This window comes from Pantoea sp. Cr_R13 (assembly GCF_029222565.1).
In the GTDB taxonomy this organism is placed as follows: domain Bacteria; phylum Pseudomonadota; class Gammaproteobacteria; order Enterobacterales; family Enterobacteriaceae; genus Pantoea; species Pantoea eucalypti.
On record NZ_JARHXL010000003.1, the window covers coordinates 286,224 to 401,566 of the forward strand.

Annotated in this window: 98 protein-coding genes and 3 tRNA genes (1 of these 101 only partly in view); 57 read left to right on the plus strand and 44 right to left on the minus strand. The window is 53.9% G+C overall.

Annotated features, from left to right (window positions below; translation table 11 throughout):
- Nucleotides 1–189 precede the first annotated feature (189 nt).
- A complete protein-coding gene (gene clpS, locus P2R09_RS02470; RefSeq protein WP_275766815.1) occupies nucleotides 190–510 on the plus strand; it encodes an ATP-dependent Clp protease adapter ClpS in 321 nt (106 codons plus the stop codon).
- A 52-nt stretch (nucleotides 511–562) separates the two neighbouring features.
- Complete coding sequence (gene clpA / locus P2R09_RS02475) at nucleotides 563–2,839, plus strand: ATP-dependent Clp protease ATP-binding subunit ClpA (protein ID WP_275766817.1); 2,277 nt, start codon at nucleotides 563–565, stop codon at nucleotides 2,837–2,839.
- A gap of 89 nt (nucleotides 2,840–2,928) precedes the next feature.
- Here clpA and infA read toward each other — a convergent pair whose 3' ends face one another.
- The 5 genes from infA to trxB form a co-directional block, all read right to left on the minus strand.
- Nucleotides 2,929–3,147 (minus strand): translation initiation factor IF-1, encoded by a 219-nt coding sequence (gene infA, locus P2R09_RS02480; protein ID WP_002211347.1) that lies wholly within the window; start codon nucleotides 3,145–3,147, stop codon nucleotides 2,929–2,931.
- Between the two features lie 345 nt (nucleotides 3,148–3,492).
- Nucleotides 3,493–4,185, minus strand: coding sequence for a leucyl/phenylalanyl-tRNA--protein transferase (aat, locus tag P2R09_RS02485; protein ID WP_003849322.1), 693 nt, complete (start codon nucleotides 4,183–4,185; stop codon nucleotides 3,493–3,495).
- Between the two features lie 33 nt (nucleotides 4,186–4,218).
- Nucleotides 4,219–5,949 (minus strand): cysteine/glutathione ABC transporter ATP-binding protein/permease CydC, encoded by a 1,731-nt coding sequence (gene cydC / locus P2R09_RS02490; protein ID WP_275766825.1) that lies wholly within the window; start codon nucleotides 5,947–5,949, stop codon nucleotides 4,219–4,221.
- Nucleotides 5,949–7,718 carry a cysteine/glutathione ABC transporter permease/ATP-binding protein CydD gene (gene cydD, locus P2R09_RS02495; protein WP_275766828.1) on the minus strand — a complete coding sequence of 590 codons (1,770 nt, stop codon included), beginning with the start codon at nucleotides 7,716–7,718 and terminating at the stop codon, nucleotides 5,949–5,951. Before cydD ends, cydC begins: the two co-directional genes overlap by 1 nt.
- Nucleotides 7,719–7,861: 143 nt before the next feature.
- Nucleotides 7,862–8,830, minus strand: a complete 969-nt coding sequence (trxB, locus tag P2R09_RS02500) for a thioredoxin-disulfide reductase (RefSeq protein WP_003849329.1) — start codon at nucleotides 8,828–8,830, stop codon at nucleotides 7,862–7,864.
- 520 nt (nucleotides 8,831–9,350) lie between these two features.
- Here trxB and lrp point away from each other — a divergent pair.
- From lrp to P2R09_RS02530, 6 genes are all read left to right on the plus strand, one after another.
- Nucleotides 9,351–9,845, plus strand: a complete 495-nt coding sequence (lrp, locus tag P2R09_RS02505) for a leucine-responsive transcriptional regulator Lrp (RefSeq protein WP_006118610.1) — start codon at nucleotides 9,351–9,353, stop codon at nucleotides 9,843–9,845.
- Between the two features lie 118 nt (nucleotides 9,846–9,963).
- Nucleotides 9,964–13,503, plus strand: a complete 3,540-nt coding sequence (locus P2R09_RS02510; RefSeq protein ID WP_275766831.1) for a DNA translocase FtsK 4TM domain-containing protein — start codon at nucleotides 9,964–9,966, stop codon at nucleotides 13,501–13,503.
- Nucleotides 13,504–13,680: 177 nt separating this feature from the next.
- Nucleotides 13,681–14,292, plus strand: coding sequence for an outer membrane lipoprotein chaperone LolA (gene lolA / locus P2R09_RS02515; protein WP_003849334.1), 612 nt, complete (start codon nucleotides 13,681–13,683; stop codon nucleotides 14,290–14,292).
- A gap of 7 nt (nucleotides 14,293–14,299) precedes the next feature.
- Nucleotides 14,300–15,643, plus strand: a complete 1,344-nt coding sequence (locus P2R09_RS02520) for a replication-associated recombination protein A (RefSeq protein WP_105099348.1) — start codon at nucleotides 14,300–14,302, stop codon at nucleotides 15,641–15,643.
- A gap of 92 nt (nucleotides 15,644–15,735) precedes the next feature.
- Nucleotides 15,736–17,028 carry a serine--tRNA ligase gene (gene serS, locus P2R09_RS02525; protein WP_275766837.1) on the plus strand — a complete coding sequence of 431 codons (1,293 nt, stop codon included), beginning with the start codon at nucleotides 15,736–15,738 and terminating at the stop codon, nucleotides 17,026–17,028.
- A gap of 318 nt (nucleotides 17,029–17,346) precedes the next feature.
- The gene (locus P2R09_RS02530; RefSeq protein WP_275766839.1) at nucleotides 17,347–18,498 is read left to right on the plus strand and encodes an MFS transporter; all 1,152 of its coding nucleotides are present in this window, start codon (nucleotides 17,347–17,349) and stop codon (nucleotides 18,496–18,498) included.
- A gap of 51 nt (nucleotides 18,499–18,549) precedes the next feature.
- On the opposite strand, the gene pflA is transcribed toward P2R09_RS02530, so the two are convergent.
- From pflA to ycaO, 4 genes are all read right to left on the minus strand, one after another.
- Nucleotides 18,550–19,290, minus strand: coding sequence for a pyruvate formate lyase 1-activating protein (gene pflA, locus P2R09_RS02535; protein WP_275766841.1), 741 nt, complete (start codon nucleotides 19,288–19,290; stop codon nucleotides 18,550–18,552).
- Nucleotides 19,291–19,454: 164 nt separating this feature from the next.
- On the minus strand, nucleotides 19,455–21,737 hold the full coding sequence (pflB, locus tag P2R09_RS02540) for a formate C-acetyltransferase (RefSeq protein ID WP_033761664.1): 2,283 nt from the start codon (nucleotides 21,735–21,737) through the stop codon (nucleotides 19,455–19,457).
- 70 nt (nucleotides 21,738–21,807) lie between these two features.
- Nucleotides 21,808–22,668 (minus strand): formate transporter FocA, encoded by an 861-nt coding sequence (focA, locus tag P2R09_RS02545; RefSeq protein WP_003849342.1) that lies wholly within the window; start codon nucleotides 22,666–22,668, stop codon nucleotides 21,808–21,810.
- A 369-nt stretch (nucleotides 22,669–23,037) separates the two neighbouring features.
- Nucleotides 23,038–24,801, minus strand: a complete 1,764-nt coding sequence (gene ycaO / locus P2R09_RS02550) for a 30S ribosomal protein S12 methylthiotransferase accessory factor YcaO (protein WP_275766847.1) — start codon at nucleotides 24,799–24,801, stop codon at nucleotides 23,038–23,040.
- Nucleotides 24,802–25,114: 313 nt separating this feature from the next.
- Between ycaO and serC the strand changes: the two genes are divergently transcribed.
- The 12 genes from serC to P2R09_RS02610 all read left to right on the plus strand — a co-directional run bounded on the left by serC (nucleotide 25,115) and on the right by P2R09_RS02610 (nucleotide 39,141).
- Entirely contained in the window at nucleotides 25,115–26,200 is a 1,086-nt protein-coding gene (gene serC, locus P2R09_RS02555) for a 3-phosphoserine/phosphohydroxythreonine transaminase (protein WP_275766849.1), read from the plus strand.
- Between the two features lie 81 nt (nucleotides 26,201–26,281).
- Nucleotides 26,282–27,568 carry a 3-phosphoshikimate 1-carboxyvinyltransferase gene (gene aroA / locus P2R09_RS02560; RefSeq protein WP_275766852.1) on the plus strand — a complete coding sequence of 429 codons (1,287 nt, stop codon included), beginning with the start codon at nucleotides 26,282–26,284 and terminating at the stop codon, nucleotides 27,566–27,568.
- 200 nt (nucleotides 27,569–27,768) lie between these two features.
- Nucleotides 27,769–28,455: a (d)CMP kinase gene (gene cmk / locus P2R09_RS02565; protein WP_275766855.1), complete on the plus strand. Its 687-nt coding sequence runs from the start codon at nucleotides 27,769–27,771 to the stop codon at nucleotides 28,453–28,455.
- Between the two features lie 108 nt (nucleotides 28,456–28,563).
- Entirely contained in the window at nucleotides 28,564–30,237 is a 1,674-nt protein-coding gene (rpsA, locus tag P2R09_RS02570) for a 30S ribosomal protein S1 (RefSeq protein WP_003849352.1), read from the plus strand.
- A gap of 82 nt (nucleotides 30,238–30,319) precedes the next feature.
- The gene (ihfB, locus tag P2R09_RS02575; RefSeq protein ID WP_003849360.1) at nucleotides 30,320–30,604 is read left to right on the plus strand and encodes an integration host factor subunit beta; all 285 of its coding nucleotides are present in this window, start codon (nucleotides 30,320–30,322) and stop codon (nucleotides 30,602–30,604) included.
- 204 nt (nucleotides 30,605–30,808) lie between these two features.
- Nucleotides 30,809–33,082, plus strand: a complete 2,274-nt coding sequence (locus tag P2R09_RS02580) for a DNA internalization-related competence protein ComEC/Rec2 (RefSeq protein WP_275766859.1) — start codon at nucleotides 30,809–30,811, stop codon at nucleotides 33,080–33,082.
- 34 nt (nucleotides 33,083–33,116) lie between these two features.
- Nucleotides 33,117–34,865 carry a lipid A ABC transporter ATP-binding protein/permease MsbA gene (gene msbA / locus P2R09_RS02585; RefSeq protein ID WP_003849365.1) on the plus strand — a complete coding sequence of 583 codons (1,749 nt, stop codon included), beginning with the start codon at nucleotides 33,117–33,119 and terminating at the stop codon, nucleotides 34,863–34,865.
- Nucleotides 34,862–35,848 carry a tetraacyldisaccharide 4'-kinase gene (lpxK, locus tag P2R09_RS02590; RefSeq protein ID WP_275766862.1) on the plus strand — a complete coding sequence of 329 codons (987 nt, stop codon included), beginning with the start codon at nucleotides 34,862–34,864 and terminating at the stop codon, nucleotides 35,846–35,848. The genes msbA and lpxK overlap by 4 nt, the downstream gene beginning before the upstream one ends.
- A gap of 39 nt (nucleotides 35,849–35,887) precedes the next feature.
- Nucleotides 35,888–37,102, plus strand: coding sequence for a winged helix-turn-helix domain-containing protein (locus tag P2R09_RS02595; RefSeq protein WP_008925847.1), 1,215 nt, complete (start codon nucleotides 35,888–35,890; stop codon nucleotides 37,100–37,102).
- A 105-nt stretch (nucleotides 37,103–37,207) separates the two neighbouring features.
- Nucleotides 37,208–37,390, plus strand: a complete 183-nt coding sequence (locus P2R09_RS02600) for a Trm112 family protein (protein WP_003849374.1) — start codon at nucleotides 37,208–37,210, stop codon at nucleotides 37,388–37,390.
- The gene (gene kdsB / locus P2R09_RS02605; RefSeq protein WP_275766867.1) at nucleotides 37,387–38,136 is read left to right on the plus strand and encodes a 3-deoxy-manno-octulosonate cytidylyltransferase; all 750 of its coding nucleotides are present in this window, start codon (nucleotides 37,387–37,389) and stop codon (nucleotides 38,134–38,136) included. The genes P2R09_RS02600 and kdsB overlap by 4 nt, the downstream gene beginning before the upstream one ends.
- 111 nt (nucleotides 38,137–38,247) lie before the next feature.
- Nucleotides 38,248–39,141, plus strand: a complete 894-nt coding sequence (locus tag P2R09_RS02610; RefSeq protein ID WP_008925849.1) for a phosphotransferase — start codon at nucleotides 38,248–38,250, stop codon at nucleotides 39,139–39,141.
- Here the strand turns inward: P2R09_RS02610 and elyC are convergent.
- Nucleotides 39,121–39,903, minus strand: a complete 783-nt coding sequence (elyC, locus tag P2R09_RS02615; protein WP_275767267.1) for an envelope biogenesis factor ElyC — start codon at nucleotides 39,901–39,903, stop codon at nucleotides 39,121–39,123. The two genes, P2R09_RS02610 and elyC, sit on opposite strands and share 21 nt — an antisense overlap.
- A gap of 125 nt (nucleotides 39,904–40,028) precedes the next feature.
- Here elyC and cmoM point away from each other — a divergent pair, with 125 nt between their 5' ends.
- The 7 genes from cmoM to P2R09_RS02650 all read left to right on the plus strand — a co-directional run bounded on the left by cmoM (nucleotide 40,029) and on the right by P2R09_RS02650 (nucleotide 50,685).
- Nucleotides 40,029–40,814 (plus strand): tRNA uridine 5-oxyacetic acid(34) methyltransferase CmoM, encoded by a 786-nt coding sequence (cmoM, locus tag P2R09_RS02620; RefSeq protein ID WP_008925851.1) that lies wholly within the window; start codon nucleotides 40,029–40,031, stop codon nucleotides 40,812–40,814.
- Complete coding sequence (gene mukF, locus P2R09_RS02625) at nucleotides 40,811–42,133, plus strand: chromosome partition protein MukF (RefSeq protein WP_275766874.1); 1,323 nt, start codon at nucleotides 40,811–40,813, stop codon at nucleotides 42,131–42,133. The genes cmoM and mukF overlap by 4 nt, the downstream gene beginning before the upstream one ends.
- Nucleotides 42,114–42,839, plus strand: a complete 726-nt coding sequence (gene mukE / locus P2R09_RS02630; protein WP_008925852.1) for a chromosome partition protein MukE — start codon at nucleotides 42,114–42,116, stop codon at nucleotides 42,837–42,839. Before mukF ends, mukE begins: the two co-directional genes overlap by 20 nt.
- Entirely contained in the window at nucleotides 42,836–47,323 is a 4,488-nt protein-coding gene (gene mukB, locus P2R09_RS02635) for a chromosome partition protein MukB (RefSeq protein ID WP_275766879.1), read from the plus strand. The genes mukE and mukB overlap by 4 nt, the downstream gene beginning before the upstream one ends.
- Before the next feature lie 147 nt (nucleotides 47,324–47,470).
- Entirely contained in the window at nucleotides 47,471–49,282 is a 1,812-nt protein-coding gene (gene ldtD, locus P2R09_RS02640; RefSeq protein ID WP_275766881.1) for a L,D-transpeptidase, read from the plus strand.
- A 185-nt stretch (nucleotides 49,283–49,467) separates the two neighbouring features.
- Entirely contained in the window at nucleotides 49,468–50,016 is a 549-nt protein-coding gene (locus P2R09_RS02645; protein WP_003849393.1) for a YcbK family protein, read from the plus strand.
- A 39-nt stretch (nucleotides 50,017–50,055) separates the two neighbouring features.
- A complete protein-coding gene (locus tag P2R09_RS02650; protein ID WP_003849395.1) occupies nucleotides 50,056–50,685 on the plus strand; it encodes an MBL fold metallo-hydrolase in 630 nt (209 codons plus the stop codon).
- Between the two features lie 65 nt (nucleotides 50,686–50,750).
- On the opposite strand, the gene P2R09_RS02655 is transcribed toward P2R09_RS02650, so the two are convergent.
- The 4 genes from P2R09_RS02655 to pncB form a co-directional block, all read right to left on the minus strand.
- Nucleotides 50,751–51,941 carry an amino acid aminotransferase gene (locus P2R09_RS02655; protein WP_275766884.1) on the minus strand — a complete coding sequence of 397 codons (1,191 nt, stop codon included), beginning with the start codon at nucleotides 51,939–51,941 and terminating at the stop codon, nucleotides 50,751–50,753.
- Nucleotides 51,942–52,174: 233 nt separating this feature from the next.
- The gene (ompF, locus tag P2R09_RS02660) at nucleotides 52,175–53,311 is read right to left on the minus strand and encodes a porin OmpF (RefSeq protein ID WP_275766886.1); all 1,137 of its coding nucleotides are present in this window, start codon (nucleotides 53,309–53,311) and stop codon (nucleotides 52,175–52,177) included.
- Between the two features lie 299 nt (nucleotides 53,312–53,610).
- Nucleotides 53,611–55,011, minus strand: coding sequence for an asparagine--tRNA ligase (asnS, locus tag P2R09_RS02665; protein ID WP_008925857.1), 1,401 nt, complete (start codon nucleotides 55,009–55,011; stop codon nucleotides 53,611–53,613).
- Between the two features lie 156 nt (nucleotides 55,012–55,167).
- Nucleotides 55,168–56,373: a nicotinate phosphoribosyltransferase gene (gene pncB, locus P2R09_RS02670; protein WP_008925858.1), complete on the minus strand. Its 1,206-nt coding sequence runs from the start codon at nucleotides 56,371–56,373 to the stop codon at nucleotides 55,168–55,170.
- Between the two features lie 243 nt (nucleotides 56,374–56,616).
- On the opposite strand from pncB, the gene pepN reads away from it, so the two are divergent.
- The gene (pepN, locus tag P2R09_RS02675; RefSeq protein ID WP_187512715.1) at nucleotides 56,617–59,232 is read left to right on the plus strand and encodes an aminopeptidase N; all 2,616 of its coding nucleotides are present in this window, start codon (nucleotides 56,617–56,619) and stop codon (nucleotides 59,230–59,232) included.
- A 73-nt stretch (nucleotides 59,233–59,305) separates the two neighbouring features.
- Here pepN and ssuB read toward each other — a convergent pair whose 3' ends face one another.
- Genes ssuB through ssuE form a run of 5 tightly spaced genes read right to left on the minus strand, consistent with a single transcriptional unit; the run spans nucleotide 59,306 to nucleotide 63,570 of the window.
- On the minus strand, nucleotides 59,306–60,094 hold the full coding sequence (gene ssuB, locus P2R09_RS02680; RefSeq protein ID WP_275766892.1) for an aliphatic sulfonates ABC transporter ATP-binding protein: 789 nt from the start codon (nucleotides 60,092–60,094) through the stop codon (nucleotides 59,306–59,308).
- Nucleotides 60,091–60,882 (minus strand): aliphatic sulfonate ABC transporter permease SsuC, encoded by a 792-nt coding sequence (gene ssuC, locus P2R09_RS02685; RefSeq protein ID WP_275767269.1) that lies wholly within the window; start codon nucleotides 60,880–60,882, stop codon nucleotides 60,091–60,093. The genes ssuB and ssuC overlap by 4 nt, the downstream gene beginning before the upstream one ends.
- Nucleotides 60,883–60,892: 10 nt before the next feature.
- Nucleotides 60,893–62,041 carry an FMNH2-dependent alkanesulfonate monooxygenase gene (gene ssuD, locus P2R09_RS02690; protein ID WP_275766894.1) on the minus strand — a complete coding sequence of 383 codons (1,149 nt, stop codon included), beginning with the start codon at nucleotides 62,039–62,041 and terminating at the stop codon, nucleotides 60,893–60,895.
- A gap of 12 nt (nucleotides 62,042–62,053) precedes the next feature.
- Complete coding sequence (locus P2R09_RS02695; protein WP_275766896.1) at nucleotides 62,054–63,007, minus strand: sulfonate ABC transporter substrate-binding protein; 954 nt, start codon at nucleotides 63,005–63,007, stop codon at nucleotides 62,054–62,056.
- A gap of 11 nt (nucleotides 63,008–63,018) precedes the next feature.
- Nucleotides 63,019–63,570, minus strand: coding sequence for an NADPH-dependent FMN reductase (ssuE, locus tag P2R09_RS02700; RefSeq protein WP_275767271.1), 552 nt, complete (start codon nucleotides 63,568–63,570; stop codon nucleotides 63,019–63,021).
- A 749-nt stretch (nucleotides 63,571–64,319) separates the two neighbouring features.
- Here ssuE and P2R09_RS02705 point away from each other — a divergent pair.
- The 4 genes from P2R09_RS02705 (at nucleotide 64,320) to P2R09_RS02720 (ending at nucleotide 68,543) form a co-directional block, all read left to right on the plus strand.
- Nucleotides 64,320–65,300 (plus strand): glycosyltransferase family 2 protein, encoded by a 981-nt coding sequence (locus P2R09_RS02705; protein WP_275767273.1) that lies wholly within the window; start codon nucleotides 64,320–64,322, stop codon nucleotides 65,298–65,300.
- Nucleotides 65,301–65,401: 101 nt separating this feature from the next.
- A complete protein-coding gene (locus tag P2R09_RS02710; protein ID WP_039660951.1) occupies nucleotides 65,402–66,703 on the plus strand; it encodes a flippase in 1,302 nt (433 codons plus the stop codon).
- A gap of 134 nt (nucleotides 66,704–66,837) precedes the next feature.
- Entirely contained in the window at nucleotides 66,838–67,848 is a 1,011-nt protein-coding gene (pyrD, locus tag P2R09_RS02715; RefSeq protein WP_008925867.1) for a quinone-dependent dihydroorotate dehydrogenase, read from the plus strand.
- Nucleotides 67,849–68,000: 152 nt separating this feature from the next.
- Nucleotides 68,001–68,543, plus strand: coding sequence for a cell division protein ZapC (locus tag P2R09_RS02720; RefSeq protein WP_275766900.1), 543 nt, complete (start codon nucleotides 68,001–68,003; stop codon nucleotides 68,541–68,543).
- Here the strand turns inward: P2R09_RS02720 and P2R09_RS02725 are convergent, their stop codons facing one another.
- Entirely contained in the window at nucleotides 68,544–69,653 is a 1,110-nt protein-coding gene (locus P2R09_RS02725; protein WP_275766902.1) for a YcbX family protein, read from the minus strand. It abuts the gene before it with no gap.
- A 110-nt stretch (nucleotides 69,654–69,763) separates the two neighbouring features.
- On the opposite strand from P2R09_RS02725, the gene rlmKL reads away from it, so the two are divergent.
- The 6 genes from rlmKL to rmf all read left to right on the plus strand — a co-directional run bounded on the left by rlmKL (nucleotide 69,764) and on the right by rmf (nucleotide 77,727).
- Nucleotides 69,764–71,878 carry a bifunctional 23S rRNA (guanine(2069)-N(7))-methyltransferase RlmK/23S rRNA (guanine(2445)-N(2))-methyltransferase RlmL gene (gene rlmKL, locus P2R09_RS02730; RefSeq protein WP_275766904.1) on the plus strand — a complete coding sequence of 705 codons (2,115 nt, stop codon included), beginning with the start codon at nucleotides 69,764–69,766 and terminating at the stop codon, nucleotides 71,876–71,878.
- Between the two features lie 6 nt (nucleotides 71,879–71,884).
- Nucleotides 71,885–73,801 carry an ABC transporter ATP-binding protein gene (locus tag P2R09_RS02735; RefSeq protein ID WP_275766905.1) on the plus strand — a complete coding sequence of 639 codons (1,917 nt, stop codon included), beginning with the start codon at nucleotides 71,885–71,887 and terminating at the stop codon, nucleotides 73,799–73,801.
- Between the two features lie 14 nt (nucleotides 73,802–73,815).
- Nucleotides 73,816–75,084, plus strand: a complete 1,269-nt coding sequence (gene pqiA / locus P2R09_RS02740) for a membrane integrity-associated transporter subunit PqiA (RefSeq protein ID WP_275766906.1) — start codon at nucleotides 73,816–73,818, stop codon at nucleotides 75,082–75,084.
- Nucleotides 75,071–76,714 (plus strand): intermembrane transport protein PqiB, encoded by a 1,644-nt coding sequence (gene pqiB / locus P2R09_RS02745; protein WP_275766907.1) that lies wholly within the window; start codon nucleotides 75,071–75,073, stop codon nucleotides 76,712–76,714. Before pqiA ends, pqiB begins: the two co-directional genes overlap by 14 nt.
- Nucleotides 76,711–77,280: a membrane integrity-associated transporter subunit PqiC gene (pqiC, locus tag P2R09_RS02750; RefSeq protein ID WP_275766908.1), complete on the plus strand. Its 570-nt coding sequence runs from the start codon at nucleotides 76,711–76,713 to the stop codon at nucleotides 77,278–77,280. Before pqiB ends, pqiC begins: the two co-directional genes overlap by 4 nt.
- 279 nt (nucleotides 77,281–77,559) lie before the next feature.
- Nucleotides 77,560–77,727: a ribosome modulation factor gene (gene rmf, locus P2R09_RS02755; protein ID WP_008925875.1), complete on the plus strand. Its 168-nt coding sequence runs from the start codon at nucleotides 77,560–77,562 to the stop codon at nucleotides 77,725–77,727.
- 68 nt (nucleotides 77,728–77,795) lie between these two features.
- On the opposite strand, the gene fabA is transcribed toward rmf, so the two are convergent.
- A complete protein-coding gene (gene fabA / locus P2R09_RS02760; RefSeq protein WP_008925876.1) occupies nucleotides 77,796–78,314 on the minus strand; it encodes a bifunctional 3-hydroxydecanoyl-ACP dehydratase/trans-2-decenoyl-ACP isomerase in 519 nt (172 codons plus the stop codon).
- 68 nt (nucleotides 78,315–78,382) lie between these two features.
- The gene (locus tag P2R09_RS02765) at nucleotides 78,383–80,254 is read right to left on the minus strand and encodes a Lon protease family protein (RefSeq protein WP_275766914.1); all 1,872 of its coding nucleotides are present in this window, start codon (nucleotides 80,252–80,254) and stop codon (nucleotides 78,383–78,385) included.
- A gap of 53 nt (nucleotides 80,255–80,307) precedes the next feature.
- Here P2R09_RS02765 and matP point away from each other — a divergent pair, with 53 nt between their 5' ends.
- Complete coding sequence (gene matP / locus P2R09_RS02770) at nucleotides 80,308–80,775, plus strand: macrodomain Ter protein MatP (RefSeq protein ID WP_008925878.1); 468 nt, start codon at nucleotides 80,308–80,310, stop codon at nucleotides 80,773–80,775.
- 97 nt (nucleotides 80,776–80,872) lie between these two features.
- Here matP and ompA read toward each other — a convergent pair whose 3' ends face one another.
- On the minus strand, nucleotides 80,873–81,943 hold the full coding sequence (ompA, locus tag P2R09_RS02775; protein ID WP_275766916.1) for a porin OmpA: 1,071 nt from the start codon (nucleotides 81,941–81,943) through the stop codon (nucleotides 80,873–80,875).
- A gap of 350 nt (nucleotides 81,944–82,293) precedes the next feature.
- Nucleotides 82,294–82,785, minus strand: a complete 492-nt coding sequence (gene sulA / locus P2R09_RS02780) for an SOS-induced cell division inhibitor SulA (RefSeq protein ID WP_003850038.1) — start codon at nucleotides 82,783–82,785, stop codon at nucleotides 82,294–82,296.
- A 210-nt stretch (nucleotides 82,786–82,995) separates the two neighbouring features.
- Between sulA and P2R09_RS02785 the strand changes: the two genes are divergently transcribed.
- Nucleotides 82,996–83,625, plus strand: a complete 630-nt coding sequence (locus P2R09_RS02785; protein ID WP_275766919.1) for a TfoX/Sxy family DNA transformation protein — start codon at nucleotides 82,996–82,998, stop codon at nucleotides 83,623–83,625.
- Here P2R09_RS02785 and yccS read toward each other — a convergent pair.
- On the minus strand, nucleotides 83,622–85,781 hold the full coding sequence (gene yccS / locus P2R09_RS02790; protein WP_275766921.1) for a YccS family putative transporter: 2,160 nt from the start codon (nucleotides 85,779–85,781) through the stop codon (nucleotides 83,622–83,624). The two genes, P2R09_RS02785 and yccS, sit on opposite strands and share 4 nt — an antisense overlap.
- Nucleotides 85,765–86,205, minus strand: a complete 441-nt coding sequence (locus P2R09_RS02795; protein ID WP_003850033.1) for a YccF domain-containing protein — start codon at nucleotides 86,203–86,205, stop codon at nucleotides 85,765–85,767. Before P2R09_RS02795 ends, yccS begins: the two co-directional genes overlap by 17 nt.
- Nucleotides 86,206–86,328: 123 nt before the next feature.
- Between P2R09_RS02795 and helD the strand changes: the two genes are divergently transcribed.
- A complete protein-coding gene (gene helD / locus P2R09_RS02800; RefSeq protein WP_275766923.1) occupies nucleotides 86,329–88,383 on the plus strand; it encodes a DNA helicase IV in 2,055 nt (684 codons plus the stop codon).
- A gap of 1 nt (nucleotide 88,384) precedes the next feature.
- Here the strand turns inward: helD and mgsA are convergent, their stop codons facing one another.
- A complete protein-coding gene (mgsA, locus tag P2R09_RS02805) occupies nucleotides 88,385–88,843 on the minus strand; it encodes a methylglyoxal synthase (protein WP_003850029.1) in 459 nt (152 codons plus the stop codon).
- A 69-nt stretch (nucleotides 88,844–88,912) separates the two neighbouring features.
- Complete coding sequence (locus P2R09_RS02810; RefSeq protein ID WP_275766926.1) at nucleotides 88,913–89,554, minus strand: DUF2057 family protein; 642 nt, start codon at nucleotides 89,552–89,554, stop codon at nucleotides 88,913–88,915.
- A gap of 176 nt (nucleotides 89,555–89,730) precedes the next feature.
- On the opposite strand from P2R09_RS02810, the gene P2R09_RS02815 reads away from it, so the two are divergent.
- The gene (locus P2R09_RS02815; RefSeq protein WP_003850025.1) at nucleotides 89,731–90,144 is read left to right on the plus strand and encodes a CoA-binding protein; all 414 of its coding nucleotides are present in this window, start codon (nucleotides 89,731–89,733) and stop codon (nucleotides 90,142–90,144) included.
- A 32-nt stretch (nucleotides 90,145–90,176) separates the two neighbouring features.
- Here P2R09_RS02815 and hspQ read toward each other — a convergent pair whose 3' ends face one another.
- Both hspQ and rlmI read right to left on the minus strand, forming a co-directional pair.
- Entirely contained in the window at nucleotides 90,177–90,494 is a 318-nt protein-coding gene (gene hspQ / locus P2R09_RS02820) for a heat shock protein HspQ (RefSeq protein ID WP_010246651.1), read from the minus strand.
- 73 nt (nucleotides 90,495–90,567) lie between these two features.
- On the minus strand, nucleotides 90,568–91,758 hold the full coding sequence (gene rlmI, locus P2R09_RS02825; RefSeq protein WP_275766929.1) for a 23S rRNA (cytosine(1962)-C(5))-methyltransferase RlmI: 1,191 nt from the start codon (nucleotides 91,756–91,758) through the stop codon (nucleotides 90,568–90,570).
- Nucleotides 91,759–91,843: 85 nt separating this feature from the next.
- Between rlmI and yccX the strand changes: the two genes are divergently transcribed.
- A complete protein-coding gene (gene yccX / locus P2R09_RS02830; RefSeq protein ID WP_275766931.1) occupies nucleotides 91,844–92,122 on the plus strand; it encodes an acylphosphatase in 279 nt (92 codons plus the stop codon).
- Here the strand turns inward: yccX and tusE are convergent, their stop codons facing one another.
- Together tusE and yccA are read right to left on the minus strand one after the other, a co-directional pair.
- Nucleotides 92,123–92,449: a sulfurtransferase TusE gene (gene tusE / locus P2R09_RS02835; protein WP_003850016.1), complete on the minus strand. Its 327-nt coding sequence runs from the start codon at nucleotides 92,447–92,449 to the stop codon at nucleotides 92,123–92,125.
- Nucleotides 92,450–92,554: 105 nt separating this feature from the next.
- Nucleotides 92,555–93,208 (minus strand): FtsH protease modulator YccA, encoded by a 654-nt coding sequence (gene yccA / locus P2R09_RS02840; protein ID WP_003850014.1) that lies wholly within the window; start codon nucleotides 93,206–93,208, stop codon nucleotides 92,555–92,557.
- 235 nt (nucleotides 93,209–93,443) lie between these two features.
- On the opposite strand from yccA, the gene P2R09_RS02845 reads away from it, so the two are divergent.
- The 3 genes from P2R09_RS02845 to agp all read left to right on the plus strand — a co-directional run bounded on the left by P2R09_RS02845 (nucleotide 93,444) and on the right by agp (nucleotide 95,596).
- A tRNA-Ser gene (locus tag P2R09_RS02845) sits at nucleotides 93,444–93,531 on the plus strand.
- Nucleotides 93,532–93,599: 68 nt separating this feature from the next.
- Nucleotides 93,600–93,687, plus strand: a tRNA-Ser gene (locus P2R09_RS02850).
- A 271-nt stretch (nucleotides 93,688–93,958) separates the two neighbouring features.
- Nucleotides 93,959–95,596, plus strand: coding sequence for a bifunctional glucose-1-phosphatase/inositol phosphatase (gene agp, locus P2R09_RS02855; protein ID WP_275766935.1), 1,638 nt, complete (start codon nucleotides 93,959–93,961; stop codon nucleotides 95,594–95,596).
- A gap of 66 nt (nucleotides 95,597–95,662) precedes the next feature.
- On the opposite strand, the gene P2R09_RS02860 is transcribed toward agp, so the two are convergent.
- Genes P2R09_RS02860 through wrbA form a run of 3 tightly spaced genes read right to left on the minus strand, consistent with a single transcriptional unit; the run spans nucleotide 95,663 to nucleotide 97,940 of the window.
- Nucleotides 95,663–97,036: an NAD-dependent succinate-semialdehyde dehydrogenase gene (locus P2R09_RS02860; protein WP_275766937.1), complete on the minus strand. Its 1,374-nt coding sequence runs from the start codon at nucleotides 97,034–97,036 to the stop codon at nucleotides 95,663–95,665.
- A gap of 54 nt (nucleotides 97,037–97,090) precedes the next feature.
- Complete coding sequence (locus P2R09_RS02865) at nucleotides 97,091–97,321, minus strand: YccJ family protein (protein WP_003850006.1); 231 nt, start codon at nucleotides 97,319–97,321, stop codon at nucleotides 97,091–97,093.
- A gap of 19 nt (nucleotides 97,322–97,340) precedes the next feature.
- A complete protein-coding gene (gene wrbA, locus P2R09_RS02870) occupies nucleotides 97,341–97,940 on the minus strand; it encodes an NAD(P)H:quinone oxidoreductase (RefSeq protein ID WP_003850004.1) in 600 nt (199 codons plus the stop codon).
- A 293-nt stretch (nucleotides 97,941–98,233) separates the two neighbouring features.
- On the opposite strand from wrbA, the gene P2R09_RS02875 reads away from it, so the two are divergent.
- Entirely contained in the window at nucleotides 98,234–98,407 is a 174-nt protein-coding gene (locus tag P2R09_RS02875; protein WP_003850002.1) for a general stress protein, read from the plus strand.
- A gap of 97 nt (nucleotides 98,408–98,504) precedes the next feature.
- Nucleotides 98,505–99,419 carry a DMT family transporter gene (locus P2R09_RS02880; protein WP_275766940.1) on the plus strand — a complete coding sequence of 305 codons (915 nt, stop codon included), beginning with the start codon at nucleotides 98,505–98,507 and terminating at the stop codon, nucleotides 99,417–99,419.
- Here the strand turns inward: P2R09_RS02880 and rutG are convergent, their stop codons facing one another.
- The 6 genes from rutG to rutA are packed head-to-tail and all read right to left on the minus strand — an operon-like array spanning nucleotide 99,420 to nucleotide 104,359.
- The gene (gene rutG, locus P2R09_RS02885) at nucleotides 99,420–100,748 is read right to left on the minus strand and encodes a pyrimidine utilization transport protein G (RefSeq protein ID WP_008925887.1); all 1,329 of its coding nucleotides are present in this window, start codon (nucleotides 100,746–100,748) and stop codon (nucleotides 99,420–99,422) included.
- Between the two features lie 46 nt (nucleotides 100,749–100,794).
- On the minus strand, nucleotides 100,795–101,310 hold the full coding sequence (gene rutF, locus P2R09_RS02890) for an NADH-dependent FMN reductase RutF (RefSeq protein WP_003849996.1): 516 nt from the start codon (nucleotides 101,308–101,310) through the stop codon (nucleotides 100,795–100,797).
- 19 nt (nucleotides 101,311–101,329) lie between these two features.
- Complete coding sequence (rutD, locus tag P2R09_RS02895) at nucleotides 101,330–102,139, minus strand: pyrimidine utilization protein D (RefSeq protein ID WP_275766945.1); 810 nt, start codon at nucleotides 102,137–102,139, stop codon at nucleotides 101,330–101,332.
- Nucleotides 102,139–102,534 (minus strand): pyrimidine utilization protein C, encoded by a 396-nt coding sequence (gene rutC, locus P2R09_RS02900; protein WP_275766947.1) that lies wholly within the window; start codon nucleotides 102,532–102,534, stop codon nucleotides 102,139–102,141. Before rutC ends, rutD begins: the two co-directional genes overlap by 1 nt.
- A 20-nt stretch (nucleotides 102,535–102,554) precedes the next feature.
- Nucleotides 102,555–103,268 carry a pyrimidine utilization protein B gene (gene rutB / locus P2R09_RS02905; RefSeq protein WP_275767277.1) on the minus strand — a complete coding sequence of 238 codons (714 nt, stop codon included), beginning with the start codon at nucleotides 103,266–103,268 and terminating at the stop codon, nucleotides 102,555–102,557.
- Nucleotides 103,268–104,359: a pyrimidine utilization protein A gene (gene rutA, locus P2R09_RS02910; RefSeq protein WP_275766949.1), complete on the minus strand. Its 1,092-nt coding sequence runs from the start codon at nucleotides 104,357–104,359 to the stop codon at nucleotides 103,268–103,270. Before rutA ends, rutB begins: the two co-directional genes overlap by 1 nt.
- Nucleotides 104,360–104,665: 306 nt before the next feature.
- On the opposite strand from rutA, the gene rutR reads away from it, so the two are divergent.
- The gene (rutR, locus tag P2R09_RS02915; RefSeq protein ID WP_275766951.1) at nucleotides 104,666–105,301 is read left to right on the plus strand and encodes an HTH-type transcriptional regulator RutR; all 636 of its coding nucleotides are present in this window, start codon (nucleotides 104,666–104,668) and stop codon (nucleotides 105,299–105,301) included.
- A 38-nt stretch (nucleotides 105,302–105,339) separates the two neighbouring features.
- Entirely contained in the window at nucleotides 105,340–106,314 is a 975-nt protein-coding gene (locus P2R09_RS02920; RefSeq protein WP_275766953.1) for a metal-dependent hydrolase, read from the plus strand.
- Between the two features lie 44 nt (nucleotides 106,315–106,358).
- On the opposite strand, the gene cycA is transcribed toward P2R09_RS02920, so the two are convergent.
- Complete coding sequence (gene cycA, locus P2R09_RS02925) at nucleotides 106,359–107,753, minus strand: D-serine/D-alanine/glycine transporter (protein WP_275766955.1); 1,395 nt, start codon at nucleotides 107,751–107,753, stop codon at nucleotides 106,359–106,361.
- 285 nt (nucleotides 107,754–108,038) lie between these two features.
- Here cycA and P2R09_RS02930 point away from each other — a divergent pair, with 285 nt between their 5' ends.
- The gene (locus P2R09_RS02930) at nucleotides 108,039–108,734 is read left to right on the plus strand and encodes an extensin family protein (RefSeq protein WP_275766957.1); all 696 of its coding nucleotides are present in this window, start codon (nucleotides 108,039–108,041) and stop codon (nucleotides 108,732–108,734) included.
- 365 nt (nucleotides 108,735–109,099) lie between these two features.
- Here the strand turns inward: P2R09_RS02930 and P2R09_RS02935 are convergent, their stop codons facing one another.
- Nucleotides 109,100–109,426, minus strand: coding sequence for a hypothetical protein (locus tag P2R09_RS02935; RefSeq protein ID WP_140915863.1), 327 nt, complete (start codon nucleotides 109,424–109,426; stop codon nucleotides 109,100–109,102).
- Between the two features lie 453 nt (nucleotides 109,427–109,879).
- Here P2R09_RS02935 and sdiA point away from each other — a divergent pair, with 453 nt between their 5' ends.
- Complete coding sequence (gene sdiA, locus P2R09_RS02940; RefSeq protein WP_275766961.1) at nucleotides 109,880–110,602, plus strand: transcriptional regulator SdiA; 723 nt, start codon at nucleotides 109,880–109,882, stop codon at nucleotides 110,600–110,602.
- Between the two features lie 122 nt (nucleotides 110,603–110,724).
- The gene (locus tag P2R09_RS02945; protein WP_003849985.1) at nucleotides 110,725–111,336 is read left to right on the plus strand and encodes an acyl-homoserine-lactone synthase; all 612 of its coding nucleotides are present in this window, start codon (nucleotides 110,725–110,727) and stop codon (nucleotides 111,334–111,336) included.
- A 32-nt stretch (nucleotides 111,337–111,368) separates the two neighbouring features.
- Here the strand turns inward: P2R09_RS02945 and P2R09_RS02950 are convergent, their stop codons facing one another.
- Nucleotides 111,369–111,593 carry a DUF2594 family protein gene (locus tag P2R09_RS02950; RefSeq protein WP_003849983.1) on the minus strand — a complete coding sequence of 75 codons (225 nt, stop codon included), beginning with the start codon at nucleotides 111,591–111,593 and terminating at the stop codon, nucleotides 111,369–111,371.
- 431 nt (nucleotides 111,594–112,024) lie between these two features.
- Here P2R09_RS02950 and uvrY point away from each other — a divergent pair, with 431 nt between their 5' ends.
- From uvrY to P2R09_RS02970, 4 genes are all read left to right on the plus strand, one after another.
- The gene (uvrY, locus tag P2R09_RS02955) at nucleotides 112,025–112,684 is read left to right on the plus strand and encodes a UvrY/SirA/GacA family response regulator transcription factor (RefSeq protein WP_275766964.1); all 660 of its coding nucleotides are present in this window, start codon (nucleotides 112,025–112,027) and stop codon (nucleotides 112,682–112,684) included.
- Nucleotides 112,677–114,509 (plus strand): excinuclease ABC subunit UvrC, encoded by a 1,833-nt coding sequence (gene uvrC / locus P2R09_RS02960; protein WP_275766966.1) that lies wholly within the window; start codon nucleotides 112,677–112,679, stop codon nucleotides 114,507–114,509. Before uvrY ends, uvrC begins: the two co-directional genes overlap by 8 nt.
- Before the next feature lie 69 nt (nucleotides 114,510–114,578).
- Nucleotides 114,579–115,127, plus strand: a complete 549-nt coding sequence (pgsA, locus tag P2R09_RS02965) for a CDP-diacylglycerol--glycerol-3-phosphate 3-phosphatidyltransferase (RefSeq protein WP_008925896.1) — start codon at nucleotides 114,579–114,581, stop codon at nucleotides 115,125–115,127.
- A gap of 152 nt (nucleotides 115,128–115,279) precedes the next feature.
- A tRNA-Gly gene (locus P2R09_RS02970) sits at nucleotides 115,280–115,343 on the plus strand; it runs 12 nt beyond the window's last position.

Genomic DNA, 115,343 nt, shown 5'->3' on the forward strand with positions numbered 1-115,343 from the left:
ACCACCGGGCCGGATGGGGAAAAAATCATCAAAATTTGAGGCAGTTAACGCTATTGCAAATTTTGTGATGCAGGTCGCGCAAGGTTATTTCTGAATAAATTTTCAGCAGCGGCCCGCAGCTTGACAGGCATGTTAAACTCTCAACATGTAGCCACTTAATGGCTAAAAGCAAAATCTCAACGGAACACTATGGCAAACACAAACGACTGGCTTAACTTTGAACATCTGGCCAAAGACAAAGTACGTGAAGGGTTAAAGCCGCCTTCTATGTATAAAGTCATTCTGAATAATGACGATTATACACCTATGGAATTTGTTATTGACGTCGTGCAAAAGTTCTTTTCTTATGATGTTGAACGTGCAACGCAGCTGATGTTGAAAGTTCACTATCACGGCAAGGCGATCTGTGGTGTATTTACTGCAGAAGTCGCCGAAACAAAAGCGGCCCAGGTGAACAATTATGCGCGGGAAAACCATCATCCGTTACTGTGCACGCTGGAAAAAGCCTGAGCCCGTCTCCATATAGGAAACTGGTAAGGGCGATAATTGGGGGAGGTGCCTAATGCTCAATCAAGAACTGGAACTCAGTTTAAATATGGCTTTCGCCAGAGCGCGTGAGCACCGTCATGAGTTTATGACCGTCGAGCATCTGTTACTGGCATTGCTCAGTAACCCGTCGGCCAGAGAGGCACTGGAAGCCTGTACGGTGGACATGGTGGCTCTGCGGCAGGAACTCGAAGCCTTCATCGAACAAACCACACCGGTGCTGCCTGCCAGTGAGGAGGAGCGTGATACTCAACCAACACTCAGCTTCCAGCGCGTTCTGCAGCGCGCGGTTTTCCATGTCCAGTCATCCGGTCGCAGTGAAGTCACCGGGGCAAATGTGCTGGTCGCCATCTTCAGCGAGCAGGAGTCGCAAGCGGCCTATCTGTTACGCAAACATGAAGTCAGCCGCCTTGATGTGGTGAATTTCATCTCTCACGGTACGCGCAAAGACGAACCGGGCCAGGCGCCAGGCGCTGAAAACCCGGTTAACGAAGAGCAAGCAGGCGGGGAGGATCGTATGGAAAACTTCACCACCAATCTTAATCAGCTTGCTCGCGTCGGTGGGATTGATCCACTGATTGGTCGCGACAGAGAGCTGGAACGTACTATTCAGGTACTGTGCCGTCGCCGTAAAAACAACCCGCTGCTGGTGGGGGAATCCGGTGTCGGTAAAACGGCTATCGCAGAAGGTCTGGCCTGGCGTATCGAGCAGGGCGATGTACCGGAAGTGATGAAAGATTGCACTATCTACTCGCTGGATATTGGTTCACTGCTGGCCGGCACCAAATATCGTGGTGACTTTGAGAAACGCTTCAAAGCGCTACTGAAACAGCTGGAGCAGGACGAACATAGCATTCTGTTTATCGATGAGATCCATACCATCATTGGTGCGGGTGCGGCATCAGGTGGCCAGGTAGACGCAGCGAACCTGATTAAACCGTTACTTTCTGGCGGTAAGATTCGGGTAATGGGGTCTACCACGTATCAGGAATTCAGCAACATCTTTGAAAAAGATCGTGCTCTGGCGCGTCGTTTCCAGAAGATCGATATCACTGAGCCTTCTGTTGAAGAAACCGTGCAGATTCTGAACGGCCTGAAAACCAAGTATGAAGCCCACCATGATGTGCGGTATACCGCGAAAGCGGTGCGTGCAGCGGTGGAACTGGCAGTGAAATATATCAACGACCGTCATCTGCCTGACAAGGCGATTGACGTGATTGATGAAGCGGGTGCACGTGCGCGCCTGATGCCTGCCAGCAAACGTAAGAAAACCATCAATGTTTCTGACATTGAAACTGTGGTGGCCCGCATTGCCCGTATTCCTGAACAAAGTGTGTCAGCAACCGATCGCGATACGCTGAGAAATCTGGGCGAACGGCTTAAGATGCTGGTGTTTGGACAGGACAAAGCCATTGAGGTGCTGACGGAAGCGATCAAAATGAGCCGCGCCGGTCTGGGTCAGGATCGCAAGCCAGTCGGTTCCTTCCTGTTTGCCGGGCCAACCGGTGTGGGTAAAACGGAAGTGACTGTGCAGCTGGCGAAAGCGCTGGGTATTGAGCTGCTGCGTTTTGACATGTCCGAATACATGGAGCGTCACACCGTCAGTCGTCTGATTGGTGCACCTCCGGGCTACGTCGGTTTTGATCAGGGCGGTCTGCTGACGGATGCGGTGATCAAGCATCCACATGCGGTGGTGTTGCTGGATGAGATCGAGAAAGCGCACCCGGATGTCTTCAACCTGCTACTGCAGGTGATGGATAACGGCATGCTGACAGATAACAACGGTCGCAAAGCGGACTTCCGCAACGTGGTGCTGGTGATGACCACCAACGCCGGTGTGCGTGAAACGGAACGTAAGTCGATTGGCCTGATTCATCAGGACAACAGCACCGATGCGATGGAAGAGATCAAAAAGATCTTTACGCCAGAGTTCCGTAACCGTCTCGACAACATCATCTGGTTCAGTCACCTGTCACCAGAGGTGATCCATCAGGTGGTCGACAAGTTTATTGTCGAGTTGCAGGCGCAGCTGGATGCGAAAGGTGTGTCGCTGGAAGTCAGTGATGAAGCGCGCGACTGGCTGGCTGAGAAGGGCTATGACAAAGCGATGGGCGCACGTCCGATGGCGCGCACCGTGCAGGACAGCCTGAAGAAACCGTTAGCCAATGAGCTGCTGTTTGGTTCACTGGTGGATGGTGGCTCAGTATCTGTTGCGCTGGATCGTGAGAAAGGTGAACTGACCTATCACTTCCTGAGTGCTGAGAAACGCAAAACTGAAGGCACTGTGCACTAATCACTTGATGCAGATGTGAAAAAGGCCGGATATGAATATCCGGCCTTTTTTTATCGCTTCAACATGCAGAGCGATGAAGTTACTGCAAATTAGCGACTACGGAAGACAATGCGGCCTTTGCTCAGGTCGTACGGGGTCAACTCAACGGTCACTTTGTCACCCGTCAGGATGCGGATGTAGTTTTTGCGCATTTTACCGGAGATGTGAGCAGTGACCACGTGTCCGTTCTCAAGTTCTACGCGGAACATGGTGTTAGGTAACGTATCCAGTACGGTACCTTGCATTTCAATATTGTCTTCTTTGGCCATCGAATCCTCTGGGTGTACTACCTTTCAGTTGAACCGGCAAGATAATGCCCAATTCAACGATTTATGTAAAGAACCGTCGGCGATTTTGCCAACGCTTTGCCGGGGTGCACGTCAGTTACGTGCATCCGGTAAAATTAGGGTGTTTATGGTGGCGTCTGCAGGGGATTAGCGGGCTAAGAATCTGTATCAACCGGTAACACGCGCACGATTGAAAACAGTTCCGAGAGTGCGTTGAGATTCCCAGCCTGGCAATTCCGGCTCGTTATTGCGAAGCGCGGACGACATACCAAACTCGACTATTATACCACTTATGCGCCTTTATGTGTGCAAAACATCTCAGTAGCACTAAAAAAGCGTTTGTGTCTGCCAGCATCCATCGCTGACCGGCTGACTGGCAAGGCTTTGTACATATTGCAGATAATCAGCGCGCGGGATCTCCTGCGCGCCTAATGACGCGGTGTGGGGATTAAGCACCTGGCAATCCACCAGACGGCCCTGATGTCGGATAAAATGCTGACAAAATACCCAAAGTGCGGTTTTAGAGGCATTCTGCTGACGGCTGAACATCGATTCGCCGCAGAAGATTTGCCCCATCGCCAGGCCATACATGCCACCCACCAGCTGATGTTCATCCCACACTTCAATGGAGTGGGCATGGCCCAGCTCATATAATCGCAACCAGGCGCGCTTCATTTCAAAAGTAATCCAGGTGCCTTCTTCGCGACCGGTAGCGCAGCCCTCGATCACCTCGTCGAATGACTCGTTCATCGTTACCCGATAAGGTGAACGGCTGTGAAAGCGTTTCATGCTACGACTCAGGTGAAACTGCTCGGGCAACAGGACTGCACGTGGATCGGGTGACCACCAGAGGATGGGATCGCCGGGGGAAAACCATGGAAAGATGCCGCACTGATAAGCATTTAGCAGCCGGGCAGGGGAGAGATCCCCACCCATAGCCAGTAAGCCATTTGGCTCACGAAGTGCCATTTCAGGTGGGGGAAATTGCAAAGATTCCCGTGACAGTTGTACCAGTCTCATCGCGTTGCGTTACTCATCAGCATTTCGCTATGACTATAACGCAATCCGCTGCCGGAAACGCCAGTAGCGGCCCGCTTTTGAGATTAATTCCGCATGGCTACCCTGTTCAACAATGGCACCATTATCCATTACGCAGATGCGATCCATCAGCTCCAGGCCGCTGAGACGATGCGTGACCATGATCATCGTCTTCCCGGCGGTCAACTGCTGGAGCAGCGTCAGAATATGCTGCTCGGTAGTGGCATCCAGCCCTTCAGTAGGTTCATCCAGCAGCCAGAGATCGCCATCGTGTAATAATGCGCGCGCCAGCGCCAGACGCCGCAGTTCGCCGCCCGACAGCGGGCGACCACCTTCCCCCATCCAGGCGTTCAGGCCTTCCTGATTTTCAAGCAGACGCTGCAGGCCGACGTCGTTGAGTGCGCGAGTTAACTGCTCATCACTGGCATCAGGGCAAGCCAGCAGTAAATTATCGCGCAGGCTCTGGCTGAAGAGGTGAACCCGCTGCGTTACCACGCTGATGCGCTGGCGTAACGCGGGTTCTGACCAGTCGCGAATCGGTTGATCATTTAAACTGATAACGCCGTGCTGGCTCTCCCAGCCACGGGTTAAAAGTGCCAGCAATGTTGATTTTCCGCAGCCGGTCGGCCCCAGCAGCGCAATATGTTCACCGGCTGCTATGGAGAGGGTACAGCGGTTTAGCACCTTATCCGGACGGTCGGGATAGCTGAAGTCGAGCTGATCGATCTCGATCGAGAGAGGTCCCGGTCGGGCCTCGGAATGTGCCGGGAAAGTGATCGCAGGAGACTGGTCGATAATGTCATTGACTCTCTGAGCGGCGTTTATCACCTGTGACATAGGCAGGAAGGCTCCTGCTACCGGTGCCAGTGCTTCAAAGGCGGCCAGGGCGCAAAACACCACCAGCGCAATTAGCGAACCGGGTAACTGCTGTTCGCTGATGGTGGCGGCACTCAGCCAGAGCAGCAGTGTGACCGTTACACCGCTGATCAGCAGCAGCAGACTCTGTGCGGCGGCCTGTAAGCGTTGTTGTTGACTTTGTGCCTGCTGCCAGCGCTGTTCGTCTTCATCGAGCTGCTGTCGCCATCCCTGCGAGGCACCGTACAATGTCATTTCAGCCTGGGCCGCCAGCCACTGCATCAGTTGTAAGCGCCAGCGGGCACGACCCTGGGCAATGGCAACACCTGCCGGCGATCCCAGACGATAAAACAGGGCTGGCATCAGTACCAGCGTAATCAACATGATGCCGCCCAGCGTCAGTGCCAGATGAAAATTGATAAAACTCATCCCGAAGGTCACCACGACACTCACGATAAAAGCGCCTAGCAGTGGCGATATGACGCGCAGATAGAGATGATCCAGCGTATCGACATCAGCTACAAAGCGGTTGAGCAGGTCCGCCTGCCGGAATCGCGAGAGCTGGCCGGGAGAAAGGGCCATTAGACGGCTGAACGTATGGACACGCAGATGCTGAAGCACCCTGAACGTTGCATCGTGGCTGACCAGCCGCTCAGCATAGCGTGCGGCGGTGCGAATGATGGCTGCGCCACGGACGCCTGCCGCAGGCAGCATGTAGTTAAAGGTATAGAGACCGGCGACACCGGCCACTGACGAGGCGGCCAGAAACCAGCCAGAGAGCGTCAGCAGGCCAATGCTGGCCAGCAGGGTAACAATCGCCAGCACGATGCCCAGCGTCAGGCGAAAAGGGTGGCGCAGCCAGAGACGAAGAAAAGGACGCAAGGCGGACATCAGCGGATCTCCTGTTGGCGATGCTTCAGCATCTCGCTAAAGGCACCTGGCTGTTGTGACAGCTGCTGCCAGTTACCCTGCTGGACCAGCTTACCCGCTTCCATTACCCAGAGGGTCTGCCAGCGGCTTAGCGTATCGATCTGATGAGTAATCATCAGTGTGGTCTGCCGATCTGCCGCCTCGTTCAGCGCCAGCATCACATGGCGTTCGCTGAGTGCATCCAGGCTGGCGGCCGGTTCATCAAGCAGCAAAAAATGTGAGGTTTTGTAGAGTGCACGTGCGACCGCGACCCGTTGCGCCTGGCCCACCGAGAGCTGATGACCGCCATCGCCAGGCGGGGTCTCAATGCCTAAGGGCAGACGCGGCAGGAACTCATTGATGCCGCACGCTTCCAGCAGTGCTGCAAAGCGCTCGCTGTCCCTGGCGGCATTCATCAGGATGTTGTCGCGCAATGTGCTGGCCGGTAATTGAGGATTCTGTCCTACCCAACTCAGTTGCTGATGCCAGTCGCTCCGGCGTACATCGCGCAGTTCGACGCCATTGGCTTTCAGCGAGCCCTGATAGGGCAAAAACCCGAGCAGAGCGTTCATCAGTGCCGTTTTACCCGCCCCGCTTTGACCGACCAGCGCAATCTGTTCACCCGCGGCAATGGTAAAAGTTAGAGGGCCACACAGCACCTGGCCATCAGGTGCGCAGACACAGAGATCGTCAGCGCTTAGCGCGATTGCGTGATCGGTAGTGAAAGGGCGCTGGCCTCTCTGCGGCGCGGCGTCGGGCGTCGCCTGCATAAAGGCTTCAAGCGCATCGGCACCGCCCACCGCCTGCGCTTTGGCGTGATAGAACGCACCGAGGTCGCGCAGTGGCTGGAAAAACTCCGGAGCGAGGATCAGCACCAGGAAGCCGGCAAACAGCGTCACGCCCTGGCCATAATCACCGAAATGCAATTCGCCCAGATAGGAGAAACCAAAATAGACGGCCACCACGGCAATCGCTAACGAGGCAAAAAACTCCAGTACGGCGGAGGAGAGAAAGGCGAGGCGCAGCACTTCCATGGTGCGCTGGCGAAAATCGGTGGTGGCGGCGGCAACGGCCTGCTGCTCTGCTTCGCCACGATGAAACAGTCGCAGCGTCTCTCTGCCGCGCAGGCGGTCCAGAAAATTCCCACTCAGGCGAGCCAGTACCAGGAAGTTTCGGCGGTTGGCCTCGGCAGCACCCATTCCAGCCAGCGCCATAAACAGCGGTATCAACGGCGCGGTGGCAAAAAGAATCAGACCTGCCGTCCAGTTCAACGGGAAAATGGTCAGCAGAATGCAGCAGGGGATCACGACTGCCAGTGTCATCTGCGGCAGATAGCGGGCGTAATACTCCTGCATCTCTTCGATCTGTTCCAGCAACAGCGTTGCCCAGCTACCGGCTGGCCTTCCCTGAATCCACGCCGGGCCGAGATCAGATAACCGGTCAAGAACCTGCTGTCGTAAAGCCTGGCGGATAGCCTGCCCGGCACGGTAACCGGTCAGTTCGCGGGCGTAGTTAATCAGGGCACGAAGCACAAAGCAGAGCAGTAATAGCAGGATGCTGACCGTCAGCATTTCGCGCGGCTGTTGATCAATAATCAGCGCCTGAAGCAGCGAGGCCAGTAAACCGGCCTGGGCAATGATCAGCAGTGCACTCGCCGTGCCAAGCAGCGTGTTGAGTCGCAACCAGCGACCGGCGAAACGACGTTGCTGACGAAGCCAGCGGGTAAGATGCTGCTGCCGCGATTTGTCCATGCGAGACCATGATAAATGTCGATGATGGGGGAAAATGGAAAGACATTTCCATCTCTTCAGGCGCAAGAATCTAGCATGAGAGCAATAAAAAAGGCGACGGAAAAACCGTCGCCTGGAACATTTGAGATCAGAGGGTTAACAACTTACTGATCGTTTTTAACTAACCCGTCAAGAAAACGCTCAGCGTCTAACGCAGCCATGCAGCCAGTGCCCGCAGAGGTAATCGCCTGACGATAGATATGGTCCATCACATCACCTGCTGCAAAAACGCCAGGGATGCTGGTCTGGGTGGCGTTGCCGTGTAAACCGGACTGAACTTTGATGTATCCGTTCTCCAGCGCCAGCTGACCTTCAAAGATAGCCGTATTCGGGCTGTGCCCGATAGCAACAAACAGACCTGCCACTTCCAGTGCTTCCGTCTCATCACTGTTCTGGGTAGAACGCAGCGTCAGACCTGTCACGCCCATCTGATCGCCTACCACTTCTTCAAGCGTGCGATGAGTATGCAGCACGATATTGCCGTTACGCACTTTTTCCATCAGGCGGTCAATGAGGATCTTCTCAGCGCGGAAGCTGTCACGACGGTGAATCAGGTGCACTTCAGCCGCAATGTTAGCCAGATAAAGTGCTTCTTCAACGGCCGTGTTGCCACCGCCAATCACCGCGACTTTCTGATTGCGATAGAAAAAGCCGTCACAGGTTGCGCAGGCAGAAACGCCTTTGCCTTTGAACGCCTCTTCAGATGGCAGGCCCAGATAACGTGCCGATGCACCCGTTGCGATGATAAGCGCATCTGCTGTGTATTCGCCGCTATCGCCAGTGAGGCGGAACGGACGATTCTGCAGATCCACCGTGTGGATGTGATCAAAAATGATCTCAGTATTGAATTTTTCGGCATGCTCGTGCATGCGCTCCATCAGCGATGGACCTGTCAGATCGTGCGGGTCGCCCGGCCAGTTTTCCACTTCAGTGGTCGTGGTCAGCTGTCCGCCTTTTTCCAGACCCGTGATCAATACGGGGTTCAGGTTGGCGCGTGCAGCATAAACGGCTGCGGTATAACCCGCTGGGCCAGAGCCCAGAATGAGTAACTTACTGTGTTTGGCCGTACTCATGCGTTCCTCAGTTTCATTCGGCTGACATAGCCTGCGATTGTAGGGAATATCCGGCGACAATGACAAGGCTTAGCCAATTTTGTTAACGATAGCTGCAAATGGCGTAGACGATGAACGGCAGTTTTGCCTGGCGAATGCGCCAAAAGGGGGCAAAACTCGGGCTGAATGGGTGCAAAAGTGCAAAAATACTCATTTAAAAACAGATACCCAGCTAACTGTCTGGCATCTTGTCCTGAATTTGGTGATTTTACTTTGACAATCGCCTGCGCTTTTGCGAAAACATTATCAGAAGCGAATAACATTTATCGGAACAAAACAGGTTTTCCTCGCCTGTTTTGCACTTAACGCCGAATAAAAGCAGCCTGATATGGATAATGACGCATGATGTGGACAGACAATATGCGTCATGTCGATAGATTTCAGAACACAGGCTCTGTTAGCTCACTTCAGAAATGCCCCGAACAATGAGCGTTTTCAGGGCGTGGCAGGTAAAGGGAAGGAATTAAGAGAGACAATAATAATGGTAGACAATAAGAAACGCCCCGGAAAAGATCTCGACAGAATTGACAGGAACATTCTGAATGAACTTCAGAAAGATGGTCGCATTTCAAACGTAGAGCTTTCCAAACGCGTAGGCTTATCGCCTACGCCATGTCTTGAACGCGTGCGTCGTCTTGAACGTCAGGGATTTATTCTTGGCTATACCGCGCAGTTGAACCCGCACTATCTTGATGCATCGCTACTGGTATTCGTTGAGATTACTCTGAATCGTGGTGCGCCGGATGTGTTTGAGCAATTTAACGCCGCTGTGCAAAAACTTGAGGAAACTCAAGAGTGTCACCTCGTTTCCGGCGATTTCGACTACCTGCTGAAAACGCGCGTACCTGATATGTCTGCCTACCGTAAGTTGCTGGGTGAAACCCTGTTGCGCCTGCCCGGCGTAAACGACACGCGAACTTACGTGGTGATGGAAGAGGTCAAACAGAGCAATCGACTGGTGATCAAAACCCGCTGATGCGGGGCAGGTGCAAAACCTGTGAGATTTCGGTACACTCCTGTGAATTCATACAGGATCAGCGTCGGGCTCGCCCGGCGCTGTTGCTTCTTACTTTACAGGCACCTGGAGAGTCCTCTTGAGCCAGGAATATACAGAAGATAAAGACGTTTCGTTACAATCGCTGAGCAGTGGACGTCGTCTGCTGGAAGCGTTGCTTATTCTGGTGGCGCTGTTTGCCATCTACCTGATGGTTTCTTTAGTCAGTTTTAACCCTTCCGACCCGAGCTGGTCGCAAACGGCCTGGCATGAACCTATCCACAATATCGGCGGCAGCGTCGGTGCCTGGCTGGCTGACACCTTACTCTTCATCTTTGGTGTGATGGCGTACGCTATTCCGCCCGTCATCCTGGGTCTGTGCTGGATTGCTTTCCGTCAGCGCGACAGCCAGGACTACTTTGACTACTTTGCTGTCGGGCTGCGCTTAATTGGCGTCCTGGCACTGGTGGTGACGACCTGTGGTATGGCGGCGCTGAATGCCGATGATATCTGGTACTTCGCCTCAGGCGGCGTGATTGGTAGCCTGGTAAGTAATGCGATTGCCCCCTGGTTCAGTCCAGCGGGTGGCACGCTTATGCTGCTTTGCGTCTGGGCGGCGGGCATTACCCTTTACACCGGCTGGTCATGGCTCACCATCGCAGAAAGAATTGGTGGCGTGGTGATGGGCGTGCTGACGTTTGCTAGCAACCGCTCACGTCACGATGAACCCTGGCAGGAAGAGGATGACGAGCAGGACGCGCATGAATACGCGGATGTGCCTGAACTGCATGCTGCCGATCAGGATGAAGATGTGCTGCTTTCTGCTCCACGTGCAGCCGCCCAGCCTGCGGCGTCACAGCCGGATCCTCTGCTGGCTAAAGCGGCAGCAGCAACCAGCGCGGCGGTAGCGGCAACGGCGGAAGCCGCAGAGGTGACGCTCGCACCGGCCGCTCCGGTAACGCCTGCGCCTGCCGCTGTTGCAGCGCCTTCTGCGGCAGCATCTGCGCCTGCAACTATGCCAGCATCGCCGACGGCACAACCTGCGCCTGCGGCCGTGCAGAGCGCGCCTGCATCCTATGGTGCAGCAACGGCTCCGACTCCGACTCCGGCGCAGAGTGCTTCTGCACCTGCGACCTCACCACCGCTTTATCACTTTGAAATGCCGGACGAGGCCCCGGCTACGCCGTCGTTCAGTGCTTACGACGACGATGAACCTAAAATGGGGAACTGGCGCGACACACCAGCTATCCCTGCGGCGCCTGCAGCTGCGGTCGCTGCCACTGCGGCCCAGGCGACCACGCGTACTGCCCCTGTTTTCGATTTAGCCCCTGAAACCAATCTCAACCCGCAGGTTAAGCAGGGCATCGGACCGGCGCTACCGCGTCCTAACCCGGTAAAACTGCCAACCCGTCGTGAGCTGGCCTCTTATGGCATTAAATTGCCTTCTCAGCGCATGGCTGAAGAGAAAGCAAAAACGGAAGAGAGCGAGACGGCCCCGGCTGGATCAGTTTCTGCTGCACCTGATGCTGAAGAGGCGCTGCAGCAGGCTGAACTGCGTCAGGCCTTCCAGTCTGAACAGCAGCAGCGTTATGGCACCAGCTGGCAGCAGGATGAGGAAGATGAGCAGGATGCTCAGCAGCAGGATGCACTGGCACGTCAGTTCGCCGAGCAGCAGCAACAGCGCTATGAACCTGAAGTGAAAAAAGAGCCGGTATTTAATATTGATACCGCTTCAGCGTTTGATTTTTCACCGATGAAAGATCTGGTGGATGACGGTCCGTCTGAACCGCTGTTTACGATTGCCGCGACGCCAGAACCGGAAGCCCCTGCGGTTGCACACGAACCGTGGCAGCAGATGAGTGAGGTTTCACAACCTCAGGCTCCGGCTCAGGTTCCTGCACCTGACCGCTTTATCCCGGCAGAATCAGATTACAGTACGCCAGCAGCCTCGTCTGAGCCTGTGTATGCAGCGCCTGCAGCACCCTCTGCGCCCGCTTATGGTGCGCCAGTGGCTTCTCAGGCTCCGGCTTATTCTGCTCCAGCTTATGGTTCGCCAGCCGCCGTGCCGGCTCAGCCGGTTGAAGAAGCGAAACCTTCACTGCATGACAGCCTGATTCATCCGTTCCTGATGCGCCATGAACAGCCTCTGGAGAAACCTTCTACACCACTGCCTTCACTGGATCTGCTGACTGCGCCACCTGAAGAAGAAGAGCCGGTGGATATGTTTTCACTGGAGCAGACCGCCCGTCTGGTTGAGTCGCGCCTGGGTGATTATCGTGTGAAAGCGGAAGTGGTTGGCATCTCGCCTGGCCCGGTTATTACCCGTTTTGAACTCGACCTGGCACCTGGCGTGAAAGCGGCGCGTATTTCAAACCTGTCGCGCGATTTAGCACGTTCGCTGTCCACGGTTGCGGTTCGTGTGGTGGAAGTGATTCCAGGCAAGCCTTACGTGGGTCTGGAACTGCCTAACAAGCATCGTCAGACAGTCTATCTGCGTGAAGTACTGGATTGCCCTAAATTCCGCGACAACCCGTCACCGCTGGCTGTTGTGCTGGGTAAAGATATTGCGGGTCAGCCTGTCGTCGCCGATCTGGCGAAAATGCCGCACTTACTGGTAGCCGGTACCACCGGTTCCGGTAAATCTGTGGGTGTGAACGCCATGATTATCAGCATGCTTTATAAGGCGACGCCGGAAGAAGTTCGCTTCATCATGATCGACCCGAAAATGCTGGAGCTGTCGGTCTACGAAGGCATCCCACACCTGCTGACCGAAGTCGTCACAGACATGAAAGATGCCGCCAATGCGCTGCGCTGGAGTGTTGGCGAAATGGAGCGTCGCTATAAGCTGATGTCGGCGCTGGGTGTGCGTAACCTGGCAGGTTACAACGAGAAAGTGGAACAGGCTGAAGCGATGGGACGTCCGATTCCCGATCCGTTCTGGAAGCCGGGCGACAGTATGGATATGACACCGCCGGTCCTGGAAAAACTGCCTTACATCGTGGTAATGGTCGATGAGTTTGCCGACCTGATCATGGCAGTGGGTAAGAAAGTTGAAGAGCTGATTGCGCGTCTGGCACAGAAAGCCCGAGCCGCAGGTATCCACCTGGTGCTGGCAACACAGCGCCCATCCGTGGATGTGATTACTGGCCTGATCAAAGCGAACATCCCGACACGTATCGCCTTTACCGTGTCGAGCAAGATTGACTCACGTACCATTCTCGATCAGGGCGGCGCGGAGTCACTGCTGGGGATGGGTGACATGCTCTATATGCCGCCAAACTCCTCCCTGCCTATACGTGTGCACGGTGCCTTTGTTCGTGACCAGGAAGTGCATGCTGTGGTTCAGGACTGGAAAGCGCGTGGACGTCCGCAATATATCGACAGCATTACCGCGGGCGAAGAGAGCGAAAGTGCCGGTGGCATTGACAGTGATGAAGAGCTCGATCCGCTGTTTGATCAGGCAGTCGGCTTTGTGGTTGATAAACGTCGTGCGTCGATTTCAGGCGTTCAGCGTCAGTTCCGCATTGGTTATAACCGTGCGGCACGTATCATTGAGCAGATGGAAGCGCAGGGCATTGTCTCTGCACCAGGCCACAATGGTAACCGTGAAGTCCTGTCTCCGCCGCCACACGACATGTAGCAGTTAAATGTTTTGAAACACTACTCACTGAGCCAGTTTCGACTGGCTCATTGTTTTTATACGGTTAAGCCCCATATCTGAATCAGCTTTCGGTTTTTTCTTCTGTTCTGATGGCGGAACGGCGACCAGGCTTAATGCAGTTATCGATGGGAACGTTTAAATAAGGAATTGAAGCAGATGAAATTACGCGTAATCGCTCTGGGCCTGTTGGCCACCTTTTCTTCAGCCAGCGTATTGGCTGATGCTTCCAGTGATCTGCAGCAGCGCCTGAATAAGGTCAGCAGCTTCCACGCCAGCTTCACGCAAAAAGTGACCGACAGCAGCGGCGCCAATGTGCAGGACGGCGAAGGCGAGTTGTGGGTTAAACGTCCCAGCCTGTTTAACTGGCACATGACCGCACCGGACGAAAGTATCATCATCTCCGACGGCAAATCGCTTTGGTTCTACAACCCGTTTGTTGAGCAAGCTACTGTCAGCCTGCTGCAAAATGCCACCAGCAACACGCCGTTTATGCTGATTGCCCGTAACCAGTCCAACGACTGGAAGCAATACAACATCAAACAGCAGGGTGACAATTTCGAACTGACGCCGAAAAACAGCGACGGCAACCTGAAACAGTTCACTATTCAGGTGACGTCCAGCGGCACCATTAACCGCTTCAGCGCGATTGAGCAGGATGGTCAGCGCAGCGATTACCAGCTGAAAAGCCAGCAGAATGGCGCGATCAGCCCGGATAAATTCACGTTCACACCGCCAAAAGGCGTGACGGTGGACGACCAACGTCAGTGAGGTCACGGTGAGTAACCTGTCCCTGGATTTTTCCACCGAGAATTTCAAACCTCTGGCCGCACGTATGCGGCCAGAAACGTTGAAACAGTACATTGGTCAGCAGCATCTGCTGGGCGCGGGTAAACCGCTGCCGCGTGCGATTGAAGCCGGACATCTGCATTCAATGATCTTATGGGGACCGCCCGGGACCGGCAAAACCACGCTGGCTGAGATCATCGCGCATTACGGTAATGCCGATGTGGAGCGTATCTCAGCAGTGACCTCCGGCGTAAAAGAGATCCGTGAAGCGATTGAGCGTGCCCGACAGAACAAGCACGCCGGGCGGCGCACTATTCTGTTTGTGGACGAGGTCCATCGGTTCAACAAGAGCCAGCAGGATGCTTTTCTGCCCCATATTGAAGATGGCACCATCACCTTTATTGGTGCCACCACCGAAAATCCCTCTTTCGAACTTAACTCCGCATTGCTGTCACGCGCCCGCGTTTACCTGCTGAAATCACTGACGCTCGAAGATATTGAGCAGGTGCTGGATCAGGCGATGCAGGATAAAGCGCGAGGTTATGGCGAGAGTGACATCGTGTTGCCGGATAATACCCGCAGGATGATTGCTGAACTGGTTAATGGTGATGCACGCCGGGCATTGAATACGCTGGAGATGATGGCGGATATGGCCGAAACCACCGCCTCGGGTCAGCGTGAACTGACGCCTCAGTTGCTTAACGAAGTCTCGGGTGAACGATCCGCGCGTTTTGATAACAAAGGCGATCGTTTTTACGATCTGATTTCGGCGCTGCACAAATCGGTTCGCGGCTCCGCGCCAGATGCAGCGCTCTACTGGTATGCGCGCATCATCACCGCAGGCGGCGATCCGCTCTATGTGGCACGCCGGCTGCTGGCTATCGCCTCCGAAGATGTCGGCAATGCCGATCCACGCGGTATGCAGGTGGCGATTGCAGCCTGGGATTGCTTCACGCGCGTCGGTCCTGCAGAAGGGGAGCGCGCCATCGCTCAGGCCATTGTTTATCTGGCCTGTGCGCCGAAAAGTAACGCGGTCTATAACGCCTTTAAAGCCGCGATGCGTGATGCGCGTGATAATCCTGATTACGATGTGCCGGAACATTTGCGCAACGCGCCGACTAAGCTGATGAAAGAGATGGGGCTGGGCAAAGAGTACCGTTATGCTCATGATGAAACCAACGCCTATGCTGCCGGTGAAGTCTATTTTCCCAGGGAAATGGCCAGCACGCGCTATTACACGCCAACCCAGCGCGGGCTTGAGGGTAAGATTGGTGAAAAGCTAAGCTGGCTGGCTGAGCAGGATCAAAATAGCCCGACAAAACGCTACCGCTGAAACAGACCTTACGGTAATGTGGACAATGTTTTCAACGCATTCCGCAGGAATGCGTCCCTTCTTTCAACCAACTTTTTATACACAGGATAAGCATGCTCGATCCCAATCTGCTGCGTAACGAGCCAGACGCAGTCGCAGAAAAACTGGCACGCCGGGGATATAAACTGGATGTGGAAACGCTGCGTTCGCTTGAAGAGCGTCGCAAAGTACTGCAGGTGGAAACCGAAAATTTGCAGGCAGAGCGTAACTCCCGATCCAAATCCATCGGTCAGGCCAAAGCACGTGGGGAAGACATCGAGCCGCTGCGCCAGGAAGTGAATGCGCTGGGCGAACGCCTGGATGCCGCTAAAGCAGAACTGGACGAACTGCAGAATCAAATCCGTGACTTCGCGCTGGCAATGCCGAACATTCCGGCAGACGAAGTGCCGCTGGGCAAAGATGACAGCGAAAACCAGGAAGTGAGCCGCTGGGGTACGCCGCGCGAGTTCAGTTTCCAGGTTAAAGATCACGTTGAGCTGGGTGAAGCGGCTAAAGGCCTGGATTTTGCGGCTGCCGTGAAACTGACCGGTTCGCGCTTTGTTGTCATGCAGGGGCAGATTGCCCGCCTGCACCGTGCACTGAGTCAGTTTATGATTGACCTGCACACTGAGCAGCATGGCTACCTTGAAACCTCCGTGCCTTACCTGGTTAACCACGCAACGCTTTACGGTACCGGACAGTTGCCTAAGTTTGGCGAAGACCTGTTCCACACCCGTCCGCTGGAAGAGGAGTCTGACAGCAGCAACTATGCACTGATTCCTACCGCGGAAGTGCCGCTGACCAACCTGGTGCGTGACGAGATCCTCGAAGAGGATACCCTGCCAGTTAAACTCACCGCACATACACCGTGCTTCCGTTCCGAAGCGGGTTCTTACGGTCGTGACACACGCGGTCTGATCCGTATGCACCAGTTCGACAAAGTTGAGATGGTGCAGATCGTTACCCCGGAACAGTCTATGGAGGCGCTGGAAGAGCTGACCGCCCACGCTGAAAAAGTTCTGCAGCTGCTCAACCTGCCATACCGCAAGGTTTTACTCTGTACCGGCGATATGGGCTTCGGAGCGACTAAAACCTACGATCTGGAAGTCTGGTTACCGGCGCAGAACACCTACCGCGAGATCTCATCCTGTTCCAACATGGGTGATTTCCAGGCGCGTCGTATGCAGGCGCGTTGCCGTAACAAACAGGATAAGAAGCCGCGTCTGGTTCATACCCTGAATGGTTCAGGTCTGGCCGTCGGCCGTACCCTGGTGGCGGTGCTGGAAAACTATCAGCAGGAAGATGGTCGCATCGCCGTACCGGAAGTTTTACGCCCTTACATGAAGGGCGTCGAAATTATCGGCTAAGCAATCAGGTATCTGAAGACCCGGCCATGGCCGGGTTTTTTTATGTCCTGCATCTGAAAAATAGGATTTATATTTCGCTGATTTAATCACAAATAAACGTTATCGATAACAGATGTGCTGGAGTGCTTAAAAACCTAATTTTTCATAGAGATAGCATTTAGCCCCATGTCGCTTAAGACGATTGTAACCCACTGAAGATTAGTAAATTAAATTGTCGGGCAGCAAAATGTGCTGCCGTTAAATTCCTTCCATTGACTTTAAAAAAGCTAATGGCAAACTGCGCGCAATTTCCTTCATTTGCTCTGGTTTCTATCCCCTATGTCAACCTGGTCACGCCCCGTGATACTGCTGCTTTGCGGCCTGATGTTAATGACTGTCGCAATCGCCGTGCTGAATACGCTCGTTCCACTGTGGCTGACGCATGACTTACTGACAACCTGGCAGGTGGGTATAGTAAGTTCGTCTTATTACACCGGTAATCTCGCAGGCACGCTGCTGGCTGGCTGGTTAATCAGACAGTACGGCTTCAATCGCAGCTATTACCTGGCTACCGTAATGTTTGCCGTCGCGACCCTGTGCCTGGCGATGATGTCGGGCTTCTGGGCCTGGAGTTCAATGCGATTCATCGCGGGTGTCGGCTGTGCGCTGATGTGGGTGGTGGTTGAGAGCGCACTTCTGTGCAGTGGCACGGTGCGTAATCGCGGACAACTGCTGGCGGCCTACATGGTTGTCTATTACATCGGTACCGTGACCGGCCAGTTACTGGTCAGCAAACTCTCTACGGAATTACTCAGCGTGATCCCGTGGGTAACCTCGCTGGTCTTCTGCGCCGTGCTGCCGCTGGTCTTTACCCGCGTTTCCAGTAATGGTGAAGCGACAGAAGCGGCTCCGGCCCGCATCTGGCCGATGCTGCGTCGTCGTAGCTCGCGCCTGGGCATTAATGGCTGCATCATCTCTGGCATCCTTCTGGGCTCGCTTTATGGCCTGATGCCGCTTTACCTGTCACATCAGGGAATGAGTGACGCTAATGTCGGTTACTGGATGGCGTTGCTGGTGAGCGCAGGTATTGTGGGCCAGTGGCCCATTGGCCGCCTGGCCGATCGTTTTGGTCGCATGCTGGTGCTACGGGTTCAGGTTTTTGTCGTTATCCTGGGCGCGATGGCCATGTTGACCAATGCCGCGATGGCGCCTGCGCTGTTTGTGCTTGGACTGGCAGGCTTCACACTCTATCCGGTGGCGATGTCCTGGGCTTGTGAGACGGTCGCCCACCATGAGCTGGTTGCAATGAACCAGGCGTTGCTGATGAGTTATACCGTAGGCAGTCTGGCTGGACCGGCAATGACCTCTGTTCTGATGCAGAATTATTCTGACCAGCTGTTATTCGTGATGATCGCGGCTGTGGCGCTGGTTTATCTGGTTATGCTGCTGCGCAAAACGAATCATCAGGCTACGCCAGTGGCACATGCCTGATCGCCCTTTGGCCAAAAGGGAGCGTTAAGCTCCCTTTTTTGTGGCTGATTGTTAGTACATCACTTCATGGCCGTAACTGGCGAGAATGTTTTTCACGCGCTCCATCGTCTCTTTATCCGGCGGCTTTACGCCATCCAGCTTGTACTCTTCACCCATCGCAATCCATTTATGCTTACCCAGTTCGTGATAGGGCAGCAATTCAATCTTCTCAACGTTCTGCATATCACGGGTGAATTCGCCCAGGCGATGCGCGGTGTCATCGTCGTCGGAATAGCCCGGTACGACAACGAAACGGATCCAGGTTCTCTTGCCTTTTTTCTGCAGATAACGGGCAAAGTCCAGGGTACGGTGATTAGAGACCCCCACCAGAATCTGATGCACATCGTCATTCATCTGTTTCAGGTCGAGCATCACTAAGTCAGTAACATCAAGCAGTTCATCGATCACCGGATCATAGCGGCGTACGAAACCGTTCGTGTCGAGACAGGTATGAATGCCTTCCGCTTTACAGGCGCGAAACCAGTCGCGCACAAATTCAGCCTGAAGAATCGCTTCACCACCAGAGGCCGTAACACCACCGCCAGAGGCGTTCATAAAATGGCGATAGGAAAGCACATCCGCCATCAGCGCTTCAACGCTGATCTCTTTGCCGCCGTGGGTATCCCAGGTGTCGCGGTTGTGGCAGTAGAGGCAGCGCATCAGGCAGCCCTGAAAGAAGGTGATAAAACGGATGCCGGGACCATCGACGGTGCCGCAGGATTCAAATGAGTGGATACGACCGTTAACTGACATTGCGATGTGTTCTCCAGTGAGTCTGCCGGGACAGACGGCGCAATCTCTGTTGCGCTCAGGGCAGGAAATCGATTCTGGTGGGAACCTTGATAAGATGACCAACAAAACAGACTCTTAAGGAAAAGGCTCCGCGAGGAGCCTTTTTATATCGGGTTGAGCCGTGATTACAGTGACTGTGTGAAGGTACGGGTAATCACATCCTGCTGCTGCTCTTTAGTCAGTGAGTTAAAACGCACAGCATAACCGGAAACGCGGATGGTCAGCTGCGGATACTTCTCTGGATGCTCCATCGCGTCCAGCAGCATTTCACGGTTCATGACATTGACGTTAAGGTGCTGACCGCCTTCGATGCTCGCTTCATGATGGAAGTAACCATCCATCAGACCGGCAAGGTTAGTTTTACGCACGTTATCATCCTTACCCAGCGCGTTTGGCACGATTGAGAAGGTATAAGAGATGCCATCTTTCGCATAGGCAAACGGCAGTTTCGCGACGGAAGTCAGTGAAGCCACCGCACCTTTCTGGTCACGGCCATGCATTGGGTTAGCACCGGGTCCAAACGGTGCGCCAGCGCGACGTCCATCCGGTGTGTTACCGGTTTTCTTACCATACACCACGTTTGAGGTGATGGTCAGAACAGACTGTGTCGGCACGGCATTACGATAGGTGGTCAGCTGCTGAATTTTCTTCATGAAGCGTTCAACCAGATCGCAGGCCAGGTCATCAACGCGTGAGTCGTTGTTACCGAACTGAGGATATTCACCTTCGATGTCGAAGTCGATCGCCAGACCATCTTCATCACGAATCGGTTTCACTTTGGCATATTTAATCGCAGACAGTGAATCCGCAGCAACGGAGAGACCAGCGATACCACACGCCATGGTGCGATAGACGTCACGGTCATGCAGGGCCATCAGCGCTGCTTCGTAGCTGTACTTATCATGCATGTAGTGAATGATGTTCAGCGAAGTCACATACTGTTTTGCCAGCCAGTCCATGAAGTGATCCATACGCTCCATGACGGTGTCGAAGTCCAGCACATCATCGCTGATTTTGTCGCCTTTCGGTCCAACCTGCATTTTCAGTTTTTCATCCACGCCGCCGTTGATTGCGTAGAGCAGGGTTTTCGCCAGGTTGGCACGTGCACCAAAGAACTGCATTTGTTTGCCGACAATCATCGGGCTGACGCAGCAGGCGATGGCGTAGTCATCATTGTCGAAATCAGGACGCATCAGGTCATCGTTCTCATACTGCAGAGATGAGGTGTCGATTGAGACTTTAGCGGCATATTTTTTGAAATTAATCGGTAGTTTTTCTGACCACAGAATGGTCATGTTCGGCTCAGGTGAAGGACCCATGGTGTACAGGGTATTCAGGAAGCGGAAGGTACTTTTTGAAACCAGAGTACGGCCATCAACGCCCATACCTGCCAGTGATTCGGTTGCCCAGATTGGGTCACCTGAGAACAGCTCATCATATTCAGGGGTACGCAGGAAGCGAACCATACGCAGTTTCATGACCAGATGGTCAATCAGTTCCTGTGCCTGTTCTTCAGTCAGTTTACCGGCTTTAAGATCACGCTCGATGTAAACATCCAGGAAGGTTGAGACGCGGCCAAAGGACATGGCAGCACCGTTTTGTGATTTAACGGCAGCAAGGTAGCCATAATAAGTCCACTGCACGGCTTCAACGGCATTGGTTGCCGGGCCCGAAATGTCGTGGCCATATTTTGCGGCCATCTCTTTGATTTGCGCCAGCGCACGATGCTGATCCGAGATCTCTTCACGCAGACGAATGGTCGCTTCCAGATTCACGCCATTCTCTAAATCGTTCTGCAGAGAGGCGAACTGAGAGAATTTATCCGCCATCAGGAAATCGATGCCGTACAGAGCCACGCGACGATAGTCACCGATGATGCGGCCACGTCCATAGGCATCGGGTAAACCGGTCAGGATACCTGATTTACGGCAGCGCATGATGTCCGGGGTGTAAACGTCGAACACACCCTGGTTATGCGTTTTACGGTATTCGGTGAAGATTTTTTTCAGTGAAGGATCGAGTTCACGGCCATAGACTTTGCATGAACCTTCGACCATTTTGATGCCGCCAAAAGGAATCAGCGCGCGTTTTAATGGTGCCTCAGTCTGCAGACCAACGATTTTTTCCAGCGACTTATTGATGTAGCCTGCGTCGTGCGAGGTAATCGTTGAGGCGAGGTCGGTGTCGAAGTCAACTGGCGCGTGGGTGCGGTTTTCAATTTTGATGCCTTCCAGCACGCTTTCCCACAGTTTAGTGGTCGCTTCAGTTGCGCCCGCCAGGAACGACTCATCACCTTCATAAGGGGTGTAGTTTTTCTGAATAAAGTCGCGCACATTGACGCTATTCTGCCATTCGCCTTCAGCAAATCCTTCCCATGCTGAAGCCAGTTTTGCATTAAGTTCGGTCATAATATACCTGCCTTATATGAAGAGACTTTACGGTCGGGCACAGTCAACGTCCTGTGCCGTCAAAATGTGTTTAATGGACCTGGTCACCTTTACGGAGATAGATAACCCAGTAGGTCAACCCAACCAGAATGCCGCCGCCAATGATGTTGCCGATGGTCACAGGAATCAGGTTGTCGAGAATAAAGTTGCTCACAGTAAGCGAGTGAAACTGTGCCGCCGTGGTGCCAGCAGCCTGCCAGAATTCAGGTGCCGCGAAGTCGCGGATGACAATGGCATAAGGAATCAGGAACATATTGGCGATGCTGTGCTCGAAACCGCTGGCGACAAACATGCCAACAGGCAAAATCATTACCACCAGCTTATCGGTCAGGGTGCGGCCGGAGTAACTCATCCAGACGGCGAGGCAGACCAGCAAATTTGCCAGCGTACCCAGACAAACCGCTTCGATGAATGTGTGATGCATCTTGTGATCGGCGGTTTCCAGGACATTCAATCCCCAGGCGCCATTCGCGACCATATGCTGTCCGGCAAACCACATCAGGGCGACAAAGAAGAGGGCACCTGCAAGGTTACCGGCGTAGACGTTAATCCAGTTGCGGGCCAGCTGTCCCCAGCTGATGCGGCCACTGGCTTTGGCGACGACGATTAAGACAGTAGAAGTAAAGAGGTCAGCGCCACACACGACGACAAGCATCAGGCCGAGTGAGAAACAGACACCGCCAATCAGTTTGGCTATGCCATAGGGCATCGTGCCGCTGCCGGTGGTCGCTGTAATATAAAAAACGAATGCGATGGAGATAAATACGCCAGCGTTTATCGCCAGAAAGAAGGTGGTGAAGGGATGTTTGGTTGCTTTATAAATACCGGCGTCTTCGGCCACTTTCGCCATTGCGGCTGGTAATAAAAGATTAAAAGGGTTGTCAGTTTTCACACTAACTTACTCCAGAAGTTGTCTGGAAAAATACTAACAAAGGAGTATAGGTCAGGAATTGATATGGATCATGTTTGCCGACGTGGCAGCCTGTAAATCGCAAATGAAAAGCGAAATAAATATCTAACTATTTGAATTTATTTAATTAAATAAATTTTAAAAATGCAAATTTTTTTTAATGCAAAACGACTTACCCTTTTTGAAGGGCCTGCCTGATGAGTAATTAATGGCTGATATGTTAATTAAAATGATTTGATGTAATTGAAGGGATTTTAATACAGCTAATGTTCCACAAGGAAGGCAGAAAATTATGGCACCAGAACACTCCGGTGCCATGTTAATCCTCTTTTGGATCAGTCGCGTTGTAACTTACGCATTTTTCCAGTAGAGACGCTTAGCCGCCTGCAGTTTTTCGTAAGCAGCAAGCAGGGACTGATGGGCCGGGAATGCCTGCAGTTCATCATCAACGGCCTGCAGGCCGTTAAATGGATGTTCACCACTGATGGCGGCTGAGGCTGCTTCCATCGCGCTTTCACCGTACATACGCAGGAAGGCGTGATGATACTGCAGCGGATCACGCTCATCTTCCATTGCCAGTAACAGCAGAGTCTGCAGGCAACGATAGTAGTTAGCCCGCTCTGGCGTAAAGATGGAGCTGTTAAATTCCATTGTCCACTCTGTCCAGATCAGTGCCTGATCCAGATCGCCACCCGCCAGCGCCAGCATCGCTTTTAATTCGCCAACACGCAGTGTGTACCAGCCGTTGTCTTTACCGGTTGCCAGACCCAGCAGTTCGCGAACGCGAGTGAAGTCGTCAAAACCTTCATCATCAAGCTGTCCAATCAGATCCAGATACTCTTCCGGATTCCAGTTGCTGTCAGGCAGGGCCAGCAGGGTTTCACGAATGCCAGCGCCCATGCTGTTATTCGCCAGGAAGAGGTCTTCGGCAGGGTAGATATCAGACATCCCAGGTACGATGATGCGGCAGGCATAGACACCCAGATGCTCGTAGTCAGCAATATAGACTTCCTGATCTTCCGCGGCAAAGATGGCCATCAGTGTGGAGAATTCCTGTTCGGTGCTGCCTGCAAATGACCAGTCAACAAAGGGATAGTCCGCTGTTTCTTTAAACAGATCCCATGAGATCAGACCGCTTGAATCAATGAAATGGGTCTCAAGATTGGCATGTTCAGCGACTTCTTCATCATCAAAAGTCGGTGGCGTGAACACATCAAGATCTTTCAGGCTTCGGCCCTGCAGCAGCTCAGTGACAGTTCGTTCCAGTGCCACACCAAAATCGGGGTGGGCACCAAAGGAGGCAAAACAGGTTCCGTTGGTCGGGTTAAACAGCACCACACAAATCACCGGATATTTACCGCCCAGCGAGGCGTCATAAGCGAAAATCGGGAAGCCTTCCGCTTCAAGGCGGGCAATTGCCTCGATCACCTCCGGATAACGCTGCATTACCTCATCAGGAATCGCAGGCAGACTGATCGCCTCAGCAATAATGCGGTTCTTAATGTAGCGCTCAAACACTTCGGACAGGCCCTGAACACGCGCTTCATTCGCGGTGTTTCCCGCGGACATGCCATTTGAGACATAGAGGTTGCCGATGATGTTCATCGGGATATAGACCGTTTGCTGATCCGACTGGCGGGTAAACGGCAGGGCGCAGATACCGCGCTCAGCATTGCCAGACTGCAGATCAATCAGGCCGGAAGCCGTCAGAGCATTGTCGGGATCGTAAAACGCGTTCAGGCGTGCATCCAGAATGCCTTCAGGTAAGGAATCATCCTCTGGTAACGCGAACCATTTTTCATTGGGATAGTGAACAAAGTCGCCGTTTGCGATCTTTTTGCCCAGCCAGAAGTCAGCAAAAAAGTAGTTAGTTGAGAGACGCTCAAAATATTCGCCCAGTGCAGAGGCCAGCGCCGCTTTTTTACTGGCGCCTTTGCCGTTGGTAAAGCAGAGCGGGCAATCGCGGTCGCGGATATGCACTGACCAGACATGGGGAACAGGATTCAGCCAGGAAGCTTCTTCAATGTTAAAGCCGAGATCCTGCAGCTTGTTCTGGAAACGCGCAATGGAGTCTTCCAGTGCGGCATCTTTGCCCGGGATAAATGTTTGCGTCATAGTGCCGCTCTCTCTGTTGTCATGGGGTGCGTAAAGCGCGCAATGATACGGATTTTGCTTACAGACCGCTATCAGGGCGGGACATTTTTACCGGCTTAGTTTTTATCACATCGGCTCTCAGGCCAAATGTGGATTAATGGTGCTGGATAACGCCTCACAAAATTCCGCGCTGGTTTACATTGGTAACATAACCTCCGGCGAGGCATATTCAGAAAATGTGACCGCGCCCTGATTTATGATTGCAGCTATCAGTATGCAGTGATAAAACCGAATGGTTATTCATAACCGTTCGATATGACAGTGGTGAGGGGAAATGACGCAAGTTTATAATTTTAGCTCTGGCCCGGCGATGCTACCGGTTGAAGTCCTTCGTCGTGCAGAACAGGAACTGACGAACTGGCGCGGTCTGGGTACCTCTGTAATGGAGATCAGTCACCGCAGTAAAGAGTTTATTCAGGTAGCTGAAGAAGCAGAGCAGGACTTTCGTGATCTGCTAAAAATACCGGCCAATTACAAAGTTTTATTCTGTCATGGCGGCGCGCGCGCGCAGTTTGCTGCTGTACCCGGTAATCTGCTGGGTCAGGCGACCACTGCTGACTATGTTGATGGCGGCTACTGGGCGCATAGCGCAATAAAAGAAGCGGAAAAGTATTGTTCCCCACACGCGCTGGATGTCAAAACAACCCGCGACGGTAAACGCGCTATCCTGCCGATGAGCGAATGGGCGGTAAGTGAGGCATCCGCTTACCTGCATTTTTGCCCGAATGAAACCATTGATGGCATCGCCATTGATGAACAGCCTGACTTCGGCAGTAAAACCGTTGTTGCTGATTTCTCCTCTACCATTCTGTCTCGTCCGATCGACGTGAGTCGTTATGGCGTGATTTATGCGGGTGCGCAGAAAAACGTGGGCCCGGCCGGATTAACGCTGGTGGTTGTGCGTGAAGATCTGCTGGGCCAGGCGCATGCCTCCGTGCCTTCAATCCTCGATTACAAAGTGCTGGCCGATAACGACTCGATGTTTAACACCCCACCGACGTTTGCATGGTATCTCTCGGGGCTGGTATTTAAATGGCTGAAAGAGAAGGGCGGTGTCGCTGAAATTGATCGTATTAATCAGGCAAAATCTGACCTGCTTTATGGCGTCATCGATCACAGTGGTTTTTACCGTAATGATGTGGCGACAGAAAACCGTTCACGCATGAACATTCCTTTCCAGCTGGCGGATGCGTCACTGGATGCACTCTTCCTGGAAGAATCATTTAAGGCGGGATTGCATGCGCTTAAAGGACATCGTGTAGTAGGCGGTATGCGCGCCTCTATCTATAATGCGATGCCGCTGGAAGGTGTGAAAGCGCTGACCGATTTCATGGTCGATTTTGAACGTCGCCACGGCTGATTATTAAAATATCAGCACTAATGCTGATGCCAGACCTCGCCGTGCGGCGAGGTCTCTGTATTTTTGAGGATTTCGTTTCACATGCAGGACTCCCTGACTCTCCAACCCATTTCGCGCGTCGATGGCACCGTGAACCTGCCAGGTTCTAAGAGCGTTTCTAATCGCGCATTGTTGCTGGCTGCGCTTGCTAAAGGCACTACCCGTCTCACCAACCTGCTCGACAGCGACGATGTAAAGCATATGCTGAATGCGCTGACCGCGCTGGGCGTAAGCTATACGCTTTCAGACGATCGTACCGTGTGTGAAGTCACGGGGAATGCAGGACCACTGAACGCATCTCAACCGCTGTCACTGTTTCTGGGCAACGCCGGCACCGCTATGCGTCCGCTGGCTGCTGCGCTTTGCCTGGGCGAGCACGATATCGAACTGACCGGCGAACCTCGCATGAAAGAGCGTCCAATCGGGCATCTGGTCGATGCGCTTCGTCAGGGTGGCGCAACCATTGAGTACCTGGAAAACGAAAACTATCCGCCGCTGCGTTTACGCGGTGGTTTTACCGGCGGTGATGTCAGTGTGGATGGCAGTGTTTCCAGCCAGTTCCTGACGGCGCTGCTGATGACCGCGCCGCTGGCGCAGCAGGATACCTGCATCACGATTAAAGGTGATTTGGTTTCCAAACCTTACATCGACATTACGCTCAATCTTATGCAGTGCTTTGGCGTCGACGTTGAGAATCAGAGCTATCAGCGCTTCCTGATTAAGGGACAGCAGCAGTATCAGTCACCGGGCGATTATCTGGTAGAAGGTGATGCCTCTTCGGCTTCTTATTTCCTGGCGGCTGCCGCTATTAAAGGCGGAACGGTTCGGGTCACCGGTATCGGACGTCAGAGCGTGCAGGGTGACATCCGTTTCGCTGACGTGCTGGAAAAGATGGGTGCTGCGATCGAATGGGGCGATGATTACATTGCCTGTACGGCTGGAAAGCTGCAGGCCATTGATATGGACATGAACCATATTCCGGATGCTGCAATGACCATTGCCACCACGGCGCTGTTTGCAGAAGGTACCACCCAGTTACGTAATATTTATAACTGGCGGGTAAAAGAGACCGATCGATTGAGCGCAATGGCGACAGAGCTGCGTAAAGTCGGCGCGGAAGTCGAAGAGGGTCATGACTACATCCGTATTACCCCACCTGCGACGCTAAAGCATGCTGATATTGGCACCTACAATGATCACCGTATGGCAATGTGCTTTTCTCTGGTAGCACTGTCAGATACGCCAGTGACCATTCTTGATCCTGGCTGTACAGCTAAAACCTTCCCGGACTACTTCGTACAGCTGGCTAAAATCAGCCAGAGCGCCTGATATCTCCCTCTTCCGGTGCGGTTCCGCACCGGATCTCCCCGGATTTAATCTGGCTGTAACGGCCCAGCGATCCTCTGAATTAACTAAAATTACGAACCCGGTTAGTGCGAAACAGTAACCAAGCCGCGCTATGCAGCGTATAATGCGAGTCATTAATGGTGACCGAAAGGTCAGGAAGCACGCAGCAACAGGAGGGAATAATGACAGTAACTGCCCCGGTCATAACTATTGATGGGCCAAGTGGAGCGGGAAAAGGAACACTGTGTAAAGCGATGGCAGAATCGCTGCAGTGGCATCTGCTGGACTCCGGTGCTATTTATCGCGTGCTGGCATTAGCCGCGTTGCATCATCAGGTCGACATCGAATCTGAAGAAGCGCTTGTGCCGATTGCTGCACACCTCGATGTGCGCTTTGTGTCACAAAATGGTGACATGCAGGTCATCCTTGAAGGTGAAGATGTTACCGGTGAAATCCGTACTCAGGAGGTCAGCAACACCGCGTCACGTGTTGCCGCGTTTCCACGGGTGCGCGAAGCGTTATTACGCCGCCAGCGCGGTTTCCGCGAGATGCCGGGATTAATTGCTGATGGACGAGACATGGGCACCGTGGTTTTCCCGGAGGCGCCAGTGAAAATTTTCCTGGATGCCAGTCCGGAAGAACGTGCTCAGCGCCGTATGCTACAGTTGCAGGACAATGGCTTTAATGTTAACTTTGACCGCCTTTTAGCCGAGATAAAAGAACGCGACGACCGCGATCGCAACCGCGCAATCGCACCTTTAGTAGCCGCTGGCGATGCACTGGTTCTGGACTCTACCGAGATGTCTATCGATCAAGTCATCGAAAAAGCGCTACACTATGCCCGCGAGAAGCTGGGTATTACGGCTTAACTGAATTTATCACCCTGTACCATGGATCAGGTGCCGGGCATGTGAAACAACCCCATCCGACATGAAGTCAGATGGACGTTAAATTGAAGAATCCTGAAGATTATCAATATGACTGAATCTTTTGCTCAACTATTTGAAGAATCCTTAAAAACAATCGAAACCCGCCCGGGTTCTATCGTTCGTGGCATCGTCGTTTCTATCGACAAAGATGTCGTTCTGGTTGATGCGGGTCTGAAATCTGAATCTGCAATTCCTGCAGAGCAGTTCAAGAACGCAGCCGGCGAACTGGAAATCCAGGTAGGCGACGAAGTTGATGTTGCTCTGGATGCAGTGGAAGACGGCTTCGGTGAAACCCTGCTGTCCCGTGAGAAAGCGAAGCGCCATGAAGCATGGATCACGCTGGAGAAAGCTTACGAAGACGCTGAAACTGTTACCGGTGTTATCAACGGCAAAGTTAAAGGCGGCTTCACAGTTGAGCTCAACGGTATCCGTGCGTTCCTGCCAGGTTCACTGGTAGATGTGCGTCCGGTGCGCGATACGCTGCACCTGGAAGGCAAAGAGCTTGAATTCAAAGTGATCAAGCTGGATCAGAAACGCAACAACGTCGTGGTTTCACGTCGTGCGGTTATCGAATCCGAAAACAGCGCAGAGCGCGATCAGCTGCTGGAAAACCTGCAGGAAGGCATGGAAGTTAAAGGTATCGTTAAGAACCTCACTGACTACGGTGCATTCGTTGATCTGGGCGGCGTTGATGGCCTGCTGCACATCACTGACATGGCATGGAAACGCGTTAAGCATCCAAGCGAAATCGTTAACGTGGGCGACGAAATCACCGTTAAGGTGCTGAAGTTCGACCGCGAGCGTACCCGTGTTTCTCTGGGTCTGAAGCAGCTGGGCGAAGATCCATGGGTTGCTATCGCTAAACGCTATCCGGAAGGCACCCGCCTGACCGGTCGTGTTACCAACCTGACTGATTACGGCTGCTTCGTGGAAATCGAAGAAGGCGTTGAAGGTCTGGTACACGTGTCTGAAATGGACTGGACTAACAAAAACATCCATCCGTCTAAAGTTGTTAACGTAGGCGATGTTGTTGAAGTTATGGTTCTGGACATTGACGAAGAGCGTCGTCGTATCTCCCTGGGTCTGAAGCAGTGTAAATCTAACCCATGGCAGCTGTTCGCTGAGACGCACAACAAAGGCGATCGTGTTGAAGGTAAAATCAAGTCAATCACTGACTTCGGTATCTTCATCGGCCTGGATGGCGGCATCGACGGTCTGGTTCACCTGTCTGACATCTCCTGGAACGCGACTGGCGAAGAAGCCGTTCGTGAGTACAAAAAAGGCGACGAAATCGCTGCCGTTGTACTGCAGGTTGATGCAGAGCGCGAGCGTATCTCTCTGGGCGTTAAACAGCTGGCAGAAGATCCGTTCAACAACTACATCACTTTGAACAAGAAAGGTGCCATCGTCACCGGTAAAGTGACTGCAGTTGATGCTAAAGGTGCTACAGTTGAATTAGCAGACGGCGTTGAGGGTTACCTGCGCGCTTCTGAAGCTTCACTGGACCGCATTGAAGATGCAACTCTGGTTCTGAACGTTGGCGACGACGTTGAAGCTAAGTTCACCGGCGTTGATCGTAAAAACCGTGTCGTAAGCCTGTCTGTCCGTGCGAAAGACCAGGCTGATGAGAAAGAAGCTATCAATACTGTTAACACCAAACAGGAAGAAGGCAATTTCTCTAGCGCTATGGCTGAAGCGTTCAAAGCGGCTAAAGGCGAGTAATCGACCTGAAGCACCGGGTGGGCAACCACCCGGATTCGGTAAAAGCTGTCATACATTCCTGTAGGGATAAACCGGAGGTTACATGACCAAGTCAGAACTGATCGAAAGACTGGCGGGACAGCATACTCATATACCGGCGAAAGTCGTTGAGGATGCAGTCAAAGAGATGCTTGAGCACATGGCCACTACGCTGGCACAGGGCGAGCGCATCGAAATCCGGGGATTCGGCAGCTTTTCTTTGCACTATCGCGCTCCGCGTACTGGACGTAACCCGAAAACGGGTGACAAAGTGGATCTGGAAGGTAAATACGTTCCTCACTTTAAGCCAGGCAAAGAGCTGCGCGATCGCGCAAACATCTACGGCTAAGCCGATACCGAACCCAATAAACGACATCTCCGGATGTCGTTTTTTTTTGCCTGCGATTCAGGCTGAGCAGTGATATCCAGATTACAGTCGTCAACACTGCAATGCCGCATTTTGTTTGTGAGGTCGCTCCAGCCTGCCTGATTGTTCCCTGTTAGTTTCACCTCAATCGCCCAGAATAATCGAACTGAAACAATGGATACGATTATGCTGACATGGACCGTTCTGGCGCGACTGGTGACTGTTGCAACATTCCCGCTATTGCTGATGGCCCAACTGCCCTCAGGTAAGATGATGGTGATTCTGGTACTGATGGGCCTCGCTTTGCTCCATTGCCGTTACCCATCCGTTCGCTGGACCGGTATTACGCTGCTGTTGCTGGCATGGGCTTTTAACGATGCCCGTCTGATGGTGCGGGATATTGAACAGCTCTCCGTGCGTCCCGCCACCTTTACGCTTGAGATCAGTGAACTGCGGAAAGAGAGAAAGCAAATCAGGGTTCGGCTACTGGAAGAAGAGGGCAGAATGATATTCCCTCCCCGCTTTGCCTGGCTTTATTTCGATACTGATCCGGAAACTTATTGTCCGGGACAACGCTGGACGATGCGACTTCGTTTGAGACCAGTCCATGCTCGTCTCAATGAGGGCGATTTCGATGCGCAGCGTTTTGCTCTGGCTAATAATACGCCGCTCCAGGGCAGGATCCTTAATCAGGTTGCCGTTAGCGAACAGTGTAATGGACGCTGGCGATTTATTTTATGGCATCGCGACAGGACCCACTCCATGCCTGCACGTGCCACGCTGGAGGCACTCTCCTTTGGCATCAGGGATGAAATGAGCCAGCAGACTCGCCAGTTACTTCGGGATACCGGTACTGCGCATTTAATGGCGATATCGGGCATGCATATCGCCCTGGCCGCCAGTACCGGCTGGATCATTACACGTGGGATGCAATTTATCCTGCCAGCCCGGCGTATCGGCTATCTCCTTCCGCTTATCGTAAGCTGGCTATTTGCTGCAACCTATACCTGGCTCTCAGGAGCACAGCCTCCCGCAGCGCGTGCATTGCTGGCCCTGACGCTGTGGGCAATAACACGGTTTGCGGGTGTACAGCTCAATAGCTGGCAGGTCTGGACCTTCTGTATTGCATTGCTGCTGGTGACGGATCCGCTGACCGTTTTATCTGACAGTTTCTGGCTCTCGGTACTGGCTGTAGGCATGCTGCTGGTCTGGTACCACTGGTTTCCCTTGCCTGCACGATTCCGTCATCAAAAGCGATGGATTCCGATACAACTGCTGCATTTGCAGGTGGGCATGATGATTTTAATGGTGCCGTTGCAGGTAGCGATATTCAACGGGATCAGCCTGACCGCACTGCTGGCAAATCTGGTGGCAATTCCGGTCATCTCGTTCATTACCATGCCATTGATAACATTCGCGTTGCTGCTGCCGATGGCGCCTGTATCGGGCTTCTTCTGGGGGGCGGCCGATCTCTCCGTACGTGCACTGTTTCATTCTCTGGCTTTACTGCCGCCAGGATGGTGGCCGCTGAGTGGCACAACCTGGTTTACGATTATGGTATGGGGAAGTCTGATTCTCTGGCGTGCGCAGTTCTTCTTTTCTTTGCCATTGAGCAGCTGTGTGTTAGCGCTGGCGATGATATTGAGTCGCCAGCCCCAGCCCCAGCCCCAGCCCCAGCAGGAGCAGGGCTGGCGCATCGATATGCTGGATATCGGGCACGGATTGAGCCTGGTGATCAGTCAGGGCAAGGAGGCGGTGATGTATGACACAGGGCCGCGCTGGCAGAACGACAACGCGGGGAGTCGGGTAATCATTCCATGGCTGGAGCGCAAACAGTTACAGTTAAAACAGATCATCCTGAGTCATAAACATCTCGATCATACCGGCGGGCTGGAGGCGATTACGCAACGCTGGCCAGCGGTAGAAATCAGAAGCGCGCTGGCAGAGAAAACGCATTTACCCTGTGTACGCGGCATGCAGTGGCGCTGGCGGCAACTCCACTTTCAGGTAGTCTGGCCGCTAACGGCACCTTTGCCGGGTGAAAATAATGATTCCTGTGTGGTGATCGTTGATGATGGTCAGGTCCGGCTAATGTTAACTGGCGATATTGAAGCGAAAGCGGAACGTCAGTTGGTGGCGCTGGAGAAGCAGGGGCTGAAGGTGGATATTCTGCAGGTACCGCATCACGGCAGCCGTACCTCGTCGACCTCATTACTGCTGCGCAAAACCGGCGGACACACCGCGATTGCCTCGCTCGCACGCTACAACGCATGGCGTATGCCCGCGAAAAGTGTTCTGGAAAACTATCGAACAGCCGGTTTTACATGGCTGGATACGGGCCAGTCAGGACAAATCAGTATCAGGGTAGAGCAGGGCAGCGTGCAGGTTTACACCTTACGGGAACAATTAATGCCCCGTTGGTATCATCAGTGGTTTGGCGTCAAACGCGAATCCAGGTAGAATGGCCGGCTATTTCCAACAGCGTGAATAAATAATGCATCAAGATAAAGATCTCTCTACGTGGCAGACGTTTCGCCGACTCTGGCCGATGATCGCGCCTAATAAAGCGGGATTAATTGCGGCTTCAGTCGCCCTGATTATCAATGCTGCGGGCGACGCCTTAATGCTCTCACTGTTGAAACCATTACTGGATGATGGTTTTGGTAAAGCTGACAGGTCGGTGATGCTATGGCTGCCGTTAGTGGTCATTGGCCTGATGCTGGTACGCGGCGTGACCAGTTATATCTCCAGCTACTGCATCTCCTGGGTCTCAGGCAATGTCGTGATGAATATCCGCCGTCGGCTGTTCAGCCATATGATGGGGATGCCGGTTTCATTCTTTGACCAGCAGTCGACCGGGACCCTGTTGTCGCGCATTACTTACGATTCCGAGCAGGTCGCCTCCTCTTCTTCCGGCGCGCTGGTGACGGTGGTGCGTGAAGGTGCTTCCATTATTGGCCTGTTTGTTATGATGTTCTACTACAGCTGGCAGCTGTCGTTGATCCTGATTGTTCTGGCACCCATCGTCTCATTTGCGATCCGTACTGTTTCAAAGCGTTTCCGCACCATCAGCAAAAGTATGCAGAACACAATGGGTCAGGTGACAACCAGCGCTGAGCAGATGCTGAAAGGTCACAAAGAAGTGCTGATTTTTGGCGGTCAGGAAATCGAATCGGAGCGTTTTTCCCGCGTCAGTAACCGTATGCGTCAGCAGGGAATGAAGCTGGTATCAGCATCCTCCATTTCGGATCCCATTATTCAGCTCATCGCATCGCTGGCACTGGCGTTTGTACTGTACGCCGCCAGCTTCCCAAGCGTCATGGATACGCTGACAGCCGGGACTATCACCGTGGTCTTCTCCTCAATGATTGCCCTGATGCGCCCGCTCAAGTCTCTGACCAACGTTAATGCCCAGTTCCAGCGTGGCATGGCGGCCTGTCAGACGCTGTTCTCTATTCTGGACAGTGAGCAGGAAGTGGACAACGGCACACGCGAAATGACCCGGGCGAAAGGCGATATCGAATTCCGTGATGTGACCTTTACCTATCCGGGCCGTGATATTCCGGCACTGCGTAATATCAATCTGTCACTGCCAGCAGGAAAAACGGTGGCGCTGGTGGGCCGTTCTGGTTCCGGTAAGTCGACGATGGCGAGTCTGCTGACCCGCTTTTATGACATCCAGCAGGGCGAAATCCTGCTGGACGGACATGACCTGCGAGAGTACAGCCTGCGTTCGCTGCGTAATCAGGTCGCGCTGGTGTCGCAGAATGTGCATCTCTTTAACGACACCATTGCCAATAACATCGCTTATGCGCGCAGTGAGCAATATAGCCGTGCAGAGATCGAGCAGGCAGCCACCATGGCGCATGCCATGGACTTTATCAATAAGATGGATAAAGGCCTGGATACTGTGATTGGCGAGAATGGCGTGCTGTTATCTGGCGGTCAGCGTCAGCGTATCGCCATTGCCCGTGCACTGCTGCGTGATTGTCCGATTCTGATCCTGGATGAAGCGACGTCTGCGCTGGATACTGAGTCAGAACGCGCCATTCAGTCTGCACTCGATGAGTTGCAGAAGAACCGTACCTCGCTGGTGATTGCGCACCGCCTCTCAACCATTGAGAAAGCGGATGAAATCGTGGTCATTGAAGATGGTCAGATTGTTGAACGCGGTACGCATCAGGTGTTGCTGGCAGAACGCGGCGCCTATGCACAACTGCATAAGATGCAATTCGGCCAATGATAGAACGTATCTGGAGTGGTCGCTCACCGCTATGGCTACTGCTATGGCCATTCAGCCTGCTGTATGGTGCGATCACGGCCCTGATACGTTTCAGTTACAGGCGTGGCTGGCGTAAAAGCTGGCGCGCGCCTTTGCCGGTCGTGGTGGTGGGTAACCTCACTGCCGGCGGCAACGGAAAGACGCCGGTGGTGATCTGGCTGGTTGAGGCGTTGCAGCAGCGCGGCCTGCGTGCTGGCGTTGTCTCCAGAGGGTATGGCGGCAAGGCGGATCACTATCCCTTGCTGGTTACCGCACAGACCAGCACGGAACAGGCCGGTGATGAGCCGGTTTTAATCGCTCAGCGCACCGGGGCGCCGGTCGCGGTGGCGCCCAAAAGGCGACAGGCGATTGAGGCATTACTGCAACAGGGTTCGCTGGATGTGATCATCACTGATGACGGCCTGCAACATTACGCCCTGCAGCGCGATCGCGAGATCGTGGTGGTAGATGGCGTACGCCGCTTTGGTAATGGCTGGTGGTTGCCCGCAGGTCCGATGCGCGAACGCGCTTCTCGTCTGCGGCAGGTTGATGCCGTCATCATCAACGGTGGCGACGCGCAGCCCGACGAGATTGCCATGCAGCTTCAGCCGGGGCTGGCCACCAATCTCCTGACCGGGGAAACCTGTCCAGCTGAGCAGCTGGGTGCGGTAGTTGCTATGGCCGGTATAGGTCATCCTCCCCGTTTTTTCACCACGCTGAAAAAGCAGGGCATCACGCCGGTTGCAGAGATCGCCTTTGCCGATCATCATGCCTACAGCGAGGATGAGCTGACCCGATTACTCCAGACAGGCCAGCAGCTGTTGATGACCGAAAAAGACGCGGTGAAATGCCGCGACTTTGCTCAGCCTGACTGGTGGTATCTGCCGGTCGATGCTCACCTGACCGGTAAATCCGTCACGCCATTACTGGCTGATATTGAACAACTCTGTCGCCGCACGCTCTGATACCCGCACCCATTCAGGTGATGCCTGATAAGGAAGAGGATGAACAGCCCGCATTCACTTTCGTTACAGCAAGCACGTCACCTTCATCTCGCCGCGCAGGGCCTGCTGCGTGCGCCGGCAAAACGCGCGGTGTATCAGGATCTGATCAACTGCATCTCCCGCATGTCGCTGCTCCAAATCGATACCATTCATGTGGTGGCCCGCAGTCCCTATCTGGTGCTGTTCAGTCGCCTGGGTAATTATCCTCAGGCATGGCTGGAGCAGGCGCTGGCGCAGGGTGAACTCTTTGAATACTGGGCGCATGAAGCCTGTTTTATTCCCCGCGCCGATTACAGACTGCTTCGTCATCGCATGTTGTCGCCTGAACGTCTGGGCTGGAAATACAACGCGCAATGGGTTGCTGACCACCAGCAGGCGATTGCTGAACTATTGCAGCAGATCCGGGAAAATGGCCCGGTGCGCGCCGCCGATTTTACGCACGCCGATAACCCGAAGTCAGGCTGGTGGGCATGGAAACCGCACAAACGTCATCTGGAAAATCTCTTCAGCGCCGGTGAGCTGATGGTCGCAGAACGCCGCAATTTTCAGCGCGTCTACGATCTGCGCAGCCGCGTAATGCCTGACTGGCAGGATGAACTGCATGGTATCAGCGAAGCCGAAGCGACCCGTCAGATGCTGATGAACAGCGCCCGCAGCTTAGGGGTTTTCCGCGCGGCCTGGCTGGCGGATTACTATCGCCTGAAGCGGACACCCGTAAAAGACTTTATCGCTGACGCCGAGGCTGCGGGCGATCTGGTCGCCGTCAATACAGAGGGTCTGGGCGAGATGTGGCTGCATCGTGACCTGCTGCCGTTGCTGGAGACTCCGCTGCAGGCGACGCACAGCACAGTGCTTTCTCCGTTTGATCCGGTGGTCTGGGATCGCAAACGCGCGCTTGAGCTGTTTAACTTCGACTACCGTATCGAGTGCTATACCCCCGAGGAGAAGCGCAAGTTTGGCTATTTTGTGTTGCCCATCCTCCATCGCGGGCAAATAAAAGGCCGGCTTGATGCCCGTATGCTGCGTCAGTCAAAACAGCTGGAGATTAAAAAACTCTGGCTGGAAGAGAAAACCCGTGTCACGGCGCGTTTTGCAGCAGATATCCGGCGCGCGATTGAACGCTTCGCAGCCTGGCAGGGCGCAGAAAGCGTCGCCATCCTGCAGGTACCCGATGCGCTTAAAGCGCACTGGCCAGCCCTGTGGACGCTGGATTAATCAAATTTTCGGCAGCCGCTGTGGGATGGTGTTTTACTCCATCCCGCATACGCCGCGCTATGGTATGCTTGAACCCTTACGCATTCGGTCCCTGATGGAGGACATATGGATCACCGTTTACTCGAAATCGTTGCCTGCCCGGTGTGCAATGGCAAACTCTACTTCAACAATGCACAGCAGGAGCTGATTTGCAAACCTGATGGCCTGGCCTTCCCGGTTCGTGACGGCATTCCGGTGCTGCTGGAAACGGAAGCCCGCACGCTCTCCGTCGAAGAGATTCATCCATGAGTTTTACGGCCATCATTCCTGCGCGTTATGCGTCAACCCGCTTACCGGGCAAGCCACTGCTTGATATCCATGGTAAACCGATGGTCGTGCATGTGATGGAGCGCGCCCGTGAATCGGGTGCCAGCCGTGTCATCGTTGCTACCGATCATCCTGACGTGGCACAGGCCGTTGAGGCGGCAGGCGGCGAAGTCTGCATGACGCGCGCCGATCACCAGTCCGGCACGGAGCGGCTGGCGGAAGTGATCGAAAAATATCAGTTTGCCGATGACGAAATCATCGTCAACGTCCAGGGCGATGAGCCGATGATCCCGGCAGAGATTGTGCGTCAGGTGGCGACCAATCTGGCGGGGTCAGCAGCGGGCATGGCGACGCTGGCGGTGCCAATTACGGATGTGGAAGAAGCTTTTAATCCGAATGCGGTGAAAGTGGTCATGGATGTGAATGGCTACGCGCTCTATTTCTCACGGGCTACCATTCCGTGGGATCGTGAACGCTATGCCGCCTCGCGCGAGCAGATCGGTGACACGCTACTGCGCCACATTGGCATCTACGCTTATCGTGCCGGTTTTATTCGCCGCTATGTTGCCTGGGCGCCTTGCCCTCTGGAACAGATTGAGCTGCTCGAGCAATTGCGCGTTTTGTGGTACGGCGAGAAAATTCATGTCGCCGTGGCGAAAACCATCCCGAGCGTGGGTGTGGATACGCCAGACGATTTGCAACGTGTTCGTATTGCCATGCAGGCCTGACAAGCGGGGAGCCTGTCTCCCCGTTTCAGCACCACGTTATTGATCCGCCGCTAAACTTATGGCCAACACTTCCTTCAGGATAGGGTGATATTCATCTGAGGAGGATGCCGCATGGAACAGCTTAAATCAGAACTCACGCTGGCGCTGGGTGAAACCATCAGCCGCCTCGAAATGATCAGTGAACATCCACCCACCCGGCTCTATGCGTTATACAATCGTGACGGCCTTCCTATGCCAGTGGTGGCGAAATATTTTCGTCACCAGGGCAGGGCGGCGATGGAAGCCAGAAAACTGGCGTTGCTGGGGCAGGCCGGGCTGGTCGCCGTACCCGCGGTCTATGGTCTGGTGCTGAGCCAGCAGCCGCCAGTGCATGAAATGCTTCTGATGGCGCGACTGAATGGTGTGACGGCGGAAGCACCGGCGCGGGATGCTCAGCGCTGGCAACAGTTCTGCGAACAGGTAGTCGAGGGACTGCTGGCTTGGCACCGGCTTGATAGCCACGGCCTGGTCGGCACAGTGGACAGCACGCAGCAGAACCGCTGGCCCGCCTGGTATGCACAGCGGGTTGAAGTGTTGTGGGCGACCCTGAGCTATCTGCGTCCACCCACCTTTACCCTGGACGATCGCCAGGTGCTGTTCCGCTGCCGCGCGCGACTGGCGCATCTGTTTCGCGGCTTCGATGATCCCTGCGTGATGGTTCATGGCAACGTGCGGCTGCAGAGCATGCTGAAAAACAGCCGCAGTGACCAGTTAATCGCGATGACACAGCCCGGCACGATTCTCTGGGCACCGCGTGAATATGACCTGATCCATCTGGATGCATCGCCAGCCGAAACGGCGCTACTGCATCATTACCTGCAACGGGCGCCGGTCTCAGAGGGTTTTATCTGGCGTCGGTGGGTTTATCAGCTGTGGGACTGCATCGACACGCTTATCCAGACCGGCACCTTTGATCGGCCGCGCTTTGACCATGCTCGCGCACAGTTACTTCCCTGGCTCGGCTGAGCCATCCTCGGTTTTCAGCCGTTGCAATAACGTGCCCAGCGTTTCATAAACGGCACGTTCGCTGTGACTTAGCCAGATCGATGACGGTATGGCCCGTTCCCAGCCATTCAGCGGTGAGGTAATCGCAAGCTGATTGGCGGGCGCGGCAATGGGCTTCAACCCGACCGCGTGGAAAAAGCGTATTGCCCGTGGCATATGATTCGCGGAGGTCACCAGCATTAGCGGGCGATTGCCTGCCACAGTTTTAACTGCCTGCGCTTCGTCTGCGGTATCGCGTGGCTGGTCAAGGATCTGAATATGTTCGTGAGGAACGCCCAGACTTTCCGCCACCTGTGCCGCTACCCAGGCGCTGCTCTTCGGATTGGTGCCGCCCGCTGCACCGGTAAAAATCAGGGTCGACTGCGGATTACGCCGCCACTGGCGCACACCCTCTGCCACGCGTGGCAGGCTGTTATTCAGCAGGTTCGAGCTGGGCGCCCATCCCGGATTAAAGGTATAGCCTCCACCCAGTACCACAATATAGTCCACCTTCTCTGCGCCGTTCCAGGTCGGGTAGCGGCTGTCCAGCGGCAGCAGCAGACGATCCGCCAGCGGCTGCAGACTCAGCAACAGAAGGAGCAGCCAGCTGACCGAGATCACGGTTTTGCCGCTTTTCTGCCAGCCAGTAAACCAAACCAGTAAAACACCAAGCGCCATCAACAAAAGCAGAAACGGCAGGGGTAAAAGCAGCCCGCCAATGACTTTTTTCAGGGTAAATAACATCAAAAATGCGTCCTGTTGTCCGAAAATAGAGCACCCGGAAGGGAAGATGGGGATGAAAGGTTCATTCTTCTGGTGCCTGTGACAAAATAGCACAAGTCTCACCGCAGCATACCGGAGCGCATGCCATGCAGGATCGTAACTTTGACGATCTCGCGGATAAATTTTCGCAAAATATTTACGGCACCACTAAAGGGAAAATACGGCAGGCCATTCTTTGGGACGAGCTGGAGAAGATTCTGCCCGATCTGTCGTCACACCCGCTGTCGGTGCTGGACGCGGGCGGCGGTATTGGCCAGGTCTCCAGCGGGCTTGCGGCACAGGGCCATCAGGTTCTGCTGTGCGATCTCTCTGGTGAGATGCTACGCCGGGCAGAGGAAAATGCGGTGTCGCAGGGTGTGAGCCATAACATGCAATTCAGACAAATTAGCGCTCAGCAGGTGGGCGAACATTTGGATAAGCCGGTGGATCTGGTATTGTTCCACGCTGTGCTTGAATGGGTCGCTGAACCGGAGACGGTGCTGAAAGCGCTGTTCGATCTGCTGCGTCCAGGAGGCGTCATGTCGCTGATGTTTTACAATCTGCACGGCCTGACACTGCGCACCTTAACGCTGGGTAATTTCGGCTATCTGCGCACCAATCTGACCAAACGCAAAAAGCGAACGCTGTCGCCTGATTATCCGCGCGACCCTGAACAGGTTTATCGCTGGCTGGAGGCGTGTGGTTTTGTGATTGAACAGCGTGCCGGGATCCGGGTATTCAGTGATTACATGAAGCCGCCGAAGGGCGAACCAAAAAGCGACGACGAAATTATTGAGATGGAGCGGCGTTACTGCCGTCAGGAACCCTTTTTGAGCTTAGGGCGTTACATCCACGTGACCGCGCGTAAACCCGGGCAGAAGGACGAATTATGAGTGAATTTTCCCAGACGGTACCTGAACTGGTCTCCTGGGCGCGCAAAAATGACTTTTCCCTTGCGCTGCCAGTGGAACGTCTGGCCTTTTTGCTGGCTATCGCCACCCTTAATGGTGAGCGGATGGATGGCGAAATGAGTGAAGGCGATCTGATTGATGCATTCCGTCACGTCAGTAAAGCTTTCGAACAAACCCACGAAACCGTGTTGGTTCGCGCCAACAACGCCATTAATGACATGGTGCGACAGCGCCTGCTCAACCGCTTTACCAGCGAACTGACCGAAGGCAACGCTATCTATCGCCTGACGCCGCTGGCCATCGGCATCACTGACTATTACATCCGTCAGCGAGAATTTTCGACGCTGCGCCTGTCTATGCAGCTGTCGATTGTGGCCAATGAGCTTAAGCGAGCAGCCGATGCGGCGCAGGAAAACGGCGACGAGTTCCACTGGCATCGCAATGTTTTTGCGCCGCTGAAATATTCGGTGGCGGAGATCTTCGACAGCATTGATATGACCCAGCGTCTGATGGATGAACAGCAACAGGCGGTGAAAAACGATATTGCTGAACTGCTGAATAAAGACTGGCGCGCGGCTATTTCCAGCTGTGAAATGCTGCTTTCCGAAACGTCAGGGACGTTGCGTGAACTGCAGGATACGCTGGAAGCTGCGGGCGACAAACTTCAGGAAAACCTGCTGCGGATTCAGGATGCCACGCTGGACAGCCCGGACCTGGGCTTTGTCGATAAGCTGGTGTTTGACCTGCAAAGCAAGCTCGACCGGATTACCAGCTGGGGCCAGCAGGCGATCGACCTGTGGATCGGCTATGACCGCCATGTGCATAAATTCATTCGTACTGCCATCGACATGGATAAGAACCGCGTCTTTGCGCAGCGCCTGCGGGTATCAGTACAGAATTACTTCGACGCGCCCTGGGCGCTGACCTACGCCAACGCCGACCGTCTGTATGACATGCGTGATGAAGCGCTGACGCTGCGGAATGACGAAGTGATGGGCGAACTGCCGCCGGAGATGGAATACGAAGAGATCAACGAAATTCGCGAACAGCTGGCAGCGATGATTGAAGACGCGCTGCAGGTCTATAAATCGCAACAAAAACCGCTCAACCTCGCGTCAGTGATGCGCGACTACCTGGCCCAGTATCCACGCGCCCGCCATTTCGATCTGGCACGCATTGTGGTGGATCAGGCGGTGCGCCTTGGCGTAGCAGAAGCTGATTTAGCCGGTTTGCCTGTGGAATGGCAAGCCATCAATGATTACGGAGCCAAGGTGCAGGCACATGTCATCGACAAATATTGAACAAGTGATGCCGGTTAAGCTGGCACAGGCACTGGCCAACCCGATTTTTCCCGCGCTGGATAGCCAGTTACGCGCCGGACGTCATATCGGTATCGAAGAGCTGGATAATCACGCGTTTCTGATGGACTACCAGTCGTTTCTCGAAGAGTTTTACAGCCGTTATCACGTTGAGTTAATTCGTGCGCCGGAAGGTTTTTTCTATCTGCGTCCGCGTTCAACCACGCTGATTCCGCGTTCCGTGCTTTCTGAGCTGGACATGATGGTCGGGAAAATTCTTTGCTATCTCTACCTCAGTCCGGAACGCCTGGCCAATGAAGGGATTTTTACCCAGCAGGAGCTTTACGACGAGCTGCTCTCGCTGGCGGACGAGAATCGCCTGCTGAAGCTGGTTAACCAGCGTTCCACCGGTTCGGATCTGGATCGCACCAAACTGCAGGAGAAAGTGCGCGCCTCTCTGAGCCGTTTGCGCCGTCTGGGTATGGTGTGGTTTTACGGTAACGACAGCAGCAAATTCCGCATCACTGAATCCGTGTTCCGCTTTGGTGCCGACGTGCGCAGCGGTGATGACGCCCGTGAAGCGCAGCTTCGCCTGATTCGTGATGGCGAAGCCATGCTACTGGAAAACGCGACAGCACCGGTCGACACCGACGAAGGTGACGGTCAGGAAGGCGACGCGAGTGAGAACGCAGAGGAAGAACAGGCATGATTGAGCGCGGAAAGTTTCGTTCGCTTACGCTGATCAACTGGAACGGCTTTTTTGCCCGTACTTTTGATCTCGATGAATTAGTGACCACGCTGTCAGGCGGTAACGGTGCGGGTAAGTCCACCACCATGGCGGCATTTGTTACCGCGCTGATCCCCGATTTAACATTGCTGCACTTCCGAAATACTACCGAAGCGGGCGCAACGTCAGGATCACGTGACAAAGGTTTGCACGGGAAGCTGCGTGCCGGCGTCTGTTACTCCATGCTGGATGTAGTGAATTCTCGCCATCAGCGTGTGGTGGTCGGTGTCCGTCTGCAACAGGTCGCCGGACGCGATAAAAAGGTCGATATTAAACCTTTCAGTATCCATGGCCTGCCAACCGATACCAACCCGACCGATATGCTGACGGAAGTGCTTAACAGCCGTCAGGCACGCGTATTGCCGCTGAATGAGGTGAAAGAGCGGGTTGAGGCGCAGGAAGGCGTACAGTTCCGCGCCTATAACTCAATTACCGATTATCACGCCATGATGTTTGATCTGGGCGTGGTGCCGCGACGTCTGCGTTCTGCCAGCGATCGCAGCAAGTTTTATCGCCTGATTGAAGCCTCACTGTATGGCGGTATCTCCAGCGCCATCACCCGATCGCTGCGTGATTACCTGCTGCCTGAAAACAGCGGCGTGCGTAAAGCGTTTCAGGACATGGAAGCGGCGCTGCGCGAAAACCGCATGACGCTGGAGGCAATCCGCGTTACCCAGTCTGACCGCGATCTCTTTAAGCATCTGATCTCCGAGGCGACCAGCTACGTTTCGGCTGACTATATGCGCCACGCCAATGAGCGTCGGGGGCATCTCGACAGTGCGTTACAACTGCGCAGTGAGCTGTTCAGCAGTCGCAAGCAGCTCGCCACCGAGCAGTATCGTCATGTTGAGATGGCGCGCGAACTGGCTGAACACAGTGGCGCAGAGAACGATCTCGAAGTCGATTATCAGGCCGCCAGCGATCACCTGAACCTGGTGCAGACGGCGATGCGTCAGCAGGAGAAGATTGAGCGTTACGATGCCGATATCGAAGATCTGACGCTGCGTCTGGAAGAGCAGACCGAAGTGGTCGCCGAAGCGCGTGAAATTCAGGAAGAGAATGAAGCGCGTGCCGAAGCAGCTGAGCTGGAAGTGGATGAGCTGAAAAGTCAGCTGGCCGATTTCCAGCAGGCACTCGACGTGCAGCAAACCCGCGCCATCCAGTATCAGCAGGCCTTGCAGGCGCTGGAACGCGCCCGTACGCTTTGCCAGCTGCCCGATCTGAGCATCGACAATGCCGCTGAATGGCAGGAAAGTTTCCAGGCCAAAGAGGAAGAGGCGACAGAACGCCTGCTGCGCCTGGAACAGAAGCTGAGCGTGGCGGAAGCGGCACACAGTCAGTTCGAACAGGCGCTGGCGCTGGTGACCAGCATTGCCGGTGATGTGTCTCGTCAGGATGCCTGGCAAACCGGTCGCGAACTGCTGCGTGATGCCAGCAATCAGCGTCATCACGCGGAACAGCTCTCATCGCTGCGTCTGCGTCTCAATGAGCTGGAACAGCGCCTGCGCGAGCAGCATGAGGCGGAGCGTCTGCTGGCTGAGTTCTGCAAGCGCCAGGGACAGCATTACGAAGCCGATGCGCTGGCTGGCCTGCAGCAGAAACTGGAAGCACAGATTGAACAGCTGAACAGCAGCGTCTCGGACGCCGGTGAGCAGCGCATGATGATGCGTCAGGAGCTGGAACAGCTGCGTGAACGCATCGCCAGCCTGACCGCCCGCGCGCCACACTGGCTGGCGGCGCAGGAGATTCTGACGCAGCTCAGCGAACAGACTGGCCAGGCGCTGAACAGCAGCCAGGACGTCACCGAATATATGCAGCAGCTGCTGGAGCGTGAGCGTGAAAGCACCGTCGAGCGCGACGAAGTGGCCGCACAAAAACGCGATATCGAGCAGCAGATTGAACGACTCAGCCAGCCAGGCGGTGCGGAAGATGCGCGACTGACCCAGCTGGCAGAACGTTTTGGCGGCGTCTTACTGTCTGAAATTTATGATGATGTCACACTGGATGATGCGCCGTACTTCTCCGCACTCTACGGTCCGTCACGTCATGCGATCGTGGTGCCGGATCTGTCACGTGTTCGTGAGTTGCTGGACGGGCTGGAGGAGTGCCCGGAAGATCTCTATCTGATCGAAGGTGATCCGCAGTCGTTCGATGACAGCGTTTTCAGCGTGGATGAGCTGCAGAATGCGGTGGTTGTGAAGGTGGCTGAGCGTCAGTGGCGCTACTCCCGCTTCCCGAAAATACCGCTGTTTGGCCGTGCTGCGCGTGAAAATCAGCTGGAGCTGCTGCATCTTGAACGCGACAAGCTGGCCGGACGCTACGCGACGCTGTCGTTTGACGTGCAGAAAACGCAACGTCTGCATCAGTCGTTCAGCCGTTTTATCGGCAGTCATCTGGCCGTGGCGTTTGACGCTGACCCGGAAGCGCAGATCCGTCAGCTGGGCGCACGCCGGGCTGAACTGGAACGGGCGCTGAATCAGCACGAGAGCAATAATCAGCAGCAGCGCCAGCAGTATGAGCTGGCGAAAGAGGGCGTGTCACAGCTAAACCGACTGCTGCCACGCGTTAACCTGCTGCTGGATGATACGCTGGGCGATCGTTGCGAAGAGATTCGTGAGCAGGTCGATGCGGCGCAGGATGCGGCGCGCTTTCTGCATCAGCACGGCGCGAAACTGGCGAAACTTGAGCCAATTATCGCCGTGTTGCAGAGCGACCCGGAACAGCACGAGCAGCTGCAGGCGGATTATCAGCAGGCACAGCAGCAACAGCGTAATGCGCGTCAGCAGGCCTTTGCCCTGACCGAAGTGGTGCAGCGTCGCGCCCACTTCAGCTATGACGACTCAGCCAGCATGCTCAACGGCAACAATGACCTCAGCGATAAGCTGCGTCAGCGTCTGGATCAGGCTGAAGGTGAACGTAGTCGCAGTCGTGATCGCCTGCGTGAACATCAGGCGCAGCTGACGCAATACTCGCAGGTGCTCGCCTCGCTGAAAAGCGCCTATGACGCGAAACGCGACATGCTGAAAGAGCTGCAGCAGGAAATGCAGGACATTGGCGTCCAGGCTGACAGCAGTGCAGAAGCGCGCGCGCGCGTTCGTCGTGACGAGCTGTACACAGCACTCAGCCACAACCGTGCCCGCCGCAATCAGCTGGAGAAACAACTCACCTTCTGCGAAGCGGAGATGGATAACCTGCAGAAGCGACTGCGTCAGCTGGAGCGTCAATATCATCTGGTGCGGGAGCAGGTGGTCAGCGCCAAAGCGGGCTGGTGTACCGTACTGCGTCTGGTGAAAGAGAATGGCGTTGAGCGTCGTCTGCATCGCCGTGAACTGGCCTACCTGAGCGGCGATGAACTGCGCTCGATGTCGGATAAAGCATTGGGTGCGCTTCGTCTGGCGGTGGCGGATAACGAACATCTGCGCGATGTGCTGCGGTTGTCGGAAGATCCAAAACGACCGGAACGTAAGATTCAGTTCTTTATTGCGGTTTATCAGCATCTGCGTGAGCGTATCCGTCAGGATATTATTCGTACTGACGATCCGGTCGAAGCGATTGAACAGATGGAAATCGAACTGAACCGTCTGACCGAAGAGCTGACGGCACGTGAGCAGATGCTGGCGATCAGTTCGCGCAGTGCGGCCAATATCATCCGTAAAACAATCCAGCGCGAACAGAATCGCATCCGTCAGCTCAACCAGGGCTTGCAGACCGTCAGCTTTGGTCAGGTGCACAGCGTACGGCTCAACGTGAATGTGCGTGAAACGCATGCCATGCTGCTGGACACACTGTCGGAGGAGCACGAGCAGCATCAGGATCTGTTTAACAGTAATCGCCTGACCTTCTCCGAAGCGCTGGCGAAGCTTTATCAGCGTCTCAATCCGCACATCGACATGGGGCAGCGTACGCCGCAGACCATCGGCGAGGAGCTGCTGGACTACCGCAACTATCTGGAGATGGAAGTGGAAGTTAACCGGGGTTCTGATGGCTGGCTGCGTGCAGAGAGCGGTGCGCTCTCAACCGGTGAAGCGATTGGTACCGGTATGTCCATTCTTGTGATGGTGGTGCAAAGCTGGGAAGAGGAGTCCCGTCGTCTGCGAGGCAAAGACATTTCGCCATGCCGACTGCTGTTCCTTGATGAAGCGGCCCGTCTGGATGCCCGCTCCATCGCCACACTGTTTGAACTGTGTGAACGACTGGAGATGCAACTGGTGATTGCCGCGCCAGAGAACATCAGCCCAGAGAAAGGCACGACCTACAAACTGGTGCGTAAAGTGTTTAATAACACCGAGCATGTGCATGTGGTTGGCCTGCGTGGTTTTGCTGCGGATCCTTCGCCGGTGCGTGCGGGAAGCGAAGCCGATGCATTACCCGATTTAACGGCTGAAAAATCACAGGCGGAAACGTAGTCAAAAACTGAACCATTCGTTAATCTGGTTACGGCATTTGTCGCATGAGGCAAATGCCGTTTTTGTTTGTATACTCACATGATGAGTCACAGCGCGGTCGCAGCGGATACAGGGAATGCTGCGAAGTTGAAAAATAAGGAGGCAGGGATGTTGCGGGTAAAAAAATTACATCATCATCGCGTTGTATCATTGCTGGCGCTGGCGCTATCCGTTGTTCCATTTACGCTACCGCAGGCTGCTGTCATCGCCGCTTTGCCTGGAACAAGTCAGGCGGCCATCTCCGTATCCGACAGTCAGCAGCGCATTCGACAGGCGTTTTCCAGCGCCGACCAGCCATTTTATCTGGGACCGCTGGCAGCGCTTTATGCATCCCGTCATATGCAACCGCTCTGGCAGGATCCTCAGGCGGTGCAAAAATTTCAGCAGCAGCTGGCAGAAGTGGCGCTGTCTGGCGTTCAGCCGCAGTTCACGCGCTGGATTGAGCGTCTGACCAACCCCGCCATTACCGGCTTTGCCCGGGATATTGCGTTGTCTGATGCGATGCTCGGTTATCTGCAATTTGTGTCGAATGTGCCGACGCAGGGTGAAACCTGGCTCTACAGCAATATTCCCTACAGGCTGACCCAGCCCTCCGTGGCGGTGGTTAATCAGTGGCAGAATGCGGTCAATGCCGGTTCTGACAATGCATTTATTGCCTCCTTACAGCCGCAGCATCCACAGTATCAGCCCATGCATGCTGCGCTTATCACCCTGCTTAGCGATAAGCAGCCCTGGCCGCAGCTGAAAAGCAGTGAAACACTGCGTCCGGGCCAGGTCAGTGATGACGTGCCTGCGCTACGCGAAATTTTGCAGCGCAGCGGCATGTTAACGGCGCAGGTTAACGCGCCGACACCCAATGACGATGCGGTACCCGTTGCCGCCTCGCCAGTAACGCACAGCGATCAGCCTGTTGCAGTCAGTCCTTCTGCCGCGCCAGTCAGCAATCTGCTCACCCCATCACCACAATCACCGGGTAACGTACAGAGTCAGACGCTGGAAGGAAATACCGCCAATATTTATGATGAGACGCTGGTGGCGGCGGTGAAGCGTTTCCAGCAGTGGCAGGGACTGGATGGTGATGGGGCTATCGGTGCCAGAACCCGTCAGTGGCTTAACGTCTCTCCGCAGATGCGTGCGTCGTTACTCGCGCTGAACATTCAGCGTCTCCGCCTGCTGCCGGACGATATGCATAACGGCATCATGGTGAACATCGCCAACTACTCGCTGATTTACTACAACAATGGCAATAAGATCCTCTCATCACGCGTCATCGTCGGACGTCCGGACCGTAAAACGCCGTTGATGCGCAGCGCACTCAATAATGTGGTGCTGAATCCGCCGTGGAATGTGCCAACAACACTGGTGCGAAAAGATATTATTCCAAAAGTGAAACTGGATCCGACCTATCTTTACAAGCATGGTTATACCCTGCTGTCGGGCTGGAGTGCTGACGCTGAAGTGATTGATCCCAGCATGATCGACTGGCGTATGGTCACCGCCTCATCATTCCCTTATCGCCTGATTCAGGCACCGGGGGAGGCGAATGCGCTGGGCCGTTATAAATTTAATATGCCAAGCTCGGATGCGATCTACCTGCATGACACGCCAAACCATAATCTGTTCCAGCGTGATATCCGCGCGCTCAGCTCCGGCTGTGTCCGGGTGAATAAAGCATCTGAACTGGCGGGATTATTACTGCAGGACGCGGGCTGGAACGATGCGCGTATTTCCAGCACGTTAAAAGAGGGCGACACCCGCTATGTTCCGATTCGCCATCGCATTCCAGTGAATCTCTATTATCTTACGGCGTGGGTCGCTGATGATGGCAAACCCCAGTTCCGCACAGATATTTACAATTATGATGACACCGCCCGTTCGGGCAGTCAGGCTCTCAGTCGGGCTGAGCAGTTACTGCTCTAGTGATTGATTTTAAATCGTTAGCAGCGTCCCGGTCATTTACACTAATATTTTCAAATGGCGATCCCTCCGGGGATCGCTTCACAAACCATGGGCAGATGGGTTGACGCTTCTCTGAGAGAAAGTTATGGTTCGGCGTGTGCGCTTTTTGCACATTTCTCGGGCTTCATTCTCAGGTAAACCGTTACATGTCTACTATTGATTCTTCTCGTCGCAAACTACTGCTGTGTGGTAGTGCCGCCGCCGGACTGGCTTTATTGCCTGCTTCCGCAAGGGCCTCGCTTTCTACGTCTCGTCCGCGTGTATTGATGCTTAATAATCTTCACACCGGTGAAACCCTTAAAACTGAGTTTTTTAATGGTAAGAGTTACGACAAGGATGAGTTGTCACGATTAAATCACTTTTTCCGGGACTATCGCGCCAATAAAGTGAAAAGCATCGATCCGCACCTGTTTGATCAGATTTTTCGCCTGCAGGCGCTGCTGGGTATGCGTAAACCGATTCAGCTGGTGTCCGGCTATCGCTCACTGGCAACCAACAACATGCTACGTGAGAGTGGTCCAGGTGTGGCAAAGCACAGCTACCACACCAAGGGTCAGGCGATGGATTTTCATATCGAAGGCGTTTCGCTCGCCAATGTACGCAAAGCGGCGTTATCTCTGCGCGCAGGTGGTGTAGGATATTATCCCCGCAGTAACTTTGTACATATTGATACCGGGCCGATCAGGCACTGGTAACGACACCGGCAACGCTGCGTGAGCCGGTCATGGAGCGTTATGAATTACCACATTATTCCTGTTACAGCGTTTGCCCAGAACTGCTCAGTGATCTGGTGCGACTCCACGCGCGAAGCCGCGCTGGTCGATCCCGGCGGCGATGCCGAACTTGTCAAACAAACGCTGGAACAACTCGGACTTAAACCTGCTCAGATTCTGCTGACGCATGGACATCTTGATCACGTCGGGGCTGCCGTTGAACTGGCTGCCTTCTGGCAGATTCCGATTATCGGCCCGCAAAAGCGCGATGCTTTCTGGCTGGAAGCGCTGCCTACCCAGAGCCGGATGTTCGGCCTGGACGAGTGCGCACCTTTTACCCCCGATCGCTGGCTTGAAGAGGGGGAGAGCGTTCAGGTAGGGTTGATCACGCTCGAAGTCCTGCACTGTCCGGGACATTCACCTGGCCACGTGGTCTTCTTTGACCGTCAGGGACGATTGCTGATTTCAGGCGACGTTATCTTTAATGGCGGGGTGGGACGCACAGACTTCCCGCAGGGCGATCATCAGCAGCTTATCAATGCTATCCGCACAAAATTACTGCCGCTGGGCGATGATGTGACGTTTCTGCCCGGTCACGGTCCGATTTCTACGCTGGGACATGAGCGCGTGAGTAACCCTTTTCTGCAGTAAAAATCAGCGATCTTTCCTGCAATAAAAAATGGGCCATCAGGCCCATTTTTGTTTCGTCGTCAGCGTTACAGCACCGCGACAATCGCTTCGCACAGTGCCGACATATTGTCTGGCGTCATGCCTGCCACATTCACCCGGCCTGAGTTAACGGCATAGACACCGAACTCTTCACGCAGGCGAATTACCTGGTCTTTGGTTAAGCCACTGAACGAGAACATACCGTTTTGCTTAATAATAAAGCTGAAGTCACGCTGAGCGCCTTTCTCTGCAAGGGTGTTCACAAACAGCTGACGCATGCGCTGAATGCGCTGGCGCATATCTGACAGCTCCTGCTCCCAGATGGTTCGCAGTGTATCGTTGCCCAGAATAGTGGCGACGATAGCGGCACCATGCGCCGGCGGATTGGAGTAGTTAGCGCGGATGGTGTATTTCACCTGACTGAACGCCGTATCTGCCACGCTGGCTTCAGCCGCCACCACGGTGATGGCACCGACACGCTCGTTATACAGACCAAAGTTCTTGGAGTAGGAGCTGGCGACGATCAGTTCCTGATGCGAGGCGGCAAAAATGCGCAGGCCTTCTGCATCTTCATCCAGACCACGGGCAAAGCCCTGGTAGGCGAAGTCAAACAACGGCAGCCACCCATTGGCCTGTGACAATTCCGCCAGCTGTTGCCACTGCTCAGCGGTTGGGTCAATACCGGTCGGGTTATGGCAGCAGCCGTGGAACAGCACCACATCACCTGGCTGAACCTGCTGCAGCGACGTCAGCATGCCTTCAAAATCCAGCGTATGGTTTGCCGCGTCATAATAGTGATATTCACAGACTTCAAGACCGGCCGCATTAAACACGTTGTTGTGGTTAGGCCAGCTCGGATTGCTGATCCAGACCCGCTTCACGGAGGTTTGCGTCGCGAGGAAATCTGCTGCGACACGTAACGCACCTGTGCCACCTGGCGTCTGCGCCGTACGTGCGCGGCCTGCAGCGATCAGCGGGCTTTGATTACCGAACAGCAGGACCTGCGTGCAGCGGGCGAAATCAGCCAGGCCATCAATGCTCAGATAGTTTTTGGTGGTTTCGTTTTCCAGCAGGTATTGCTCAGCTTTTTTAACACTGGTCAGCACCGGGGTCTTGCCGGTTTCGTCTTTGTAGACGCCGATACCCAGATTGATTTTTCCAGGGCGGTCATCAGCACGAAACAGATCGGCCAGCCCAAGAATAGGATCGGCGGGTGCAGCAGAGATCGATTCAAACATGTGTCAGGTCCATTAGCGTGAACTTTAGCGGAAAGAGCTGTCAGGTTAACGTCCGGCCAGGGAAATGCCAACCGTTTGCGAGACAAATTCATCAATTTTCACGTGTTCATTTCACGGCGAGGAGAAGCTGAATTTCAGGCGAAGTAAAAAGCGGAGTGTCGGGCAGATTTCAGGAATGACAGCCATAAAAAAACGGGGCTTTAGCCCCGTTTTTTAACCCGTCGGAAGCAGGATTAGAACTGGTAAACCAAGCCTACTGCTACAGTGTCATCGGTGTTCAGACCCAGCGCGTTATTGTCATCCAGCTGGTTGATCTGATAGTCCACGTAGGTAGACATGTTTTTGTTGAAGTAGTAAGTTGCACCAACGTCGATGTATTTAACCAGGTCAGCATCGCCAACGCCTTCGATATCCTTGCCTTTAGACTGAACATAAGCAATGGATGGGCGCAGACCGAAGTCGAACTGATACTGTGCAACCAGTTCAATGTTCTGTGCTTTGTTAGCAGAGGCAGAACCTGTCTGTGTAACGCCTGCAGCATTCACACTGGTGTTAATAGTAATTGGTGTAGAGTTACGGGTTTCACCGTACATCGCTGCCAGGTAAACATTGTTTGCATCATATTTCAGAGCAGTTGCCCAGTTTTCAGCACGTTTGCCCTGGCCAACAACGTTACCATTGATATCGGTAGTGCCGTCTGCCTGAGAGTTTGTGCGATCGCTGCTGCTGTATGCGCCAACGATACCAACACCGATTGGTGAGGTATAGCTGGTTGATGCACCCCAGCCGTCGCCGTTAGCACGACGCGTGTCGGTACGCTCGTTTTTACCCTGATACTGAAGTGCGAAGTCCCAGCCATCTACCAGACCAAAGAAGTTGGTGTTACGGTAGGTCAGCAGGCCGGTGCTACGACCGTTCATGAAGTTATCTGAGTATCCTGAGTCGCCACCGAACTCTGGCAGCATATCGGTCCAGCCGATTGCATCATAAACCACACCGTAGTTACGGCCGTAGTCGATTGAGCCAGCGTCGCCGAATTTCAGACCAGCAAAGCCCAGACGGGTTTTGTTGCCGTTTTGTGCGTCAGAACCTTCAGAGTTATTCGCCTGAATGTTGTATTCCCACTGGCCGTAACCGGTCAGCTGGTCATTAATCTGAGTTTCGCCTTTGAAGCCGAAACGAACGTAAGATTTGTCGCCGTTGTTGCCGTCGCCATCTGAGCCATCGTTATCAGAAAAATAGTGCAGGCCAACAGCTTTACCGTACAGGTCCAGTTTGTTGCCGTCTTTGTTATAGATTTCTGCAGCATTTGCTGCGCCGGCGGCTAACAGAGCAGGGATAACCACTGCAAGAATATTGCGCTTCATCATTATTCATTACCCTCATTGGAGTTATTTGTACACCTGCCACTGCCGTCAGGAAATCTTTACAGAACCCTTAACGAAGTTTGGTGTCTTCCTGTGTCTGCACGCATCTTTCCATCCCACCCGCAGTAATTCTAGCGCTTAAATGCTACTAAACTCGTAATCTTGTTTCAGCAGGAAAATTTGTATTACAAAATGTAAAAAGCACGGAACTTTGTGAGTGAACTCAAAATTTACAAAAATAAAAAAAGGCCGGCAGTGCCGACCTCGTTATATATATGAATTTCTTATATTTAATGCCGAAATCAGAAACTCGCGTTGCGTGGCGTGCGCGGGAAGGGGATAACATCCCTTACATTTTGTACGCCAGTGACATAGGCGATTAAACGTTCAAAGCCCAAACCAAATCCAGAATGTGGCACGGTACCGTAGCGACGCAGATCACGATACCACCAGTAATCTTCTTTATTCAGACCCATCTCTTCGAGTCGTGCATCCAGCACATCCAGACGCTCTTCACGCTGTGAACCACCGATGATCTCACCAATGCCAGGCGCCAGAACATCCATTGCCGCCACGGTTTTGCCATCGTCGTTCAGACGCATATAGAACGCTTTAATGTCTTTCGGATAGTTTTTCACCACGACCGGCGCTTTAAAGTGTTTCTCTGCCAGGTAACGCTCATGCTCAGAGGAGAGGTCGATTCCCCAGGAAACTGGGTTTTCGAAGGTCTGACCGCAGTTCATCAGGATTTCAACCGCGTCGGTGTAGTCGACCTGGGCAAAATCAGTGGTAATGAAACGCTGCAGACGCTCTACGGCTTCTTTATCGACGCGCTCAGCGAAGAAGGCCATGTCATCGGCGCGCTCTTCCAGCACCGCATTGAACACATACTTCAGCATTGACTCGGCCAGGGCGGCGGCATCATCCAGTGTCGCAAACGCAATTTCCGGCTCCAGCATCCAGAATTCCGCCAGATGACGGCTGGTGTTGGAGTTCTCTGCGCGGAACGTCGGGCCAAAGGTGTAGATCTTCGACAGGGCGCTGGCATAGGTTTCACCGTTCAGCTGACCGGAAACGGTCAGGAAAGCTTCTTTGCCAAAGAAATCTTCGCTGAAATCGACTTTGCCCTGATCGTTGCGCGGCAGGTTTTCCATATCCAGCGTAGAGACACGGAACATTTCACCGGCACCTTCGGTATCGGAGGCGGTAATCAGCGGCGTGGAGACCCAGAAATAGCCATTTTCATGGAAGAAGCGATGCAGCGCCTGCGCCAGTGTATGGCGAACGCGGGCCACTGCGCCAATCAGGTTGGTGCGTGGACGCAGGTGCGCCACTTCACGCAGATACTCAATGCTGTGACGTTTCGCCGCCATCGGATAGCTGTCCGGATCTTCCACCCAGCCAACCACTTCCAGGCTGGTTGCCTGAATCTCAAACGCCTGGCCCTGACCCGGCGATGCCACCACTTTACCGGTGACGATAACGGAACAGCCGGTGGTCAGACGCAGCACTTCATCCTGATAATTATTCAGAGAATTATTGACGACAGCCTGAACGGGATTAAAGCAGGAGCCGTCATAGACAGCGATGAAGGAAAGACCGGCTTTGGAATCTCTTCGGGTACGCACCCAACCACGTACGGTGACTTCACTGTCAACCGCGACGCGACCGTGCAGTACGTCCGCTACAGGCACTACGCTCATAAATATCTCTCTATATAGAAGAAGTGAGTTAAAAGTTGCCCCATCCGGGGTTTTGCTATGTTACTTGCGAGTCTTCAGGAAACAAGCAAAATTCAGGGGGAATGCAGATTTATTACAGCAGAGGCGGGGCGCATCAACGCCCCGATAAGAAGAGGATTAACTCGCTTTTTTCACCAGCGGCAGATCGAAGGCTTTTCGCAGGGCTTTTACAAAGGCTTTATCCTGGCAGATAGTTTTGCCGGGGCTGTCTGAGAGTTTCGCCACCGGTTTACCATTGCACTGCACCAGCTTGATAACGATATTCAGTGGCGTTACGCCCGGAATGTCGCAGGTCAGGCGGGTACCGATGCCGAACACGACATTCGTCCGCTGGCCAAAGTGGCGGTATAACGCCAGGGCTTTGTCGAGATTTAAGTTGTCAGAGAAGACCAGGTGTTTGCTTTGCGGATCGATACCCAGGCTCTGATAGTGGGCAAGGGCTTTTTCGCCCCATTCAACCGGATCGCCGGAGTCATGGCGCAGTCCCTGATAGCGACGGGCAAACAACGGACCGAAATCGCGCAGGAAGGCGTCCATGGCAATACAGTCAGTCAGCGCAATGCCCAGTTGATCGTCATACTCGTCCAGCCACGCCTGCAGCGCCGCGCGCTGGCTATTGGCGAGGACCGGGCTGATCTGCTGGAAGGCCTGGAACCACTCATGCGCCTGTGTCCCGACCGGCGTGAGTGACAGTCGGCGCGCCAGATCATAATTACTGGTGCCAATCAGCCACGGGAAATCCTGTTTCAGCGTTGAGACGATCGACTGCTGCACATCCTGTGAGTAGCGACGACGGGTGCCGAAATCCATCAGGCGGAAGCGTGACATATCCAGGTCAGCCACCTGCGTCTTAAAGTCGCCGAGTTTCTGGTGTAAATGGTCAATCGCCTGCTGCGTGGTAACCTGCGGTGTGCGATGACGATGCACAATCTCGCTGATCAGCGCCAGCAGCGGCACCTCCCACATAATGACTTCCCGCCACGGCCCCTGAATACGGATATCCAGTTTGCCATGGTGATTGCGCACCTCAACCTGATCAGGGTTATAGCGGAACTGGCGTAACCAACTGAGGTAATCCTGCTGGAAGAAGGGGAGGTGTGACAGCCAGGTCGCTTCATCATCAGTCAGCGCCAGGTGTTGCATAGCGGTTATCGCGTCACGAATTTCGTCAGCGTAGAGACCCAGCAGTTCGTCGCCGCGGCAGCGAAACTCCGCCGCCACCGTTACGTCATGATAGCGGTGGAAAACGGCCTGCTGCATATGGAGCTTATAGGCGTCCGTATCCAGCAGCGAGGTCAGTATCGGGGAAGCATGTCCTGTCATGGCGCGTTTCAGCATCCTGTTCGGTGGCGCAGAGCCCGGTGTTGTACACAGTCATAAAGACGCGAAAGTATAATTCACTATCTGAACCCGATCACAGCATATTTCAGTCGGGTGGGTCGAGGCCAATCTGTGCCTTTGTTAACAAACTGTAGCCATTTCACCCTTTAGGTGCATTGTGCGTGGCAAGCTTGTAGTAACAAGCTTAGACTTTGCCGGTAAACTTATAACAACGCGAGACGCAATATGACGCAACAGCCCCAAATCAAGTATCGCCACGATTATCGTGCGCCTGATTACACCATCACCGATATCGATTTAACCTTTGAACTGGATGCGTCCACCACCCGTGTTACGGCCATCAGCCAGGTTAAACGACTGGGCGACAGCCAGGCTGAGCTGCGACTGGACGGCGAAGCGTTAACGCTGATTGCGCTGGAGATCGACGGGCAACCCTGGACGGCTTACCGTGAAGAAGAGGGCGCACTGGTGATCAGCCAGCTGCCGGAAAGCTTCACCCTGAAAATCATCAATGATATTCATCCGGATCAGAACACCGCGCTGGAAGGGTTGTACAAATCGGGCGAGGCGCTCTGCACCCAATGTGAAGCTGAAGGCTTCCGCCATATTACCTGGTACCTCGATCGCCCGGATGTCCTGGCGCGCTTTACCACCACCATTTATGCAGACGGTGAACGCTATCCATTCCTGCTCTCTAATGGTAACCGCATTGACAGCGGCCGGGATGAGCAGGGTCGCAGCTGGGTGAAGTGGGAAGATCCGTTCCCGAAACCTTGTTACCTGTTTGCGCTGGTGGCAGGCGATTTCGACGTGTTGCGTGACAGTTTTACCACCCGTTCAGGCCGTGATGTGGCGCTGGAGATCTTCGTCGATCGCGGTAATCTCGACCGTGCCGACTGGGCGATGACCTCGCTGAAAAACAGCATGAAGTGGGATGAAGAGCGTTTCGGCCTGGAGTATGACCTCGACATCTTTATGATCGTGGCGGTGGACTTCTTCAATATGGGCGCAATGGAGAATAAAGGCCTGAACGTCTTCAACGCCAAATATGTACTGGCGAAAGCGGAAACGGCGACCGATAAAGATTATCTGGGTATTGAAGCCGTTATCGGCCACGAATATTTCCACAACTGGACCGGCAACCGCGTGACCTGCCGCGACTGGTTCCAGCTCAGCCTGAAAGAGGGATTGACCGTGTTCCGCGATCAGGAGTTCAGCTCTGATCTGGGTTCACGTGCCGTGAACCGCATCGATAATGTGCGTATCGTGCGTGGGGCGCAGTTCGCCGAAGATGCCAGCCCAATGGCACACCCGATCCGTCCGGATCAGGTTATTGAGATGAACAACTTCTACACCCTGACGGTGTATGAGAAAGGGTCAGAAGTGATCCGTATGATGCATACCCTGCTGGGTGAAGAGAATTTCCAGAAAGGCATGAAGCTCTACTTTGATCGTCATGACGGCAGCGCCGCCACCTGTGATGATTTTGTCCAGGCGATGGAAGATGCCTCAAACGTCGATCTGTCGCAGTTCCGCCGCTGGTACAGCCAGTCCGGTACGCCGGTACTGACGGTGCGCGACGATTACAATCCGGAACTGGAGCAGTACACCCTACACGTCACGCAGCACACGCCAGCGACCGCCGATCAGAAAGAGAAGCTGCCCCTGCATATCCCGCTGGATATTGAACTTTATGACGGTGAAGGCAAGGTGATCCCGCTGCAGAACAACGGTCATCCGGTGCACCATGTGCTGAATGTCACCGAGGAGTTCCAGACCTTTATTTTCGATAACGTTTACTTCCAGCCGGTGCCGTCACTGCTGCGCGAATTCTCTGCGCCAGTGAAACTCGATTATAAATGGAGTGATGCACAGCTCACCTTCCTGATGCGCCATGCCCGCAACGACTTCTCCCGCTGGGATGCGGCGCAGAGCCTGCTGGCGACCTACATCCGTCTGAACGTTGCACGCTATCAGCAGGGCCAGCATCTGTCGCTGCCGCTGCATGTCGCCGACGCCTTCCGTGCAGTATTACTGGATACCGACTGCGATCCAGCCCTGACGGCGCTGATCCTGACCCTTCCGTCGGAAAATGAGATTGCCGAGCTGTTCGATACCATCGATCCGCAGGCGATTGCGCTGGTGCGTGACGCTCTGCAACGCACGCTGGCACGTGAACTGGCCGATGAGTTTTTTGCCATCTACAACGCCAATCAGCAGCCTGAATACCGCGTGGAGCATGATGCGATTGGTCAGCGCAGCCTGAAAAATACCTGCCTGACCTATCTTGCCTTTAGCGATGCGCAGCTGGCAGACAAGCTGGTACAGACGCAGTACCACCAGGCGACCAACATGACGGATGCACTGGCGGCGCTTTCCGCGGCTGTGGCGGCTCAGTTGCCGTGCCGTGATGCGCTGCTGGCGGCGTACGATGAGCGCTGGCATCAGGATGGTCTGGTGATGGACAAATGGTTTGTTCTGCAGGCCACCAGCCCGGCTGCCAACGTGATGCGCAATGTGCGTCAGCTTCTGACTCATCGCTCCTTCACCATGAGTAATCCAAACCGCGTTCGCTCGCTGGTGGGTGCCTTTGCCTCGGCTAACCCGGCCGCGTTCCATGCGAAAGATGGCAGCGGTTATAAGTTCCTGGTGGAGATGCTTACCGACCTGAACACCCGTAATCCGCAGGTCGCGGCACGAATGGTAGAACCGCTGATTCGTCTGAAACGTTATGACGAAGACCGTCAGGCGATGATGCGCCAGGCGCTTGAGCAGTTGCTGCAGCTGGATAAGCTCTCTGGCGATCTTTACGAGAAAATCACCCGGGCACTGAACGCCTGATGACCCGTCCTGGCATAGGTTGACACGCTATGCTGTTAAAACGCCTGATGCACTGCATCAGGCGTTTTTTATTTCAGCGCTGCTGCGCGTAACGGACGGGCTGCGGTCGTTCCGTGCGCTGCATCACCCGATCCAGCACCTCCGCTTCCAGCTCGGCCAGCCGCGCAGAACCACGACGCCGCGGACGTGGCAGGTCCACCAGCAGATCCAGACCGATCTCGCCCTCTTCAATCAACAGCACGCGATCCGCCATTGCCACCGCTTCACTGACATCATGTGTGACCAGCAACACGGTAAAGTTATGCTGTTGCCACAGTGACTCAATCAATCTCTGCATTTCAATGCGCGTCAGGGCATCCAGTGCGCCCAGCGGTTCATCCAGCAGCAGCAAACCAGGTCGATGGATCAGCGCCCTGGCCAGTGCCACGCGCTGTTTCTGACCGCCAGAGAGTGCAGCCGGCCACTCACTGGCCCGATCGGCCAGTCCTACCGCCGCCAGAGCATCCATTGCCGCGCTGCGCCATTCGCGCCCGCGCAGGCCCAGACCGACGTTATCGATCACTTTTTTCCACGGCAGCAGTCGCGCATCCTGAAACATCAGGCGTGTATCTTCTCGCGCTGACTGCAGCGGCGCATTGCCCGCCAGCAGTTCACCGCTGGAACTCTGTTCAAGTCCGGCCAGCAGACGCAACAGGGTGCTTTTGCCACAGCCGCTGCGACCCACTACCGCCACAAACTGACCTGAAGGAATATGCAGGTCGATCTTATTGAGTATGGTGCGACTGCCATACTGTTTGCTGACGCCGTTGACGCCAACCGGCGTACCGGTGTTGAGGCGGGCCGGTGAGAAAGTCTGGCTCATGCGTTCTCCTCCTTCAGTTGGTAAGCGGGATGCCAGCGCAGCCAGATACGTTCCAGTAACAACGCGGCGACATCCGCCAGTTTGCCGAGCAGGGCGTAGAGAATAATGGCCACCACCACCACATCGGTCTGCAGGAATTCACGCGCATTCATCGCCAGATAGCCGATGCCAGAACTGGCGGAGATGGTCTCGGCGACAATCAGCGTCAGCCACATCAGACCCAGCGCGAAACGCACGCCGACCATGATATTGGGCAGCGCACCAGGCAGGATCACCTGAATAAACAGGCTCCAGCCGGAGAGGCCATAGCTGCGGGCCATCTCAACCAGCCCGCGATCAATGTTGCGGATGCCATGATAAGTATTCAGGTAGATCGGGAACAGCGTGCCCAGCGCCACCAGAAAGATTTTGGCGGACTCATCAATGCCGAACCAGAGGATCACCAGCGGGATCAGTGCCAGATGCGGCACATTACGCAGCATCTGCAGCGAGGTATCCAGCAAACGCTCACCGGTTTTTGAGGTGCCCGTGATTAAGCCCAGCAGCAGGCCGAGAGATCCACCGATGCTGAAGCCGATCAGCGCCCGCCAGCTGCTGATCGCAAGGTGCTGCCAGAGTTCACCGCTGGCAGTCAGCTGCCAGAAGGTGGTCACAATCTTCTCCGGTGCGGGCAGAATGCGGTTCGATAACCAGCCGGTCTGTGAGGCTATCTGCCACACCACGACCAGCAGCGTTGGCAGGAGCCAGGGTAGCAACGTATCAGCAAGGCGTTTTCGGGTTCTGGCCATCATGTTCTCCTCAGCCCCGGGCGACTTTTTTCTCAGGGGTAAAATCGTTGGCGACCGCTTCACCGTGCGCCTGAACCACCCGCGGCTGGGGCACCAGGGGAACCTGCAGATCCAAATGCGGGAACAGCAGTTCGCCAACGCGATACGCCTCTTCCAGATGCGGATATCCCGACAGGATAAAGGTTTCGATGCCCAGCGCTTCATACTCCCTGATACGTGCGGCAACCGTCGGACCATCGCCGACCAGCGCCGTACCGGCTCCGCTGCGCACCAGGCCCACGCCGGCCCACAGGTTCGGGCTGATTTCGAGCTTGTCGCGTCGACCGCCGTGCAGTGCGGCCATCCGGCGCTGACCCACAGAATCTGCCCGCTGGAACGCTGCCTGTGCTTTCGCGATAGTGGCGTCATCGACATTGGCAATCAGCCGGTCAGCGGCCTGCCAGGCCTCTTCATTGGTTTCACGCACAATCACATGCAGACGGATGCCGAAGCGTACGGTGCGTCCCTGAGCAGCGGCTTTGGCGCGCACCTGGTCAATCTTCTCTTTAACCTGCGCAGGCGGCTCACCCCAGGTGAGATAAACATCGACCTGTTCGGCCGCCAGCTCCTGGGCCGGTTCAGAAGAGCCACCGAACCAGAGTGGCGGACGAGGCTGCTGCACCGGTTTAAACATCAGACGCGCGCCGCGAACCTTCACGTGCTTGCCTTCATAATCGACGGTTTCGCCTTCCAGCACCCGACGCCAGACACGGGTAAACTCGGCAGACTCTGCGTAACGCTCACGGTGATCCAGGAACACACCGTCGCCCGCCAGCTCTTCCGGATCGCCGCCGGTGACCAGATTGAACAGCGCGCGGCCATTGGAGAGCCGATCCAGAGTGGCAGCCTGACGCGCCGCCTGAGTCGGTGAAATCACGCCGGGACGTAACGCGACCAGGAAGCGCAGGCGCTGAGTGACCGGAATCAGCGAGGCGGCAACCAGCCAGGCATCTTCGCAGGAGCGGCCAGTCGGGATTAATACGCCACCGAAGCCGAGGCGGTCGGCGGCCTGTGCCACCTGTTGCAGATAGGCGTGATCAACCGGTCGCGCCCCTTCGGCAGTACCAAGATAGTGACCGTCGCCATGCGTCGGCAGAAACCAGAAAATGGATACGCTCATTATTGTTGCTCCTTAGTGCGTTACGGTATGCGGTTGCCAGATGCGATCCTGAATCGTCACTTTTACGGGCAACAGATGATTGGCATAGAACAGGTCAGCGGTGCGCTGCTGAGCCGCAGCGGTTTCAGCGCTCACCGGTGAAATCCGGGTTGGTGGCCGATGGCTGAGATAGCTGGCGATAACCGGCTCAGGCAGACCCATTGCCTGCGCCAGCAGTGTGGTGCTCTGCTGACGCTGGCTGATTGTCAGCGCATCGGCCGCGCTAAAGGTGTCGAGAACCTGCTGGATAAAGGCGCCATGGGCTTCGGCATAGCTGCGGGTCGCTAAATAGAATGAGCCAGTCAGATTAAGTGCGCTGCCATCAGTCAGCAGACGCGAATGACCCTGCAACAGCACCGAGGAGTAGTAGGGGTCCCAGATTGCCCAGGCATCAACATCTCCCTGCTGGAAGGCGGCGCGCGCATCGGCGGGTGTCAGATAAACCGGTGTAATATCTTTAAAACTCAGGCCCGCCTGCTGTAAGGCGCGAAGCAGTAAATTATGCGAGCTGGAGCCTTTCTGGAACGCGACCTTTTTCCCTTTCAGATCTGCGACCTGCTTCAGAGGACTCTCTTTTGGGACCAGAATCACTTCTGCTTTAGGCTTTGGCGGCTCAGAGCCGACATAAAGCAGATCCGCGCCAGCGGCCTGGGCAAACAGTGGCGGAAGGTCACCGGTGCTGCCGAGGTCAATACTGTTGATGTTCAGCGCTTCCAGCATTTGTGGACCCGCCGGGAACTCGATCCACTTAATCTGAGTATGGGGAAAACGCTTCTCCAGTAACTGATGTGATTTTGCCAGCACCATGCTGACTGAACCTTTCTGATAGCCGATACGAATCTCAGCCGGATCGGATTCGGCGGCCTGAACCAGAGGGGCGATGAGTAAAAGTCCTGCCACCAGCCACTTTCCAACTATTTGCTTCATCAAACTCTCCCTTATACCGCTTGCGCAACGGGGTGATGGTGACGGGTCAGCGCCAGCCAGAACGCAGTGACGGCTTCATCCAGGCGCTGTGACAGTGAATCCTGTAAAACCGGCTGACGATCGTAATGGGTAATCTGGCTGTCCTCGGCATAAACACCGTGCAGGATCTCCTGCGCTTTTAAGGCGTTAAGAACCGGTTTCAGGGCGTAATCCAGCGCCAGCATGTGGCCGACACTCCCGCCGCTGGCCAGCGGCAACACAACCTTGTGCTCGAGTGCACGTTCAGGTAGCAAATCGAGCAGGGTTTTCAGCGCGCCTGAAAAGGACGCCTTATAAACAGGTGTCGCCACAATCAGGCCATCAGCAGACGCGAGGTCTTCACGGAGGGCCAGGAGCGCGGGTGCATCAAAACGTGCATTGATCAGATCGTCAGGCTGAAAGTTGTGAATACTCCAGGGAATGACTTCAATGCCACGCGCTTCCAGCTTGTGCTGACACAGCGTCAGCAATGAAGTCGAGCGGGAAGGAAATCGTGGGCTGCCAGCCAGCGTAATAACGCGCATCATCACTCCTTATAACTAAAAGTTATTGATTATCTAAAGTTGAGAACTAATGGCTTAATACTGTCAGAGCTACGGAGTGGGCTTAAATGATTTATCCGGCAAAGTAAGGGTGAAAATTGCAAATAGAAGACGCTGTTGCAGAACGGAACGCAGAAGCTTCCGATAATTCTTAATTTAGGTTCCGGCAGGCGGTGAACTCATTAAGGAGTGTGATACGAGATGGTCAAAATGGGGGAGGGTGCTGAAAAAAATCGTTTTCGTCTGATTGCTTAATCAATCTTCCTGAGAGTCATACAGCTTTTAAACGAAGCGGTGAGCATAATAGCCCCTTTGAGCGGCACAGAATCTGCCTGTCTGCGGAAGCATCTGCCTGAAACTAAGATTAATCGCAGAAAGAAAACTGCAATGAAAATGAAGTAATGGTGAAGTTATTCACTATTACAGATGTTCTCTTACACATTCCTGAACATGGTTACGTCTGCTTTGCCAGGCTATTTTAAATCGATCATCAACGGTTTTAACATTTACGCGGACTATAGATGCACTTTCATTAACAGTGATTTTCACAGGAAACGTTAAGATAATTTTTACTACTGGTCTTTATTCGCATTACCGGTTTAAGATAATCAGGCCAAATGAAAGCTATCATAATAATAGCGCATTACTCTTTTCGACGTTTCGCCTCTGGTCAGGACCTGCATCCGGCAGGTGACGCGTATTGTCTTTTTTCTAACAGCAGAGAATTGCCTATGTCTGACACTCTATTATCTGTAATTATTCCAACTTACAATGTTGAAAAATATATTGTGGAGTGCGTCGATTCATTATTACGTCAGGTTAAAGCGCCCAATGAAATACTCATTGTGAATGATGGTTCCACCGATGGAACATTAGCCTTACTTGAACAGAATTATGCGCATCTTCCTCAGGTAAAAATAATTACCACTGAAAATGGAGGCGCCGGTCAGGCCCGGGATGTGGGCATTGCACAGGCGAAGGGCCAGTTTCTCTTTTTCTGTGATCCGGACGACGTCGTGGCCGATGGCCTGGTGGCCGAACTGGCTATGGTGGCGGAAAAGCATCCTGAAACGGACCTGTTCTGTTTTAAATCGTGTGTATTCCGCGATGGTCACATTGACATCACTTCACCAAAAGTGAGGCACGAACGCTTTGGCCAGCAAAAGCCACAGGACGTCCTGCTGGCGCTACTGCGTAATGGCAGCTATACCTCGGCGGCGTGGAGTTATGTCATCAGCAAACGCGTTATTGAGCAGCATAAATTGCGCTTTGTTAAACGTGTTCATGAAGACCACAATTTTACCCTTTCCAGTTTTATGAAAAGTCAGCAGGCCTGGGTAAGTCATCAGGTCTATTATAAACAGCGTATTCGCAACGGTTCACTGACCAACAGTACTAAAAGCAATGAGTTTTTCCATCAGCGCTATGACGCTTTTATGCACGCCTACAACACGTTAACCGGATCAATGGTTAAATCAGCATGGCGTGACACACTGGAAAAAGCCTATTTAGTTCACTCGTTTCGTCTGATGATCTATTTATCGCTCTACAATCGAACACCTGTTCCTGAATATGTGCTGAATGCTATTCGCTTTTTGGGACGTAATGTAAAAGCAGAGAGCTTTAAAGAGTGGTTATTGTTTAATCGTCCTGAACTGTTTATTGCGCTGCAGCATTACAAAGTCAAAAAAGAGTTGAAAAACGCGGCCTGATCACAAAAAACAGCCTGATTCTGAAAAATGTGAAGCGATATTGTTTATGCCTTAGCGAAATGAGAAGGTGAGACATGCAATGTGTATAAGGTTGTTGCGTCATGGCAAAAGTTCTTGATAAAAGTCTGATTATTAATATTTTCTCCCTGCTGGCCTATCGTGGTGCGTCGTTCCTTTTTCCGCTGGCGACGCTGCCCTATCTTGCCCGTGTTCTGGGTGTAGAGCAGATGGGTACGCTGGCACTGGCGATCGCCTGTGTGCTCTATTGCAGTACCATCTCTGACTGGGGATTTAATGTCTTTACCACCAAAGATATTGCTCACCATCGTGATGACAAAGAACGCGTCACTCAGCTTTTCTGGTCAACATTTAACGCCAAGCTGATGCTGCTGGTGGTGACCAGCGGCACACTGCTGACCGCGACCTGGTTTAATCCCGCCTGGCATCCGTTGTTCTTTATCATCCTGGCGAACTGCACCACGCTGATAGGCTCGCTGTTTTCATTTGGCTGGCTGATGCAGGGCTTTGAGAAGTTGGGTAAGACGGCAATGATCGCTACCTTCGGGAACTTCTGTGCGATTCCGCTAACGTTTTTACTGGTGAAATCCCCGCAGGATACCTGGCTGGCTGCCCTGATCCCTGGCACCGTCTCCATCATCAGTGCAGCGATTACGCTGAAGTTTGTGCTCGAGATGAAGGTCATTGGCCGCTACCGTTTTGAACCGCGTGAAATCAAACAGCGCATCACCGACAGCATGGATGTCTTTATCGCCATTGCCGGTGCCAACCTGTTTAACAGCGTCAACGTCGTGATTCTCGCCTCCTTTACCTCCACCTATATGGTTGGTATCTATAACGGTGCGGATCGTCTGCGTAAAGCCGCTAACTCTGTGCCAGAGCAGATTGGCAGCGCCTTCTTCCCGCGCGTCAGTCATCTGTTTGGCCGGGATAAACGGGCTGCCATTGCAGCGACGCGCAAAAGCCTGCTGCTGTCGTTTTCCCTGAGTCTGTCGATTGTGATCTTTACCTGGTTCTTTGCTGACCTGGTGGTTTCAATCTTACTGGGTAAGGACTTTATTCCGTCGGCAGATGTGCTGCGTGTCTTTGTGCTCTGCTTCCTGTTTGGCAATATTGCTTATCCGGCCGGATTACAGATTCTGATTCCACATGGTTTAGCGCGTCAGCGTATGTGGGTGATGATGGCCGCGGGTGTGATTAACGTGCCGCTGTGCTGTTTCCTGGCGTGGAAGTTTGGTGCGATCGGGGCCGCATGGTCGATGGTCGGGGCAGAAGCGTTCGTCTGCATCGGTATTTTTGGCATCATGCAGCGTCACGGGATCCTGCGGGAATATCTGTTCCCCTCGCAGGTGGAAAATCACCCCGTAAACGATTCCGCTGCGTAAGATCAAGGGATTTTCAGTTAACTTCCCACCACCCCGCAGTTCGATTTACTTTTGCGCCAGAGCACTTTACCATTCTGGCGCACATTTTCCCGTGCACCGACTTCCACGATCGCTTCCGTCCTTCAGGAGAGTGCATGTTTTATCCTATCGTCCGACCGGCGCTGTTTAAACTCGACCCCGAACGCGCACACGAACTCACCTTTCAGCAACTACGCTTTATGAGCGGCACGCCACTTGAGATGTTCTATCGCCAGACTCTGCCGTCGCGTCCGGTTACCTGTATGGGACTGACCTTTAAGAACGCCCTGGGCCTGGCCGCCGGGCTGGATAAGAACGCAGAGTGTATTGATGCGTTTGCCGCGATGGGTTTCGGTTTTGTTGAAGTCGGTACCGTCACGCCGCGCCCTCAGGCGGGTAATGATAAGCCACGCATGTTTCGGCTAGTGGAAGCAGGCGGAATTATCAATCGGATGGGATTTAATAATCTGGGTGTTGATCATCTGGTTGAAAACGTGAAAAAAGCGCGTTTTAACGGCGTGCTGGGAATCAATATCGGTAAAAATAAAGATACGCCAGTCGAGCAGGGCAAAGATGATTATCTGATCTGCATGGAGAAGGTCTATGCCCACGCCGGTTATATCGCCATCAATATTTCCTCCCCTAACACGCCAGGTTTGCGTTCGCTGCAATATGGCGAGGCGCTGGATGATCTGCTCTCCTCAATCAAACAAAAACAAAAAGAGCTGGAACAGCGTCACCTTAAATATGTTCCGCTGGCCGTGAAAATTGCGCCTGATCTCTCGGAAGAGGAGTTAATTCAGGTCGCTGACAGTTTAATTCGTCATCAGATTGATGGTGTTATTGCCTGCAATACCACCCTCGATCGTTCGCTGGTTAGTGGACTCAAATATGCTGAGGAAGCAGGCGGATTAAGTGGCCGGCCAGTTCAGTCCCGGAGCACAGCGGTTATCCAGCGCCTCTCTCAGGAACTGCAGGGACGCCTGCCGATTATTGGCGTTGGTGGCATTGATTCTTTAACGGCCGCACGTGAAAAAATCGCCGCCGGGGCAACATTAGTTCAGATTTATTCAGGTTTTATTTATCAGGGACCGGGCTTAATTAAAGATATCGTTACCAATATCTAAGACAATTCTCACAATGACGGGCCGGGGGCTTTATTTATCCCCTCGGCTCGTTTATATTTTGTCCTGTTGCACGCTTTTTCAGCTTTTCCTTATGTTTCTTTTTCGCTGAATTCTGCGTGATTTTTGGCGCAGCGGTAAATACAGGGCACACGATGAAAATTAAACCCGATGATAACTGGCGTTGGTATTTTGACAGCAGCCACGATCGAATGATGCTCGACCTGGCCGACGGTATGCTGTTTCGTTCCCGCTATTCCCGCAAAATGCTCACGCCGGACGCTTTCGCTGAATCGGGCTTTTGTGTCGATGACGCTGCTCTTTATTACACGTTTGAAGAGACCTGCCGTCATTGCAAACTCAGTGGCAGTCACCGTGCTGAGTTGGTGTTAAACGCACTGGTCGCTGCACGCTTTCTCAAACCCCTGATGCCTAAAAGCTGGCATTTCACCTCATATGCCCCGGCCATGCAGCCTCGTCCTGGCGAAATGGTACAGGTTACGCTGGCTGAAGAGGGAACACAGGCACGTCTGCTGGTGGTTGAAAGTGGTGATAATGCGGCGCTCTGTCTGCTGGCACAGCAAGGTCTCACGCTGGCGGGTAAATACATGGTGCTCGGCGATGCCATCAAAGTGATGAACGATCGCCTGCAGCCCTGGCATGAGGACGTTGCTGCACCTTTCGCCCGCGCTGTCTGATCACCTCAGTTCAACATCGCCCGCCGGAATACAGCTACAGCTTAACAGTGTGCCGTCCTGACGCAGGGCACTCTGTTTTAGCGCCTTCACCTCTCCTGCGACCAGATTCAGCTTGCAACTGCCACAGAGACCTGCACGACAGGAATAGGGTATGCGAAAGCCCTGCATCTCCAGTTGATCCAGTAACACCTGCTGATTATCCCCGGTGAATGTCTGACCCTGATAAGTAATATTTACGGTTTCAGGTGCCTGTTTTTCTGGTTTCAACGTTTCGACCACGTCACCCGCCCCATACCTGCGCGATGCATGACGTTTCAGGACAATCATTTCATCACCCGCACGCACCACGCCGCTGCTACGCGCCACTAAGTTCAGGCCGAAATCGATGTCACCACTGCCATCCTGAGCGGTACGAAAAGTCTGCAGCGTCGCCAGCGGATGACCGGTGGGATGCTTAACGCCGGTCTCGGTGCTGACCGTGGTGAGCACACAGCGACTGCAGGGCTTTGGCACTTCGAATATCACGTCGCCAATCTGAATTTCTGCCCAGCTATCTTCATCCCATGCGGCAGCACCGCTGACGACCAGATTCGGACGAAACTGTTCGGCTCGGACGCTGGCCCGGCAGCGTTGTTGCAGATCATGCAGCGACGCGTTGTTGATCAGCAAAAACGGAAAGCCATCGGCAAAGCTCAGCGGAATATGATCAAACTTTTTGACCCGGCGGCTGGGTTGTGGCCCGACCCAGCGCAACTGAACGTCGCGCGGGAAGAACTGGCTCAGCCACTGATTTATCGCAAGGGGCGCTATGCGCGCGGTAAAATGATTACCCCAGACTTTGGTGGGATGATTCTGCTCATCGAAATCGCTGAAGCGGATCAGGGACTGACTCCCATCTGGCGCCGCCAGCAGCAGGCCATCCGGCAGAATCGCGGGCGTAAAGCGCACCATCTCCGGGTGCTGGCGGGCGGTAATAAAGGTGCCATCAGGTTCGGTCACCATAAACAGACGATCAAACGCCAGTCCGCTGTCAGTGACCAGCGCGTGTGATAATGCTAATCCCCGCATCGACTTCACAGGATGAATAAATAAGCGGGAAAGCGTGATCATGGTGTTCTCCTTGAACCCGACGCGCGACACAAAAGAAGCTAACTTTATGACATAGGTCTCCGATTCGCTATAATGCGCGACAATTTTCTCAAGAGTTAAAAAGTGACGATATGAATTCTCTGTTTGCCAGCACGGCGCGTGGGCTCGAAGAGCTGTTAAAAAGTGAGCTGGACGCGCTGGGCGCGCAGGATTTGCAAGTGGTGCAGGGAGGCGTTCACTACGAAGCCGACGATCGCGCCATGTACCAAAGTCTGATGTGGAGTCGTTTAGCATCACGCATCCTGTTGCCGCTGGGAGAGTTTGGCGTCTACAGCGATCTTGATCTCTATCTTGGTGTACAGAGCGTGGACTGGCCGACGATGTTCGGCAGCGACAAAACGTTTGTCGTGCATTTCAGCGGCACCAACGACTCGATTCGTAATAGCCAGTTTGGCGCGCTGAAAGTGAAAGATGCCATCGTGGACAGCTTTACCCGTCAAAACCTCGAGCGGCCGAATGTCGATCGTGAGCAGGCGGATATCCGTGTCAACGTCTGGCTGAATGACGATCGTGCCAGTATTGCGCTGGATCTCAGCGGCAGTTCGCTGCATCAGCGCGGCTATCGGCAGCAAACCGGTCAGGCACCGTTGAAAGAGACGCTGGCCGCAGCGATTGTGCTGCGTTCTGGCTGGGAGCCGACCACGCCGCTGATCGATCCGATGTGTGGTTCCGGTACGCTGCTGATTGAAGCCGCACTGATCGCCTGCGATCGCGCACCAGGCCTGCTGCGCAAGCACTGGGGCTTCACCGCCTGGAGCCAGTTTAATGCTGCTCTGTGGCAGGAAGTGAAAGCCGAGGCGCAGGCGCGTGCCCGTGCGGGCACCGCCGCCACCCAGGCGCGCTTCTTTGGCTATGATAATAATGGCCGCGTGCTGGAGTGGGCGCAGGTGAATGCCCGTCGCGCTGGCGTTTATGAACTCTTTACCTTTGCTCAACAGGACCTGCTGAAGCTGATCAATCCGGTCGATCCGGCGGTGCATGGCACGGTGCTGAGCAATCCGCCTTACGGTGAACGTCTGGAGAGCGAACCCGCCCTCATTGCGCTGCACAGCCAGCTTGGACGTCTGATGAAGCAGCATTTTGGCGGCTGGAATCTGTCGCTGTTCAGCGCCTCGCCTGAACTGCTGAGCTGCCTGCAACTGCGTGCCGACCGCCAGTTCAAAGCGAAAAACGGTCCGCTGGATTGCGTTCAGAAAAATTATCAGCTGGCGGTCAACAGCCATGAAAGCGCCGGTCAGATTGCGGAAGATTACGCGAACCGTCTGCGTAAAAATGTGAAAAAGCTGGAGAAGTGGGCGCGTCAGGAAGGCATTGAATGCTACCGCATTTATGACGCCGATCTGCCAGACTACAACGTCGCTGTCGATCGCTATGGCGACTGGGTGATTATCCAGGAATACGCGCCACCGAAAACGATCGATCCGAACAAAGCGCGTCAGCGCCTGTTCGATGTGATCAGCGCGACCCTGAGCGTACTGGAATTGCCCGCTGACCGTCTGATTATGAAAACGCGTGAGCGTCAGAAAGGCAAAGCGCAGTATCAGAAGCTCAGCGAAAAGGGCGACTATTTCGAAGTTAAAGAGTTTAATGCGCATTTCTGGGTGAATCTGACCGACTATCTCGATACCGGCCTGTTCCTCGATCACCGCATTGCCCGTAAAATGCTCGGCCAGATGAGCCAGGGCAAAGATTTCCTGAACCTGTTTGCCTATACCGGCACCGCCAGTGTGCATGCCGGTCTGGGTGGGGCGCGTTCGACCACCACGGTAGATATGTCGCGGACCTATCTGGAGTGGGCGGAGCGCAACCTGCGTCTTAACGGACTGACCGGGCGTCAGCACCGCCTGATGCAGGCAGACTGCCTGAGCTGGCTGAATGAGAGTGACGAGAACTTTGACCTGATCTTTATCGATCCGCCAACCTTCTCCAACTCAAAACGTATGGAAGAGAGCTTTGACGTTCAGCGCGATCATATGATGCTGATGCGTAACCTGAAGCGCCTGCTGCGTCGCGGCGGCACAATCATGTTCTCCAATAACAAACGCGGTTTCAAAATGGACATGGATGGCCTGAAAGCACTGGGCCTGCAGGCGCAGGATATTACCCAGAAAACACAGTCGCAGGACTTCGCGCGTAACCGTCAAATTCACAACTGCTGGCTGATCACTCACGCCGGTAAGGAATAAGATTACATGTCATTAATCAGTATCCACGGCGCTTATCTCTCCTTCAGCGATGCGCCGCTGCTAGACAACACCGAACTGCACATTGAAGAGAACGAACGCGTCTGTCTGGTGGGCCGTAACGGTGCAGGTAAATCCACACTGATGAAAATCATCAACGGCGAACAGCCGCTGGATGATGGCCGCATTATTTATGAAACCGATCTGGTGGTTGCGCGTCTGCAACAGGATCCACCGCGTAACATCACTGGTTCGGTCTATGACTTCGTGGCTGAGGGCGTTGAAGAGCAGGCTGAGCATCTGAAAGCCTATCACGCCATTTCCCATGTGGTGATGGACGATCCAAGCGATAAAAACCTCAATGAGATGGCGCGTCTGCAGACTATTCTCGACCATCAGAATTTGTGGCAGCTGGAAAGCCGCATCCATGACGTGCTGGAGCAGATTGGTCTGCAGCCCGATACCGAACTGTCGTCGCTCTCTGGCGGCTGGCTGCGTAAAGCGGCGCTGGGCCGTGCGCTGGTAAGCAACCCGCGCGTGCTGATGCTGGATGAGCCAACCAACCACCTCGATATTGAGACCATCGACTGGCTGGAAACGTTCCTGAAGAACTTCACCGGCAGCATCATCTTTATTTCCCATGACCGTTCGTTTATCCGCAACATGGCGACACGTATCGTCGATCTCGACCGCGGCAAGCTGGTCTCCTGGCCGGGCAACTACGATCTCTATCTGGAAGGCAAAGAAGAAGCCTTGCGCGTTGAAGAGATGCAGAACGCAGAATTCGACCGCAAGCTTGCGCAGGAAGAGGTGTGGATCCGTCAGGGCATCAAAGCCCGCCGTACACGTAACGAAGGCCGTGTGCGTGCGCTGAAAGCGCTGCGTCGTGAGCATTCGGAACGTCGCGAAGTCATGGGCAAAGCCAACATGCAGGTGGGCGAAGCGTCCCGCTCCGGCAAAATTGTGTTTGAGCTGGAAAATGTCGACTACGCGGTCGACGGCAAAGTGCTGGTGAAGGATTTCTCAACCCAGGTTCAGCGTGGCGACAAAATTGCGCTGATTGGACCGAACGGGTGCGGTAAAACCACCTTACTGCGTCTGATGCTGCAGCAATTAAAAGCGGATCATGGCCGCGTGCATTCCGGCACCAAGCTGGAAGTGGCCTACTTTGACCAGCATCGCGCTGAACTGGATCCGGATCGCACCGTGATGGACAACCTGGCCGAAGGCAAGCAGGAAGTGCTGGTTAACGGCAAACCGCGCCACGTGCTGGGCTATCTGCAGGACTTCCTGTTCCATCCTAAACGTGCCATGACGCCGGTGCGCGCACTTTCGGGTGGTGAACGTAACCGCCTGTTGCTGGCGCGTCTGTTCCTGCGTCCCAGCAACCTGATGATTCTGGATGAACCAACAAACGACCTCGACGTCGAAACGCTGGAACTGCTGGAAGAGCTGATTGATGGTTATCAGGGCACCGTCTTACTGGTCAGTCACGATCGTCAGTTCGTCGACAATACCGTCACTGAGTGCTGGATTTTTGAAGGCAACGGAGAAATCGGTACTTTTGTGGGCGGTTATCACGATGCTCAGCAGCAGCGCGCCGCCTACCGTCAGCACAGAGCTGCCACACCCGCAAAAGCGACGGCTAATACCGCTAAGCCTGCCGCAGAGAAGAGTGATGTGAAGCGTAACGTAAATAAACTCAGCTACAACCTGGCGCGAGAGCTGGAACAGTTGCCGCAAAAACTGGAGCAGCTGGAGGCGCGCATCGGTGAACTGCAGGCGAAGATGAGTCACCCGGACTTCTTCAGTCAGGCACACGATCAGACACAGCCGGTGCTGGATAATCTGGCGCAGGCTGAGCAGGAGCTGGAAACTGCGTTTGCACGCTGGGAAGAGCTTGAGTCACTGAAAAACGGCGCGTAGGGCAGGGCTAACGGATGTGTTCAGCAGTGAAAAGTAACGGGTGGATGCTCTGTCCACAATGCGATTTAATGATTAAGCTGCCGGACGTTCCTGTTGGCAGCCGTGCGTCATGCCCGCGCTGCCACACCTCCCTGACGGCCAACTGGCACGAGCCGCGTAAACGACCAACGGGCTATGCGCTGGCAGCACTGTTTATGCTGCTGCTGGCGAACCTGTTTCCTTTTGTCTCTATGAAGGTCGCGGGGCTGACCAGCCAGATTACGCTGTCGCAGATCCCTAAGGTGATGGTGACAGAAGATTACAGTAGCCTGGCAACGCTGTTCCTGCTGTTTGTGCAGGCCGTGCCGGCCTTTTGCATGGTTGCGATTATCCTGCTGGTCAATCCGGTACCCTTGCCGACCCGCCTCAAAATTGGTCTGGCACGTATCCTGTTTCAGCTGCGCAACTGGGGCATGGCAGAAATCTTTATGGCGGGCGTGCTGGTCAGTTTCGTCAAACTGATGGCCTACGGTGAGATTGGCCTGGAGACCAGTTTCTGGCCGTGGGTGCTGTTTTGTCTGTTACAACTTCGGGCCTTTCAGTGCGTTGACCGGCGCGAGTTGTGGGAGAGTCTCTCCCCCCGACCCGCGCTACCTCATCTGCCCGAAGTGGGCATCAGTGGTTTAGAGCAGGGCCTGCGTTCCTGCCCCTGCTGTACGGCCATTCTGCCTGAAGCTGAGCATACCTGTCCGCGCTGCGGCGTTACGGCGCAGGCGCGACGCAAGCACAGCCTGCAGTGGACGCTGGCGCTGTTGTTTACCTCCATACTGCTTTATATCCCCGCCAACCTGTTGCCGATCATGGTGACGGAAACCCTCGGCACAGCGTATCCCTCTAATATTATGGCGGGTGTGATTGTGCTGTGGGGTGAGGGTTCTTATCCGGTAGCGCTGGTGATTTTTATCGCCAGCATTATGGTGCCTACGCTAAAAATGCTGGCGATTGGCTGGCTCTGCTGGGATGCCAGCGGGCGCGGACGGCGTGACAGCCACAGGATGCACAAAATTTATGAAGTGGTTGAATTTGTTGGCCGCTGGTCAATGATTGACGTGTTTGTGATTGCCGTGCTCTCTGCGCTGGTGCGTATGGGGCAATTAATGAATGTTTATCCCGCGTGGGGGGCAGTACTGTTTGCGATGGTGGTGATTATCACCATGATTGCTGCCATGACCTTTGACCCGCGATTAACCTGGGATCATGTACGCGGAAACAATATGAAGGAGTCGCGCCTTGACGGAAACTAACCATGGCCATGCAAAGGTGGAACAGATTAAGCGCTGGTCGCCGGTCTGGATTGTCCCCATCGTTACGCTGTTAATTGGCGGGTGGATCCTGTTCTACCATTTCAGCCATCAGGGGCCGGAAGTCACCTTAATCACCGAAAACGCCGAAGGCATTGTTGCGGGTAAAACCACAATTAAAAGTCGCAGCGTGGATGTCGGTATCGTGGAGAGCGCGGTGTTGAGCGACGATCTTCACCATGTAGAAATTAAGGCCCGTCTTAATGCGGGTATGGGAAAACTGCTGCATAAAGACAGTGTTTTCTGGGTAGTGAAACCGCAAATAGGACGTGAAGGCATCAGCGGGCTGGGAACGCTGCTGTCAGGCGCCTACATTGAATTACAGCCCGGCACCAAAAGTGAAGCGCCAGAACAGTTTAACCTGCTTGATGCTCCTCCTTTAGCGCCGCCAGATGCGAAAGGTATCCGCATTATTCTCGACAGCAAAAAAGCGGGTCAGCTTAATCCGGGCGATCCGGTGCTGTTCCGCGGCTATCGCGTCGGTACGGTGGAGACCAGCGTTTTTGATACTGACAAACGTATGATGACCTATCAGCTGTTTGTCGCTGCGCCTTACGATCGCCTTGTAACAACCAACGTGCGCTTCTGGAAGGACAGCGGCATCGCCGTGGATATGTCTGCCTCTGGTATGCGCGTAGAAATGGGTTCGCTGACGACGCTCTTCAGCGGTGGCGTCAGTTTTGATGTGCCGGATGGCTGGGAACTGGGTGAGCCTGCGCAGAACAAATCTGATTATCATCTGTTTGACGATCAGCGCAGTATTCAGGACTCACTCTATACCAACCACATCGACTACGTGCTGTTCTTCACCGACTCGATTCGTGGTCTGCAGGCAGGCGCGCCGGTTGAGTTCCGGGGTATTCGTCTGGGTACCGTTTCTGAAGCGCCATTGATGAAAGCAGGTCTGGATCAGGCGCTGAATAATGATTACCGCGTACCGGTACTGATTCGTATTGAGCCGGATCGCTTTATCAGCCGACTGGGTGAAAATTTCGATCTTGAACAGCATCTGCAGGATGGTAAGAAACGCGGTCTGCGTGCCACGCTGAAAACGGGCAACCTGCTGTCGGGCGCACTCTATGTCGATCTCGACTTCTATGACAATGCGCCAGCCTATAAAGGACCACAGAAAGTCTCTGGCTATGAAGTGATCCCAACGGTCAGTGGTGGCCTGAGCCAGATTCAGCAGAAGCTGATGGCGGCACTGGATAAAATCAACAGTCTTCCACTGAACGGCATGGTTAACGAAGCGACAGGTACTCTGAAAGAGAGCCAGAAAACGATGCGTGATCTGCAGCGCACCATCGACAACATCAACAAAGTCACTGGCAGTCCGGCGATGAAAACGCTGCCGGAAGATCTGCAGCAGACATTGCGCGAGCTGAACCGCAGCATGAAGGGCCTGCAGCCAGGTTCGCCAGCCTACACCAAAGTGGTAGGCGATATGCAGCGACTGGATCAGGTACTGCGTGAACTTCAGCCGGTACTGAGAACGCTCAACAATAAGAGCAATGCGCTGGTATTTGAGGCGAAACCGGGACAGGATCCCCAGCCGAAGAGGGCGAAACAGTGAAGAAAGGGTTGATACTTTGTGCCGCGCTGGTGTTAAGTGCGTGCAGTAGCAGCGTTGACAATACCTGGTATCAGCTGCCCTCCGGGGCGGCATCCATGCAGGTCAGCAGCAGCCAGCTGAATGAAGCGCAGCCGATGTTGTGGGTGCAACAGGTGACGGTGCTGGATTATCTGGCAGGCAATGGACTGGTTTATCAGACCAGCGATGTCAAATATGTCATCGCCACAAATAATCTCTGGGCCAGTCCGCTCGATCAGCAGTTGCAGCAGACGCTGATCACTAACCTGAGCAAGGCGTTACCAGGCCGGCTGGTGGCCGGTTCACCGTTAGGCGCGCAACACGATACGCTGAACGTGACGGTCACCGGCTTCCAGGGACGTTACGATGGCAAAGCGATCGTCAGTGGTGAATGGACGGTGGAACATCAGGGCCGTCTGACTAAGCAGGCGTTTAATCTGGTTCTGCCGCAGACTGAAGATGGCTATGATGCGATGGTCCGCACGCTGGCGGCGGGCTGGCAACAGACTGCGCAGAAGATAGCCAACAGTGTGGTTGCGTTAAATTAAGATTAATGTGAATAAATAAGCTAAGCCCCTGTCCGATTGTCGTGATTTTTCGACGCCGGCCAGGGGCTTTTTTATTAGCTTAATCAGAGAGATGGTGTTGATGTGTGCATCACAAAACGTCGTTATTTTTACCGATTAAGGTCACATTTATGACACTGGCATGAAGATTGAGCATTGATCTTTAGATTCGCAGGAGGTAGAACATAAGGGTGGTTGAACATTAAATCACCACTTTTCTTTCCACCAGATTCCACAGACCTTACATGAGGGAAACGGAGTATGAAGAGACAGAAACGAGACCGCCTCGAACGCGCCCATTCACGTGGTTATCAGGCAGGCATTACTGGACGCTCAAAAGAGATGTGTCCGTATCAGTTGATTGACGCTAAGTCTCACTGGTTGGGAGGTTGGCGACAAGCCATGGAGGACAGGTCGGTAGCTGCATAACCGGATGTCACTGAAAAAGGAATATAACCTCCGCCATGCGCGGAGGTTTTTGTTTCCGGAGGAAACGCTTAGAAAGCGGCGGTATCTTTAAACAGGCCAACTTTCAGATCGCTGGCGGTATAGATCAGATTACCGTCAACCAGCACTTCACCATCTGCCACGCCCATCACCAGTTTACGGTTGATCACGCGTTTGAAGTGAATGCGGTAAGTGACTTTCTTCGCTTCTGGCAGGACCTGACCGGTAAATTTCACTTCACCCACGCCCAGTGCACGGCCTTTACCTTCGCCGCCCAGCCAGCCCAGATAGAAACCAACCAGCTGCCACATGGCATCCAGGCCCAGGCAGCCTGGCATCACCGGATCGCCAATGAAGTGGCAACCGAAGAACCAGAGATCGGGATTGATATCCAGCTCCGCTTCAACAAAGCCTTTGTCATATTTGCCGCCGTCTTCGGTCATTTTGACCACGCGGTCCATCATCAGCATGTTGCCGGATGGAAGCGGCGGACCATTTTCGCCAAACAGTTCACCACGACCTGACAGAATCAGATCTTCTTTGGTATAGGATTCGCGTTTATCTACCATGTTTTCAATAAGCCTTGTTTTAGTGAATCACGAATATTAGCGAACAGTTGTACGCTGAGCAAATCGGATTAACGGTGGTTAAACCAGTTAAGCCAGCGCAGCGCCCAGGGACGTTGCGGACCGTCCGGCTGGTTGAACTGGCTAATGCGTTCCTGGATGGTATTCAGCAGGCAATCACCCAGACCATCCTCGGTACTCCAGATTTTCCCCGTCAGCAGCGGCAGTGCTTCCTCGGCCTGGTCAATGGCCCAGATGTGGAAGCGACCCTGCTCAACCGCCGAGACAACAGCCTGGTTCAGACTAAGATGACGCACATTGCAGGCCGGAATGATCACTCCCTGCTGGCCCGTCAGTTCTCGCTGATGGCAAATATCAAAGAAGCCTTCGATCTTCTCATTCAGTCCGCCCACAGGTTGTACGTTGCCGAATTGATCGACCGAGCCGGTGACAGCAATTTGCTGATTGATGGGCTGATTTGCCAATGCGCTTATTAAGGCACAGAGTTCAGCCAGCGAGGCGCTGTCACCATCCACTTCGGAATAAGATTGTTCAAACACCATTGAGGCCGAGAAGGGCAGTTGCTGATCAAGTTCCAGCTCGGCAGTGAGGTAAGCCTGCATAATCATCATGCCTTTGGCATGGATATTCCCGCCCAGCTCCGCTTTGCGTTCGATATCCATGAACTCACCATCACCAGGATGGACCACGCAGGTAATGCGCGAAGTATCGCCCCAGGCGCGCGGGTGGCCTGGAAATTCCACCACTGACAGACCATTAATCTGACCGACGACTTCACCTTCGGTTTCAATCAGAATCTGCCGCAGCAGGATCTCATCACGCATCCGTTCATTGAGATAATTCTCGCGCCATAAGCGCGCTTCCAACGCATCACGTAGCGCTTCAGCATTGAGTTGTTCATCGCCCATCAGAGCTGACTCGCGCATCTGACGCTGGAGCCAGCGGGGACAAAGTGGCAGGGTATCCTGATCGCCGCTATAGCGAACGCCTTCTTTAATCAGCTCGGGCCAGAAGTCCTCTTCCGGCAGGGGCAGCCCCGCCTGCTGTGCCAGTTCTGCGTTCCAGCGACACCAGGCAAGCATGTCATCCTCATCCAGAATCTGAATGTTCTCTTCAAACTCAGTATAGATGGCCATTTCGTGTGCTTCAGGATCGAGCTCCTGAAAATCTGCCAGCGTTTCACGTTCGCCACACAGGACCAGATTGAGGCTGAGTGGCAGAGGCGGAATGGAAACCGGCAGCGGCCGGCGTTCGTCCTGGGATGTCCACTCGACATAGCCCTGCTCGATACACTTTTTCAGGCGCAACCAGAGAATGGGCTGCGTCATCAGGCTTTGCAACGAAAGCACCAGCGTGCCACCGTTAGCGCGATGTATCAGGCCCGGCTCGAGCTGGATGCGATCTTTATACTGGCGCACGCAGCCAAACAACTGTTCCATCTCAATCCACTCAGCAAAGTGAATACCACCCTGACTGGTGAACGGGCGTTGTGGATCGGAGGGGGGCTGAAGCGTGACATTATCTGCCATGATATGGTAATCACCACCATACAGCGTGGTACTGTCGGCCATAACCCGTTGTGCGGCCTGGGCAATGAATGCCAGATAATCGCGATTCTCCTGGCTACGAACCAGCAGTAATGGGAACCCTTGCGTCTGATGGTGTAAATGCGCAAGTGCATTCAGCAAACGGGGCTGTACCGTTGCCAGAGCATCAGTTTCTTCATCAGCAATTCGGGAGAAAACGGATTGGTATTGCGCGCTATCCGGCTGTAAGGTCTGCCACGTAAGTTGGGTGCTGGTCAAAATAATCGCATTTGTCAGTATTAAGAAAAGCGAGATTATACAGGAATCACCCTTGTTAAGCACTGCAGACTTCCTGTTGAAAATGTGATGATAACAGCATGTTTTTCGTTGCTGCATCCGGTAAAAAAGCTGTTATTCTTAGTTCGTTACGTGATCACGATGAGATTCCGATGAAATACCAGCAACTCGAAAATCTTGAATGTGGATGGAAGTGGAAATACCTGGTGAAAAAACATCGGGAAGGTGAACTGATCACGCGTCACCTTGAATTAAGTGCGGCGCAGGCTGCAGTCGATAAGCTTTTGGCGATGGAAAATAATCCGGTCACGGTGAATGAATGGATCGCGGAACATATCCATTCTGATCTGGATAATCGGCTGAAACAGACTATCCGTGCCCGGCGAAAACGCCATTTCAATGCTGAACATCAGCACACCCGTAAAAAATCGATCGACCTTGAATATCTGGTCTGGCAACGACTGGCGGGACTGGCACAGCGGCGCGGCTGCACGCTTTCTGAAACAATTGTTCAGTTGATAGAAGATGCAGAACGTAAAGAGAAATATGCCACTCAGATGTCTAGCCTGAAACAGGATTTGCAGGCGATCCTGGGTAATTCAGGCTCTGAAAGCGAGTAACGTAACGGGAGCAATGTCATCCCTGAACGCCTGATGCCAGCTTTATTACTGGCATAAAAAAACCCCGCCTTGGCGGGGTTTTTTATGACATGTAAACTTAAGCCTGTGGCTGAGTTACAACGTCTTTGATGCCTTTAACATCGATTTCTACGCGACGATCCGGAGACAGGCAATCGATCAGGGCATTACGGCCTTTCACGCTGTCACAGGTGTTGCCGGTAACTGGGTTAGATTTACCCATGCCACGTGCAGAGATCTTGTTAGAAGGGATACCTTTAGATACCAGGTAATCTACGACTGACTGAGCACGTTTCTCAGACAGTTTCTGGTTGTACTGCTCTGAACCGATGCGATCGGTGAAGCCCAGTACGACAACGGAACCATCTTTAGGATCCATTGAGCTCAGCTGGCTGTACAGCTGATCCAGAGCCTGCTGGCCTTCTGGCTTCAGGGTAGATTTGTTGAAGGTGAACAGAACGTCAGACTTCAGAGTGAAACGCTTGGTTTCAACAACTGGCGCTGGTGCTGGAGCCGGAGCTGGCGCCGGAGCAGCGACGTCATCCTGACCGAAGCGGTATGAAACGCCTACGCTCAGCATGCCATTGTCTGGACGAGCACCAACGGTCTGTGCATCACCGATGTTGTTAACCCACTGGTAATCCAGACGGGTAGCCCAGTTCTGAGTCAGCGCATATTCAACACCAACTGCAGCCAGCGGAGATACGCCGGTGTCGTGGTCGCTGATGCGGCCAGTAGTTGGGTTAGTCTGCGTTGCATCTGCACGCCATACCATGCCGCCCAGACGAGTATACACGTCCAGATCGTCATTGATTGGGTAGCTCAGTTTAGCAGCCAGCTGAACGCCCTGTGCTTTGAATGCGCCGTTAGTCACATCGCCTTTATTAGGCATGCGACCCAGCCAGTCATAGCCCATCTCGAAGCCCAGGTATGGGTTTGCCTGATAACCAACGAACGCACCTGCGCCCAGCTGGCTTTCATGAGTTGGACCGTCATTGTTCTCGTAACCGTGACCGTAGTAGCCAGTGTCGTGATACTGAGACCAGCCCAGTTTAGCACCGGTGTACCAGGTGTTATCTTTCGGAGCGGCCTGCGCTACGGTAGCGAAGCCAGCCAGTGCCACTGCAATTGCGATAGCTGTCTTTTTCATTTTGCGCCTCGTTATCATCCAAATAGGCAATGAGCAAAAAGGTTGCTCTTGGTTTAAATCCTTCGCCGGGTCAAAACGCTCGCTTATGACTCTACCGCAAAAAACGGAGGTTATTGAGCACCCTGGCGAGCTAAAGTCTACAACGAGATTGGAAACTTACAAGTATGATGTGAGGCGCTACTGTAAAAAAACAGTGGTTTATACACAATTTCTAACAATTAGGATGGTCGTAACGTCGTAGCAAAAAGCCCAAAAAACCTGCTAACCCATTGTCACAGCTCGAACTAACAGAATCAGTGGTTTAGCGACAACTGATAAGAATAATAGCCTGGGAAACTTCTTATTTTTACTTAATGAAACAAATCCGACTGAATTTTTATCGCACTTTGCGGTCTGAGAGGCGCTTCCGTTGTCCCACTGGCCCGCAAAATCAAACCCAGCGCTTCACCCTCAGCCGCCGCATTTTCAAGTTGACGACGCTCATTTTCATCAAGATCGTACGGAATCCATGCCAGAACAACGCTGTAATTTCCCGTACGCAACGCTTTAACCATCGCCTCTACCGCATTCAGACGTTCAGAATCGGCGATATGCATACTTTTATCTAATGGTAATCCTGATTCCTGCAACCAGGTGCGGTTCAGTTTATGTGCCGGTGTTAACCACAACTGCCAGCGTGACTGCTGACTCAGTTGCTGTAATAACGGCAACAGCATCATCTGCATCATACCGGGCTGCTCGCTGTAACGTAACTCAGTAATTCCACCACCCTGCGTGGACGGAACAGAAGAGGACGCATAATGATGAGCATAGCGTGCATTATTAGGATGTTGTGTTCGCATAAGTTAATCACCAGCAGTGGACTGTATGAATATACAGTACTGTCATCCTGGATAAAGATCAACCCAAATTTCTGAAAACGCCTCGCAAAAACGCGACAAGATTAGTTGAAGCACTATTTATTCATTGAACCTGCTGCCACTTTTTTTTATCTTCTAATTACCTGATACACAAAGTAATTTACCAGATATTTCTTACATGGAGGTGGTGCAATGAAAAAGGTTAACCCGGTTGTTGAGCGCTCCAGAGCGCACCTGGGCCCATTGGGAACAATTGAGTCCCGGACCCAGTTTGGCGGCTATGCGCTGGCTGTCGAAAGGGTGGTTTTTGCGTTAATTAATAAAGATGAACTCTACCTGCGGGCCAGTGAACCCTTGCGGGATTACATTACCGACCGTCCGCTCCAGCCCCTGATTTTTCGCAAACGGGGCAAGTCAGTGAAGCTTGATTACTTTCAGGTCGATGAAGCCTTATGGCGGGATCCTGACCATCTTCTGACGCTCTCCGCGGCCTCTTTAGAAACGGCACAGCTTGAGTTGCAGCACAGACAAGCCTCTCCGCGGTTGAAGGATCTGCCTAATCTCAGTGTACGCATGGAAGTGATGTTGTACGAGGCGGGCGTGATGAGTGTCAATCATCTTTACCAGATGGGAGCCAAACAGTGCTGGCTGAAGTTAAAAGCGATCAACCAGCACGTTGGATTTCAGACACTACTGGCGCTGCAGGGTGCGATTACGGGCCACCATGCGGCCGCACTGCCACTGGCCACCCGCGCCGAGCTGAATGCGTGGTTTCAACGCACGCTTTTATCGAAACCAGACTTCAGGGGCGAAGAAGGCTAATCAGCAATAAGCGTGCGACGCAGGCGAGCCACATCAGGCATTAAGGCCACCAGCAGTCCAAGCTGCTGAAGCACCAGCGGCGCACGCACATCCGCATCTGTGGCCAACTGGCTGATGCGATGAGCCAGTTGATGGCGCATTGTTTCAACATGCTCATCACTGACTACGTCCGTCTGAAGCACATCCTCAACATAACAAACTGTATCATCCAGCAAGGTCAGCAGTTCTGGTGCCGTAATTTTGTCACGGTGCGCGCCCAGTGCAGAAATGTAACTCAGAAACGAGTGGTTTGAGCAAAGCAGCTGAAAAGCCGATTCGCGAAGTTTCTGACTGGTGCGACTTTCACTGCTCATGTTTGAAACCACGGATGCCAGCTCGGCATCTGCATTGTGTGCGTCACGGCGGGCAATGCGATAGGCGAGACGGTTATCCTTGCCCTGATGATACTGTTCCATGATCGCATCCAGATAGCGGCAGTTCGCTTTCAGGGTTCGTTCAGCGACCGCCGGCAACTGACGAAAGCGCCAGTCTGGCCAGATAAACGCCACAGCCAGCCAGGCCAGGCCACAGCCGAGTAAGGTGTCCACTACGCGTGGCAGGGCGACCTCAAAGCCTTCCCCTAACAGGTTAAAGCAGAGCAGAACCAGCAATGTGATAAACAGCGTGGCCTGCGCATACTGTACCTGCCTGAAAGCGAAGAACAGCACGCCGGAAATCACAATCAGGATTAACTGCCCTTCAATTGAGGGCACCAGCCATAAAACGGGCAGACCAATAGCAATGCCCGCCAGTGTTCCGCCGATACGTAAGGCCAGTCGCCGCTGCGTTGCGTTGTAGTTGGGCTGGCAGACAAACAGGCTGGTCAGCAAAATCCAGTATCCCCGCTCCAGCCCGGTGATCTTAATGAAGCCATAGCCGATACAGAGCACGACTGACATGCGAACTGCATGCCGGAATAGCACCGATGAGGGAGAGAGATGGCGGCTAAAGCGCAGCCGGATGTCACTCCAGCCACTTAATCCTTCGCGTGACAGCAGATTATCGCTGTGCTGAGGATCTTCACCAGCCAGCGTCTGTTCAGATTCGATGGAGGCAAGGTGGGCATCGATGGCGCGGAGATTGCGCTGCAGCCAGAACAGGGCACGGGTATGCTCGGCCTCAGGCTCGCGCTGCTCCAGACGTTCAATTGCTTTTTGTAATCGTTCAAACGCGCGCTCAAATCGACTGTCATGCACCCATCTTTCACGCATCAGAATGCAGCGTGCCAGCTGGCGACAGGCTTGTGCCTGCATGTTAAGAAGACGCTGGAAGCGAAACAGAATTTCGTTATAGCGCCAGTCACCGCGCAGCAGATGATATTGCAAATGGGACGAGCTGGCCCGTTCATGAATGTCCTGCGCCACAAAATAGTAGTGCAGACTACGGCGGGTGCCGCGCGACCCGCGATCGCCACGCAGTCGACTCTGCAGCGTCGTTTTGGTCAGGTTTAGCTGCGCCACTAACTGGCTGTTGACCATCGCCGCATCGATAAACGCGGCGTCATCCTGCTCGCCAGCATCCGGATCGAAGAGATTCGCTTTGGCATCCAGGTAACGCGCCAGTTGTGAAAAGCTGCCAGCCAGCTGTTCCTGCACCGGCCGGACCGGAAACATCAGATGACCCAGCAGCGTCAGCAGGTTGTACCACAGCGCGCCGACCAGCAGCAGCATCGGCTGCATATACCACTGACTGAACAGCCCGATGCCGAGCATGGTATAGACCGCAATCAGCAGCGCACCAAACGCGATAGTGGCGTAGCGCTGGCCCAGGGCACCCAGCAGAATAAAGCCCCATGTCGAGATCGCCAGCCCGACAATAAAGGCGAACGGATAGGGAAACAGGAGTTCAACTGAAACGGAGGCGATGCAGAAGCAAAGCAGGGTAATCAGCAGATTCTTCAGACGACCGGCCAGGCGATCATCGAGATCGGCCAGCGCCGCCGCGACCACCCCCAGCGTTAGGGGAATCGTCCACTCAATCTGATGCAGCCACCAGGGAATAGCAGCGCAGCCACTCAGCGCAAACAAAATCCGCAGCAGATAGCGCCACGTACTATTAAACAGATATTTTCGCCAGCCAGGCACTGCATCCGACATCATATTAATAGCGGCGGGCATTGGCTTCGCGCGCGGCGCGCGCCTCTTCCACTGACACCACCCGGCGTCCAACCGGCCAGAGGGCGATAGCGGCAATCTTAAAGTTCGCAATCCCTGTGGGAATACCGATGATGCTGATGCATTGCACAATTCCCACCGAGATATGTGAAAGGCAGAGCCACCAGCCAAAGAAAATCAGCCAGAAAATATTCAGGAAAGTTCCGCCGGTATTCAGAATATGACTCTTACTTTCAGGACGAAGCACATCGACATGCACCGCCTCGTTGCCAAACGGCAGCAGCGAGAGCTTTGTAATTTCCCAGCAGGAGCGGGTCAGTGGCAGGGTAAAAATCAGCACGACGCTGATTAACGTGGCAAACAGCCAGCTCAGCGTGGTGAAAAAGCCACCCAGGACAAAATTAAGAATATTTAAAACGGTGCGCATGATCGTCTTTTCCTTTTGCATTCCGTAAGATGTGACGCCAAGTTTAGCCTGTTTTAAGGCTGGAGCGCTAAGGGTCTGACAGGTAAACTCCCCTTAATCCTGTTATCTGACGTTGGTGTCGGCGTGGAACTGAAAGCAACCTCGATGGGCAAACGACTTGCCCAGCATCCTTATAATCGTGTCCGCCTGATGGCGGCGGGCGTCGAAGTCAGTGGCGATAAGCACGAGTATCTGATCCCCTTTAACCAGTTACTGGATATCGCCTGCAAGCGTGGGCTGGTATGGGGCGAACTGGAATTTTTGCTGGCCGATGACAAAGTGGTTCGGCTGCACGGAACGGAATGGCAGGAGACGCAGCGCTTTCACCACTATCTGATGCAGGCCTGGCAGAGCTGGAGTCTGGAGATGAGCGCAGTCTGCCGTGAGGTACTCCAGTCGCTGCGTGATGAAATCGAGACCTTTGGCGCGCAGGATCGCTGGCTCAACCGCCACGAACTGCAGGGGCTGAAAACAAAAATTCTCAAACAGTTCGATGCGTTGCCAATGCCTCTTATCCGCTTAAAAGAGTTTGCTGACTGCCGCGAGAACTGGGCGTTTTGTCAGCGCTGGCTGGATCAGGGTGATGCGGCCTTGCAGCAGCGAAACCGCGACTGGACGGCCGCTATGTTAAGCCGTTATCAGGCATTCTTTGCCAGCGTCGAGAGCACGCCACTGAATCAGTCGCAGTGTGAGGCGGTGGTCAACGGCGAAAATTCTTTGCTGGTGCTGGCTGGCGCCGGTAGCGGTAAAACGTCAGTGCTGGTGGCCCGGGCAGGCTGGTTAATGCAGCGCAAGCTGGCCAGCGCCGATCAAATCCTGTTACTGGCATTTGGCCGCGAGGCTGCCAAAGAGATGAACGAGCGTATCCAGTCACGGCTCTCCGCGGGTGACATCCAGGCGCGAACCTTCCATTCTCTGGCGCTGCATATTATTCGTGAAGGCAGCAATAAGCAGCCGGTTATCAGCAAGCTGGAGAGTGATGCGGATGCGCGTCGCGCGTTATTGATCCGGGAATGGCAGCAGCAGTGCCATGAGAAGAAAGCGATGGCAAACGGCTGGCGTCAGTGGCTGCGTGACGAACTGGAGTGGGAATTACCGGAGGGGCCTTTCTGGGAGGACGACAGGCTGGCAAAGCGGCTGGCGTCACGACTGGAGCGCTGGCTCGGCCTGATGCGCATGCACGGAGGTGCACAGGCAGCTATGATCGCGGATGTGCCGGAAGAGGTCCGGGATCTCTTCAGTAAACGCATCAAACTGATGGCACCGCTGATGAAAGCGTGGAAGAGTGCGTTGAAAGAGGAGGGCGCGGTCGACTTTTCGGGTCTGATTCATCAGGCCATAGCCGTTCTGGAAAAAGGGCGGTTTATCAGTCCGTGGAAACACATACTGGTGGATGAGTTCCAGGATATTTCACCTCAGCGTGCCGCATTACTCAGCGCCCTCCGCCAGCAGAATAAGCGCACCGCCCTGTTTGCGGTTGGCGATGACTGGCAGGCTATCTATCGCTTCAGCGGCGCAGAGATGACGCTGACGACCGCATTCCATCACTATTTTGGTGAGGGTGACCGTTGCGTGCTCGACACCACCTATCGCTTTAACGATCGCATTGGCGATATTGCTAATCGTTTTATCCAGCAGAATCCTCAACAGCTGGCAAAACCGCTGAACAGCGTCACCAAAGGCAATAAGAAGTCGATTGCATTGCTGGCAGAGGATCAGCTGGACGCCCTGCTGAACAAACTCAGTGGTTATGCGAAACCGGATGAGCGTATTCTGCTGCTGGCGCGCTATCACTATCTGCGGCCAGACATACTGGATAAAGCCCGAACCCGCTGGCCGAAACTCAATCTGGACTTTATGACGATCCACGCCAGCAAAGGCCAGCAGGCGGATTATGTCATTCTGCTGGGATTACAGCAGGGCAAAGAGGGGTTCCCGGCGGAAGTCCGCGAGTCAGTTATTGAACAGGGCTTACTACCGCAACCCGAACCCTTCCCGCATGCGGAGGAGCGCCGTCTGGCCTATGTGGCACTGACGCGAGCACGTCAGCAGGTCTTTTTGCTGTTCGATAAAGCAGCGCCGTCACCGTTTGTCGATGACTTCCGCGAGCTCGGTGTGCCAGTACTGCGTAAAGCCTGAGTTATTTCAGGCGATCGGCCAGATAGCGCTGATAATCGGGAATCATAATCTCCAGGCTTTGCGCAAACAGCGGCGACTGAATAATAAAGTCCGCTGTGGAGCGATTTGTGGCGACCGGAATATTCCAGACGGTTGCCAGGCGCAGCAGCGCTTTGACATCCGGATCGTGCGGCACGGCGTTAAGCGGATCCCAGAAAAAAATCAGTGCATCAATTTTTCCTTCTGAAATCAGCGCACCCACCTGCTGATCACCACCCATCGGGCCGCTCAGCATGGCTGTCACGTTCAGGCCGGTATCACGATTAATCAGATTTCCGGTCGTCCCGGTCGCATAGAGGATATGTTGTTCCAGCGCGGGCTGATTCTGTTTAACCCAGTCAAGCAGTGCGGCTTTGCAGTGGTCATGGGCGACCAGCGCGATATGTTTTATGGTGCCAAGGGTGCGAACAGTCTGTTCCATAGAGGCGTCCTGATAAGGCTCATGCGCAATGAGAGGGATCCTAAGTTTACCTCTGGCCCATTAACGCTATCAACTCGTACGTAGCATTTTGACCAGTGTCATAAATTGCTGGCGCGTCGCTTCATCGAAACGATGAAACCAGCGGTGCAGCGAGGGCAGTTCGGCCTGTGAAGTCCAGTCCAGGTCGGCGGTAAGCCTGACGGAAGAGGGGGGAGCAGAAGCGGAATTTGCAAACCGGGGCACAGAGGCGATCTGGCGGGTGCGGTTATAATTCAGCATCGCTTTTTCCATGTCGGCGGTTGTGATGGCCGGCAGGTGGTCACGCACGCTGGTAATCTCCGTGCCTTTTTCATCCACCAGCTGGAAGTTAAGGCTGCGGTCAAAATGATAACGCTCGCGTTTTGTCTCCAGCGCGGGCAGCCGAATAGTAATGGTTTTGGCTACAGCAGTGAACGTGACAATCATCGGCAGAGACTGATAGGCAATGACATTCTCTTTCTGCCCTTTGCGCTGATGCTCTACCCGGAACAGAAACTGATGCTGACCGCGATCCAGCTCCAGGCTGTCAGCTCCTTTGAGGAGCGAGCCTGAAATTTTTCGACCATCCAGCACCAGCAGCTCGATTTGCGGATCAAGCTTTAATGTGATGGCAGAACAGGACGCCGAAACGAGGAGTGTAAGTAACCCCGTTACAGCCAGCGACAGCTTCATTTCAACTCCGGTAACTGATGACACGAAAGGGGATGTGTAGCAAATTCTTACATTATGGCAGTTAATTTACATTTAAACATATTTATTCGTGCGCGGGTTCAATTAATTGTGCTCCGGACTTACCCGTTAACGAGTGCACCCATCTACACTCAACGCTGGCCTGAAAGGAGAGAAACATGAACGACCAGACAATTCGTGACGTGCTGACGCGAACCCAACGTATCGCCTTAGTTGGAGCAAGTGATCGCCCCGAACGTCCCAGTTACGGTGTAATGAAGTATCTGCTTGATCAGGGCTATGACGTGATCCCGGTCAGCCCGAAACTTGCAGGGAAAACAGTGCTGGGGCAACAGGGTTATGCCAGTCTGGCTGATGTACCCGGCGGGATTGATATGGTGGATGTCTTCCGCAATTCTGAAGCCGCATGGGGTGTCGCCCAGGAGGCTATAGCCGTCGGGGCAAAGACATTATGGCTGCAACTCGGCGTGATTAATGAACAGGCGGCTGTGCTGGCTCAGGATGCAGGCATGACGGTGATTATGGATCGTTGCCCGAAGATTGAAATTCCACGTCTGGGGATTACGCGCTAAATTAGAGTGGCGGCAGAGCGTGCCGCCACAGATTAGTGTCGCAGATGAGGTGCCTGCAATTGCTGACGTACGGATGCAGCGAGCTCATCCATTGAAGGTTGCTCAGGATGTTCAATGCTGGTTTCACCTGAAAGCTGAATCTCTGCGACATAGGTATGAACCTGATCGCCTTCCTCATCTTCCATCACCACATGATACCAGGGTGCGGTACGCATCTTTTCTTCTGCGCCAACATCTTCAATTTTAGGCTCATCTAACGAGTACTCAGGATCGACATCAACGATAACGCCCAGTACGCCGGACAAACGATGACGAACCTGCTGACCAATACCAAATTTACTGGCAATCATTTTACTGGCAATCATAGTGACCTCCGAAAAAAAGCTCTCTTACCAATATGGGGTCAGGAGCCAATTTTTCAAGTCACATCACGCGGCAGGCAAAACCTTTCAGATAGAGGCCTTCCGGATAGCTGGCGATGACCGGATGATCCGCTGCCTGACGGAACTGTTCGATAAACTGCACTTCGCGTCCCGCATCCAGCGCGGCATCGGCAATAATCTTCTGGAACAGTTCGGTAGCCATCAGACCGGAGCAGGAGAAGGTCATCAGGACCCCGCCCGGATTCAGTAACTGAATGGCAAGCATATTAATATCTTTATAGCCGCGACAGGCACCCATTAACTGGCTTTTGTTTTCGACGAATTTGGGCGGATCCATAATGATCAGATCAAATTTTTCCCCACTGTCACGATAGCGGCGCAGCAGTTTGAACACATCATCACGCTCAAAACGGGCGCGAGAAAGATCCAGCTCGTTCAGTTCAACGTTCTGACGGGCTACGTCCAGCGCTTCCTGAGAGGTATCCACACTGATGACTTCTTTACACCCACCCAGCAGCGCAGAAACAGCGAATCCGCCTGTGTAAGAGAAGCAGTTCAGTACACGTGCATCCTGGGCATAACGACGCGTAGCAAGACGACTGTCACGCTGATCAAGGTAATAGCCCGTTTTATGACCGCCCTGGATATCAACCAGCAGCTTCATGCCATGTTCTGTAATTGGCAGCAGGGGCGGTGGCAGTTCACCGGTGACGGGGCCTTGTGTCAGCTCCAGACCTTCTTTCTTGCGCACGGCCACGTCAGAACGGTCATAGATGGCGCAGCCAGGGAAACACTGCTGCAGGGCGGTGATAATCGCCGCACGCTGATATTCCGCGCCAGCCGAGAGCAGCTGCATTACTAAAAAGTTGCCAAAACGATCAATAGTGACGCCGGGCAAATTATCAGACTCACCGGCAATCAGGCGATAACTGTCCAGACCATCACGGGCCGCCAGCCATTTACGCCACTGCTGCGCCTGTTCGAAACGGCGGACAAAGAAAGCGATATCGATGGATTCATCGGCCTGCCAGCTCCAGACGCGGGCGCGAATCTGCGACTCGGGTGAATAAGCGGCGCGAGCCAGCCATTTGCCGTTGCTGTCACAGACGTCAAGGGTTTCACCCCGTTGTGCTTTACCTTCCAGACGTGCAACGGCACCTGAAAAGACCCATGGATGGCGACGGAGCAGGGACTTTTCACGTCCCTTTGCGAGAATCAATCTGACTGTCATAGTTTGCTATGCTTACCTGAAAAAATGAGGCGCCATTGTCCGGTGGATAACGGGAAATTGCAACGAACAGCAGCAGGAGAGAATAATGTCAGCAGCCTGTTTTAAAGCATGGGTTCATGGCCGAGTCCAGGGCGTCGGGTTTCGTTACAGTACGCAGGCAGAAGCCAGGACGCTGGGCGTGCTGGGCTACGCGCGGAATCTGGATGACGGCAGCGTCGAGGTGCTGGCCTGGGGCGACGCGGAGAAGGTCGATGCGCTAATCGCCTGGCTTAAAGCGGGCGGGCCCCGCAGTGCGCGCGTTGATAAGGTGCTGGTGGAACCGCACCAGCCCGCAGAGCCACCCCGCGATTTTACAACCGGTTAATCACAGACACTTTGCCGGTTTAGGCAGGCCGGCAATTTTCGTTGCCTGTTTAGCCGGCCCTTCTGGAAACAGGCGGAAGAGGTAGCGGCTGTTGCCTTTCTCTTCCCCGTATTTCTTCGCCATTGCCTTTACCAGCATCCGCACGGCGGGTGAGGTATTAAATTCCAGATAAAACGCGCGCACAAAATGGACCACTTCCCAGTGTGCTTCGGTCATGGTGAGGCCTTCCCGCTCAGCAATGTGTGCCGCCAGCGCTTCACTCCAGTCGTCGGTACTCTTCAGATAGCCTTCGGCATCGACGGCGATTTCGTTACCGTTAAAATTCACGTGATCTCCTCTCTGTAAATGACGGCGCAGTTTAGCAAACCTGGCAGGCAGTAAAAGCAAAAACCCCGCCGAAGCGGGGTTTTACAGGCCGACTGTCATTGCTATTTAGTTGCTGCGGGCGAAACCCAGCAGGCTAAGCAGGCTGACGAAGATGTTATACAACGAAACATAGAGGCTGACCGTCGCGCGGATATAGTTGGTTTCGCCACCATGAATGATGTTGCTGGTTTCCCACAAAATCGCACCGGCTGAAAACAGAATAAACAGGGCGCTGATAGCCAGATGCAGGGCAGGCAACTGCAGGAAGATGTTGGCGACCACCGCAACCAGCAGTACCACAAAACCTGCCATCATCATGCCACCCAGGAAGGACATATCACGACGGGTTGTCAGCACGTAGGCAGAACAGCAGAAGAACACCAGCGCCGTACCGCCCAGCGCCAGCGCGATCACGTCGCCCATGCCTGCGGTTAAGAAGGAGCTCAGAATAGGGCCCAGGCAGTATCCCAGGAAGCCGGTAAACGCAAACGCGGCAAGAATACCCATCGGGCTGTTAGCCAGACGGTAGGTTAAAAACATCAAACCATAGAAGCCGACCAGCATCAGGATCAGGCCCGGCGCAGGCAGGGCAAGCAGGGTGCTGGCGGTAGCTGTAACCGCCGAAAAGGCCAGAGTCAGTCCAAGCAGAAAATAGGTATTGCGCAGAACTCTGTGCGTTGAAAGCAGTGAAGACTGCGATGAGGTGACAATTCTTTCCATGTTGCGCTCCTTTAAGCAGAACACTAATAAGCAGATCGTTAAATATGTGCCGAGAATACGCAGCCCATTAAAGAGGGAAAAGACGTTTTACCCTTCTTTACGCGCTAATCTGCTAATTGTTTGAGCAGAGTGGCGATTTTGACACCAAAAAATCACAATCTGGCTGTTTTTCAGGCGAATAAACAGATAGATGCTTTACATCCCTAAACGGGGTGTTTATAGTGCGCGTCATTGCGGAGGGGTGGCCGAGCGGCTTAAGGCAGCGGTCTTGAAAACCGCCGATGGGAAACCATCCGAGAGTTCGAATCTCTCCTCCTCCGCCACTTTATCTGCCACGGGCAGTAAAGCGGTAAAAATCAATAGTTTTGCCGATGCAGTACAGTTTCAAAACGGAGGGGTGGCCGAGCGGCTTAAGGCAGCGGTCTTGAAAACCGCCGATGGGAAACCATCCGAGAGTTCGAATCTCTCCTCCTCCGCCACATTTTACAGGCCAGCACTCAGTGCTGGCCTGTTTCGTTTCTGACGTTCCAGCTTTTTCCTCCAGTCCGAAAAAAGCACGCCTCTGCTGCTGACGCGCGGCTGCGCATTCATCTGTTTGATGCATCTCTGCTATAGTCCACTCACTGTTTTTGCAAACATCTGGCGCTTTTCCGAGGCGAGCTGAGTTACACTGTTGATTACATCGCTCTGAGGCGAGCTAATCGGTTGATAGCCAGAGTGTTTCTTTACTGAATAAATGGAATAGGCACAATGATCAAGAAACTGAGTCTTTGCGCATTGTCAGTGCTCGCTGCATTGCCGGTCGGAACGGTAGCATTTGCTGCTGAGGGTGACATGCAGCTGCAACAGGTGCTGATGTTGAGTCGTCACAATCTGCGTGCGCCACTGGCCGATAATGGCAGCGTGCTGGAACAGTCCACTAAGAAAAGCTGGCCGCAGTGGGATGTTCCCGGCGGACAGCTGACCACCAAAGGTGGCGTGCTGGAAGTCTACATGGGTAATTACACCCGTCAGTGGCTGGCACAGCAGGGCCTGGTGAAGAACGGCAGCTGTCCTGACAGTAATAACGTCTTTGTCTACGCTAACAGCCTGCAACGCACCGTTGCGACGGCTCAGTTCTTTGTTAATGGTGCCTTCCCAGGCTGTGACGTCGCGGTCACACACCAGGATGAAATGGGCTCCATGGATCCTATCTTTAATCCGGTCATCACCGATGGCAGCGATGCTTTCAATAAGAAAGCACTGGCCGCGATGACCGCAGCAAATGAAAAACTCTCGCTGAAACCTGCTTTCCAGCGCCTGGAAAAGATTGTCGACTATAAAGCATCGCCTGCCTGCAACAATAAAAAGCAGTGCGATCTCAGCAGCGGCCAGAACACCTTCAGCGCTGAAAACGGTAAAGAGCCGACTGTCAGTGGCCCGCTGAAAGTGGGTAACTCCCTGATGGATGCGTTTACGCTGCAGTATTACGAAGGATTCCCGCTGGATCAGGTTGCATGGGGCCAGATCAAGACGCCTGAACAGTGGAAAGAGTTATCAGCCATTAAAAATGGTTATCAGGACGCCCTGTTCACCAGCCCGGACGTTTCTCGTGAAGTGGCGGCCCCACTGGTGGATTACATCCGCAGTCAGTTAGTGGATCAGGACAAAGCCAACGCGCCGAAAATCACGCTGATGGTGGGTCATGACTCGAATATCGCCTCGCTGCTGAGCGCGTTGCAGGTCAAACCTTATGAGTTGCCTGATACTTACGAAAAAACGCCGATTGGCGGCCAGGTTGTTTTCGAACGCTGGCATGATGCGAAAACGGATAAAGACCTGCTTAAAGTCGAGTATGTCTATCAGACGGCCGATCAGCTGCGCAACGCTGACGTGCTGAGTCTGAAAAACCCACCGAAGCGCGTTACGCTGCAACTGGCGGGTTGTGAGACGGATGCAAACGGCTATTGCAGCTGGGATCAGTTCTCTCAGGCGCTGAATGCTGCGCTACAGGGCACGCCAATGCAACCTGCGGCAGCTCCGCAACCGGCCGCGCAGTCAGAGGATGACAGTGCTAAAGCCGCAGCTACGCATGACGCTGCTGCTGATAAGGCTGAGGCGGATAAAGCGACCGCTGCGAAAGAAAAAGCTGACGCCGATAAAGCGGCTGCTGAGAAAGCAAAAGCGGATAAAGCAGCCGCTGAGAAGGCTAAAGCGACAGCGGAAAAAGCCGCTGCTGAAAAGGCAAAAGCGGATAAAGCCGCAGCCGATAAAGCCGCTGCTGAGAAAGCGAAGGAAGACAAAGCAGCCTCAGCCAGTGACGCGAAAACTGACCAGGCTAACGCTGCGAATAAGCCTGCCACAGTGCACAACGACGAATCAAAGTCCGCGGCTGCGGCAACGCAGTAATTGCGCTGTAGCGACCGATAATAAAAAACCCCGTCGAAACGGGGTTTTTTTATGGCTGCAGGGCGATTAACCCGCCACAACGACCAGTTTCTGGTTAGCAAACTCTTTGATACCCAGATCAGAAAGCTCACGACCATAGCCTGAACGTTTCACACCACCAAAAGGCAGTTCCGCTGAGGTGTCGCTCTGCGAGTTGATAAACACCATCCCGGTTTCAATGGCGGAAGCCAGTTTACGACCGCGAGCCGTATCCCGCGTCCAGACTGAGCCACCCAGACCGTAGTGCGAGTCGTTTGCCAGCGCCACAGCCGCATTATCGTCACCGACGACATAAACCTGCGCCACAGGACCGAAGAACTCCTGATAATAAGCAGGATTGTCCGGGGTGATGCCAGTAAGAATGGTTGGCTGATAGAAGCAACCCGCACCCTCTGCCGCTTTACCGCCTGTCACCAGTGTTGCACCATTAGCGACCGCTTCATCAACCTGTTTCACCAGGCGGTCACGTGCATCAGCAGAAGAGAGCGGGCCAAGTGTGGTTTTCTCATCCAGCGGATCGCCCAGCGTTGCAGAACTCAGCGCAGCGCTGAACTGACTGATAAAGCGATCGGCAATTTTCTCATGCAAGATAAAGCGTTTTGCGGCAGTACAAACCTGACCGCAATTGCTGAGACGTGCCTGCACGCCCTGACGCACTGCTTCGTCAAGATCCGCATCATCCAGCACCACAAACACATCATTGCCGCCCAGTTCCAGCGTCGATTTCTTAAGATACTTACCAGCCTGCTCAGCAACGGCGCTGCCTGCGCGCTCTGAACCGGTCAGGGCAACACCCTGCACGCGATCATCAGCAATCAGATCGGCAACCTGCTCGTTTGATATCAACAGGTTAGTCCAGGCCCCTTCAGGCGCACCCGCTTCACGAACCAGTTTTTCAAACACATCGGCACAATGCGGCACAATATTGGCATGTTTCGCCAGCACAGGGTTGCCCAGCGCCAGATTAGGTGCCAGTACGCGCATCAGCTGATAGTAAGGGAAGTTCCACGGCTCGACGGCAACTAACACGCCAATCGGGTGATACTCAACCCAGGCCTCGCCCAGCTCGCTGGGATAGGACTGCGGCTGCAAAATACGTTCGGCATGCTCTGCGTAGTAGCGGGCAATCTGTGAACAGATTTTCACTTCGCCACGACTCTGACCAATCAGTTTACCCATCTCTTTACTGGCGATGGTCGCCAGCTCTTCCGCGCGGCTATCAATCAGGTCAGCCAGTTTTTTCAAAACCTGCAGACGTGGCTGAATTTCACCTTTGCTCCATGAAGAGTGGAAAAGACGATCGGCCACGTCCAGCGCATGGCTGACAGCCGATTCATCATGTGAAGGCCAGCTTTTCAGCAATTCATTGTTTGCGGGATTAATGCTTTGATAGGAAGACATAACGTACTCCTTGGTGAGCTAAAAATGTGAGGGCGGGAAATTCCCGCCCCTGAATCAGACGTTCTTACGTTCTACGGGCTTATCATCCCAGGTCAGGAGATCTTTATCGGTCTTTTCAAAGGCGCGAATGAGCACATCGTCGCTGCCTTGCTGACGCCAGATCTCTTCTGCCAGTCTTTCATCGTAATTCGCCACTTCGAAAATGGCCTCGGCAATTTCAGGGGAGGTATGACGCAAACTTGCCCATTCGCCAACGTGATGTGCTTTCGATTGTTCAGTAGACATACTTTTCTCCTTGATTAAATCAGTCCTGCAGTTTCACAGTCAGTCCGGCAACATGTTCACCCTGAAAACGGGCAATATTGAGTTCCGCCTCTGTAGGCTGACGCGAGCCGTCGCCGCCCGCCAGCGTGGTCGCACCATAGGGTGTGCCACCACGAACCTGAGAAATATCAAACAGCTCTTTGGTTCCGTAGCCGATAGGGACGATGACCATGCCGTGATGGGCCAGAGTGGTCCAGACTGACGTAATAGTCTGTTCCTGACCGCCGCCAGTACCGGTTGAGGTAAAGACACTGGCAACCTTGCCAAACAGTGCACCCGATGCCCAGAGACCGCCAGTGCGATCCCAGAACGTCCGCATCTGCCCGGCCATGTTGCCAAAGCGGGTCGGGGTACCCACGATAATTGCGTCATAGTGCGGCAGCATCTCAGGTGAAGCCTCTGCAGCCTGCTGATTGGTTTTGCCGCCCACCTGTGCAAAGCGATCGGCCTCCATTGTTTCTGGTACCCGCAGGATATCCACTTCCGCGCCGGGAACCCGACGAGCGCCTTCTGCAACTGCGTTCGCCATTGTTTCAATATGTCCGTACATCGAGTAGTAGAGCACCAGAATCTTGGCCATAAATCTCTCCAGGTGGTTTTGACGTCCAGAAAAAGTATAGAAGAGCTTTTGTTTTACGCAGGAGATACAGACATCGTGGTGAATGAATCGGGCAATAATCCTGCAGATAATCGGTGATAAACCGGCGTAATGTTCGTTCTTTAAGCAAATTACTGGTGATTACTCTGTTAAGAAATGTGACTGCTGGATGAGTTTATGCAGAGTCTGGCTATTATTTAAGCATGGGCTGGTTTCGGAATTCAGCCTTCTGCTTTTAGTTCTTTATTAATCGCACTACGCGAAAGGAGCAAATCATGACAGCACATCGTGGAGGTTCAGGAAATTTTGCTGAAAACCGTGAGCGTGCCGCTGAAGCGGGACGTAAAGGCGGAAAAAACAGCGGCGGTAATTTTAAAAATGATCCGCAGCGCGCAGCACGCGCCGGTGAGAAAGGGGGACGCAGCAGCCCTAAAAAAGCGGACGCATAACCTGGCGTTCACCGCCGGCGCTTACCGGCGGTGAACGTCGTTGCTTTTCCTCCTCGCTCTCCCCACAATATCGTCCGGACACATCATCAGGTGAATTATGTCGGACACACCCCGCGGTTTAACCCTGCGCCTGACGCGGCAGGAGCTGGTATTACTTTTTATCACCATGATCTGGGGCGGCACCTTTCTGGTGGTGCATCGGGCGATGCAGCACTCCGGCCCGTTCTTCTTTGTTGGCCTGCGTTTTGCCACCGCCGCGCTGCTGCTGGCCTTTTTTTTCCGGCGGTATCTGGCGGGCATGACCTGGCTGGAGGTGAAAGCAGGCGCGCTGATAGGCCTGTCCATCGCCGGTGGCTATGGCCTGCAGACCTGGGGAATGCAGACCATCTCCAGCAGTCAATCTGCTTTCCTTACCGCACTTTATGTTCCGGTGGTGCCGTTGCTACAGTGGCTGTTTTTACGCCGTCCGCCGGGCATCATGTCATGGCTGGGAATTGTGCTGGCGTTTACCGGATTACTGCTGGTGGCCGGGCCACAGGATGGCCGTATTAGCCTGAATGCCGGTGAAATAGCGACGCTGCTCAGCACGCTGGCAATTGCCGCCGAGATCATCCTGATCAGTCGTTATGCCGGCAAGGTCGATGTACGCCGCGTGACGTTGATCCAGCTGGCGGTGGCGTCGGTGTCTGCCTTTGTTTTGATGATCCCCAATGGGGAGACGGTGCCCGCAATATCAACACCCCTGCTGCTCAGCGCACTGGGATTGGGTGCGGCCAGTGCGCTGATTCAGGTCACCATGAACTGGGCGCAACGCAGCGTTTCGCCGACCCGTGCCACGGTGATTTATGCCGGAGAGCCGGTATGGGCTGGCCTGGCAGGACGTATTGCGGGTGAGCGTCTGCCTGCGCTGGCTTTGCTGGGTGGAGCGCTGATCGTCTGCGGGGTGATCGTCAGTGAGCTGCGGCTGAAACGAAAAAAAGCGGTGCAGCCTGTAGCCACACCGCTGGAGTAGTTAACCCTGCTGCCGCGCAAGCGGCTTTTCCTGCGATGCCCCACTGCGGCGTCGCAGAATGGCATTCAGGATAATTGCGCCAAACGTGGCTGTACCGATTCCACCGAGTGTGAAAGAGCCGATTTTCAGCGCAAAATCCCCTGCACCAAGAACCAGCGTGGTAGCGACCATAATCAGGTTGCTGTTCTGACCTAAATCAACATGGTTCTGCACCCAGATGCGTGCGCCTGCCACCGCAATCAATCCGAACACCACAATGGATGCGCCGCCAATTACCGGGGCCGGAATGGTGTGGATCAGCGCTCCAAACTTCGGCGAGAAACCGGCGAGGATAGCGATGATGGCTGCCGCAACAAATGCCAGCGTGGAGTAGACTTTAGTCACGGCCATCACGCCAATATTCTCGGCATAGGTCGTCACGCCACTTCCGCCGATCGAACCAGAGAGCATGGTGGCCAGTCCATCCCCGACAAAAGCACGTCCCATGTAAGGATCGAGGTTGCGGCCGGTCATGCCCGCCACCGCTTTCAGATGCCCGAGGTTTTCAGCCACCAGAATGATCGCCACCGGCGCGATCAGCACCATCGCCTGCAGATCAAAAGTGGGTGCGGTGGTGTGCGGCAGGCCAAACCAGGCAGCCTGTGACAGCATCGTAAAATCGACCGGTTTGCCCAGTCCGAGACCGTTGGTCAGAATCGCATAGATCGCCCACGCCAGAATCAGGCCGACCAGAATCAGCAGACGCTGAATCATCCCGTGGGTAAACACCGCCACCAGACCGATACAGAGCACGGTCATCACCGCGACCCAGCTGTCGAATGAAGAGGCGGAGACGCTGTGAACCGCGATTGGAGCCAGATTCAGCCCGATCGCCATCACCACCGCGCCTGTCACCACCGGCGGCATCAGGTTTTCGATCCAGCGCGTGCCTGACTTCATCACCACCAGCCCAATCAGCGTGTATAGAACGCCACAGGCGATAACACCGCCCAGTGCCACGCTGAGATTTGGATTCAGTCCCTGACCACTGAAGCCGGTTACCGCAATCACCACGCCAACAAAGGCGGCGCTTGACCCAAGATAACTGGGCACCCGACCGCCGGTAATAAAGAAGAACAGCAGCGTGCCAATACCCGAGACCAGAATCGCCAGATTGGGATCCAGCCCCATCAGCAGCGGCATCAGCACCGTTGCGCCAAACATCGCCACCGCATGCTGTAAACCCAGCACCAGCGTTTGTCCCAGAGGGAGTGTCTCATCCGGGGCGATAATACCGTTTTCTGTTAGTGCCGACTTCTTTTGCCATTGCGGAAACCAGGATCGTGCCATCGTCTACTCCAGAGCGTGATGAATGCCGGTGGGTTACAGGGAAGTGTTAACAGGCATCCTGCCGCATCAGGGGATGATATCCCCGGTCAAACCATGCCAGGCCGTGGGTATCATCGTTACGAACCAGACCCACGACTTCACAGAACAGCGTGTCATGCGTACCGACGCTGACAATCTGTGTGATACGACAGTCAAAGGAGGCCACCGCACCGCTCAGTACCGGCGATCCGGTCACGGCCGTTGACCACTCAGCCGCAATAAAACGATCAGCCATTGGCGTTTTTCCGCCGAAAAGATTGGAAAGAGTTTCGTGTCCTGCAGCTAGCGTGTTAACGCAGAGCTGCATGTTTTCACGGAATACAGAGTAAACCGAGGCAGAGCGATTCAGGCAGACCAGCAGCGTCGGTGGCGAATCAGTGACGCTGCACACAGCAGAAGCGGTAAAGCCTGCGCGGCCAGCCGGTCCTTCAGTGGTAATGATGTTGACCGCAGCACCCAGCCGCGACATCGCATTACGAAACTCAGTTTTCTCAACGGCTGGGGTAAGGGTTTCCAGGCTCATAGTGTTCTCCGCGAAAGGGTTATCCTGCGACGCGCTGCAGCGGCTGCACGTCATCAGTCTGATCCAGCCACTGCAGCAGCAGGGCATTAAATTTTTCAGGGTCGGTGACGCTCATGGCGTGGCCGCCCCAGGCCATCATCTGTTCAGTGGCATTCGGCAGCGTCGCGGCCAGCTCGGTTGAGCAGCTCCACGGCACCAGCAGATCGTCCTGGCTGGCAATCACCAGCACCGGTTGCGGAATGGCGGCGGCCCGTGCGCTGAAATCGGCGCTCATCAGGGCGTGCAGCCGACGCATCAGGTTTTCCATTCCCTGAAAATGGGTGACGTGATGGCTATCTTCCTGCTCCAGCCGCGTCTGATGCTCTGCCATCCACTCCGCAGGATAGAGAAACAGCGGCTGAGCACGAACAAAAGCCTCGATGCCGACATTGAGCAGCAGATCCTGCCGTACCTGGAAGCAGCGGCGGGTATGCGGGTGCAGTGTCAGCCAGCCGTTAATTACCACGATCCTTTCAATTCGATCCGGATAATCCAGCGCCAGCTGCATCCCCACCAGACCGCCCAGCGCGTGACCGATCAGGCTGAAGCGCAGGATGCCGTGCTGCGCCAGCGCCTCGGCCAGCTCTGCGGCCATCATCGCCATGCTGTAACCTTCCGGTAAACTCTCCGCGCTGCGACCGGTGCCGCGCTGGTCATAGAGCACGACCCGATAGCGTGCGGTCAGTGCCGCCAGCTGTGGCTGCCAGAAACCCGCCACCCCGCCCAGACCCGAAGAGAGCACCAGCGTCGGTGCCTCAGGGTTTTGCAGACCCAGAATATCCAGCTGCATCAGACCTCCGGTTTGCCGATGTGCGCCACGCTGGCGATCTCAATCAGCGCGTCAGGCTTGACCAGTCCGCACTGAATGCAGAAACGTGCCGGTTTTTCACCCGGGAAGTATTCAGCGTAAACCTGATTCACCGCGGCGTAATTCGACCAGTCGGTGATGAAGATCGAGTTAAAAGTCACATCAGCCATGCTGCCACCGGCGGTCTCAATCACCTTTTTAATGGTGTCCAGCACGTGGCGGGTCTGCGCGGCGGCGTCACCCACATGGACGACATTGTTGTCACCATCAAACGGCAACGTACCTGAGACATAGACCACGCCATCCGCCAGCGTGCCGGGGACAAACGGGGCGATAGGTGTGGTGGTGCCTGGCGGAACAATGATACTTTTCGGCATAGTGACGTCCTTTTAGTGGATTAGCGGGTATTCAGGCTTTCGCAGAAGGTATCGACATCCGATACCCAGCCAAAAAAGGTTTCGATATTGAACAGGGCCGCCTGCTGTGCAAAGGGCGGACCCGCCTGGTAGGTGGCGTCTTCCAGCACCACACCGAAATATTCCAGGAAGAAGCCGTCGCGTAGTGTCGATTCGACACAGACGTTGGTGGCGATGCCGGTGAAAATCAGATGCCGGATCCCGCGACTGCGCAGCGTACTGTCGAGTGAGGTGTTGTAGAAACCGCTGTAGCGCGATTTTGGCAGCACAATGTCACCAGGCTGCGGCACTAGTTCATCCACCAGCGCGTAATCCCAGCCGCCCTTCGACAGCAGCGTGCCCTGTAGTTCAGGCCGTTTACGCATGGTTTTTAGCGCATTCGATTTGTGGAAGTTAGGCGAACCGGCATCACCCGCTTCAACATAGTCACTGTCCCAGCCGTTCTGGAACCAGATGATTTGAACGCCAGCGGCACGGGCCGCGGTCACCGCCTGATGAATTTTCGCAATCACCGGTTTCGTGGCAGACACATCAAACCCGGCCAGATCGAGGTAACCTCCTTCAGTGGCGTAGGCATTCTGCATATCTACGACAATCAGTGCTGTCTGACCTGGCGGAAAGGCGATCGGCTCTGGACGGGCAGGCAGTTCGACCTGAGGAAGCGCCTGAGTATGGGCGCAATAAATGGTACTCATCATGCCACCTCCTGCTGTGCATCAAGCAGGGCACTACGACAGGTCATGAGGGGCTGAATGCGCTGACCGAAGTTTTCGATACCTTCCAGGAAATCATCAAAGGTCAGCAGCACACCGTGCGTGCCTTCAACCTGCGCCACTTCATCCAGCATCCGCGCTACGTTTGCGTACGAACCGACCAGGGTGCCCATGTTGATATTGACCGCTGAGGTCGGATCCGCCATCTGACGTACATTGGTGTCACTGCCCGATTTGGTGTCCTGCTGACTCTGGGTGGTAAGCCATGAAAGCGCCTCTTCATCCGCTCCCGCTTTGTAGTGTTCCCACTTAGCCCGCGCTTCTTCGTCTGTTTCGGCAGCAATGATCATAAACAGCACATAGGAGCCGACATCGCGACCCGCTTTTTCAGCGGCCTGCTTCATGCGAATCGAGGTCGAGCTGAATGCAGAAGGGGTGTTCACACCTTTGCCGAAGCAGAAGTTGTAATCGGCGTGCTGAGCAGAGAAGGCCATGCCGGCATCGCTCTGTCCGGCGCAGATAACTTTCATTGGGCGCTGTGGCTGAGGACTCACGCGGCAGTCGTTCATGGTGAAGAACTCACCTTTAAAGTCCGATTTTCCGGTGCCCCACAGGTCACGCAGCACGGTAACGTACTCGGTCAGATAAGAATAACGGCTACCGAAGTACTCATCGCCAGGCCACATTCCCATTTGTTCATATTCAGGTTTCTGCCAGCCGGTTACCAGGTTGACACCGAAACGACCGCCTGAAATGGAATCAATGGTGGACGCCATGCGCGCCACAATGGCCGGAGGCAGCGTCAGGGTGGCCGCAGTGGCATAGATCTCAATACGTGATGTGACAGCAGCCAGGCCTGCCATCAGCGTGAATGACTCCAGGTTATGATCCCAGAATTCTGTTTTACCGCCAAAGCCGCGCAGTTTGATCATCGAGAGCGCAAAGTCGAAATGGTAATGCTCTGCTTTCAGCACAATGGCTTTGTTCAGTTCAAACGTTGGCATGTACTGCGGCGCATTGGATGAAATCAGCCAGCCATTGTTACCAATCGGAATAAAGACGCCTATCTTCATGTGAAACCTCGTTGCGATGGGGGAAAGGTATTTCACGCGCTGCACTGCATCCTGCTACGTCCTTGTGGGCCGCGCTCAGTCACAATTCTGCAAACTGTGTGCCACATTTTTTATTGTTTTAAATAACAATGAGTTAAATTTAACCCGAAAGAGGTAAGTGGAGTCACTGGTCCATTTCGGACCATCTGGTCAAAATTCGCTGCACGTTTTACATGCAACCTGGGCAAAAAAGGTGCAGGGAGTGGATTGGGCAGCGATGAATCCCTTTGCTATGATGCGCTGACACCAGATGGATGAGGTAAACCTGTGAATACCGATGAAAAAAAACCAACGCGTCGATCGCGTGCGGTTGCAGCGAAGCGGGCCGCTATACTGGAAGCGGCGTTAACAATCTTTTCACAGTTTGGCATTCATGGCACCAGCCTCGATAAGGTGGCTGAGCTGGCCGATGTCTCTAAAACCAATCTGCTCTACTATTTTCCCTCAAAAGAAGTGCTTTATGTGGCGGTGCTTAAGCAGATTCTGGATGTCTGGCTGGCGCCGTTGCGTGCCCTGGCCCACGATCAGGATCCGCTCGTCGCTATTCGGCGCTACATCCGGCTGAAGCTGGAAGTGTCGCGCGATCATCCTCAGGCTTCGCGGCTGTTCTGTCTGGAGATGCTGCAGGGCGCACCGCTGCTGAAAGGTGAGCTGGCGGGCGATCTCAAGCAACTGGTGGATGACAAGGCGGCCATTATTGAACGCTGGATTGATGAGGGACGGCTGGCAGGCGTTCAGCCGCAGCATCTGATCTTTATGCTATGGGCCACTACACAGCATTACGCCGATTTTGCTACCCAGGTTGAGGCTGTCACCGGTCAGACACTCAGCGATCCGGCGTTTTTCGACCAGGCTGTTGATAATGTTCAGCGCATGATCATTGAAGGGATTCGCGTACGCTAAATCGGGACACATTCATCGTTCGGTAACGGAGTGAATTAATGGATTCTGTTTCGCAGTTCGTACTGGGTGCCTCAGTCAGTGTTGCCGTGATGGGACGACGGGCGCAGATCTGGCAGGCCGCGCTGGTGGGCGGTGTCTGCGGCACCTTACCCGATCTGGATGTGTTTATTGACCACGGCGATGCGATACGCAACATGACGCTGCATCGCACAGAAACGCATGCGTTGATCTGGCTTACGCTGGCATCGCCACTGATTGCCTGGCTCGTAGCAGCACTGTGTCGTCAGCGGGTGAAGTGGCTGGAATGGTGGCCTGCGATCTGGCTGGCTCTGATTACCCATCCGCTGCTTGATTTGATGACGGTTTATGGTACCCAGCTTGGTCTGCCACTCACCGATTATCCCTATGCCATCGGCAGTATTTATATCGTTGATCCCCTTTATACATTTCCACTGCTGATAGGGCTGGGCGTTGCGCTCTGGCGTCGCGGTGACAAAGGCATCCGCGGTAACCGTGTCGGACTGACGCTGAGTACACTGTATCTGGTCTGGAGCGTGGTGATTCAGGGCGTGGCAGGCTGGCAAATTCGGGCGTCGCTGACGACACAGGGGATTGCGGCTAATCACGTGCTGGTAACGCCCAGTGCGTTTAATACGCTGGTCTGGCGCAGCGTGATTATGACGCCGGAACGCTACGGCGAAGCTTACTGGTCACTGCTCTCGCCGTCGCGTCCCCTGCAGGTGACATGGTATCCGCGGCATCCTGAGCTGTTTGACGCTTTTCGGGGCAGCTGGTATGCAGAACGTGTCGCCTGGTTCAGCCACGGTTTTTACGCCCTGCGTGAGCAGGATGGAGAAACGACAATTGCCGACCTTCGTATGGGCGAAGGCGATAGCTATACGTTCACCTTTGGTCTGGGCTCGCCTCAGCATCCCGATGCACGGCCACAGCGTTTACCTTATGTACGCCCCTCTTTATCCGCCATTTTCTCGTCACTGGGCGAGCGCCTGTAAAAAAGCCCGGTCAGATGACCGGGCTTTTTCCATGCTGTTACCGATTAGAGGCTGCGACGATTACGCAGCATCCAGCCCACACCCAACAGGGCAAACCAGAGTGGCGTAACCATCAGCGCCTGGCGCGTATCTTCCTGTAGCGTCAGCAGCACCAGCACAAAGGCGAAGAAGGCCATGCAAACCCAGCACATGAATTTGCCCAGCGGCATCTTAAAGGCCGACTCCGCATGGCGCTGCGGATGCTTTTTACGGTAGGCCAGGTAGCTGCACAGAATGATGGTCCAGACGAACATAAACAGGATGGCGGAGACGGTCGTCACCAGCGTAAAGACCTTCATGACATCCGGGATCAAATAGATCAACGCTACGCCAATCAGCAGGCAGAGGCAGGAGAAAAACAGACCCGTAGTAGGGACCGCACGGGCGGAAAGCCGGCCAAACGCGCGACTGGCCACACCCTGCTGCGACAGGCCATAGAGCATACGGCTGGTGGAGAAGATACCGCTGTTGGCTGAAGAGGCGGCAGAGGTCAGCACCACAAAGTTGACAATACTCGCTGCAGCAGGCAGGCCAATCAGGACGAACATCTCAACAAACGGACTGCGATCGGCCATGACCTGGGTCCACGGCGTTACCGCCATAATCACCATCAGCGCCAGCACGTAGAACATGATCACCCTGAGTGGAATCGCATTGATAGCACGCGGTAAGACTTTATGCGGATCGTGAGTTTCAGCTGCTGCCGTGCCCACCAGTTCAATACCGACAAAGGCAAACACCGCAATCTGGAATCCGGCAAAGAAGCCGCTGAGACCTTTCGGGAACATCCCGCCGTGATCCCAGATGTTGCTCAGTGCCGCCGTGCCGCCACCCGGTGAAGGATAGTGAACAGACACCAGCACAATCCCGGTCACAATCAGCGCCACAATGGCGACGATTTTAATGATTGCGAACCAGAACTCCATTTCGCCAAACAGTTTGACGGTGGCAATGTTCAGCGCCAGAAAAACCACTACGCAGAGCAGAGCGCTCATCCAGATTGAGAAGCCCGGAAACCAGAGCTGGAAATAGGCGCTGATGGCCACCACGTCAGCGATGCCTGTCACCACCCAACAAAACCAGTAAGTCCAGCCAGTAAAATATCCCGCCCACGGACCAAGCAGGTCAGCCGCAAAATCGCTAAAAGATTTGTACTCAAGGTTGGAGAGCAGCAACTCCCCCATGGCGCGCATCACAAAGAACAGCATAAAGCCGATAATCATGTAGACAAAAATGATCGAGGGACCGGCCAGACTGATGGTTTTACCGGACCCCATAAACAGGCCGGTGCCGATAGCGCCACCGATGGCGATTAGCTGGATGTGACGGTTGTGCAGGTTGCGCTGTAATTTATCAGGCGCATCCTGGGTGCGTGCGGTTTCTTTAGATTGATCAACCATAGAATTGTCTTTCCTGTCTTGATGTTGTGTCAGCTCTGCTGGCTGTTAGTTAAGGCATCTGCCTGAGGGCAAGTCGGATAAGATAGAGGAAGTCACCCCAAAGCCGGTAACAATTTTTTACCTGATGTGATACCGCTCAGGCGCAATGACGGTGGCAGCGGGTCATTCTGGTTAATCCTGCGTCAGTCTGAGTAATGATTCATCACGTAATGTCAGGCAGACGGCGTAAAGGGTTTTTTGCCCCTACACTTTTTGTTTGCTTATCATCATGCTGCACAGGGGACTATGCGTACGCTTATCCTGTTTCTGCTGTTAATCGCGCTGGGGTGGGGCAGCTTACCCTGGCTTAAGCAGCATCTGCCGCCGCAGTTCAATCCGTTTACACCGCTTTCTGTCACCGACCCGCCGGGCTGGATGACGCAAATTAAGATGAAAAGGCTGGCCAGCGATCCGGACGAATGTCTGGACGTGATGCGTCGTGCTCAACAGGCGGGTTGGGTCAGTTTCACTGAGCGTCCACCTGTAACAGGTAAATGCCCGCTTACTCATCCGCTGAGGATCCAGAAATTCGGTCCGATCAGCCTCAGCAGCAGTTTTCTCGCCAGTTGCCCTATGGCGGTCGCCAGTACGATGTATGCGCTTCACAGTCGTGAACAGACCGCCAGGGATATGCACAGTCCGCTGGTACGAATTACGCATGTCGGCAGCTATGCCTGTCGTAACATCTATCACCGCACACAAGGGCGGCTCAGCGAGCATGCCACCGCCGATGCGTGGGATGTCACAGGCTTTCAGCTGGCTGATGGTCAGCGGCTTGAGGTCAGTCGTCACTGGCAACAGCCAGAAGAAAAGGCGGCGATGTTACATACGTTGTGGCGTGGCGGCTGTGAGGTGTTCGGCAATGCGCTCGGCCCGGATTACAATGCTGCACATGCCTCACATTTTCATCTGGGTATGCGAGGAGCAGGGTACTGCCGATAAATCATCAGACAGGATTAATACCGTGTTTGGTTAAGGAATGTTCTGACAGCGTTTGCAAAACCCACCCAGTTTTCATCGCAGAACCCGAATCACACGGGATTTAGCCTGACGACAGATTAGGGTGCCGAAAAAGCGCCTTTTTCAGGTCCATTATTTAAAATAAATCTACGCCTGCGGGATTAATGGATTGCGCGATTTTTCAGCATCGATGGTGCTAACAGGCTCCACGTTATAATGAAATTTTTTCACGATCTTACTTGTAAGAATAATCGTATTAATATGAATTTGTCTTAAGCGTGATGGGCGATTTTTATTCCGTAAATCTATTTTATGTGGTTCCGGTTTATGGCTATCGATAAAGTGATTTAATTGATTAAAAGAGAATCAGTAATTGATGTACAGATGCTATAAATAGTGTTTTGTGCTATAGCATTATTGACACCGGGAGAGGAGTGAAGCTGATTTTCCCGGCCAGGGCTTAGTGAGGGCAGATAAACAGAAAAGTCCTGCCGTGATGGGAAGGGTTCAGAAGAGAATATCGCCATGCAATGCATGAGCAGAATGTTCTTATTAACAGCACATGGCCAGGCCTGACGAAGAGAGGCAAAAAATGAAGGTAGATGTGCCATCATGACCTGCTGAATACCTGCCGGAAGCCGGGAATCTGTCGTGAAGATGAGTAAAACAGCCACATCACTGGATGCCAGTGCCTGGACTTAAGGCGACAATAACTAAGCCGCGCTTATTTCCTGATGAAAAATATGTCAGTCAACCAGGCCTGCCGTCTCGCTTATAATCGCTATTTAACACATTGTTTACTCGTTATTTACTCAGCGATGTGACGCGTTATTGAATATCTTTATCTGAAATTACTGGCAAATGATAAAGTGATGCCCGATATCGGGGATTGAAATCCTATCAGAAAAATCTTATTCTCATGGGGTGATTGAAATTGCTGTGATCGGCCTCACATTACCATTGCCAGCAAGCTTTTTCACTCCGCTCACAAGGTGAAAGGTTAATTGGCTCCGCAGGGCGACGGGTCATCCCTGACGATGAATTAAATGACTTATGCTAATTTAATTTATCCGATGAATCCGAATGAATATTTCCGCAAGAGCGAGTGAAATTAACGTTGAGGCAATATGAGTACTGAAAATTATTTCGCCTGGCGAAGTGAGGTGAAACAACAATTTCAGGCATTAATGGCATGTTCTGATTTGAAGCCATTATTGCAACAATTTACTGAGTCATTAGGTTTCGATTATTTTGCTTTTTTGATTCAGCATCCGGTGCCCTTTAGCCGGCCGCGTATTCATCTGCATAGCACCTATCCCAAATTATGGGTTAAACGTTATGAGAAGCAGAATTATTACGCTGTCGATCCGGTACTCTCGCTGTGTCAGCGATCGGGAAGAGGGTTGATGTGGACAGAAGAAATGTTCGCTGGTGCCGGCAATCTGTGGCGTGAGGCAAGAGAGTATGGGCTGCAGAGCGGATTTTCTTGCTCTGCAATGGCACCAAATCGCGCGCTTGGTATATTATCTATATCATCGCAACAGCCCATTCCTCTCAAGCTCTGCCACGAAGAGCTTGAAGTAAAACTGCACCTTTTAGCGGAACTAAGCCTGGATACGCTGGAACGCTTTAGCGATGATGCAATGATGGTACTAAAAAAAGAGTTTAGTCAGCGTGAGCTGGAAATTCTGAAATGGACGGGTGAAGGAAAAACGGCGGTCGAAATTTCTCTTATTTTATCCATCTCTGAACATACCGTTAATTTTCACCAAAAAAATATGCAAAAGCGTTTCAATGTTTCCAATAAAACGCAGATTGCCTGCTACGCAGCAGCAATCGGACTGATTTGAACATAAAACAACTGCTACATTTGGCAGTTCCTTTGTACAGGTCTGTTGTCTACCCTGCGCCGGGACTGTGTCAGGCTGGCGCAAAGAAATCATTGTAAAAATGGGGATGTCAGAGGCGCATGATGAAAATAGTGCAAACGCAATTAAAGGATATGCCATCCTCGTTGCTTGCCGAACTCGGCAGCTACCGTTACAGCGTCTTTGCGCGCGGCGAAGGGTGGTCAATACCGCCCCGTCTGAGTACGCCAGGACAGGAATATGATCGCTATGATCGTTCAGATGTGACCTGGTTGATCGCATGGAATGCGCGTGAAGGAATCAGCGGCTGTGCACGTCTGATGCCCTGGTTTGAACCTGAGCAGAGCGAAGGCATTGTGCTGCCTTTCAGCCATGAGAGAGTGTGGGAAATGTCGCGCTTCTCGGCCCGGCTGGAGGTCGACGCCGAACTGCCGCTGAATATTCTCTGGCACGCGGTGCAGATGGCAGAACTCAATGGCATGGAGTACATCATTAGTTCGGCAACGCCGATGCTGGAAAAGATGTTTGAACAGCATGGGGTGGTATATGAGCCGCTAACGCCGGGACTTATTCTGTCAGAAGATAATCTGTTTGCGATCAGGATTCCGGTGGAACAGCCAGCGCTGGCAGAGAAGTACCGGGGAACAAGGCGTTTCAGTCCGGAAGAGGTACTGCCAACGCTGGGCGTTTCCGTTAACTGGCAGGCGCACAGTTAACGTATCTGCCCCCGCCACTGGGGGCAAAAGCGTTACTGACGGTAGGCCGTTTTAATCTGCTTAATGGTGTTGCTGAACACTTCCGCCTGAGGCTTGTCGCCCAGCGTCTGTACATAGCGTTCCATGTTGATAATCACTTTTCCAGCATCAGCCTGGCCCATACCTTTCAGGATCAGGGTGATCATCATCTTCAGCCCCGCGATTTCATCCGCTAATTTCCGGGCTTCCTGCGAAGTTGCAAAATCTTCATCGCTCATGTGTATCTCCTTGGTGAATGACAACGTGTCGGCAATCTGTCCGAACAGCAGTGCGTGAGTATATCACAGCGTCAGTATGTTGCTGATGCAGCCGGTTCGTTTCGTCTGAAACAGCAGGTTTGTCCAGTGCAACTAATCAATCGCAGAAAGTAATCAACGAGAGCCTTCCACCTGATATTACCTGTCACTGCAGCGCCGGGTAACCGTAGTACCAGTTGTTAATGTCATGAAATAGTGAGACTTTAAGGAATGTTTGACGATGCTTTCTGTTTCAGGAAATGTCTGATAACTCAGGCTGGACCAGACTAAAAGTGAACAGGCTAAGCCAGGACTGTTTTACTTTGTTGATGTGCTTTTGAGGTAAAAGCGGGTATGATTATCGCTTGAAATCGTTAGTCGCTTCCTCTTTTTCAGCCTCTGGAGTTTCCCCGTTGATCAGTGTGCTTCTTGTTGATGACCATGAGCTTGTCCGTACCGGTATCCGTCGCATCCTGGAGGATGTTAAAGGTCTGGCTGTGGTCGGAGAGGCCAACTGTGGTGAGGATGCGGCTAAGTGGTGCCGTGCTAACCAGGTTGATGTGATCCTGATGGACATGAACATGCCTGGCATCGGCGGACTGGAGGCGACGCGCAAAATCGTGCGTTACAATCCCGATATCAAAATCATTATGCTGACTATTCATACGGAAAGTCCGCTGCCTGCTAAAGTTATGCAGGCGGGGGCAGCAGGCTACCTCAGTAAAGGGGCGGCACCCCAGGAAGTGGTCAATGCCATTCGCTCGGTGAATGCCGGACAGCGATATATCGCATCAGACATCGCTCAGCAGATGGCCTTGAGTCAGATTGAGCCGCAAAAAGCGGAATCCCCCTTTAGCTGTTTGTCGGAAAGGGAATTGCAGATTATGCTGATGATCACCCGGGGACAAAAGGTGACGGAAATTTCCGAGCACTTAAATCTCAGTCCTAAAACCGTTAACAGTTACCGCTATCGGATGTTCAGTAAGCTGAATATCAGTGGCGATGTAGAGTTAACGCATCTGGCCATTCGACATGGCCTCTATAATGCGGAGCCGTTAATCAGTAGTGAATGACGTTTTTGATTCCAAAGCCTTTTTGAGTACGGTAACCAGCAAGCCCGGTGTTTACCGCATGTATGACGCCTCAGGCACCGTCATCTATGTAGGCAAAGCCAAAGACCTGAAGAAGCGTCTGACCAGTTACTTCCGCGTTCAGGTCGGCAGCCGAAAAACCGAAGCGCTGATCAGCAATATCCAGCACATCGATGTCACCGTCACCCACACCGAAACCGAAGCGCTGCTGCTTGAACATAACTACATCAAGCTTTACCAGCCGCGCTATAACGTTCTGCTGCGCGACGATAAATCGTATCCCTACATCTTTCTCAGCAGCGATACTCATCCGCGACTGGCGATGCACCGTGGGGCAAAGCATGCCAAAGGCGAATACTTTGGCCCGTTCCCGAACGGCTATGCGGTGCGTGAAACGCTGGGACTGTTGCAAAAAGTTTTCCCCATTCGCCAGTGCGAAAATAGCGTTTATCGCAATCGCTCCCGGCCCTGTCTGCAATATCAGATTGGTCGCTGTCTCGGCCCCTGTGTTGCCGGGCTGGTCAGTGAGGAAGAGTATGCGCAGCAGACCGACTATGTGCGCCTGTTCCTTGCCGGTAAAGATGATCAGGTTCTTAACCAGCTGGTTAAACGTATGGAAGAGGCGAGCATTGGCCTGCGGTTCGAAGAAGCGGCCCGGCTGCGCGATCAGATTCAGGCCGTGCGGCGCATCACCGAAAAACAGTTTGTCTCCAATCAGGGCGATGACCTTGATGTGATGGGTGTGGCTTATGAGGCGGGCATGGCCTGTCTTCACGTGCTGTTCATTCGTCAGGGCAAAGTGCTGGGCAGCCGCAGCTACTTCCCGAAGGTGCCTGTGCACACAGATTTGGCCGAAGTCGTGCAGACCTTCGTCGGGCAGTTCTACCTGCAGGGCAGTGAAGCACGTACGCTGCCTGGCGACATCCTGCTGGACTTTACCTTGCCAGAGCGCGAGTTGCTGGCAGAGTCCCTAAGTGAACTGGCGGGACGTCGGGTTAACATTCAAAGCAAGCCACGCGGCGATCGCGCCCGCTATCTCAAGCTGGCGCGCACCAACGCCGCGACAGCGTTAACCACGCGTCTGTCTCAGCACTCTACCATCCACCAGCGGCTGAATGCGCTGGCAGAGTTTCTTGAGCTCGACAAGATCACACGCATGGAGTGTTTTGATATCAGTCACACCATGGGTGAGCAGACCATCGCCTCCTGCGTGGTGTTTGACCAGAATGGTCCGCTGCGTGCCGATTATCGTCGCTACAACATTACCGGCATTACGCCGGGAGATGACTACGCCGCCATGAACCAGGTGTTGCGACGCCGGTATGGCAAAGCGATTGAAGAAGATAAGATCCCCGACGTGATTTTGATTGATGGCGGTAAAGGTCAGCTGTCACAGGCGTTACAGGTCTTTGCTGAGCTGGATGTGCCCTGGGATAAAAACAAGCCCATTTTACTCGGCGTTGCTAAAGGCAGCGACCGTAAAGCCGGTCTGGAAACGCTGTTCTTTGAGGCTGAAGGGGAGGGCGTTTCGATGCCACCTGATGCACCTGCACTGCATGTGATTCAACACATTCGTGATGACGCTCACAATCATGCAATTTCAGGTCACCGAAAAAAACGGGCCAAAGTGAAGAACACCAGTGCACTGGAAAGCATCGAAGGCGTCGGGCCGAAACGACGTCAGCAACTGCTTAAGTACATGGGAGGCCTGCAACCGTTAATGAATGCCTCGGTGGAAGAGATCGCAAATGTACCAGGCATCTCGCATGCGCTGGCAGAAAAAATATACTATTCCTTGAAACACTAACATTGAAACGGGGGGGGCAATGTAGGAACATAGGTTAAATTCTACCTATATCCAGACAGTTACCGGCATATGCAATTAAACATCCCGACGTGTCTCACCCTGTTTCGAGTCGTGCTCATCCCGTTCTTTGTGCTGGCTTTCTATCTGCCGTTCATTTGGGCGCCGCTGGCTACTGCACTGATCTTTATTTTTGCTGCTGTTACCGACTGGTTTGATGGCTTTCTGGCGCGCCGCTGGAAGCAGACGACGCGCTTTGGCGCATTCCTCGATCCGGTTGCTGATAAAGTGCTGGTCGCGATAGCGCTGGTGCTGGTGGCAGAACATTTTCACGCATGGTGGATTACTCTGCCAGCGGCAACCATGATTGCCCGCGAGATCATTATCTCTGCGCTGCGTGAATGGATGGCGGAGATTGGCAAGCGCAGTAGTGTTTCTGTCTCCTGGATTGGTAAAGTCAAAACGACTGCGCAAATGTTGTCTCTCTTCGCACTGCTGTGGCGCCCAGATGCCACCGTTGTAGCGATTGGCGTGGTGGCGTTATACATTGCTGCAGTGCTGACTTTCTGGTCGATGTTCCAGTATTTAAGCGCGGCGCGCGGTGATTTGCTCGAACCGTGATCGATACGATTTAAAAAGCAGCAAACGGATGGTCTGTGAGGATAATTTTATTGACTCATTGCGTCATCTAAGTAGAATGCATCGCATCGAACGGCAGCCAGGCTGCCAGAAGATAAATAAAATCAGCAGGTTCGATAAGATCGCTGAAAATTGCGGGAATAGCTCAGTTGGTAGAGCACGACCTTGCCAAGGTCGGGGTCGCGAGTTCGAGTCTCG

What these genes read in the sequence shown, in the direction of transcription:
- clpS (WP_275766815.1), top strand. Translation starts at nt 190, where the DNA reads ATGGCAAACACAAACGACTGGCTTAACTTTGAACATCTGGCCAAAGAC.
- clpA (WP_275766817.1), top strand. Translation starts at nt 563, where the DNA reads ATGCTCAATCAAGAACTGGAACTCAGTTTAAATATGGCTTTCGCCAGA.
- infA (WP_002211347.1), bottom strand. Translation starts at nt 3,147, where the DNA reads ATGGCCAAAGAAGACAATATTGAAATGCAAGGTACCGTACTGGATACG.
- aat (WP_003849322.1), bottom strand. Translation starts at nt 4,185, where the DNA reads ATGAGACTGGTACAACTGTCACGGGAATCTTTGCAATTTCCCCCACCT.
- cydC (WP_275766825.1), bottom strand. Translation starts at nt 5,949, where the DNA reads ATGTCCGCCTTGCGTCCTTTTCTTCGTCTCTGGCTGCGCCACCCTTTT.
- cydD (WP_275766828.1), bottom strand. Translation starts at nt 7,718, where the DNA reads ATGGACAAATCGCGGCAGCAGCATCTTACCCGCTGGCTTCGTCAGCAA.
- trxB (WP_003849329.1), bottom strand. Translation starts at nt 8,830, where the DNA reads ATGAGTACGGCCAAACACAGTAAGTTACTCATTCTGGGCTCTGGCCCA.
- lrp (WP_006118610.1), top strand. Translation starts at nt 9,351, where the DNA reads ATGGTAGACAATAAGAAACGCCCCGGAAAAGATCTCGACAGAATTGAC.
- lolA (WP_003849334.1), top strand. Translation starts at nt 13,681, where the DNA reads ATGAAATTACGCGTAATCGCTCTGGGCCTGTTGGCCACCTTTTCTTCA.
- serS (WP_275766837.1), top strand. Translation starts at nt 15,736, where the DNA reads ATGCTCGATCCCAATCTGCTGCGTAACGAGCCAGACGCAGTCGCAGAA.
- P2R09_RS02530 (WP_275766839.1), top strand. Translation starts at nt 17,347, where the DNA reads ATGTCAACCTGGTCACGCCCCGTGATACTGCTGCTTTGCGGCCTGATG.
- pflA (WP_275766841.1), bottom strand. Translation starts at nt 19,290, where the DNA reads ATGTCAGTTAACGGTCGTATCCACTCATTTGAATCCTGCGGCACCGTC.
- pflB (WP_033761664.1), bottom strand. Translation starts at nt 21,737, where the DNA reads ATGACCGAACTTAATGCAAAACTGGCTTCAGCATGGGAAGGATTTGCT.
- ycaO (WP_275766847.1), bottom strand. Translation starts at nt 24,801, where the DNA reads ATGACGCAAACATTTATCCCGGGCAAAGATGCCGCACTGGAAGACTCC.
- serC (WP_275766849.1), top strand. Translation starts at nt 25,115, where the DNA reads ATGACGCAAGTTTATAATTTTAGCTCTGGCCCGGCGATGCTACCGGTT.
- aroA (WP_275766852.1), top strand. Translation starts at nt 26,282, where the DNA reads ATGCAGGACTCCCTGACTCTCCAACCCATTTCGCGCGTCGATGGCACC.
- cmk (WP_275766855.1), top strand. Translation starts at nt 27,769, where the DNA reads ATGACAGTAACTGCCCCGGTCATAACTATTGATGGGCCAAGTGGAGCG.
- rpsA (WP_003849352.1), top strand. Translation starts at nt 28,564, where the DNA reads ATGACTGAATCTTTTGCTCAACTATTTGAAGAATCCTTAAAAACAATC.
- ihfB (WP_003849360.1), top strand. Translation starts at nt 30,320, where the DNA reads ATGACCAAGTCAGAACTGATCGAAAGACTGGCGGGACAGCATACTCAT.
- P2R09_RS02580 (WP_275766859.1), top strand. Translation starts at nt 30,809, where the DNA reads ATGCTGACATGGACCGTTCTGGCGCGACTGGTGACTGTTGCAACATTC.
- msbA (WP_003849365.1), top strand. Translation starts at nt 33,117, where the DNA reads ATGCATCAAGATAAAGATCTCTCTACGTGGCAGACGTTTCGCCGACTC.
- lpxK (WP_275766862.1), top strand. Translation starts at nt 34,862, where the DNA reads ATGATAGAACGTATCTGGAGTGGTCGCTCACCGCTATGGCTACTGCTA.
- P2R09_RS02595 (WP_008925847.1), top strand. Translation starts at nt 35,888, where the DNA reads ATGAACAGCCCGCATTCACTTTCGTTACAGCAAGCACGTCACCTTCAT.
- P2R09_RS02600 (WP_003849374.1), top strand. Translation starts at nt 37,208, where the DNA reads ATGGATCACCGTTTACTCGAAATCGTTGCCTGCCCGGTGTGCAATGGC.
- kdsB (WP_275766867.1), top strand. Translation starts at nt 37,387, where the DNA reads ATGAGTTTTACGGCCATCATTCCTGCGCGTTATGCGTCAACCCGCTTA.
- P2R09_RS02610 (WP_008925849.1), top strand. Translation starts at nt 38,248, where the DNA reads ATGGAACAGCTTAAATCAGAACTCACGCTGGCGCTGGGTGAAACCATC.
- elyC (WP_275767267.1), bottom strand. Translation starts at nt 39,903, where the DNA reads ATGTTATTTACCCTGAAAAAAGTCATTGGCGGGCTGCTTTTACCCCTG.
- cmoM (WP_008925851.1), top strand. Translation starts at nt 40,029, where the DNA reads ATGCAGGATCGTAACTTTGACGATCTCGCGGATAAATTTTCGCAAAAT.
- mukF (WP_275766874.1), top strand. Translation starts at nt 40,811, where the DNA reads ATGAGTGAATTTTCCCAGACGGTACCTGAACTGGTCTCCTGGGCGCGC.
- mukE (WP_008925852.1), top strand. Translation starts at nt 42,114, where the DNA reads ATGTCATCGACAAATATTGAACAAGTGATGCCGGTTAAGCTGGCACAG.
- mukB (WP_275766879.1), top strand. Translation starts at nt 42,836, where the DNA reads ATGATTGAGCGCGGAAAGTTTCGTTCGCTTACGCTGATCAACTGGAAC.
- ldtD (WP_275766881.1), top strand. Translation starts at nt 47,471, where the DNA reads ATGTTGCGGGTAAAAAAATTACATCATCATCGCGTTGTATCATTGCTG.
- P2R09_RS02645 (WP_003849393.1), top strand. Translation starts at nt 49,468, where the DNA reads ATGTCTACTATTGATTCTTCTCGTCGCAAACTACTGCTGTGTGGTAGT.
- P2R09_RS02650 (WP_003849395.1), top strand. Translation starts at nt 50,056, where the DNA reads ATGAATTACCACATTATTCCTGTTACAGCGTTTGCCCAGAACTGCTCA.
- P2R09_RS02655 (WP_275766884.1), bottom strand. Translation starts at nt 51,941, where the DNA reads ATGTTTGAATCGATCTCTGCTGCACCCGCCGATCCTATTCTTGGGCTG.
- ompF (WP_275766886.1), bottom strand. Translation starts at nt 53,311, where the DNA reads ATGATGAAGCGCAATATTCTTGCAGTGGTTATCCCTGCTCTGTTAGCC.
- asnS (WP_008925857.1), bottom strand. Translation starts at nt 55,011, where the DNA reads ATGAGCGTAGTGCCTGTAGCGGACGTACTGCACGGTCGCGTCGCGGTT.
- pncB (WP_008925858.1), bottom strand. Translation starts at nt 56,373, where the DNA reads ATGACAGGACATGCTTCCCCGATACTGACCTCGCTGCTGGATACGGAC.
- pepN (WP_187512715.1), top strand. Translation starts at nt 56,617, where the DNA reads ATGACGCAACAGCCCCAAATCAAGTATCGCCACGATTATCGTGCGCCT.
- ssuB (WP_275766892.1), bottom strand. Translation starts at nt 60,094, where the DNA reads ATGAGCCAGACTTTCTCACCGGCCCGCCTCAACACCGGTACGCCGGTT.
- ssuC (WP_275767269.1), bottom strand. Translation starts at nt 60,882, where the DNA reads ATGGCCAGAACCCGAAAACGCCTTGCTGATACGTTGCTACCCTGGCTC.
- ssuD (WP_275766894.1), bottom strand. Translation starts at nt 62,041, where the DNA reads ATGAGCGTATCCATTTTCTGGTTTCTGCCGACGCATGGCGACGGTCAC.
- P2R09_RS02695 (WP_275766896.1), bottom strand. Translation starts at nt 63,007, where the DNA reads ATGAAGCAAATAGTTGGAAAGTGGCTGGTGGCAGGACTTTTACTCATC.
- ssuE (WP_275767271.1), bottom strand. Translation starts at nt 63,570, where the DNA reads ATGCGCGTTATTACGCTGGCTGGCAGCCCACGATTTCCTTCCCGCTCG.
- P2R09_RS02705 (WP_275767273.1), top strand. Translation starts at nt 64,320, where the DNA reads ATGTCTGACACTCTATTATCTGTAATTATTCCAACTTACAATGTTGAA.
- P2R09_RS02710 (WP_039660951.1), top strand. Translation starts at nt 65,402, where the DNA reads ATGGCAAAAGTTCTTGATAAAAGTCTGATTATTAATATTTTCTCCCTG.
- pyrD (WP_008925867.1), top strand. Translation starts at nt 66,838, where the DNA reads ATGTTTTATCCTATCGTCCGACCGGCGCTGTTTAAACTCGACCCCGAA.
- P2R09_RS02720 (WP_275766900.1), top strand. Translation starts at nt 68,001, where the DNA reads ATGAAAATTAAACCCGATGATAACTGGCGTTGGTATTTTGACAGCAGC.
- P2R09_RS02725 (WP_275766902.1), bottom strand. Translation starts at nt 69,653, where the DNA reads ATGATCACGCTTTCCCGCTTATTTATTCATCCTGTGAAGTCGATGCGG.
- rlmKL (WP_275766904.1), top strand. Translation starts at nt 69,764, where the DNA reads ATGAATTCTCTGTTTGCCAGCACGGCGCGTGGGCTCGAAGAGCTGTTA.
- P2R09_RS02735 (WP_275766905.1), top strand. Translation starts at nt 71,885, where the DNA reads ATGTCATTAATCAGTATCCACGGCGCTTATCTCTCCTTCAGCGATGCG.
- pqiA (WP_275766906.1), top strand. Translation starts at nt 73,816, where the DNA reads ATGTGTTCAGCAGTGAAAAGTAACGGGTGGATGCTCTGTCCACAATGC.
- rmf (WP_008925875.1), top strand. Translation starts at nt 77,560, where the DNA reads ATGAAGAGACAGAAACGAGACCGCCTCGAACGCGCCCATTCACGTGGT.
- fabA (WP_008925876.1), bottom strand. Translation starts at nt 78,314, where the DNA reads ATGGTAGATAAACGCGAATCCTATACCAAAGAAGATCTGATTCTGTCA.
- P2R09_RS02765 (WP_275766914.1), bottom strand. Translation starts at nt 80,254, where the DNA reads ATGCAGCAACGAAAAACATGCTGTTATCATCACATTTTCAACAGGAAG.
- matP (WP_008925878.1), top strand. Translation starts at nt 80,308, where the DNA reads ATGAAATACCAGCAACTCGAAAATCTTGAATGTGGATGGAAGTGGAAA.
- ompA (WP_275766916.1), bottom strand. Translation starts at nt 81,943, where the DNA reads ATGAAAAAGACAGCTATCGCAATTGCAGTGGCACTGGCTGGCTTCGCT.
- sulA (WP_003850038.1), bottom strand. Translation starts at nt 82,785, where the DNA reads ATGCGAACACAACATCCTAATAATGCACGCTATGCTCATCATTATGCG.
- P2R09_RS02785 (WP_275766919.1), top strand. Translation starts at nt 82,996, where the DNA reads ATGAAAAAGGTTAACCCGGTTGTTGAGCGCTCCAGAGCGCACCTGGGC.
- yccS (WP_275766921.1), bottom strand. Translation starts at nt 85,781, where the DNA reads ATGCCCGCCGCTATTAATATGATGTCGGATGCAGTGCCTGGCTGGCGA.
- P2R09_RS02795 (WP_003850033.1), bottom strand. Translation starts at nt 86,205, where the DNA reads ATGCGCACCGTTTTAAATATTCTTAATTTTGTCCTGGGTGGCTTTTTC.
- mgsA (WP_003850029.1), bottom strand. Translation starts at nt 88,843, where the DNA reads ATGGAACAGACTGTTCGCACCCTTGGCACCATAAAACATATCGCGCTG.
- P2R09_RS02810 (WP_275766926.1), bottom strand. Translation starts at nt 89,554, where the DNA reads ATGAAGCTGTCGCTGGCTGTAACGGGGTTACTTACACTCCTCGTTTCG.
- P2R09_RS02815 (WP_003850025.1), top strand. Translation starts at nt 89,731, where the DNA reads ATGAACGACCAGACAATTCGTGACGTGCTGACGCGAACCCAACGTATC.
- hspQ (WP_010246651.1), bottom strand. Translation starts at nt 90,494, where the DNA reads ATGATTGCCAGTAAATTTGGTATTGGTCAGCAGGTTCGTCATCGTTTG.
- rlmI (WP_275766929.1), bottom strand. Translation starts at nt 91,758, where the DNA reads ATGACAGTCAGATTGATTCTCGCAAAGGGACGTGAAAAGTCCCTGCTC.
- yccX (WP_275766931.1), top strand. Translation starts at nt 91,844, where the DNA reads ATGTCAGCAGCCTGTTTTAAAGCATGGGTTCATGGCCGAGTCCAGGGC.
- yccA (WP_003850014.1), bottom strand. Translation starts at nt 93,208, where the DNA reads ATGGAAAGAATTGTCACCTCATCGCAGTCTTCACTGCTTTCAACGCAC.
- agp (WP_275766935.1), top strand. Translation starts at nt 93,959, where the DNA reads ATGATCAAGAAACTGAGTCTTTGCGCATTGTCAGTGCTCGCTGCATTG.
- P2R09_RS02860 (WP_275766937.1), bottom strand. Translation starts at nt 97,036, where the DNA reads ATGTCTTCCTATCAAAGCATTAATCCCGCAAACAATGAATTGCTGAAA.
- P2R09_RS02865 (WP_003850006.1), bottom strand. Translation starts at nt 97,321, where the DNA reads ATGTCTACTGAACAATCGAAAGCACATCACGTTGGCGAATGGGCAAGT.
- wrbA (WP_003850004.1), bottom strand. Translation starts at nt 97,940, where the DNA reads ATGGCCAAGATTCTGGTGCTCTACTACTCGATGTACGGACATATTGAA.
- P2R09_RS02875 (WP_003850002.1), top strand. Translation starts at nt 98,234, where the DNA reads ATGACAGCACATCGTGGAGGTTCAGGAAATTTTGCTGAAAACCGTGAG.
- P2R09_RS02880 (WP_275766940.1), top strand. Translation starts at nt 98,505, where the DNA reads ATGTCGGACACACCCCGCGGTTTAACCCTGCGCCTGACGCGGCAGGAG.
- rutG (WP_008925887.1), bottom strand. Translation starts at nt 100,748, where the DNA reads ATGGCACGATCCTGGTTTCCGCAATGGCAAAAGAAGTCGGCACTAACA.
- rutF (WP_003849996.1), bottom strand. Translation starts at nt 101,310, where the DNA reads ATGAGCCTGGAAACCCTTACCCCAGCCGTTGAGAAAACTGAGTTTCGT.
- rutD (WP_275766945.1), bottom strand. Translation starts at nt 102,139, where the DNA reads ATGCAGCTGGATATTCTGGGTCTGCAAAACCCTGAGGCACCGACGCTG.
- rutC (WP_275766947.1), bottom strand. Translation starts at nt 102,534, where the DNA reads ATGCCGAAAAGTATCATTGTTCCGCCAGGCACCACCACACCTATCGCC.
- rutB (WP_275767277.1), bottom strand. Translation starts at nt 103,268, where the DNA reads ATGAGTACCATTTATTGCGCCCATACTCAGGCGCTTCCTCAGGTCGAA.
- rutA (WP_275766949.1), bottom strand. Translation starts at nt 104,359, where the DNA reads ATGAAGATAGGCGTCTTTATTCCGATTGGTAACAATGGCTGGCTGATT.
- P2R09_RS02920 (WP_275766953.1), top strand. Translation starts at nt 105,340, where the DNA reads ATGGATTCTGTTTCGCAGTTCGTACTGGGTGCCTCAGTCAGTGTTGCC.
- cycA (WP_275766955.1), bottom strand. Translation starts at nt 107,753, where the DNA reads ATGGTTGATCAATCTAAAGAAACCGCACGCACCCAGGATGCGCCTGAT.
- P2R09_RS02930 (WP_275766957.1), top strand. Translation starts at nt 108,039, where the DNA reads ATGCGTACGCTTATCCTGTTTCTGCTGTTAATCGCGCTGGGGTGGGGC.
- sdiA (WP_275766961.1), top strand. Translation starts at nt 109,880, where the DNA reads ATGAGTACTGAAAATTATTTCGCCTGGCGAAGTGAGGTGAAACAACAA.
- P2R09_RS02945 (WP_003849985.1), top strand. Translation starts at nt 110,725, where the DNA reads ATGAAAATAGTGCAAACGCAATTAAAGGATATGCCATCCTCGTTGCTT.
- P2R09_RS02950 (WP_003849983.1), bottom strand. Translation starts at nt 111,593, where the DNA reads ATGAGCGATGAAGATTTTGCAACTTCGCAGGAAGCCCGGAAATTAGCG.
- pgsA (WP_008925896.1), top strand. Translation starts at nt 114,579, where the DNA reads ATGCAATTAAACATCCCGACGTGTCTCACCCTGTTTCGAGTCGTGCTC.